General features: G+C 53.9%; 69 protein-coding genes and 14 pseudogenes. 44 read left to right on the forward strand and 39 right to left on the reverse strand.

The window, feature by feature from the left end; genetic code table 11:
- Positions 1–189, forward strand: a 189-nt coding sequence (locus FFS64_RS23455) for an EAL domain-containing protein (protein WP_137807342.1), incomplete at its 5' end; no start/stop codon positions are given.
- A gap of 55 nt (positions 190–244) precedes the next feature.
- Here FFS64_RS23455 and FFS64_RS23460 read toward each other — a convergent pair.
- Positions 245–457: pseudogene (locus FFS64_RS23460) on the reverse strand (IS630 family transposase); the annotation flags it as partial.
- 194 nt (positions 458–651) lie between these two features.
- Between FFS64_RS23460 and FFS64_RS23465 the strand changes: the two are divergent.
- Positions 652–1,191 (forward strand): annotated as a pseudogene (locus FFS64_RS23465) (Tn3 family transposase).
- Positions 1,192–1,307: 116 nt separating this feature from the next.
- Here the strand turns inward: FFS64_RS23465 and FFS64_RS23470 are convergent.
- A complete protein-coding gene (locus tag FFS64_RS23470) occupies positions 1,308–1,937 on the reverse strand; it encodes a TetR/AcrR family transcriptional regulator (RefSeq protein ID WP_057978294.1) in 630 nt (209 codons plus the stop codon).
- Positions 1,938–2,102: 165 nt separating this feature from the next.
- Between FFS64_RS23470 and FFS64_RS23475 the strand changes: the two genes are divergently transcribed.
- The 3 genes from FFS64_RS23475 (at position 2,103) to FFS64_RS23485 (ending at position 4,476) form a co-directional block, all read left to right on the forward strand.
- Entirely contained in the window at positions 2,103–2,660 is a 558-nt protein-coding gene (locus FFS64_RS23475; RefSeq protein ID WP_057978292.1) for a carboxymuconolactone decarboxylase family protein, read from the forward strand.
- A gap of 184 nt (positions 2,661–2,844) precedes the next feature.
- A complete protein-coding gene (locus FFS64_RS23480; RefSeq protein WP_057978290.1) occupies positions 2,845–3,666 on the forward strand; it encodes an alpha/beta fold hydrolase in 822 nt (273 codons plus the stop codon).
- Between the two features lie 129 nt (positions 3,667–3,795).
- Positions 3,796–4,476, forward strand: a complete 681-nt coding sequence (locus tag FFS64_RS23485; protein ID WP_057978288.1) for a haloacid dehalogenase type II — start codon at positions 3,796–3,798, stop codon at positions 4,474–4,476.
- A 263-nt stretch (positions 4,477–4,739) separates the two neighbouring features.
- Here the strand turns inward: FFS64_RS23485 and FFS64_RS23490 are convergent.
- Positions 4,740–5,199 (reverse strand): annotated as a pseudogene (locus FFS64_RS23490) (transposase); the annotation flags it as partial.
- A gap of 381 nt (positions 5,200–5,580) precedes the next feature.
- Between FFS64_RS23490 and FFS64_RS23495 the strand changes: the two are divergent.
- From FFS64_RS23495 to FFS64_RS23510, 4 genes are all read left to right on the forward strand, one after another.
- Complete coding sequence (locus FFS64_RS23495; RefSeq protein ID WP_057978286.1) at positions 5,581–6,651, forward strand: radical SAM/SPASM domain-containing protein; 1,071 nt, start codon at positions 5,581–5,583, stop codon at positions 6,649–6,651.
- Between the two features lie 129 nt (positions 6,652–6,780).
- Positions 6,781–7,983, forward strand: coding sequence for an ABC transporter substrate-binding protein (locus tag FFS64_RS23500; RefSeq protein WP_057978284.1), 1,203 nt, complete (start codon positions 6,781–6,783; stop codon positions 7,981–7,983).
- Positions 7,983–9,659, forward strand: coding sequence for an ABC transporter permease (locus FFS64_RS23505; protein WP_057978282.1), 1,677 nt, complete (start codon positions 7,983–7,985; stop codon positions 9,657–9,659). The genes FFS64_RS23500 and FFS64_RS23505 overlap by 1 nt, the downstream gene beginning before the upstream one ends.
- Before the next feature lie 2 nt (positions 9,660–9,661).
- Positions 9,662–10,294, forward strand: coding sequence for an ATP-binding cassette domain-containing protein (locus FFS64_RS23510; protein WP_202879047.1), 633 nt, complete (start codon positions 9,662–9,664; stop codon positions 10,292–10,294).
- A 1,256-nt stretch (positions 10,295–11,550) separates the two neighbouring features.
- On the opposite strand, the gene flgB is transcribed toward FFS64_RS23510, so the two are convergent.
- The 8 genes from flgB to FFS64_RS23550 form a co-directional block, all read right to left on the reverse strand.
- Entirely contained in the window at positions 11,551–11,964 is a 414-nt protein-coding gene (gene flgB / locus FFS64_RS23515) for a flagellar basal body rod protein FlgB (protein ID WP_057978278.1), read from the reverse strand.
- A gap of 759 nt (positions 11,965–12,723) precedes the next feature.
- On the reverse strand, positions 12,724–13,155 hold the full coding sequence (locus FFS64_RS23520; RefSeq protein ID WP_057978276.1) for a DUF6789 family protein: 432 nt from the start codon (positions 13,153–13,155) through the stop codon (positions 12,724–12,726).
- Positions 13,156–13,448: 293 nt separating this feature from the next.
- Entirely contained in the window at positions 13,449–14,234 is a 786-nt protein-coding gene (locus FFS64_RS23525; protein WP_057978274.1) for a phosphate ABC transporter ATP-binding protein, read from the reverse strand.
- A complete protein-coding gene (gene pstA, locus FFS64_RS23530; RefSeq protein ID WP_137807343.1) occupies positions 14,231–15,067 on the reverse strand; it encodes a phosphate ABC transporter permease PstA in 837 nt (278 codons plus the stop codon). The genes FFS64_RS23525 and pstA overlap by 4 nt, the downstream gene beginning before the upstream one ends.
- Positions 15,064–15,954 (reverse strand): phosphate ABC transporter permease subunit PstC, encoded by an 891-nt coding sequence (pstC, locus tag FFS64_RS23535; RefSeq protein WP_305955750.1) that lies wholly within the window; start codon positions 15,952–15,954, stop codon positions 15,064–15,066. The genes pstA and pstC overlap by 4 nt, the downstream gene beginning before the upstream one ends.
- A complete protein-coding gene (locus tag FFS64_RS23540) occupies positions 15,881–16,702 on the reverse strand; it encodes a phosphate ABC transporter substrate-binding protein (protein WP_057978268.1) in 822 nt (273 codons plus the stop codon). Before FFS64_RS23540 ends, pstC begins: the two co-directional genes overlap by 74 nt.
- Before the next feature lie 9 nt (positions 16,703–16,711).
- The gene (locus tag FFS64_RS23545; RefSeq protein WP_137807344.1) at positions 16,712–17,755 is read right to left on the reverse strand and encodes a methyltransferase domain-containing protein; all 1,044 of its coding nucleotides are present in this window, start codon (positions 17,753–17,755) and stop codon (positions 16,712–16,714) included.
- A gap of 513 nt (positions 17,756–18,268) precedes the next feature.
- A complete protein-coding gene (locus FFS64_RS23550) occupies positions 18,269–18,784 on the reverse strand; it encodes a YHS domain-containing (seleno)protein (RefSeq protein WP_137807345.1) in 516 nt (171 codons plus the stop codon).
- 152 nt (positions 18,785–18,936) lie between these two features.
- On the opposite strand from FFS64_RS23550, the gene FFS64_RS23555 reads away from it, so the two are divergent.
- Together FFS64_RS23555 and FFS64_RS23560 are read left to right on the forward strand one after the other, a co-directional pair.
- Positions 18,937–19,752 (forward strand): AraC family transcriptional regulator, encoded by an 816-nt coding sequence (locus tag FFS64_RS23555; protein ID WP_137807346.1) that lies wholly within the window; start codon positions 18,937–18,939, stop codon positions 19,750–19,752.
- A gap of 746 nt (positions 19,753–20,498) precedes the next feature.
- Complete coding sequence (locus FFS64_RS23560) at positions 20,499–21,269, forward strand: YkgJ family cysteine cluster protein (RefSeq protein WP_137807372.1); 771 nt, start codon at positions 20,499–20,501, stop codon at positions 21,267–21,269.
- A 445-nt stretch (positions 21,270–21,714) separates the two neighbouring features.
- On the opposite strand, the gene FFS64_RS23565 is transcribed toward FFS64_RS23560, so the two are convergent.
- From FFS64_RS23565 to FFS64_RS23605, 9 genes are all read right to left on the reverse strand, one after another.
- Positions 21,715–22,140, reverse strand: a complete 426-nt coding sequence (locus FFS64_RS23565; RefSeq protein ID WP_137807347.1) for a DoxX family protein — start codon at positions 22,138–22,140, stop codon at positions 21,715–21,717.
- A gap of 74 nt (positions 22,141–22,214) precedes the next feature.
- Positions 22,215–23,297: an FAD-dependent oxidoreductase gene (locus tag FFS64_RS23570; protein ID WP_137807348.1), complete on the reverse strand. Its 1,083-nt coding sequence runs from the start codon at positions 23,295–23,297 to the stop codon at positions 22,215–22,217.
- Positions 23,294–25,483 (reverse strand): FAD-dependent oxidoreductase, encoded by a 2,190-nt coding sequence (locus FFS64_RS23575; RefSeq protein WP_137807349.1) that lies wholly within the window; start codon positions 25,481–25,483, stop codon positions 23,294–23,296. The genes FFS64_RS23570 and FFS64_RS23575 overlap by 4 nt, the downstream gene beginning before the upstream one ends.
- Positions 25,480–26,451: a hypothetical protein gene (locus tag FFS64_RS23580; protein ID WP_137807350.1), complete on the reverse strand. Its 972-nt coding sequence runs from the start codon at positions 26,449–26,451 to the stop codon at positions 25,480–25,482. Before FFS64_RS23580 ends, FFS64_RS23575 begins: the two co-directional genes overlap by 4 nt.
- Positions 26,452–26,453: 2 nt before the next feature.
- Entirely contained in the window at positions 26,454–26,972 is a 519-nt protein-coding gene (locus FFS64_RS23585; protein ID WP_137807351.1) for a redoxin domain-containing protein, read from the reverse strand.
- A 9-nt stretch (positions 26,973–26,981) separates the two neighbouring features.
- Positions 26,982–28,367, reverse strand: coding sequence for a sodium:solute symporter (locus FFS64_RS23590; protein WP_137807352.1), 1,386 nt, complete (start codon positions 28,365–28,367; stop codon positions 26,982–26,984).
- A gap of 11 nt (positions 28,368–28,378) precedes the next feature.
- Positions 28,379–29,350 carry an arsenosugar biosynthesis radical SAM (seleno)protein ArsS gene (arsS, locus tag FFS64_RS23595; protein ID WP_137807353.1) on the reverse strand — a complete coding sequence of 324 codons (972 nt, stop codon included), beginning with the start codon at positions 29,348–29,350 and terminating at the stop codon, positions 28,379–28,381.
- 53 nt (positions 29,351–29,403) lie between these two features.
- Complete coding sequence (locus FFS64_RS23600; protein WP_137807354.1) at positions 29,404–30,084, reverse strand: haloacid dehalogenase type II; 681 nt, start codon at positions 30,082–30,084, stop codon at positions 29,404–29,406.
- Between the two features lie 72 nt (positions 30,085–30,156).
- Positions 30,157–30,741, reverse strand: coding sequence for a TetR/AcrR family transcriptional regulator (locus FFS64_RS23605; RefSeq protein ID WP_238347437.1), 585 nt, complete (start codon positions 30,739–30,741; stop codon positions 30,157–30,159).
- Between the two features lie 946 nt (positions 30,742–31,687).
- Here FFS64_RS23605 and FFS64_RS23615 point away from each other — a divergent pair.
- Genes FFS64_RS23615 through FFS64_RS23625 form a run of 3 tightly spaced genes read left to right on the forward strand, consistent with a single transcriptional unit; the run spans position 31,688 to position 37,550 of the window.
- Positions 31,688–32,944 carry a TolC family protein gene (locus FFS64_RS23615; protein WP_137807356.1) on the forward strand — a complete coding sequence of 419 codons (1,257 nt, stop codon included), beginning with the start codon at positions 31,688–31,690 and terminating at the stop codon, positions 32,942–32,944.
- On the forward strand, positions 32,941–34,425 hold the full coding sequence (locus FFS64_RS23620) for an efflux RND transporter periplasmic adaptor subunit (protein ID WP_137807357.1): 1,485 nt from the start codon (positions 32,941–32,943) through the stop codon (positions 34,423–34,425). The genes FFS64_RS23615 and FFS64_RS23620 overlap by 4 nt, the downstream gene beginning before the upstream one ends.
- Positions 34,422–37,550 (forward strand): efflux RND transporter permease subunit, encoded by a 3,129-nt coding sequence (locus FFS64_RS23625; RefSeq protein ID WP_137807358.1) that lies wholly within the window; start codon positions 34,422–34,424, stop codon positions 37,548–37,550. Before FFS64_RS23620 ends, FFS64_RS23625 begins: the two co-directional genes overlap by 4 nt.
- A gap of 186 nt (positions 37,551–37,736) precedes the next feature.
- Here FFS64_RS23625 and FFS64_RS23630 read toward each other — a convergent pair.
- Positions 37,737–38,066 (reverse strand): annotated as a pseudogene (locus tag FFS64_RS23630) (MerR family DNA-binding protein); the annotation flags it as partial.
- A 61-nt stretch (positions 38,067–38,127) separates the two neighbouring features.
- Positions 38,128–38,535: pseudogene (locus tag FFS64_RS23635) on the reverse strand (MerR family DNA-binding protein); the annotation flags it as partial.
- Positions 38,536–38,606: 71 nt separating this feature from the next.
- Between FFS64_RS23635 and merT (FFS64_RS23640) the strand changes: the two are divergent.
- The 13 genes and pseudogenes from merT (FFS64_RS23640) to FFS64_RS23695 all read left to right on the forward strand — a co-directional run bounded on the left by merT (FFS64_RS23640) (position 38,607) and on the right by FFS64_RS23695 (position 45,399).
- The gene (merT, locus tag FFS64_RS23640) at positions 38,607–38,957 is read left to right on the forward strand and encodes a mercuric ion transporter MerT (RefSeq protein ID WP_137807360.1); all 351 of its coding nucleotides are present in this window, start codon (positions 38,607–38,609) and stop codon (positions 38,955–38,957) included.
- Between the two features lie 13 nt (positions 38,958–38,970).
- A complete protein-coding gene (gene merP / locus FFS64_RS23645; RefSeq protein WP_057978976.1) occupies positions 38,971–39,246 on the forward strand; it encodes a mercury resistance system periplasmic binding protein MerP in 276 nt (91 codons plus the stop codon).
- Positions 39,247–39,248: 2 nt separating this feature from the next.
- On the forward strand, positions 39,249–39,494 hold the full coding sequence (gene merF / locus FFS64_RS23650; protein ID WP_137807361.1) for a mercury resistance system transport protein MerF: 246 nt from the start codon (positions 39,249–39,251) through the stop codon (positions 39,492–39,494).
- The gene (gene merA, locus FFS64_RS23655; protein ID WP_137807362.1) at positions 39,491–41,143 is read left to right on the forward strand and encodes a mercury(II) reductase; all 1,653 of its coding nucleotides are present in this window, start codon (positions 39,491–39,493) and stop codon (positions 41,141–41,143) included. The genes merF and merA overlap by 4 nt, the downstream gene beginning before the upstream one ends.
- A 17-nt stretch (positions 41,144–41,160) precedes the next feature.
- Positions 41,161–41,524 (forward strand): annotated as a pseudogene (gene merD, locus FFS64_RS31820) (mercuric resistance transcriptional repressor MerD).
- Entirely contained in the window at positions 41,521–41,757 is a 237-nt protein-coding gene (gene merE, locus FFS64_RS23665; protein WP_137807363.1) for a broad-spectrum mercury transporter MerE, read from the forward strand. Before merD ends, merE begins: the two are co-directional and overlap by 4 nt.
- 44 nt (positions 41,758–41,801) lie before the next feature.
- A pseudogene (locus FFS64_RS23670) lies at positions 41,802–42,110 on the forward strand (EAL domain-containing protein); the annotation flags it as partial.
- 198 nt (positions 42,111–42,308) lie between these two features.
- A complete protein-coding gene (locus FFS64_RS32265) occupies positions 42,309–42,578 on the forward strand; it encodes a thioredoxin family protein (protein ID WP_137807375.1) in 270 nt (89 codons plus the stop codon).
- A gap of 140 nt (positions 42,579–42,718) precedes the next feature.
- Positions 42,719–43,048 (forward strand): heavy-metal-associated domain-containing protein, encoded by a 330-nt coding sequence (locus FFS64_RS23680; protein ID WP_202879044.1) that lies wholly within the window; start codon positions 42,719–42,721, stop codon positions 43,046–43,048.
- Positions 43,045–43,938: a transporter gene (locus tag FFS64_RS23685; protein ID WP_137807364.1), complete on the forward strand. Its 894-nt coding sequence runs from the start codon at positions 43,045–43,047 to the stop codon at positions 43,936–43,938. The genes FFS64_RS23680 and FFS64_RS23685 overlap by 4 nt, the downstream gene beginning before the upstream one ends.
- 9 nt (positions 43,939–43,947) lie before the next feature.
- Positions 43,948–44,931, forward strand: coding sequence for an NHL repeat-containing protein (locus FFS64_RS23690; protein ID WP_137807365.1), 984 nt, complete (start codon positions 43,948–43,950; stop codon positions 44,929–44,931).
- Positions 44,932–44,983: 52 nt separating this feature from the next.
- Positions 44,984–45,061, forward strand: a complete 78-nt coding sequence (locus FFS64_RS32270) for a MerR family DNA-binding transcriptional regulator (RefSeq protein WP_372242185.1) — start codon at positions 44,984–44,986, stop codon at positions 45,059–45,061.
- Positions 45,061–45,399: a MerR family DNA-binding protein gene (locus FFS64_RS23695; RefSeq protein WP_256660527.1), complete on the forward strand. Its 339-nt coding sequence runs from the start codon at positions 45,061–45,063 to the stop codon at positions 45,397–45,399. Before FFS64_RS32270 ends, FFS64_RS23695 begins: the two co-directional genes overlap by 1 nt.
- A 121-nt stretch (positions 45,400–45,520) precedes the next feature.
- Here the strand turns inward: FFS64_RS23695 and FFS64_RS23700 are convergent.
- Positions 45,521–45,688 (reverse strand): annotated as a pseudogene (locus FFS64_RS23700) (transposase); the annotation flags it as partial.
- 45 nt (positions 45,689–45,733) lie between these two features.
- Here FFS64_RS23700 and FFS64_RS32275 point away from each other — a divergent pair.
- The 8 genes from FFS64_RS32275 (at position 45,734) to FFS64_RS23740 (ending at position 54,968) form a co-directional block, all read left to right on the forward strand.
- Positions 45,734–45,991: a DUF3734 domain-containing protein gene (locus tag FFS64_RS32275; RefSeq protein ID WP_372242184.1), complete on the forward strand. Its 258-nt coding sequence runs from the start codon at positions 45,734–45,736 to the stop codon at positions 45,989–45,991.
- A 69-nt stretch (positions 45,992–46,060) separates the two neighbouring features.
- The gene (locus FFS64_RS23710; protein WP_137807366.1) at positions 46,061–46,921 is read left to right on the forward strand and encodes a sterol desaturase family protein; all 861 of its coding nucleotides are present in this window, start codon (positions 46,061–46,063) and stop codon (positions 46,919–46,921) included.
- Positions 46,922–47,122: 201 nt separating this feature from the next.
- Positions 47,123–47,548 (forward strand): MerR family DNA-binding transcriptional regulator, encoded by a 426-nt coding sequence (locus FFS64_RS23715; RefSeq protein ID WP_137807367.1) that lies wholly within the window; start codon positions 47,123–47,125, stop codon positions 47,546–47,548.
- Positions 47,545–50,088, forward strand: coding sequence for a heavy metal translocating P-type ATPase (locus FFS64_RS23720; RefSeq protein ID WP_137807368.1), 2,544 nt, complete (start codon positions 47,545–47,547; stop codon positions 50,086–50,088). Before FFS64_RS23715 ends, FFS64_RS23720 begins: the two co-directional genes overlap by 4 nt.
- Complete coding sequence (locus FFS64_RS23725) at positions 50,085–51,710, forward strand: efflux transporter outer membrane subunit (protein ID WP_171017126.1); 1,626 nt, start codon at positions 50,085–50,087, stop codon at positions 51,708–51,710. Before FFS64_RS23720 ends, FFS64_RS23725 begins: the two co-directional genes overlap by 4 nt.
- Positions 51,711–51,718: 8 nt before the next feature.
- Positions 51,719–52,921: an efflux RND transporter periplasmic adaptor subunit gene (locus FFS64_RS23730; protein WP_137807369.1), complete on the forward strand. Its 1,203-nt coding sequence runs from the start codon at positions 51,719–51,721 to the stop codon at positions 52,919–52,921.
- Entirely contained in the window at positions 52,918–54,231 is a 1,314-nt protein-coding gene (locus FFS64_RS23735; RefSeq protein WP_137807370.1) for an ABC transporter permease, read from the forward strand. The genes FFS64_RS23730 and FFS64_RS23735 overlap by 4 nt, the downstream gene beginning before the upstream one ends.
- A gap of 2 nt (positions 54,232–54,233) precedes the next feature.
- Entirely contained in the window at positions 54,234–54,968 is a 735-nt protein-coding gene (locus FFS64_RS23740) for an ABC transporter ATP-binding protein (RefSeq protein WP_137807371.1), read from the forward strand.
- 186 nt (positions 54,969–55,154) lie between these two features.
- Here FFS64_RS23740 and FFS64_RS23745 read toward each other — a convergent pair whose 3' ends face one another.
- Both FFS64_RS23745 and merR read right to left on the reverse strand, forming a co-directional pair.
- Positions 55,155–55,598, reverse strand: coding sequence for a hypothetical protein (locus FFS64_RS23745; RefSeq protein ID WP_057978534.1), 444 nt, complete (start codon positions 55,596–55,598; stop codon positions 55,155–55,157).
- Between the two features lie 33 nt (positions 55,599–55,631).
- Entirely contained in the window at positions 55,632–56,057 is a 426-nt protein-coding gene (gene merR, locus FFS64_RS23750) for an Hg(II)-responsive transcriptional regulator (RefSeq protein WP_057978532.1), read from the reverse strand.
- Positions 56,058–56,128: 71 nt separating this feature from the next.
- Here merR and merT (FFS64_RS23755) point away from each other — a divergent pair.
- Positions 56,129–56,478: pseudogene (gene merT, locus FFS64_RS23755) on the forward strand (mercuric ion transporter MerT).
- Between the two features lie 13 nt (positions 56,479–56,491).
- Positions 56,492–56,737, forward strand: a pseudogene (merP, locus tag FFS64_RS23760) (mercury resistance system periplasmic binding protein MerP); the annotation flags it as partial.
- A 38-nt stretch (positions 56,738–56,775) separates the two neighbouring features.
- Here merP (FFS64_RS23760) and FFS64_RS23765 read toward each other — a convergent pair.
- Positions 56,776–58,277 (reverse strand): annotated as a pseudogene (locus FFS64_RS23765) (IS3 family transposase).
- Between FFS64_RS23765 and FFS64_RS23770 the strand changes: the two are divergent.
- A pseudogene (locus tag FFS64_RS23770) lies at positions 58,254–58,589 on the forward strand (mercuric reductase); the annotation flags it as partial. The pseudogenes FFS64_RS23765 and FFS64_RS23770 overlap by 24 nt on opposite strands.
- Positions 58,590–58,644: 55 nt before the next feature.
- Here FFS64_RS23770 and FFS64_RS23775 read toward each other — a convergent pair.
- From FFS64_RS23775 to ltrA, 5 genes and pseudogenes are all read right to left on the reverse strand, one after another.
- The gene (locus tag FFS64_RS23775; protein WP_057978531.1) at positions 58,645–59,115 is read right to left on the reverse strand and encodes an arsenate reductase ArsC; all 471 of its coding nucleotides are present in this window, start codon (positions 59,113–59,115) and stop codon (positions 58,645–58,647) included.
- A 76-nt stretch (positions 59,116–59,191) separates the two neighbouring features.
- Positions 59,192–59,938 (reverse strand): hypothetical protein, encoded by a 747-nt coding sequence (locus FFS64_RS23780; RefSeq protein WP_057978529.1) that lies wholly within the window; start codon positions 59,936–59,938, stop codon positions 59,192–59,194.
- A 91-nt stretch (positions 59,939–60,029) separates the two neighbouring features.
- Complete coding sequence (locus FFS64_RS23785) at positions 60,030–60,671, reverse strand: cytochrome c peroxidase (protein WP_082631619.1); 642 nt, start codon at positions 60,669–60,671, stop codon at positions 60,030–60,032.
- Between the two features lie 511 nt (positions 60,672–61,182).
- A pseudogene (locus FFS64_RS23790) lies at positions 61,183–61,636 on the reverse strand (IS5 family transposase); the annotation flags it as partial.
- 72 nt (positions 61,637–61,708) lie between these two features.
- Entirely contained in the window at positions 61,709–63,214 is a 1,506-nt protein-coding gene (gene ltrA / locus FFS64_RS23795; protein ID WP_057978527.1) for a group II intron reverse transcriptase/maturase, read from the reverse strand.
- 709 nt (positions 63,215–63,923) lie between these two features.
- Here ltrA and FFS64_RS23800 point away from each other — a divergent pair.
- The gene (locus FFS64_RS23800; protein ID WP_057978525.1) at positions 63,924–64,940 is read left to right on the forward strand and encodes an IS110 family transposase; all 1,017 of its coding nucleotides are present in this window, start codon (positions 63,924–63,926) and stop codon (positions 64,938–64,940) included.
- 251 nt (positions 64,941–65,191) lie between these two features.
- Here the strand turns inward: FFS64_RS23800 and FFS64_RS23805 are convergent.
- The 3 genes and pseudogenes from FFS64_RS23805 to FFS64_RS23815 form a co-directional block, all read right to left on the reverse strand.
- A pseudogene (locus FFS64_RS23805) lies at positions 65,192–65,692 on the reverse strand (IS5 family transposase); the annotation flags it as partial.
- Between the two features lie 413 nt (positions 65,693–66,105).
- The gene (locus FFS64_RS23810) at positions 66,106–67,083 is read right to left on the reverse strand and encodes a phospholipase D family protein (RefSeq protein ID WP_256660525.1); all 978 of its coding nucleotides are present in this window, start codon (positions 67,081–67,083) and stop codon (positions 66,106–66,108) included.
- A gap of 122 nt (positions 67,084–67,205) precedes the next feature.
- Positions 67,206–69,125: a hypothetical protein gene (locus FFS64_RS23815; protein WP_057978521.1), complete on the reverse strand. Its 1,920-nt coding sequence runs from the start codon at positions 69,123–69,125 to the stop codon at positions 67,206–67,208.
- Between the two features lie 316 nt (positions 69,126–69,441).
- On the opposite strand from FFS64_RS23815, the gene FFS64_RS23820 reads away from it, so the two are divergent.
- From FFS64_RS23820 to FFS64_RS23835, 4 genes are read left to right on the forward strand one after another with little or no spacing between them, the layout of a single operon-like run.
- Positions 69,442–69,744 (forward strand): hypothetical protein, encoded by a 303-nt coding sequence (locus tag FFS64_RS23820; RefSeq protein WP_057978519.1) that lies wholly within the window; start codon positions 69,442–69,444, stop codon positions 69,742–69,744.
- Positions 69,745–69,746: 2 nt separating this feature from the next.
- On the forward strand, positions 69,747–70,778 hold the full coding sequence (gene traF / locus FFS64_RS23825) for a conjugal transfer protein TraF (protein ID WP_082631618.1): 1,032 nt from the start codon (positions 69,747–69,749) through the stop codon (positions 70,776–70,778).
- Positions 70,762–72,189 carry a conjugal transfer protein TraH gene (locus FFS64_RS23830; RefSeq protein ID WP_057978518.1) on the forward strand — a complete coding sequence of 476 codons (1,428 nt, stop codon included), beginning with the start codon at positions 70,762–70,764 and terminating at the stop codon, positions 72,187–72,189. The genes traF and FFS64_RS23830 overlap by 17 nt, the downstream gene beginning before the upstream one ends.
- Positions 72,189–75,221, forward strand: coding sequence for a conjugal transfer protein TraG N-terminal domain-containing protein (locus FFS64_RS23835; RefSeq protein ID WP_057978516.1), 3,033 nt, complete (start codon positions 72,189–72,191; stop codon positions 75,219–75,221). The genes FFS64_RS23830 and FFS64_RS23835 overlap by 1 nt, the downstream gene beginning before the upstream one ends.
- Before the next feature lie 44 nt (positions 75,222–75,265).
- Here FFS64_RS23835 and FFS64_RS23840 read toward each other — a convergent pair whose 3' ends face one another.
- The gene (locus FFS64_RS23840) at positions 75,266–75,997 is read right to left on the reverse strand and encodes a hypothetical protein (protein ID WP_057978514.1); all 732 of its coding nucleotides are present in this window, start codon (positions 75,995–75,997) and stop codon (positions 75,266–75,268) included.
- A 54-nt stretch (positions 75,998–76,051) separates the two neighbouring features.
- Entirely contained in the window at positions 76,052–77,023 is a 972-nt protein-coding gene (locus FFS64_RS23845) for a DNA replication terminus site-binding protein (RefSeq protein WP_057978511.1), read from the reverse strand.
- Positions 77,024–78,359: 1,336 nt separating this feature from the next.
- Between FFS64_RS23845 and FFS64_RS23850 the strand changes: the two genes are divergently transcribed.
- Entirely contained in the window at positions 78,360–78,833 is a 474-nt protein-coding gene (locus FFS64_RS23850) for a hypothetical protein (protein ID WP_082631625.1), read from the forward strand.
- Between the two features lie 771 nt (positions 78,834–79,604).
- Here FFS64_RS23850 and trfA read toward each other — a convergent pair.
- The 3 genes from trfA to FFS64_RS23865 are packed head-to-tail and all read right to left on the reverse strand — an operon-like array spanning position 79,605 to position 82,386.
- The gene (gene trfA / locus FFS64_RS23855) at positions 79,605–80,552 is read right to left on the reverse strand and encodes a plasmid replication initiator TrfA (RefSeq protein ID WP_158004324.1); all 948 of its coding nucleotides are present in this window, start codon (positions 80,550–80,552) and stop codon (positions 79,605–79,607) included.
- Between the two features lie 11 nt (positions 80,553–80,563).
- Positions 80,564–81,559 (reverse strand): ParB/RepB/Spo0J family partition protein, encoded by a 996-nt coding sequence (locus FFS64_RS23860; RefSeq protein ID WP_238347438.1) that lies wholly within the window; start codon positions 81,557–81,559, stop codon positions 80,564–80,566.
- The gene (locus FFS64_RS23865) at positions 81,556–82,386 is read right to left on the reverse strand and encodes a ParA family protein (protein WP_057978506.1); all 831 of its coding nucleotides are present in this window, start codon (positions 82,384–82,386) and stop codon (positions 81,556–81,558) included. Before FFS64_RS23865 ends, FFS64_RS23860 begins: the two co-directional genes overlap by 4 nt.
- Positions 82,387–83,270 lie beyond the last annotated feature (884 nt).

Raw genomic sequence — 83,270 nt, forward strand, 5'->3', positions numbered from 1 at the left:
ACCATCGTGCTGTGCCGTGAGCTCGGCTTATCGGTTGTCGCCGAAGGCGTCGAAACAGCCAGCGAACTGGATTGGCTGAAGATCAATCACTGTGATCTGGTACAAGGGTTTGGTATCGGCCGCCCAATGCCGGTGCACGAGCTATATGGCTGGCTGGAAATTACCCACGCGGGGCCTCAGGAACGGTAGCTGGCAGGTCGGAGATACAGGTGGAGAGCGACAGCAAGACACTCTAGTGTTCTGTCTAAGAAAAAATGTTCTCTTTACGCTGTGATGCCATCGCCTCTCGTGCCCGCTGGATCTTGCTCAAGATCTCTTCAACTTTTGCACTCCAGCCGTATCGGCTCGGCAGAGCATTGTGTAACGCTAAGAACGTAATAATGGAGCAGGCTAGTTCACGTATCGAACAGAAGCTGCCGTCACGCAAGAAAACGGTGATATCTCGGAAGAAGCATTCATCGCATAGGCGCTGATTCACCAGATCAGCCGGCTACTGCCGCGCGTCAAGATCACCGAACTGCTGAGAACTTGAATGAATTGACGAGCGTCACCCGCCACTTCTCGCGCCTGAAGCATGGCGCATAGGCGAAAGACCGGACGCTACTGCTAACGGCGATCCCGAGCGATGCCATCAACCTCGGCCTGATCAAGGTGGCTGAGTCGAGTCTGAGCACAACCTACGCCAAGGTGTCCTGGTTGCAAGCCTGGCGCATCCGTGACGAAACCTACCCGACGGCCCAGGCCGAGGTGGTTAACAGCCAATTCCGCCAAGCCTTCGCCGCCACACCTTATGCTCTGATAGCCAACGCTTGCGCGCTAGTGGCCGTGCCGGAGCACAGGCCACGTCAACCCGAAGTAAGGTAGCGAGTCGGGACTGTGGTTCTACACCAGCATCTCCGACCATACGCGCCGTTCGGCACCCATGTGGTAAATACCGGCGTGCATGATTCCACTTATGTGGTCGACGGGCGGCTATATCACGGATCCGATCTGCGGATCGAGGAACACTACAACGGCACGGCCAGCTTCACCGATCATGTCTTCGCTCTGATGTACCTGCTGGGCTTTCGCTTCGCTCCGCGCATCCGTGATACCGGCGAAACCAAGCTGTGCGTGCCAAATAGAGACCAGAACTACCCGACCCTTCGCCCGATTATCGGCGGCAGCTTGAAGCATGTCCTCGCCCCCTGACTTTGGAGGCAATGTCCAGATCGATCCTCCCCTCCCCTGCGCTGAAGGAAGGAAGGGTTTACTAACGCTAGACGGCGATGCCCCGCCCTTTAAACGCAATAACCAACCGATTGCATTCAATGAACCAGATGAACGTTTGCATCGGGCCGCTGCGCATACTGATCCAGCAGAGCAGCCATATCCTCGGCAAGTTCCCACACATGCTGGGCGGGCGTCTGACGCTGGGCAAAGGCACGCAAGCCGATGATTTGGGCTTGAAGCAAACGCGCCAAGCGGGTGCAATCCACTGCGGGGCGCAGCTCCCCGCGCTGTTGTGCGAGTTCAAGAAGAACACTGATTTTTTGCTCGACGGCATCCAGCAGCGCATTGACCTTGAGCTGCAGTTCTGGCTCTTGGGCGCCGACTTCCAGCAGGGTTTTGATGATCATGCAGGCCCTAGCCGGCGGCGCGCAGGTGGCCGTACAGGCGCTAGCCAACGACTGAAAATAGGCTTTGAGCGCTGCCAACACAGAGGGATGCGCATCAATCTGGCGCTGTAGATCTTCCCTTGCCTGGTCTGCATAGACCTCCAACGCTTCGGCAAACAGGCCACTTTTACTGCCGAAGGTGGCGTAGAGGCTGCCGGGGCGCATGTCCAGAGCCTGTTCAATATGCTTCATTGATGAGGCGAAATAACCGCGCTCCCAAAACAACCGGACAGCCCGATCGAGCGCGGTATCGCGATCATATTTTGCGACTCTAGACATGGATTACTGCTCGCATGGTGCAATCGATTCCGGCGGAGCCTGAATCGATTCAATCTGAATGATCGTTCAATTATAGCTTGAATGATCGCTCAAATATAGCTAGCCTGAATGCGTTATCGAGCAATGGCTCAATACACTCGTTCAATACATCGAGAGACGATTTTCATGAAGAGTTTCAAACTGCACGATCAGTCTTCAGCACCCGAAGCGGCCAAGCCACTGCTGGACGATTCCATGAAGTCCTTTGGCATGATCCCGGGCCTGCATGCCGTAATGGCCGAGGCCCCGGGGGTGCTGGACGCCTATAAAAAGCTGCATGCGCTGTTCCTAAACACCAGTTTCGACGCGGATGAAAAAACCGTGGTGTGGCAGAGCATCAATGTGGAACACGGCTGTCATTACTGTGTACCTGCGCATACCGGCATCGCCAAATCGATGAAGGTATCGGACGAAGTGACCAATGCCTTGCGCGACGAAACCCCGTTACCCAACGACCGCCTGGAAGCACTGCGCAGCTTCACCCTAGCTGTGGTGCGCAACCGTGGTGAAGTCGCCGATGCCGACCTGGAGGCCTTCTATGCTGCCGGCTACGAGCAGCATCATGTGCTGGAAGTCATTCTTGGGGTGTCGCAGAAAATCATGAGCAATTACATCAACCACATCGCCAAAACACCGATTGATAAGCCCTTTATGCAGTTCGAGTGGAAGAAGGTGCAAAAATAAAGCCTGTTTGGATTAATAGCCTTCTGAGCGCATAGGGTCTACAGCCGCAGCTGTGGCGTTGTCTCAATTTTTAGCCAGCGGCAGTGAACAACCGATTCTGCTGTTCGCTGGCTAGCCAAAGGTGGCTAAGCCGGGGGCGTGGCGACCGTGTGACGTTTCAGAATACTCACTAGAGGAGGTCTACATGATTAGCCAGATCAGCGAAAACCATACCTATATTGACGGTCATAAAATTGCCTTCCGCGAGCAAGGCGAAGGCAGTCCAGTCATCTTGATTCACGGGATACCAACCAACAGCCTGATGTGGCAATCAGTAATGCCTAAACTTGCGACTCGCCATCGCGTCATCGCTCTAGACTTGCTCAATTATGGCCAATCCGAAAAACCAAAAAACGCCGATGTCTCCATCAATGCCCAAAGCCGTATGATCGTCAAGTTCATGAATGCCCTGGGTGTGCGTAGAGCTGACGTGGTCGCCCATGATATTGGCGGCGGCATTGCACAACTGATAGCAGTGAATTATCCAGAGAAAATTCGCAAGCTGGTTTTAATGGACAGTGTTTGTTTCGATTCATGGCCTATTCCCGAGTTCAAACCGTTAATCGAGCCCGGCGCGGAAGAGGCGATGAGCCTGGATGAGTTTGTCGCCATGATGCGTCGCTTTATGCCGCAGGGCGTTCACAACAAAGCCGTGATGACCGATGAATTGATCAACATTTATCTGGAACCATGGGCAAGCGAAGATGGCAAGCGGGCTTTTTTTCGTAATCTTAGACGCTTGAACAGCGAATACACCCAGTCAATTGCCCAAGCGCTTGGAAACCTCGTACATCACACACTGGTGATCTGGGGCGACCAAGATCCCTTCCAGAAACCGGAATATGCGCAAAAATTGACCGACGCAATCCCAGATGCGGAACTGGCCTGGATCAAGGACGCCGGACACTGGTTGATCGATGAAAAACCAGATGAAATCGCCGACCGTATCAATCAATTCCTGGGTTGACGAATAAGCTCATAGCGCTGGTTTAAGTGCCTGAACTCAGGGCGGAAAAGCGGCTATATCCCAAGTGATGAACATGAACTAACGAGCACTTGAATTAAATTATTCAATCCTGATGGCGAGGAACTACGCATGAACAGAGCCATAGCCTTCGATATTTACGGCACCCTGATCGACACCGATGGCGTGTTGACTGTTCTTAGCGAACAGGTGGGTGAAAAAGCCCCAGCCATTTGTGCGCTATGGCGCAACAAACAACTGGAGTACAGCTTTCGGCGCGGTTTGATGCAGGACTATCAAGACTTTTCAATTTGCACCCGCGACGCACTGCTGTTTGCCTGCCAGACGCACGACGTCAAGCTGGACGCTCAGGCGCAACGGCGAGTTCTGGGCAGCTACGCAGAGCTGCCCGCCTTCGCGGATGTAGCCGCTGGCCTGGGCCAACTGGTCGATGCGGGGGTGCCCCTGCATGCCTTTTCCAATGGCAGTCGAGCGGCGGTGACAGGGCTGCTGCAGCGCGCAGGCTTAAGTGGTTTTTTCCAGCAAGTGGTCAGCGTGGAAGACGTTCAGTCGTTCAAGCCCGACCCCAAGGTTTACGCACACCTGGCGCAGCAGTGCGCGCTGCCAGCCAGTCAAATCTGGCTGGTTTCGAGCAACCCTTTCGATGTGCTGGGCGCAGCCCACAGTGGCTTGCGCGCCGCCTGGTTGCAGCGCGATCTAGGCGCGGTTTTCGATCCGTGGGGCATTGAACCGCCAATCACCTTGCACAGCCTGCTGGGGCTTGCGGATCATTTGCCGCAAGACCCACTGTAAAGCCAGTCTGTTTCGCGTTGCCAATAGGGCGCTACGGGCAAGCGTTTTTCACCGCCCTGTAGAGGCGGCCACTTTGAATTAAAAAACCTGAAGACCAAGATAGCTCTTTCGCAGTTGATCCCTTTATCAAGGACACTTGGGAGCGACATTTCATCAAGGGCCGAGCGCTAATGACCGTGCTTACCATGAGCTCGGAGACATTAGCGAAAGCATTTTTTACCGTTCATCAAGCTGGGTTGTAGAGGATGGGCTGACCATACATTCTTGGTCTGATGCATCTCGGAATCGCGCCCTCTTTACTCTTGGTCGAAGTCGACGCGTGAATGATCGTTGCGCCAACGATAGTGCCTTGACGAAGCGTCAGCCCCCCCCGATCCCCCAGACAGTCGTTAATGACTTCCAGAATGCCTCGACAAGATGGTTGTTATCCAGCAGACGGCGAAAGTTGAGGGGCGTGGTTTCGTCGGGAATGCGCTCCAGGCTCAACCCCTCAAACTGGCGTATAATCGTCGTTTTATACAGTGACTCCTCCATTGCCGGGTCGTTGTGGCCGAACCAGCATCTGCATCAGATGCACTCGCAACATAGCCATCAATGGATACGCCGTGCGACCTCCTTCACCTTCCAGGGCACGACCTTATCCATTGCTATAAGGAAGCGCTCACGGCGGGTTTGCTTACGCTTGCCTTCGTACTCACCATCAGCGAAGGAGATTTGTTTCATTGGGACTCAACCGCTCACTTTGTGGGACGGGGATATTTCACCAGACTCGGAAACCTTTCTCAGATGGTATGGACGCCTCCCCTGGTAGGCAAGTGTCAAAGTAAAACGTGTTGATCACTGGTGCAGCACAGGAACTCAGGATAGAGGACAGCGGAATTGCGGCCAATACGCATTCGAAGCTTCCGATGTCCTTGGGTCGGTGTGTGCTGACCCTTGCCAAAAAGTGAAACGCTGAGATTAATTGAGAAATAATCGGCTATCGGATTGATCAAGTTCAGCTAGGAAATTCAGTCAAGATTTTGTGTAACAAACAAAGAAGCCATCCATCTCAATTGATTGTAGGTCAGAAAAATATCAGACAACTCGCTGAGGAGAGCCGCTTTGGAATCGATTTATTATGTTCTGTGCTGGCACTGCCATCGCCGTTGCAAGCATTGCTACGAAAGCCGCTTTCGTCCCTATGTTAGAGATGAACTGGAGGCTGTCATCAGTGAGGCAGAGCGAAACATGCCTAGAATCATCAATAATTTCCCCGAACGCATGAGCTACGAAGATTGGCGCAACCCGCTCCCCGACGGTACTGTGCCACAGCGGCGTAGCCGAATCATTTTGTCCGGTGGTGATGTGCTGACTGAGCCGGTTCGAGAGCGCATTTTGTATCCCGCCCTTGAACGTCTGCGTGAGCGTTATCGTGAAAAGGGTGGCGTCAATGTGGTGGTTCAGACCACGGGCGATCTGTTAACACCGAAAATCATCCGTGAATTGCTGAATCTTGACGTCTGGATGATCTCAGTATCTGGCCTAGATGATTATCACGTCGGTATGGCAGGTGAAGGCAAAGTGTCGTTGCTAGACCAACTCAAGCGAGAGTTCGAGGCGGCTGGGATACGTCCCTCGGGACTGCGTGCTGACGAACGCGGATGGATGGACGAGAAAGGCCCAGTCTACAGTGCTTTCGGTGCCACTGATGATGCCTGGATCGGCAAGCTTTGGCCCCGGGGTCGGGCCTGGGAGAACAGTCTGTCGAAAGCGAACCTGACCGACAACTTCTGCAATGCCTGGTCCGGTGGGCTGAACTTCCTGGAATACGGTCGATCGGGATCGGAAGTTTCAATTGACCCTACGGGTGATGTTTATCCGTGCTGCCTGAAAACGGCGTCTCCGTTGGGAAACCTGATCGAAGAGCCGCTATACGAGATCCTCGACAGCCTCGCTGGTCACCCCGCTATGGAGGCCATCAATGCCGGCAAGCCCGAACGTATGGGTTTGACTGAAGGCTGGACTACAGCGGATTTCTTCGAAGCCTCTCGCACAACCATGCCGGATGGCGCGGATTATCAGAACCTGTGTATTGGCTGCGATCGCTATTTCACCCAAGTATTAGGTCCGATACTGGATGAAATCCGTAATCAGCGACGGGCAAACCGGCATGGTCTGATCGCCATATCATGAGTCTGCACACTCCAAATCCATTCATGACGAGCTGCGTCGGTTAGCCTGGTTTTACGATAACCGATATTGATACCTGACAGACATATTTTTGATCTGACTTTTCCGACGTATCTTAACAGGGAGCCTGTGATGAAGGCGGTTATACTGGCTATTGGCTTGGCACTATCTACTCAAACGTTTGCCCAGACAGGCATTAGCGAGAACTGGAACGGCATCGTTGAAGAAGCCAAAGGCCAGATCGTTTACTTTAACGCCTGGGGTGGTGAGTCACGTACCAACAACTACATACGCTGGGCCGCCGAGAAGGTGGAAAACCTTTACGGCATTAAACTGGTCCATGTGAAACTCTCAGATACCTCCGAGGCCGTTTCGCGCGTGATTGCCGAGCAGCAGGCGGGTAACACGACCAACGGTGCGGTGGATTTGATCTGGATCAACGGGGAGAATTTCGCCACCCTGAAGCGAGCCGGCCTGTTGCATGGTCCCTGGGTTGGCAAGCTACCGAACTTCCCGCTTACGGATCCGGAAAACAACCCTGAGATGACCACAGATTTTACCGTCCCGGTGGAAGGCTATGAAGCACCCTGGAGCAAGGCCCAGGTGGTGTTCTATTACGATAAGTCCCTAACGGAAAATCCTCCCACGTCCATGCCGGAGTTGCTCAAATGGGCAAAAACCAACCCTGGTGAATTTTCGTACCCCAAGCCGCCACAATTTCTGGGTACGACCTTCCTGAAGCAGGCTCTGCTGGAATTGTCCGATAACCGTGACGCCTTGTATAAACCGGTGGAAGAGGCCAATTTTGAAGAGGTGACGGCGCCGCTATGGTCATTTCTCGATGCCCTGCACCCATACCTCTGGCGCTCAGGCAGGACCTTTCCCGATAACGGCCCAGCGCTGCGTCGTATGATGGCGGACGGAGTCCTGAGCCTGGCGTTTTCATTCAACCCGAATGAGGCTGCCTCGGCGATTGCCAATAGTGAGTTGCCATCAACCGTCCGCACGTATGTGTTGAAAGGCGGCACCATTGGCAACGTCAGTTTCCTGGCCATACCGTTTAATGCCAGTCACAAGGCTGGGGCGATGGTGGTAGCCAATTTCCTGATGTCTCCCGAGGCTCAGGCACATAAGCAGAATCCGGAGAACTGGGGAAGTATCACAGTGCTGGCTATGGACAAGCTGTCTTCCGAGGACCGGGCCCGATTTGATGCGCTGCCAAACCCTGTTGGTGGTGTGACGACACAAGGCCTGCAGCAGGTTGTTGGCGAACTGCATCCGAGCTGGATAGAAGCGCTGGAGCAAGCCTGGCAAGAACGGTACATGGCGCACTGATGCTTCGTTACATATCCTGGCTGATTATTGCGGTACTGATATTGCCGATTGCTGGGGGGATGATCTTAATCATACCTCCGGCGTTTGGCTATCTCCCGCTACTGGGAGGCGATGCCATTTCCCTCGAACCCTGGCAACGGTTATGGCATACACCCGGAATCAGCCGTTCCATAGGGGTTAGCTTCGCGACTGGACTGGCCACCACCGCATTGGCGTTGATAGTGGTGTTTGCCTTTCTCGCCACCTTCAGCCCGACCCGCTTCGATCGCTGGGTAAATCGCTTAATGTCGCCCTTGTTATCAGTTCCCCATGCCGCGGCAGCCTTTGGCTTTGCCTTCCTAATTGCGCCCTCGGGGCTACTCCTGCGCGGGTTCTCGCCTTGGCTAACCGGATTTGAACGGCCACCCGATATCATGGTGGTCAATGATCCTTTTGGTCTCTCACTGATTGCCGGGCTAGCGATCAAGGAAATTCCGTTTCTGCTGTTGGTCAGTTTGGCTGCTTTGCCGCAGCTTAACGCCCAACAGAAAGTCATGTTGGCGCGGTCGTTGGGCTACCACCCGCGAATAGCTTGGCTCAAGGTGGTGGCTCCTGGCCTGTATCAGCTAGTCCGCCTGCCGGTATATGCAGTGCTGGCATTTGCCACGTCTACGGTGGATGTGGCCATGATTCTTGGTCCCAATCTACCCTCGACGTTGAGTGTACAGGTGGTGCAATGGTTCAACGATCCGGACTTGTCTTACCGGTTTCTGGCAGCAGCAGGTGCCTTGTTGCAGTTACTGGTTACCGGCATGACGCTTGTGACCTGGTGGGCTCTGGAGATCACTGTTGCGCGATTGTTCCTTGCCTGGATCAGGCGCGGTGGTAGACGCGGTGGTGACCGGTTGATTAGGGTAACCGGGCGATCCGGTATGGTGATGGCGATCTCGTTGTCAGGCTTGGGTTTGCTGGCCCTATTTGTGAACTCGGTCGCCGGATTCTGGCGATTCCCATCGTCCTGGCCGGCGAATTTTACGCTTAGCCACTGGCTAGCGGCGTTACCGACGATCGAGCGTCCGCTAGTTACGACGCTTGTGGTGGCTGGGTTGGCGGCTTCTATTGCCATGCTTCTGGTGCTTGCGGCGCTTGAACAGGAACAGCGACAGAACAAGCCGGCCACTCGAGCATTGTGCTTGCTCTACCTTCCGCTGCTTATTCCTCAAGTGGGGTTTCTCTCGGGTATTACCGTGTTGAGCGAGATGGCCGGTTACGGCCCCTCTCTACCGGTGGTTGTCTGGGGACATTTGTTGTTCGTACTACCCTACATTTACCTAACGCTGTCAGAGTCCTATCGGCAGTTGGATCCTCGTTGGGCCTGGATCGCCCGTTCACTTGGTAGCTCACAGGCCGGCATTTTCTGGCGCATTCGGGTGCCGTTGTTATTGCGGCCGATCTTGATGGCCTTTGCCCTTGGGGTTGCCATCAGCGCCAGCCAGTATCTGCCCACCCAGCTTCTGGGCGGAGGTCGTATCGTAACAATCACTACCGAAGCCGTCGCCCTATCATCGGGCGGAGATCGCCGGCTGATTGGCGTGTGGGGGCTAGTGCAGGCGATGGTACCGTTGCTGGGTTTCCTATTCGCCATGCTGATTCCCAAACTTCTCTGGCGCCGCCGGAAAGGCATGCAAGGAGCATGAATTTGAAACATCACCTTGAGCTGAGAAATATCAAACTCAGTATACTCGGGCAGACATTGCTAAGCCTGAACCAAACCATCGGGCCGGGAGAGTCCTTGACGGTGATGGGCCCCTCGGGTTCAGGAAAATCCTCACTTCTTGCATTTATTGCAGGGTTTCTGCCTGCAGAGTTTCAGGCCGCCGGGCAGGTGATTCTCGATGGTCACGATATTACTGGCGTACCGGCTGAACGTTCGGGTGTTGGTCTGTTGTTTCAGGACCCCCTACTGTTCCCGCATCTGTCGGTTGCTGGCAATGTCCGATTTGGTATTCGCGGCGGGGGGCGGGAAGTTGATCGCGAGGTTAACGAGGCCCTGGCAGAGGTCGGGCTTGAAGGGTTTGGCATGAGGGATCCTGAGACCCTGTCTGGCGGTCAGCGCGCTCGAGTTGCTCTGGTTCGCTTGCTGCTGTCACGTCCCCGCGCGGTATTATTGGATGAGCCCTTCTCGAAGCTCGATGCGATACTGAGGGCTGAAATGAGGTCGCTGGTGTTTGACCATTTACGCGATTACGGGGTGCCAACGATACTAGTGACCCATGACGCGGCGGATGCCAAGGCCGCCGACGGGATATTAATTAAACTAAGAGCACGTTGATTTGTTCATGTCTTGCTCCCAATTTGGACTCGTATCATTTAAATTCATCGAACACCTTAACAGATAAAGAAGACATCTTAGGATGCGGAGTGCGCCGGAAAATTTAACGATCTAATGGTTACTCAACAGCAATTAATCAACTTATGCCCAAGGTCCATCTGAAAGCACAGATCACTCTATTGTACTCGGACATTAATGGTAGGCGCGGACGCCCCAGGATGAGGATGTTGCACGTGTCGCGTTTATGCATCGTGAAGTTGGATCTGGATGCGTGCCTAGTTAAAGCCGTAGTCTTGCAGTTTCGGCTATCGATTAAGCAGACTGTGCGCCTGCTAGACATGACACACTATTTTGACATAAACTCAGACGTGCACATTATTGCGGGTTGCTGGACTGAATATTTCCAGGCAGACACACCATTTTCAGCCCATAATTTAAACTTTGTTGTGGAGTGCCTAAGGCCTGCGGATGACTTGGTATTTCATCACGCAACTCAACTAGCAGATTCAGCGCCAACAACACACACTGCGACCGGCAGCCAGAGATATATTTTCATACTACAGGCATTAAGCTTTAAGTCATCATCAACAACATTAAACGTCCAAAACATGCATTCGTGGCTGATTGAATATGCATGAAATCCATCAGCCGATATTAGTGGATCGCTTCAAGAGCTGCCAGGGGCTCAGAATTCTAATACATGATTCGCTCGTGCGGCTCAATCCGAGAATTTAACTCTAGCTCGTGATAAAGTCGTTAGAAACTATTATAACTATCAGCGATAGGTCTTACATGACGCAGATAAAGGAATCATAAGCCGAAACCTCATTTACACTGGTTACGCACGGCCGGTATCAGACGGCTTGCGATCTCGAAGTTTCTCGTTAGCAGGCGTGCATGTTAGCGACAGATAACTACTTTATGTCTTCGCTTCCTGCGATGACTACGACATAAAGTTGCCTCTCGGCAAGCATGTTTTTTGAGACTGTAGTTATCATCCTACACTCTTATTGCCACCGAGCTCATACCGCCAAACTTTGTGACTTATTGATGAACTGGGTTGAACTGAAGCAGTGCTCAAGGCAAAGTTTTGTCGTTGAGCCTAAAATTTTGGGTTGTTTGAGGATAATAAAGAGCGAGCCACTCCAAACAATTTTATGATTTAACGTGACCCTAGCACATCTGATTAGATTAAAGCCCTACTTACATCGAGTAGCATTTTCAGGGAGAGAATGGGGTGTTAACTATTCCGCCTATTAATCCCCCCGAAGAACTCTAAGCAAACCTTTAAACGCTCCATTCAACCTAGTGAAAGCCGCGTCGAAGTGAATTGCGTTTTCTGTATATTTTGCGATCTCAACCTGTTGATCAACAGTGTTTTGGTCAAGAGATGGTTGATTCGGTGTCCTGTACAGTAACCCCACCCCATAAATCCCAGCCGCGGACTCGTTTGCAGCAATATGTCTTGAGTTGGTTGTTTGTAAAGAAAACCGAGTCGGCGTGGCGCGTTTTACCTGGTCCGTCAACACCGCAGAAAAGTCTAGGTCACGGGCTTTAAAGTCAGGGGTATCAGCGTTAGCGATATTATTGCTCAGCACCTCAGCTCTTTGACTTCGATAAGTCAACGCTCTTTCAGCGGACCCAACGGCCTTTTCGAAGTTAATACTCATATCATTCTCCTTTTAAGGATTATTACTTGCGCAACATTGCACGCGCCGAGCACTCAAGCCCAAATCGCGATATATCCGCGTCGTTGGCGTGGCATTTATTCCAGATTCAAAAAAAACGCGTATTATTTTTGAAATTACAATCATGCAGTTAAGCAACCATAATGGGTTTCTATACCGAATGAAGGTCATACCTAGTCAGCCGCTACATCAACTCCAGAAACAATTGGTGTCACACAGAGGGCGTCAGTCGAGCGTTTACGGACACCCCGCGTATATTGTTTTTCAAACAGTACATTGATAGCTTGACAAGCAAAAAGGTTGTTGTTTTTTGCGCAGATGGGCTTCGGGCTCAATTCAGAAACCGTAGCGCCCATCTACGTACTCTTACTACGATACCTTTCATGAATGAAGAAAACTATCGTAACAAACGGAATACCCTTATCCCCCTTTAGATCATAGTATCATGGACATTCACGTACCGACAAAGAATGCCCAGTCGAGTCATATTGTACTGCGAGCCTGACTAAGAACCTTGAGCGTTATATTGGGGGTTGAGTTCAAAATACCTGGCGTTAGAATTTGGCATTTCATCATAGCTCTCAGGATCAGCTTGGTAGAGTGCTTGCCCTCTGGCATTAATTTCCGAAAGTGAAGAGCACCCAGCTGAAACAAATATGGCCAAAATCAACATGCTTCTGATGGCGTACCTCATGGTTTTACCTCGATATCAATTATGGAGAACTCTCGATTGCACTGAGTTTATGGAGTGCAGTGGCCACCCAGCTTTCCGTATACAGCACCAAGGGCGGCACCAAAGATAATGTGTAGCATTAGAGTCATGACTGGGGCCATAACACCGATGTTTAGGCCGAATAAACCTGCCCCTGCCATAGGCATCACAACCACCATCATCAATACCCATGCCCCGACCCCAAACCAAATACCGCTGAGAGTATCTCCACTTGGTATCCGGCTGCGTAACAGAGAGAATAAGATCCCCCACATGACAGTACCTATCATGAAATGCATAAGCCATCCGACAAACACACTTGTGACTCCAAGCATGCTCACGATCATAGCGATTGGGTTCAACTCAGGCATCACGCCCATCATCTGCTTAACAAACATCAGCATTGATAAAACAAGTGTCGCCACGAATCCTGCTACCAACCCTCTCAATATATAATGCATAGACATTCTCTCCGTATTTTTGAATAACCCGAAACTCAAATTCAGTATCGAATTCACTTCCGTTGCTGAAAGCCAAATTGGCTTTATAATTCGACGTTAATACTGATTTCTCAGAGTATTCATCGAGCCTGAGAGCCAGTGTCAATCACAGCTCTCCCATTCCTGATGCGTGAGAGTAGCTTTTGTTACATCTGATGATTTTTTTTCTACGAAACTGGCCTCACACATGGCAAATCTGTTTATTGCGACCTCGTAGGTGCAGATGTTGTTGAAGTGAGGATTGGAAAGTCTACCTAGCAAAGCACCCCGTTCAGATATTGATACGCCAATGGATGCCGCTCATTCTCGAATAAATCCAGAGTCGGCCCGCTATCAAGCACACAGCCACACCCATCTCTTACCCAGCAGACAGAAAGGTGATCAGCCAAACGTCGAGCCTGAGCCAGGTTATGAGTCACCATGAGCAGAGTGTAACGCCCCTTAAGGCTCGCAATCAGACGCTCGACCGTAGCACTGGCGATAGGGTCCAATGCGCTACACGGCTCGTCGAGCAACAACACGCGCGGTTGTAAAGCCAAGGCCCGGGCGAAACATAATCTCTGCTGTTGACCTCCGGAAAGCCCCAAAGCCGGCATTTGTAGACGATCTTTAACTTCGTCCCAAAGGCCCGTGGCTGTGAGTGCCTGTTCCATCCGTTGCTCCAGATCCGCCTTGTTCCGCACACCATGCTCACGTAACGCAAACAGTATATTTTCGGCGATGCTCAGCGGGAATGGATTGGGTTGCTGGAATACCATGCCGACTTGACGACGTAACTGTTGAACGTCCATCTTTCCCGCCAGTACATCCTTGTCATCGATCAGCACACTTCCGCTCACCCGAGCGCCTGGAATTAAGTCGGTCATGCGATTGACTGCTGAGAGCATGCTACTTTTACCGCAACCACTGGGACCCACTACGGCCATCAGCTCACCTGATGCCACCTCTAAACTGGCATCCTGCAGGGCTGTATGATTGGCGTATCGTACGCTTAGAGATTGAATGCTGAGAGCTGGGGGGGATGTTTCAGAGTTAATCATTTTTTTGTCTCGCGGCTGAAAGTTTTTTTACCGATGCGCCAAGCCAGTAGTTTAATAGCTATGGCAAAGCTAAGCAATACCAACGCTGTGGCACCTGAGGACGGTCCACCACCAGAAACATTCATAGCCAAGTCGTAAATATGCACAGCAAGCGTACGGCCCGAATCAAACACGCTCTCTGGCCAACGCATCACATATCCTGCGGTAAACAACAGCACGGCGGTTTCGGCTAATGCGCGCCCGGCACTGAGTACTAGAGCGCCGGCGATACCAGGAGCCGCGACTGGTAAGAGGATACGTCGCAAGTAACCAAAGCGAGAGATGGCGAGCCCCGCGGCGGCCTGGTTGTAGGAGTTTGGACAATCGCGCAATGCTTGTTCGGTCCCCCGGATAAACAGCGGTAAAATCATGCAAGCCAACGTACATCCACCGGCCAGTAGCGAATATCCCCACCCGAACTCCACCACGAATACACGGTAACCGAACAACCCGAATACCACCGATGGCACTGCACCCAAGCCATCAAGCGCCCATTGTAAAAATAAGTTAAGTCGGCTGTCGGGACGAACCTCTTGAGCAAGGAACAACGCAGCCCCCAGCCCCAATGGCAAGGCCAAGCTCATACAAATCAGAAGCACCAGTGCAGTCGATAAAATGATTGGCCCAATTCCCCCTGCTCTCCCCGCTTGCAGCGGTTCATCAATCAGAAAGCTCCAACTCAAGCTTTGTAACCCTTCTCCGAACACCGAGATCAACAAACTGAGCGGAGCAACCATAACCAACAGTGCGAGCAGACCGAGAGCTCGACCACGCCAGAGCTCCGAATTGCTCATGTCCTGCTCCCATAAATCCGCGCTAGGCCCATCAACAGTAATGCCAGAATTAGCAACAGCAGCCCGCTTACATATAAAGCCTCCAAGTGCGAACCTGTTGCATAGCTCATCTCCAGAGCGATGTTCGCAGTCAGCGTTCGTACCGGCTCGAAGGGCGTCATCGGCCATTGCACAACATTACCTGCGACCATCATCACCGCCATGGTTTCACCAAGTGCACGTCCGAGTTGCAGAAGTATGGAGGGCCATAGCCGAGGCCATGAGGCCGGTATCAAGACCCGGCGAATCACCGACCACTGTGAGACACCCAGGCTCAATGCAGGAGCCATATGCCGAGTGGCGGCCACACGTAACGTCGTATCTGCTTGCACAACCAGCAGCGGTAGAATCATCAGGGCCAACACCAAACCTGCTGCCAGCAAGCTCGCACCAGGAGGTATCCATTGGTTGAGCAGCGGTACCAACACAACCAAACCCCATAAACCGTAAACCACCGAGGGAATACTGGCCATCAAGCCGATCATTGCGCTGTATGGTCGAGCAAGATAAGCAGGCGCATAGAAGACCATCCACAGACTGACCAACAAACCTGTGGGGACTGCTAGTAATAAGGCCAGCACACTACTAAGCAACGATGCCCCTAACATGGCTTGTAAGCCGAACTCACCGCTTGAGGGTCGCCAATTAGTACTCATCAATCTAGCCGGGTCTTGAAGTAGAGGCCAGCTGGCCTGAGTCAGAAATAGCAGGATCAACAACAACAGGCTCGCCGCAGTTAGAGCACAGAGAAGACTTGCACTTCGCAAAAACCGGTCAGCGCTTGGTCGCAGTGATGAAGTAATGTTCAGCGACAAGATCGGCAACCTCCGAAGATTGGGAAAATTCAAGCAAGGCTTTCACATTGGCACTTGGATTCCCCCGTATCACCAGATTTAGGTCACGCTTCAATGGGTAACGACCATCTAATAAAGCCTCCGTCGAAGCCTGCTTTCCGTCCAAGGACAACAGTTTTATCGCGACTCCATGCTGAGACTCATATTCCGCACTGCCAATAGAGACATATCCAATTGCTAGCGGATTGCCAGCTACCGACTTGATACCCTGTTGATTGTCACCAATAACGAGGTCGGGCTTGATATCATCATTGTTCAGTTTAAAATGTTTGAGAAACAACTCCAAGGTTGAGCGCCCTTCCGCTTTATGTACAAGCACAACAGGGCCAGGTGTAGCACCAAGCTCACTCCAGTTTACAGTCTTCCGGGTATAAAGATTGACAACCTGTTCGCTGCTTATGTCGTTTAGCGGATTGTCACGATGTACGATCATTGCAATACCGTCTTTTGCAATCAAATACGGTGTTAGGTCACTTTCATTAGTGTCTAGCGAGCGTGATGCCATGCCAATCGCCGCCAACCCGGAACGCGCATCTTGGATTCCGCGAGATGTCCCCCCAGCCTGAACGTCTACACGTATGCCTGGGTGGCCTGCTTCAAAACGTTTTCCTATATCGACCATCAACGGTGCGATAGTGCTGGAGCCCGAGAGAGTGATGGTCTGTGTCGGCTCTTTCCCGCAGCCCGCCAACAAGGCAGCGGCGATAAGCGTTAAGCATATAGATAATTTTGACATCGTCATCACCGATCCTTAGCAGCAAGTGGCTGCAACGGGGGTGCTTGTGAGCTGCTTTTCAAATGGCAGCCCCCTGCCGCAGCCTTCGAACATTCCAAAGTGCTTGTTGAAGGTACCAATGAACTGAAAATGCGAATTAAATCGGGTGTCCTGCAGCATTCGCCAGGAATTACCACAGACAGGAAAGATACGACCAGTTTCAAAACGGTGATGCTTGTCTAATACGAACGCTGCAGGTGCACCTGGGATACTGCCTTGATAGATTACTGCCTGGCCGTAGTCCTCGCAGGCCAATTCCAAATTATCAAGTTTGAACAACCGGTAGGTGGCTGAGAAGAAGCGAACGTCACCGAGTTTTTCTGCCAGAGTGGCATCAGTGATCTCAATTGGCCGATCTTCGACCAGCCGCGGGTCATTAAATCCGTATCGACGAGCCAGATTCTCAAAATCGTTCCAGTACATCGCCCCGCCTAAACATTCGCCATATAACACTTCATCCTGACGGAGTGATTCCGGTAAACGACGATCAGCGTAGATGTCAGAGAAATACAACTCACCACCCGGTTTGAGCAAGCGATAAGCCTCACTCAACACACTATCCTTGTCTGGGGAAAGGTTGATTACGCAGTTGGAGACAATTACGTCAAATTCGGCATCAGCTAGCCCAAGCGCACCAAGGTCCTCGATGTAACCTTCGAGAAACCGCACATTGGAAAACCCGAACTGCTCTGTATGATAATCGAGGTATTCTTTGGCTACAGCTAATTGTTCGGTTGTCATATCGACCCCAACCACCGCACCGTTTTCCCCCACCACCTGCGCCAAGACATAACAGTCACGACCTGAACCACTGCCGAGATCAAGTACTCGACAGCCCTCCAACAATGCGGGAGCAACCAGACCACAGCCGTAGTAGCGAGCGCTGACCTCTGGATGGATATTTGCTAAAAACTGCTTAAGCCATGTGGGTACATCGGAGACATCACAGCATGCGCTGGTTTTCAGGTCCTCGTTGCTTTGCAGGACTTTGCCATAATAATTCTGAACAGATTCGCGCATGTGATTCCTCTGTGACCGTGATTCAAAACGTTAGGAGCGGCGAGTCACTCCGTTTGCAACCAGGTCAAAATCCTGGTGTGCCGTTGAGTACTGCTCCCGGTACTGATGAGTCGACTCCAGATTTGTTACAAAGTCTTTTTCTTGATCCGCCAATTGATCTCTAAAGGAGGTAGATTCTCAACCAGAGTTTGGGGGGGGCAGCGTTCGCTGAGAGCCGCTCAGAACCCATTCGATAAGGAAAGTACGAAGCAGTCGAGAAATGAAGCTAGTATCATATCGCCATTAATGCGACCAGAGATTCATTCATGACTTACCTTAAACTTTGATAAGCGGACAAAACATTATTATCAGAGATTCTCGAAAAGAGGATTAGTCGATACAAGTGCTAATATATTAAAAGCCTCTTTTGAAATATTCTTGTGCGATGAGGGCAGATTATAATCTGCCCTCATGTCAAAATCATTGCAGTCCGACCCTGACGTCCTAAGTTGTGAGTGGAATTTGGCCTTACGGTTATAATGCTGCCGGTGTTAGGTCTCTGATGTTGGGCCAGTTCAAGTTGGCCTTGTTTATATTGCCGGGGACATCGTCTAACCAGCGGGCTTGGGCTTCTTTATGTACATTCAGGTATAGTTTTCCATCCACAACGCGCCACAACTGCGGATTTACATCCAGTTTTTTCCCGAATACGACGCCCATTGCACAGAAACCACCGAAAGCAGGTTTGTACTTTTCTGGATTTTTCTTGAAAGCGTCTCGATTATCGGCGTTAGCAAATCGATAGGTTGTTCCTTCGTTAACATCAATGAAATTTGATGTGCCGAGCTTCGGCCCTCCAGGAGTGAAGTATGAGACCGGGTCGTATCCTTGAAGTGCGATGCCATTGCTGTCGACATTCATCGCACTCGTAGACTGTTCATCATAAGCATTAGCAGTCAAGGGTATCGAGATTGATACCATCGCTGCAACCATCAGCACTGCAGTAGAAGCGATGATATTACGTCGTGAGATATGAATAAACGCTTTCATGTGGACCTCCAGAGTCACTAGAATTATGTCGCTTTCGCTGGTTATTGATGAAAAATCAGCGTCAGACGACTATCGATAGACTACATCTCTGCTTGATACGCATGGCAACCAAACGTATCATAATATGCACCATTCGTATCGATTAAGATCTCATGGACAGACTGACGCATTTGCTGGACCAGTTCTCCTTGCATGCTGGAGTTTTTTATTCCGGTACAATTTGTGGGGAGCAATCCTTTCAGGCGATACCTTCGCGAGGTCATGTTCATCTGGTGAAGCGCGGGCCAGTCAAGCTGATTGGCGCTCAAGTAGACGTGATTGATGTGATTAATCCAACTTTATTGTTCTTGCCGCGACCTGAGCCCCATCGCTTACAAGCAGATGAGTCCGCGGGAGCTGATATTATTTGTGGGACAGTTCAATTTGATGGTGGCCGAGCGAACCCCATAATAGACTCACTTCCCAATATACTAATGATCGAAATTAGTGTCCTCCCTGGAGCTGATAGCGTAATCAACATGATGTTCGAAGAGTCTCTTTCTATGCGTAGTGGAAGACAAGCTGTAATGGATCACCTTTGTGAAGTACTGATGATTTTATTACTTCGCTATTGTGTCGAACAGGGATTAACGCATGCTGGTACATTGGCGGGATTGTCAGATATCCGATTAGCCAAAACGCTCATTGCCGTGCACAATAATCCTGCTCACGAGTGGGATATAAGTTCTATGGCATTGCTTGCGGGGATGTCCCGCGCTCGTTTTTCCTATCACTTTCGCCTGGTTACAGGTGACACTCCTGCTGATTATCTTGCCTCATGGCGCGTCATGATTGCGCAGAGACTTTTGATGAGAGGATTGCCTCTTAAGCAGGTTGCTTACGATGTCGGTTATGGTAGCGCTAGCGCTTTGACTCGAGCTTTTTTCCGTAAAATAGGTTGCACACCAAATGAATGGATCAAGCAATAAGTAAGTGAGGCGCAACAAAGGAATCTAACCTTGAAGAGACATTAAACGTTTCAGCTGCCCGGCATTTTTTCCGAAGCTATGATGATTAGCGTGCACGACTTATACCTCGTCACATCAAACGATATTACCTCTAAATTTATATAGTTCAGTTATAGACGCCACTTCCTCTGCAATTTTCAATATAACTGGCGACAGACTCATTTTATTTAAAGTGCCAATGACTCCCTCATGGAGATATTGCTACGCCCTGTCTACAAAGCACCTTAAGGTGACCGCTCCCAACTAGAACCCTGCTATTAATTTATTACCGTTTAAATATTTCTGTTAAAGTGGGTTGTCCAAACATTTTGCTATCACCAGTAGTTTCGTGCAAGACGCGCATTTAACAATCGATGATAAGCATCATATATTAACACTGCTCGATGCATTTCTTTACCGCGATATTGTACTTAAACTAGCGACCGAAAAATTTGACCTCACGCCATTAATCAATCGCTTTTTATTAAGAATTTAGCACTCTATTCAATCTCCTGATGTAACTCTTGAGTCACTGCAGCTATAATCTATCTTGTTGGTGGAGCTCAGCTTCTTAGCATGTTAAAAGCCGGTTAAATGCTGCGATATGAGAAGCGGTTCATTATCGCCAAGGAACACTATTTTTCGAGCAGATTTGGATGTACCAAGATACTGTTCCCAATCCAGTCACGACAATATCAAACAATAACAACCGAGTGGACAACCTGCTGATGGACATACAATATTCATGTGTTGGATGTGGTAAATGCTGCAATGATCACCATGTTCCATTGACGCTTAACGAATCTAAACGATGGGCGACAGATGGAGGGGCAGTAATCATATTGGTAGAAGCGTTTCTTGAAAATGGTTATGGCATACCAGAACATCAATTGAACCACGCACGCAGTCGCTCCCTTCTGGTCTCAAGTGGTGAAGCCAGAGCTTATATTGCGATTACATTCGCTGCGTACAATGCCGGCCCATGTCGAAATTTGAATTCAGATAATATGTGTAACATTTATGAGCGTCGCCCGTTGGTGTGCCGAATTTATCCAATGGAAATTAATCCTCACATCCCATTGCGACCAGTTACAAAAGACTGCCCTCCGCATTCATGGGAGGCAGGGCCAGATTTGATTATTGGTGGCAAGCTGGTCGATTCTGAGTTAGCGACTCTGATCGAGCAATCCCGACAGGCGGACCGGGACGAAATCATTACCAAGGAAGCGATTTGTACTCAATTGGGTATCTGCACGACTGCGTTGAAAGGCGATGGTTTCGCTACCTACTTACCAGATATGCCATCTTTCGCCGCAGCGATAGAGCAGGTTCTGGGACAGTCGATTATTCCTCCCTCCGAGTCCAACTGGTGCTTTCAACTTTCACGCGACTCTATTACAGACGCAATGAAACTTCATGGCGCCAAAATATCGAATTCCGGCACAGGTATCTATACCTTTATCCCATTGCAACAGGTAAGCTCAGCACTTGGAAAGTGATGTGAAATAGCGCTCTGCTACAAGCGCGCAGCGTGTTTAATTCGACGAACTTATTGTGTTATTTGCGGCGCGTCAATGAGTAGAGCAACGGTTAGATAGTTGTCTTTAAAGTGCGATTTCAAAAAATGCGCCAGGGATGGCATACATTTCTTAAATTGCATTTACAAACTGTGCACCACTTGATGCAACCCGGTGTATTTATGAGGTTTTTTGGTTTGACACATCATTTTCAATTTAAAAAAAAGGCCGTATAAATACGGCCTAAAGTCGGAGAACGAGGAGCGACCCCTATTTTTCACCCAGTCCAGAGTGAAAACCTTAAAATTGACAATGCAAATAATCTTTACAGTTTGACCTGTATCAGCGCCAACTTATTTAGAGCTTCTCTCAACACAACCCCTAAGATACTGTTTAGATGACGACGACCTCTCTGTAGAGAGCAACTTCAATGTCTCGATGAATCTCCACGTCGAAAGGTATCCAGTGCCAATCGATCCTGATCCCGAAATGCTATAAGCACGAGGCTGCCAGCAAATATAATCAAAGAAGGATAGAAAAGTACATTGCTGCCCTCATACATCCAACCCCACGGATCAACAACAGACTTCATAACGGCAAAGAGCGAGGCCGCGTTTAACAAAAGTTGTACGGGGTAGGTCCAGCGCCGTGCCAAACCCCAAACCACCAACAGCCCGACCAGTATTTGTAGCGCCCCAGCCACCTGAAGGGCTGAATCTAACGTCAGGACCCCAAAATAAAACTTGCTCGCGACTGCCTTGCTATGCTCCAGGTTGAAAATCTTATCTGCCCCCCAGATAACGAGTAACCAACCAAGTGAGATTCTTAAAAACAGCAGGGTCCAATTTTTCATAACGTTATTTTTCCGTTTCACACCTATACCGGAATTTGGTCTAGGTCATAGTAATAGGCGCCTGAATACATGCGTCATTGTTTGCTGGCTCTATGACGAGTCATGAACCTTCGATCCAAATAGTCTTTCCACTTTCCTATAAAAGATCCTTCTGCAATAAATCCCGCCCAACTCATCATCGCTCCTCCCTCACCGTCGGATAGCAAGGCTAGCGCAATTCGTTGCGGAACGTAGTTGGTAAATAGCTCCCCTTTAAGCGCAGACGCCAGGTTGGCAGCCAAAACAGGTCCTTGTCGGACTGCATAGACACCATTTCGTGGGGTGTCAACAAGGTTGGCGCAATCACCTGCTGCAAAAATTTGTGGGTGAGAAACACTCTGCAGTGTGGGCGACACCTGGATGAATCCCTGTTCATTACAGCTAAGACCAGACTCGCAAAGCCACCCTAACGGGCTAGCGCCAGTGGTAAGGATCAGTCTTACACCTCTCCAAACAATTTCACCTTTGGATATGAGTGCCCCTCCTAGAATTCGGTCGACCGGGCAGCGCTCGTGGAGCTCAACACCCAGTTGATGTAGATGCCTAATTGCAGCACCACGCAAAGCAGGTGCATGTCCCGCCAAAATATTCGCGGCGCTAAAAAGCGCTAGCGATGGCACTGTTCGAGCTAGTGCTAGAGCCAGCTCTACCCCGGCGGCACCACCTCCTAATATCGCAAGTCTCTGAGGTTTCTTTTGCCATTGCTCCCAGCGTGAGATAAAGCTAGAAAATGGCTTAACTGGTAGCAACTCCATGCCTGCATCCTCCGATTCCGGAGGTCTAGGTAATGAGCCTAAGTTTAGTGAAATCCATTCACTTTGTAGCGTTTCACCGGTATCTAGGTGAAGTAAATTAGCTTCTGGTTGGAGTGATGTAACGGCAGAGCTTATAAACTCAATACCTGCTGCCTGACAAAGAGGTTGCAAGTCAATACGGCACTGATCAGTTTTGTAGCGACCGGTTAACAAGCCCGGAAGCATGCCGGAATACCAAGCGTGTTGATCGGGAGAAATTAAACCTATCCGTCCACCGGGAGGTTTATCGCCTGCCCACAAACGCAGAACACCGAGGTGCGCATGACCCGCTCCCGCGAGCAACAAATCGAATTTATTGCTCACGAGATTTTGTCGCTCGGGGCCAGTGTCTCAGCCGGACGTTGACTTCGACCTAGACGCCATTGATGAAACTTGCCCAACCAGCGCAATGCTCGTTGGGGGGCGTGCGCCCTCTTCCATTCACCCGCCGCATACTTGTTAGCTTCAGCTAGTGTGGGATAGATATGGATGGTGCTGAGGATTTTGTTAAGCCCGTAACCATGCTTCATCGCCGCTACATATTCGGTGATTAGGTCACCGGCATGTTCACCAACTATGGTCACGCCGAGGATACGATCTTTGCCTGGCTCTGTTAGCACCTTGACGTAACCATGTGCGGCCTCATCAGCGATGGCGCGATCGAGATCGTCAAGTCCATAGCGAGTAACCTCATAGGCAATGCCTTGAGCTTTAGCATCCAATTCGTTGAGACCTACACGCGCCACCTCAGGATCAGTAAAGGTGGCCCACGGAATCACTCGGTAATCCACCTTAAACCTTTTAAAACCACTAAATAGACCATTTACGGCGGCATACCATGCCTGATGCGCCGAGGTATGGGTAAACTGATAGGGGCCAGTAACATCTCCTACGGCAAAGATGTTTGGGAAGCGCGTAGCCAAATATTCGTCGGTCTCCAATGTGCCGTTGGCGCGTACCTCGAGCTGCAGCTCCTCAGCGCCAAAGCCTTTTACGTTAGCGACCCGCCCCAAGGCCAGCAGTACCTCGTCGAAAGGTAACAGCACCTCTTCACCATCAACCAAGTTGCTACATACGAGTTGTCGCTGACCATTGGCCAACTCAAATCGCACAGCTTTGTGTTGGAGACGTAAATCAACACCGTCACCGCGCAGGCTAGCCATCACCGCTTCGCTGGCTTCGATATCTTCACGAATAAGGAGGCGTTCGACCATTTCAACCTGAGTAACAGCACACCCTAGGCGCTGGAATGCCTGCGCCAGCTCACAACCAATCGGCCCACCACCGAGAACTAGCAGCCGCTTAGGACGCTCGCGCAGATCCCAAATATTGTCAGAGGTAAGCGGCTCCACCAATTCGATACCTGGAATTCTAGGCACAAGCGGCCGTGCGCCTGTAGCGATGACAATGGACCTCGTGTTCAAGGTTTGGCCATTGACTTCGACTGTCCATGGTGAGGTTATCTTCGCCTTACCCTCCACAACCTCAACACCGAGCCCGGTATAGCGCTCGATGGAGTCATGGGGCTCCACCTCTGATACCACTCGCTGAACACGCTGCATAACTGCGGCGAAATCCACCTCGCCACTGACGTTTTTGAAACCCAATTGCTCCGCCTTCTTTAGCTCATTGGCTAACTTGGCCGAGCGAATCAACGCTTTTGAGGGAACACAGCCTGTGTTTAAGCAGTCTCCACCCATTTTGTTTTTCTCGATAAGGGTTACCTTGGCCTTTACCGCCGCGGCTATATAAGCCGATACCAAACCGCCCGAACCGGCACCAATCACCACTAGATTTCGATCAAAAAACTTGGGCTTGACCCACCCTGAATAGACCTGGCGAGCCTTGAAAAAGCCAAGCAGCCTTCGCGATAGAATCGGCAATAGACCTAGCAGCACAAAAGCACCAAGCAATCCCGGTGACAGAATCCCAGCTAGAGACTCCAGTTGTCCCAATTCTCGTCCCGCATTCACGAAGACTAATGTGCCCGGTAGCATGCCTAGCTGACTGATCCACCAAAAGGAAGAAGCTGATAATTTAGTCAGGCCCATGGCCAAGTTGATCAAAAAAAACGGAAATACTGGTACCAAGCGTAAAGCGAATAGATAGGAAGCCCCTTCGCGCTCAATGCCCTTGTCGATACCCGCCAAGCGGCGACTAAATTTTGCTTGCACCCAATCGCGCAACAGGAACCGGCTGATAAGCATGGCCAAGGTTGCCCCCAGAGTCGAAGCGAACGACACCAGTAAGGTGCCGCCAAGCAAACCGAACAATGCCCCTGCGACCAAGGTCATCAAAACTGCGCCGGGTAGTGAGAGTGCGGTGACGACGACATACAGTAGAAAGAATATCCCCCCAATTAAAAAAGGATTGGCCTCAACCTGGGCGTTCAACGCAGCTTGTTGGGCCTTAAGGGTCGATAGATTGAGATATTCACCAAGATCAAGGGCAAAAAAGCTGGCTATCAAGCCAAAGATCACTGCCAGTACTAGTAGCTTACGAACATTCATGGGAGACAGGCATCCTGTAGAGGGTTGGATTGGCATAGATGAAATCCGTGCAGCAGCGCCGAATGAGGCGTGCCGCTGGGCCCTTCGATCAGACGGTTCCAATATGAATAAGCTGCGGGGCTTTCTGATGGCCACTGTCGGCTGAAGTCGAGGAGAAAGTTTGTCTGGTCATAGACCAATGGTATTGCTTCCACAAATAGGTCATTTAACTGCGTTCTATATATCGCCAACGGATGTTGAGAGTTCGCGATTCGACTGACCAAGCCATAATGCGTACCGGCAAAATTGGGCATACCGGCTGCGCCGTTGTTGATTACAACGCCCTCTGCCATCTTCAGTGCAGCCGGTGTGCATGTGTGGCTAGTCGCAAGTACCGAGACCCGTTGTTCGGTCATCCAGGTAGCCAGTTGTCGACGGCGAGAGGCGTTTTGTAAGGCCTCACGCGAACACTGCCAACCAGCCAGAGATTGCTCATCCCCATGAGTAATGGCTATACGATGACCATTTACGTTCACCAACGCGTAGGCCGGCCTGCTTGCCATTTGCTCGCGGAGCCCAGGCAAGCCCATGAGCGTTGTACGCAAAGTACGATGTATAGCGTTGGACCAGTCAACAGTGTGTTCCGCAACGCTGTCAGGATAAGCGCAGCCACAGCCAGCGCCATTATCCCCACTACGTCCGAGCTCGGTTTCAACATTCCCGCGCAGGGGTAAGTGCTTAATGAGCCGTTCTTCTATCTCGAGGAAAAGTTGCTGATCGCGATCAAACCAATGCGCGTCACCGTTGAATACAGCTTGCGCACCCGGCTCCTGCAGTAACAACTGTTCAAGCGCATCCAACGCCTGGAGATTGCCGTAAAGTCCTCCTACTACGTAGAGGCTCTGGCAACTCAGCTGTGTCTCACCACTGAATGCCGCCGAAGATAGCCGGTAATCCAACGGGCAATCGCGACCAGGACGCAAAGTCATTTTCAGGCCTCGCCACGCGCCGGATAATCTTTGGCAATGATGTAATCGACTGCTCCAAGAATTTCATCGAAATGAGGGCGAGCGAAAGGCATGGTATTGATTGAGGCCATGTACAAGGTGCCATTGGGGCGGATCAGATATACCCCGGGCTCCGAGAACAGCGCGGGCTCATCGGAACCTGGTGTAGCTTTTGAAATGTATAGACCCCAGCGTCTAGCCTCCTCAATGCTCAAGCCGTAGCCTAGGCGTACGTTATTGATCGTCCAAATCTCTTGCGTTTTCTCGGCGCGCTCCCGGCTGTCACTAGAGAGAGCAATGACTTGAACACCCTTTTCGGCAAAACTTCCCACATGCCCGTTGAGCTCTTGCAGAGACTTACGGCAAAGCGGGCAATGCAGCCCTCTGTAGAACACCAATAACGTAAAATTCGCAGGGGGTTCAGCATTGAGGGTCCATTGCCCTTCCGGCACAAGTGATACATTCAAAGACGGCACTGGTTGACGAGGCATCAGCAACAACATAGCAATCTCCTAACAGTTCTCAGGTTGAGGAATTAACCCAGGCAACAGGTAGCCCAGGGTGCACAGCATTAAGCCGTAAAGATTGGCGCCAAGAAGCAAGGCATATTTACCCTCACCAATGGCCCAGCTTTCCGGTACCCAGCCAAGGACGAGTGATACACCCAATGCCATGCCAATCCAGAAGCTCAAGTGAAAACTCAACCAAGTTGGGCGCACCAAACCATGAAGGATGAAAACGGGAGCAAGCCCTATCACCATCGTTCCACTGATGGTGGTTGCCTTAAGAATATCGGTACCGGCCATCATCGGTATGTTGCCTAGTACGGCAAAAACCACCATCGCCGCCATTCCAGCGCCGATAGCCTTCCGCCCTAGGTCATGTCCGGCTAGTGCTGGCAATTCACGCCCAGCCAACTTGGCCAAACTGGAGAAGGTCGAGTCCAAGGTAGATCCCGCCGCAGAGACCATCACCACTGTCATCACCAGCAGGGCCACTACACCCATAGATTTCGCCAGTGCTGCCGGCACGTTGTCCGATACAGCGATATGAACCAGGCTGGCGTGAACCCCAATCAAGCTGAAGGCGAGGATCGAGAAAAAACCCAACACGCCGGCGATTACAAAGGAGCGGCGCATGGTTTTCTCTTCACTGATAAAACCGCGATCTGTTAGTACTGGGTCGTGGAACGGATAACTGAACACCTGTAATCCGGCGACAAGCAGCAGATCCACACCCGAATCGAGTGCCCAATGACTGGTACTGGCCAGTTCGATTGCACTGTGTTGTGGCAACACCAACCCGAGTACCCAGATCAGTGCTATTAAAAAAATTGCTGCTTGCGCTGCATCGGTCACGATTGAGCTGCGTAGACCGCCACGCAGGCTGTAGGCCAGGGTCACTGCGGTGAACAATAAGGCCGCAGCAATGAACGACAGACTGCCGGACTCTCCATAGTACCCCCCTACTACCGCCGTATTACTCCACACCTCATTGAACAGGCGTATCAAAATCGCGGCTGTAAACGCGAGAGCCGCCGCCCGCCCATAGTGACTAGTCAAAAAGCTCACAAGGCTGGTAGCGCCAAAACGTCGGCGTAATCGAAAGATGACGAATCCGGCCAGAGGAATTGATAGCCAGTAGGTCGCATACGCCAGACCACCCACCAGACCATAACTGGCCCCCAGATTGGCAGCATTGGTCACTGATTTTGCAAAAATCCAGCTAATGAAAATGCTGGAGGTCAGCAGCCAGGGCGCTGCACTGCGACCTTTTGCATCTTCTCCGTGAAAAAAGCCTCCTACGGTTACTGCGCGTGGTGACAGGGCGATCATAATCACGCCATAGACCACCAAAAAACCCCAAAAGAACACACCCAGTAAGCTATTCGTCTCCATTAAGATCATCCCTAGTCCTTGAGTGCGCCAGTACAACTTGAACCTTGACCTGCGGTACAGGCGTAGCAATGATCTCGAGTAACAATCGGATTACCTTCTAAACTTTGGGCATTGAGCAAATCACGCAAATGAGGTCGATCGCGACCGATCAGGTCTGACAGTGGTAGTTCGAGCATCTGATTGAAGTCGCAGTCATATAGATAACCCTGCCAGTCGACACTGACCAGGCTGCGGCACATTACGGCTTCGAGATTCTCTGGGCGGTAGCTGTCACGCAACAATTGCATGTAGCTGTTGAATTGACCTTTACTCACCAGGGTGCTGCCAAAGCGGGCAATCGGTTGGTTGGTAATGGTGAGTAGGTGGTTGAAGTGAATACCAAAGTCCTCGGCCAGATGGACTTTGTAGTCTGCTTCAAGCTGCGCCTGAGGTGGGGGAAGATTTGGGCCTTGCGGGTTGTAAACCAAGTTCAAGGTAAGACCACTGCCGTCGATGCCGTACCCCAAGGCATTGAGTTTTTTAAGCCCCTCAATGCTGGCATCGAAAACGCCGTCACCGCGTTGTTTGTCGACGTTTCCCCGTGAGTAGCATGGCAAGGATGCACTGACTTCAACCCGCTGTTGCGCTAGGAAGTCGGCTAGATCCTCATAACCCGGCTCACTCAAAATCGTCAGATTGCAGCGATCAATTACACGTAAACCTTCGCGCCGCGCATGGATGACAATCTCCCTGAAGCGCGGATGCATTTCAGGCGCTCCACCCGTTAGGTCGAGCGTATGAACCGGATGTGCATCAATAACCTGGTGCAGCAACACGAGACTTTCATCGGTCATGGCTTCAGTGCGTGTTGGCCCGGCGTTGACATGACAATGCAAGCAGCGTTGGTTACACAAATAGGTAAGATTGACCTGCAGGGCTTCTAGCTGACCTCGGCGTATTGACGGGAAATCTAGAGCGTTCAGGAGAGGTAAGGTCGCGTGCATAGCAAGGGTTACTCTTGGGAGCTTCTGAGTTTGAGACTCAAGACAGGCCTGCGTTACAAACTAGCCGCTTGTATTTTGCTAGCGATATCGTCAAACCCTCCTAGAACCAGATCAGGCACCACACCCCAAGGATCAAAAATCACCGTTGGATCGCGACGTAGCCAAGCGGTACGCAAACCGTAGTTAGCGGCCCCAATGACGTCGAAAGGATTGCTGGAGACCAGCCAAACCTCTCCTGCGGGCACCTCACATTGTTTGACGAGGTGTTCATATACAATTGGGTCCGGCTTGAAGGACCGCACGTCCTCAACGCTCAATACATCAATAAAGCTCTCTCGTAGCGTTGCATACCGCAAGAGGGCGTCGATGGCAGTTCGACTGCCGTTGGAGAAAGCAAACAGTCGGAGCTTTGAGCTTTGCAAGTCAGCCAGCCCGCCTTTCACGTCATCGAAAGCCTCCAGCTCTGTATAGGCATGCATCGCCTGCTCCTGCTCTGAGGTGCTAAGCGTCACACCATGGCTCTCACAAGCGAACAGAAGGGCGTCATGCGTACAAACAGAGAAGTCCTGATAATCGCGCATCAGTCCTCGTCGAAAGCTGTATTCCAACTGCTTCTGTCTCCAAAGCTCCGAGATAACCACAGATTTTTGGCCAGCCAGCAATCCCAAGGCTCTCTCTACGGATTTTGTGTTGATCAACGTTCCGTAGACATCGAAAGCGATTGTTGGAGTCATCTGGAGATCCTCAGTAGTGACGCTGATGCGGTCATATACGAACCGATCAGTCCAATTATAGGCAAAAAAATATCAGAAATTCGCCATGATTATTTCAATAACTGTAAGAATTTCTTTCCGAGCAATCCCGGATTTGACCTGAGTACGCAAACCACTCATCGCACAATGCATAAAAAGGGCAAGTGACGCGGGGTCTTTAGACTGGGATACCTCGCCACTTATTTTGGCTTGTTCGAAAGCTTCAACGAAGACTTCGCGAAAACGGCGAGTTGCAAGAAATATTAGCTTTTCTACAGATGGGTCATTGGTCGAAAACTCGTTTGCGACGTTCACGAGCATGCATCCACGCGGCCCGTATCCAGGGGCTACGTCCTCAAGAACCGAGTTCAAACAGTTGCGAATGAAAGCCAAGGGGCTGGCAGCCCTGCCCAGCTCCTCACGCATCAAGACAGCTCGCATATCGAAGTAACGGGTAAATGCAGCTTCAAACAAACTCTGCTTGTTACCAAAACTATCGTAGAGACTACTTTTCGACAGCCCAGTAGCTTGCAGTAGATCTTGCAGGCTGGTCGCTTCATAACCTTTGCGCCAAAAAAGCTGCATTGCGCTTTCTAGCACATATTCAGGGTTAAAAATTCTTGGGCGTCCACGATTCATGGGTGGATTATGGACTATTCGGTTCGCTATAGGAAGTGAGCCCCAAACACCAAGTCAGGAAGGATAAAGTCAATTTTTCCAAGGTGTATGAGCACTTAGGTTCCGCGCTATACCCTGCTGCGGCTTTCACTAGTCAATTTCTCCACCGATGTAAGGACGCAAGCGTGCACCATAGCAATGCTTTTGACGCTGAGCGTCCAGCGGAGCTCCGCTGTCGTAGGCGTGCAAATCACTTGCTGAATTTGTTGAGATGTAACAACACGCACTGAAAGTCATCTATGTGAACAATCAACGCTCAACCCAGGTGAGGCACTACCGGAGCACTTGATCACTTTCTTGCTAGGTCAAGTCAAAATGGCTCATGGTTTTGCTGCTGAAAGTGGATGCCTCATTTGGACCTCGAAATATTGCTATTCGTAGCGTAAGGTCCCAGTGCTGCTACTGTGGATGACTTGACGACGTGGTGCTATGCCTATGTTCGCCTCCCAATAACCTTGGCATTGATATGAAAACACTTGCTCGGCTCGGTATCTGCCTTCTGCTTTGCATTGCCCTTCCCTTCAACGGGATTGCGGGGCTTGCTGCGGCCACAGAGCTTTGCCCGATGAAGGCAGCAGGTGCGCCAAGCATCGGCGACAAAGCCCACAATTGTTGTCAAGACGAGGGTAACCGCTCTGACCATGGAAACCCCTGCAAACCCGGCCAGGAATGCAAGACCGGCTGCATGCTGCAAGTACTGATCATAAGAACACCGCCCACAGTACCAACCCGTATTGACGCTCAATTATTCAACGATTTCTTACCCGCCAGAACCCCGCTTGCAGTTTGGCGACCTCCTCGTACCTGATTCCTGTACCACACCGAGTTCCATTCCACGCTAGTGGGATGGCATATCTGCGCGCATATCTAATGAAGCGCGCAGTGAAACATCACAGGAATCGTGAGTATGAATCCCAAACGCTATTGCACAGGGTGGCCCGTCGTGGCTGCCCTGGCGGCAAGCGTACTCGCACTGCCGAGTCTCGCCGCCCCTCTAACACTCGATGAAGCCTTGCGACTGGCCGAAAGCAATGCTCCATCGCTGACCGCCCAAGCCGCCAAACTGCAAGCCGCCAGTAATGCAGCCATTCCAGCCGGCGAACTACCCGATCCCAAACTGCTGCTGGGCGTACAGAACTACCCCATTGGCGGTCCGAATCGTTGGACTATTGACCAGGACTTCATGACCCAGCAATCGGTTGGAGTTAGGCAAGAAGTACCCAATCGTGACAAACGCAAAGCACGTATCGAGGTCGCTGATGCCGCCGTCGATCGAGCAGCGGCCGAAGGTCGTGTCGAGCGCTTGAACGTCCGTCAGGCCACGGCACTGGCCTGGATCAGCAGCTATTCCATCGAACGTAAAGAGGTCCTGTTCCAGGACTTTTACAAAGAAAATCGTTTGTTGACCGAAACCATTCGGGCACAGATCGCCGGTGGTCGTGCCCAACCTGCCGATGCAGTGACACCCAAGCAGGAGGCGGCTCAATTAGCGGATCAACAGGACGACCTAATCCGCCTGCGTGCTCAAGCCCGGGCTGGGCTTAAGCGCTGGATTGGGCCGGCGGCCAACGACGAACCAACTGGTGGCTTGCCGCAATGGCCCGTCGAGACCTCTGGTTACACCCGCAAACTGCAACATCACCCCGCGCTGGCGGCCTTTGTGCCGATGACTCGCGAGGCGCAAGCCAAGGTGCGTGAAGCCGAGGCGGAAAAGCAATCCGACTGGAGTTGGGAACTCGATTACCAACACCGTGGCCGTCAGTTCGGTGACATGGTCAGCGTGCAGTTCAGTTTCGATCTGCCACTGTTTCCCGACTCCCGTCAAAATCCCAAGATCGCTGCCAAACACGCTGAACTGAACCAATTGGAGGCTGAGCGTGAAGTCACTGTGCGTGAGAAAACCCAGCAACTGGAGGAGGACTTGGCCGAATACGAACGCCTGAATCGCGCCGTGCGCCGCAGTCAGGAAAGCCTGGTACCCCTGGCCAAAGAAAAGGTCGGACTGACCATGGCCAGTTACCGCGCAGGGAAAGGCAACCTGACGGCTGTCGTCGCAGCTCGACGTGAACTCATCGAGGTCCGACTCAAACAAGTCGACATCGAAGAGCAGCGAGCCCTGACCAATGCGCGCTTGTATTTCAATTACGGGGAAACCAGCCTATGAGCACTCGAATATGGAAAGCGGCTGTGTTGACTGGCTTGTCGGTCGCCCTAGGGGTTGCAGGCGGCTACTGGTTCGCTCAGCAGCGTATGAGCGCAATGCCTGATGCGCTCGCCGAGCAGAGTCCCAAGACACAAGACCAACGCAAGGTGCTGTATTGGTACGACCCGATGAAGCCGCAGCAGAAATTCGATAAGCCGGGCAAATCGCCCTTCATGGACATGCAACTCGTGCCGCAATACGCTGACGCTGCAACGAATGGCGCAGCCATCAGCATTGATCCAAGTCTGACTCAGAATCTCGGCCTGCGCCTGGCGACAGTCACCCGTGGAGTCCTCGCTTCCAGCCTGGACGTGGTCGGCGTGCTGGCGTTCAACGAACGGGATGTCGCCGTGATTCAGGCGCGTACTGCGGGTTTTGTGGAGCGGGTCTATGCCCATGCTCCCGGCGATATGCTGAAAGCCAATGCGCCATTGGCGGATATCCTGGTACCGGAATGGGCTGCAGCCCAGGAAGAATTCCTTGCACTTAAACGTCATGGTGATGCTGACTTGTTGGTGGCAGCACGCCAACGGTTGCACCTCACCGGGATGCCGGCGGCGCTGATTACCCAGGTAGAACGCAGCGGCAAGATTCAGCCTAACCTGACCCTCACCAGCCCCATTAGCGGTGTGCTGCAAGAGTTGGATGTACGTACGGGTATGACCGTGGCGGGAGGCGAGACTCTGGCTCGAGTCAATGGCTTGAGTAGCGTCTGGCTAGCCGTGGCCGTTCCAGAGTCGGAGACGGGATCGATCGTCCTCGGTCAAACGGTCGAAGCACGCCTGCCAGCCTTCCCTGGGACTGTGCTCGGAGGCGTGGTCAGCACGATTCTTCCCGAAACCAATCCGGACAGCCGCACCGTTCGTGTGCGGGTCGAACTCGCCAACCCTGATGGGCAACTCAGACCGGGTATGACGGCGCAGGTGCGCTTGAATCGTTCAACCGAGCAAAGCGTGTTGTGGGTGCCGAGCGAGGCCGTCATTCGCACCGGCCGACGCGTCCTGGTGATGCTCGCCGAAGACGCTGGTCGCTACCGACCCGTAGAGGTGCAACTCGGGCAGGAAAACGAAGGAAAAACGGTGGTATTGAACGGTCTGGAGGAAGGCCAGCAAGTGGTCTCCTCTGGACAGTTCCTGCTCGACTCCGAGGCCAGCCTCAAGGGCATCGTCGCGCGAACGCTGGAAATGCCACCACCTCCCGCAACAGCCTCAGCCTTTCATGAGGCGGATGGGCAAGTCGTACAGATCAATAGCAAAGACGTGACCCTCGCTCATGGGCCGTTCAAGACGCTGGGCATGCCTGGCATGACCATGACCTTCCCATTGGCGGACCCTGCACTCATGCAAGGACTCAAGGCGGGCGACAAGGTTCGTGTATCAGTCAGTCAAACCGACGATGGTTTGCGAGTCGAGCGTCTGGAAAAACTAGGGGGCCAGCCATGATCGCCGCCCTTATCCGCTGGTCAGTGGCCAACCGCTTCCTGGTACTACTGGCCACGCTGTTCGTCACGGTCTGGGGCGTCTGGTCGGTTCAGACCACTCCCATCGATGCACTGCCGGACCTCTCCGATGTTCAGGTGATCATCCGCACCCCCTACGCGGGGCAAGCGCCGCAAATTGTCGAGAACCAGGTGACCTATCCCCTGGCGACCACCATGCTCTCGGTACCGGGGGCCAAAACCGTACGCGGTTACTCCTTCTTCGGCGACAGCTTCGTTTACGTGCTGTTCGAAGACGGTACCGATTTGTATTGGGCCCGCTCACGAGTGCTGGAGTATCTGAGTCAGGTACAAAGCCGCCTGCCAGCTACGGCCAAACCGGCCTTGGGACCGGATGCCACTGGAGTAGGCTGGATCTATCAATACGCCTTGGTGGATCGCACCGGTGGACATGATCTGGCACAACTGCGCGCACTTCAGGACTGGTTTCTCAAGTTCGAGCTCAAAACCCTACCGAACGTGGCGGAAGTAGCCACCGTTGGTGGCATGGTCAAGCAGTATCAGGTGCAGCTCGATCCGCTGAAGTTGGCCAGCCTGGGCATCACGCAGTCGGAGGTGACCGAGGCGATTGGCAAGGCCAATCAGGAAACCGGTGGCGCCGTGCTGGAGATGGCGGAGACTGAATTCATGGTCCGCGCCTCAGGCTACCTGAAGACCCTCAATGACTTTCGCGCGATTCCACTCAAGCTCGGTGCCGGTGGCGTGCCGGTGACCCTTGGCGATGTGGCAACGATCCAGTTGGGGCCGGAAATGCGTCGCGGCATCACCGAACTCGACGGCGAAGGCGAGACCGTCGGTGGCGTGGTGATTCTGCGCAGCGGCAAGAACGCTCGCGAGACCATTGCGGCGGTCAAGGCCAAACTCGACGACTTGAAAAGCAGTCTGCCGGCGGGGGTGGAAATCGTCACCACCTACGACCGCAGCAAGCTGATCGATCGCGCCGTGGAAAATCTCAGCCACAAACTGCTCGAGGAGTTCATCGTCGTCGCGTTGGTCTGCGGGATATTCCTCTGGCACCTGCGCTCATCCCTGGTGGCCATTATCTCGCTGCCGGTTGGGGTGCTGATTGCCTTCATCGTCATGCGTCATCAAGGGATCAACGCCAACATCATGTCGCTGGGAGGGATTGCTATCGCCATCGGCGCCATGGTCGACGCCGCCGTGGTAATGATCGAAAACGCCCACAAGAAGGTCGAGGCCTGGCACGCGGCCCATCCGGGGGAAGAGCTGAAGGGCGAACATCATTGGCAGGTGATGACCGAAGCGGCGACTGAGGTGGGGCCGGCGCTGTTTTTCTGTCTGTTGATCATCACCCTGTCGTTCATTCCGGTGTTCACCCTGGAGGCTCAAGAGGGCCGCCTGTTTGGTCCCCTCGCCTTCACCAAGACCTACGCCATGGCTGCGGCGGCCGGACTGTCGGTGACCCTGGTGCCGGTACTGATGGGGTACTGGATTCGCGGGCGTATTCCCAATGAACAACAAAACCCGTTGAACCGTTGGCTGATCAGGATCTATCAACCGGCCCTGGACGCGGTGCTGCGTCGGCCCAAAATCACCATGCTGGTGGCGCTACTGGTCTTTCTCAGCGCGCTATGGCCGATCTCTCGCTTGGGTGGCGAGTTCCTCCCTGCGCTGGACGAGGGCGATCTGCTCTATATGCCTTCGGCCCTACCGGGGTTGTCAGCGCAGAAAGCGGCGCAGCTGCTGCAGCAGACCGACCGCCTGATCAAGACGGTGCCCGAAGTCGAGCACGTCTTTGGTAAAGCTGGCCGCGCCGAAACTGCCACCGATCCGGCACCGCTGGAGATGTTCGAGACCACCATTCAATTCAAGCCGCGCGAGCAGTGGCGCCCAGGAATGACCCAGGAAAAGCTTGTGGAAGAGTTGGATCGGGTGGTACGTGTCCCTGGATTAACCAACATCTGGATACCGCCAATCCGCAACCGTATCGACATGCTCGCCACCGGGATCAAGAGCCCGATTGGGGTGAAAATTGCCGGCACCAACCTGACGGAGATCGATGCGGCTACTCAGGCTGTCGAACGCGCGGCTAAGGACGTACCCGGGGTCAGTTCGGCCCTGGCCGAGCGACTGACCGGTGGCCGCTATATCGACGTGGATATCGACCGCAAGGCGGCCGCCCGCTACGGACTGAATATTGCCGATGTGCAGTCGATCGTGGCAGGGGCTATTGGCGGCGAAAACATCGGGGAGACCATTGAAGGGCTCGCCCGCTTCCCGATCAATGTGCGTTACCCCCGCGAGTGGCGTGACTCGCTCGGCGCCCTGGAGCAGCTGCCGATCTACACCCCCTTGGGGAGCCAGATCACCCTCGGCACGGTGGCGAAGATCAAGGTCAGCGACGGCCCGCCGATGCTCAAGAGCGAAAACGCTCGACCTTCTGGCTGGGTGTACATCGACGTGCGTGGTCGGGATATTGCCTCAGTGGTCGCCGACCTGCGCCGGGTCGTCAGTGAACAAGTCAAGTTGCAGCCAGGCATGAGCCTGAGCTACTCGGGTCAGTTCGAGTTTCTCGAACGGGCCAATGCAAGGCTCAAGCTGGTGGTGCCAGCGACGCTACTGATCATTTTCGTACTGCTTTACCTGACGCTCGCCCGCTTCGACGAGGCCTTGCTGATCATGGCTACCTTACCGTTCGCACTGACTGGCGGGGCATGGTTCCTCTATCTGCTGGGATACAATTTGTCAGTGGCCACCGGTGTCGGCTTTATCGCCTTGGCCGGTGTGTCTGCCGAATTTGGCGTGATCATGCTGATCTATCTGAAGAACGCCTGGGCCGAACGTGAAGAGCTTGGTGACAACACTGAGCGTGGGCTAATCGATGCGGTTCGCGAAGGCGCGGTGCAGCGGGTTCGACCCAAGGCCATGACAGTGGCCGTGATCATTGCCGGCTTGCTACCCATCCTCCTGGGTAGCGGTACCGGCAGCGAAGTGATGAGCAGAATTGCCGCCCCCATGGTCGGCGGCATGATCACCGCGCCACTATTGTCCCTGTTCGTTATTCCGGCGGCCTTTCATCTTTTACGTCGTCGCCACCTGAAACGTTGAACTGACTGTAAATCCGAGATGGTTGAAGTGAAAGGATTAGCTAGAACCTGATCTAGCGGATCCTTTCACCCAGTCCAATTGAGCCGTGTCGGTACCTGCCAGAACCAACAAACGCGACGTAGGCATGAAGTCTATGCAGCTGTCCGCCAATCTGGGCATGCACTCAGTACTCGAAAAAGCCATTCGCTATGGCATAGTCGGCGCGGCGAGAAGCGCTCCACCCTGTAACGAGGCAACAAGCGGGCAGGAAATGTTCCCCTCCCTCGAGTGGCAAGCACGCACAAGCTCAGATAGGGCAGCCTCCATACGTTTCAAGTCTGCCATCTTCTCTCGCACGTCTTTAAGCCTGTGCTCTGTCAGGTGGCTGGCTTCCTCGCAGTGAGTACCGTCCTCCAGTCGCAGTAATCCAGCAATCTCGTCCAGGCTGAAGCCTATACGCTGCGCTGACTTTACGAATCGTAACCGCGCTACATCCGCGCCTCCATAACGGCGAATGCTGGCGTAAGGCTTATTGGGGTTGTCTCAGAATTCGGAAAATAAAGCACGCTAAGGCGTAGTCAACCCGTGACTCCCCCCGCGCCGACACCGTGAGCTTCGTTCCGTCTTGTAGTGACGCAATGAGCGGGCAGGACACGTTCCCCTTTCGCGCATGGCAGGCGCACACCAGTTCAGACAGCACGGCCTCCATGCGCGTCAAGTCGGCCATTTTCTCGCGCACGTCCTTAAGCATGTGTTCCGCCAAGCTACCAGCTTCCTCGCAATGTGTTCCGTCATCTAGCCGCAGTAGCTCGGCGATTTCATCCAGAATGAAACCCCGCCGCTGGGCCGATTTCACGAAGCGCACCCGCGTTACATCCGCCTCGCCATAGGGCTTGTCTGGTTCCGGCAGCAGTTCCTTGCGCTGATAGAGCTGGATGGTCTCCACATTGACCCCGGCTGCCTTGGCGAAATTGCCGATGGTCAGGTTCTCCAAATTGTGTTTGATGCTGCTTGATTCCGTACCTGACTACGGGATTAACCTTAACCCATCGATCAAATGCTCGAAAGGAGAAATGCATGTCTGAACCATCAAACGGGCGCGCCCCTCTTGTCGCCGGGGGGCTGGCGGCGATTCTCGCCTCGACTTGCTGTCTTGGGCCGTTGGTTCTGATCGCACTGGGATTCAGCGGGGCCTGGATCGGCAACCTGACGGTGCTCGAACCGTACCGTCCGCTCTTCATCGGTGCTGCGCTCGTGGCGTTGTTCTTCGCCTGGCGGCGCATTTTCCGGCCAGTACAGGCATGCAAGCCGGGCGAGGTGTGCGCAATTCCGCAGGTGCGGACCACCTATAAGCTCATTTTCTGGATCGTTGTCGCGTTGGTCTTGGTCGCGCTCGGTTTTCCCTATGTTGTGCCATTTTTTTACTAATCAGGAGTTCACCATGAAAAAACTGTTTGCCGCCCTCGCTCTCGTCGCCGTTGTCGCTCCGGTGTTGGCCGCCACCCAAACCGTCACGCTATCCGTGCCTGGCATGACTTGCGCTGCCTGTCCGATCACGGTCAAAAAAGCCATCTCGAAAGTAGATGGCGTCAGCAAGACCGACGTGATTTTTGACAAGCGTGAAGCTACGGTGACCTTTGACGACGCCAAGACCAGTGTCCAGGCACTGATGAAGGCAACCGAAAACGCCGGCTATCCATCCACACTCAAGAACTGATCATGCAAAATCCGAAAACACTGATGCGTGTCGGCGTGGTTGGCGCGGTGCTGGTAGCGCTGTGCTGCTTTACCCCGATTCTGGTTATTTTGCTCGGTGTTGTCGGCTTGTCCGCCCTCACCGGATATCTGGACTACGTACTGATGCCCGCCCTTTTAGTATTCATCGGTTTGACCATTTACGCAGTCCGGCGCAAACGCAAAGCCGATGCTTGCTGCCCACCAAGTGGAATAAGAGGAAAAAAATGATTGCAATAACTATAGACGGGATGACCTGCATGTCCTGCGCCACGCACGTCAAGGACGCTTTGGAAAAACTTCCCGGCGTAAGCCATGCCTTGGTGTCCTATCCCGAGAGCAAGGCGCAGGTACTGGCTGACACTGGCGCCAGTCGCGACCAGATGCTGGTAACTATCGCAGCGCTGGGTTATCGGGCCGCTTTCGATGAGGGGTCCAATAAACGCGACTCCGGCAAGATTCCGGCAACCGACAAGCCCGGGAGCGGTTTACACATTGCCATCATCGGTAGCGGCGGTGGCGCTATGGGAGCGGCGCTGAAGGCCGTCGAGCAAGGCGCGATGGTCACGCTGATCGAGCGCGGTACCATCGGCGGCACTTGCGTCAATATCGGCTGCGTGCCGTCCAAGATCATGATCCGTGCCGCCCACATCGCCCATGTGCGCCGCGAAAGCCCATTCGACGGCGGCATCGCGGCGACTGTGCCGGTGATTGACCGCAGCAAGCTGCTGGCCCAGCAGCAGGCGCGCGTCGATGAACTGCGGCACGCCAAGTATGAAGGCATCCTGGTAAGTAATCCGAGCATCACCGTACTGCGCGGCGCAGCCCGCTTCAAGGATAGCCAACACCTCGTTGTACATATGACCGAAGGCGGTGAGCGTACAGTGGCATTCGACCGCTGCCTGATCGCCACCGGCGCCAGTCCAGCCATTCCGCCGATCCCCGGCCTGAAAGACACGCCGTACTGGACCTCCACCGAGGCGTTGGTCAGCGACACCATTCCCGAACGCCTGGCCGTGATCGGCTCGTCGGTGGTGGCGTTGGAACTGGCGCAAGCCTTTGCCCGGCTAGGCAGTCAGGTCACGATCCTGGCCCGCAGCACGCTGTTCTTCCGCGAAGACCCGGCAATCGGCGAGGCTGTCACAGCCGCCTTCCGTGCCGAGGGCATCGAAGTACTGGAACACACACAGGCCCGCAATGTAGCGTATTCAGACAATGAATTCGTGCTCACCACGGAACACGGCGAAGTACATGCCGACAAGCTGTTGGTCGCTACCGGCCGGACACCAAATACACGCCGCCTGGCGCTGGAAACGGCGGGCGTGGCTGTCAATGCGCAGGGCAGCATTGCCATCGACAAAGGCATGCGCACCAGTACGCCACACATTTATGCTGCTGGCGACTGTACTGACCAGCCGCAATTTGTTTATGTCGCAGCGGCCGCCGGCACCCGCGCGGCCATCAACATGACAGGCGGGGATGTTGCCCTCAATCTGGGCGCAATGCCAGCGGTGGTGTTCACCGATCCGCAAGTTGCTACTGTGGGCCTGACCGAGGCCGAAGCGCATGCACAAAACATCGAGACCGATAGCCGTACGCTGACACTCGACAACGTGCCTCGTGCGCTCGCCAACTTCGACACACGCGGTTTTATCAAGCTGGTCATCGAAGAAAGTAGCGGACGGCTCATCGGCGTCCAGGCGGTAGCCCCGGACGCGGGCGAGCTGATCCAGACGGCGGTGCTGGCCATACGTAACCGCATGACGGTGCAGGAATTGGCTGACCAGTTGTTTCCCTACCTGACGATGGTCGAGGGGCTAAAGCTCGCCGCACAGACCTTCAGCAAGGATGTGAAACAACTGTCCTGTTGCGCGGGTTGAGGAAAAGGAGGTGTTCAGTGAGCACTTATACAGTTCCCCGCTTAGCACATGGCGCGGGCGTTAGTGTGCATATCGTGCGCAATTACATGCTGCGCAGGTTGCTGCTACCGTTAGCACGAACTTCGGCGGACATTGTCTGTTCGACAAGACAGCCTTGCGGCGCTTGCGTTTCGTGCAATCCTCCTTTGAGGCTGGTATCGGCCTGGACATGCTAATGCGCTGTTCCGTGCGATGGACACCGAAAATAGGAAGGCTGCGACAGTGCAGCTTGTTGACATACGCAAGCTTGTTGAGTGCCGCTGTCAGGCGCCCGCTGGCCTGGATGCGCAGTTGGTAGAGCAGTCGAGCGAAATGGCACATGAAACAGCGGTTTTGACATGAACAATCCCGAGCATTTGCCCGATGGAGCAGGTAAGCCAATCACCGCTCACCTATGGGGTGTGCTTGCGGTTCTATCGTGCCCCTGCCATCTACCCATTTTCGCCATTGTTCTGGCTGGTACGACAGCCGGCGCCTTCATTGGTGAACACTGGGGTATCGCGGCACTCGCACTGACCGGTTTGTTTGTCCTGTCCGTGGCACGACTGCTACGAGTCTTCATGGGGCGATCATGAGCGATATCCCACACGCCGAATGGACTACGGCGCAACTGGCGTAGGTGGTTGTGTGCGGGCAGCTTTAGCTGCATTACCAGCCGATTGTCGATCTGCCCAGAGACAAGATTGCCGGCGCGGAAGCACTGGTGCGCTGGCGGCACCCAAGTCTCGGCTTGTTACTGCCGGGTCAGTTCCTGCCCGTGGTGGAATCGCCCGGTTTGATGCCGGAAATTGGCACATGGCTGCTACACGAAGCCTGTCGCCAGATGCACGACTGGCTACCTCTGCAATGGAGGCCGTTCCGTCTGGCCGTCAATGTATCCGCACGCCAAGTCGGAGCAGATTTCGATGGTCAAGTGCCGCCGATTATTTGGAGATCGGGCTGACCGAAACTGAAGTCCGCGCGTCTACGTGAAATCTGTAATTCATTGCTAGGTTCAGACCTGGATTTTAAATAGAAATGCGTTTTTTGGACCTCTTTTCAAGGTTTCAACCAGCGCCGGAGGTTTTCACACAGCCTGTATGGTTGTTCGTTCTCGCGCACCGTTACCTCATTAACCTGGAGAAATATCACGACTACCAAACGCAAAGTCGAAGTTTTTAACGCGGGCTGTCCCGCCTGCCAAACCGCCATCGAATTCGACAATCACATCGCATGCAGTTCGTGTGATCTCTCAACTCTCGATATGAACGACATCAATGTGGCGAAACGTGCCCATGATCTGGGTGTCCGCTCGGTGCCAGCAGTCGCCATAAACGGCCAGTTGGCTTCGTGTTGTTGTTCAGACGCTGGCGTCGAAGAGCAGGCGCTTCGCGCCGCGGACCTCGGTCAAGCCTAGACAGCATGCACGGGAAGGGTTACGGCCGCTCCCCGGATGCCGCGCGCCAGTAATTTCTTTGGATAAACGCTTGACCTTGGTGCTTACTCCAAGGGTTATCGTTCTTATGTCCCTATTGACTTTAAATGACGGGAGATATCATGAATTTCAGAGCATCAACACAGCGTATGTTTCTCACATTGACCATCGCCCTGATGGCAACCGGCGTACTGGCCGCACCGCCCACCTACCGGTTGTACGTAGACGGCCTGTCCTGTCCGTTCTGCGCCTATGGCATCGAGAAAAAACTGAACGCCGTCGAAGGCGTCGAAAGTCTTGAAACCAACATCAAGGACGGCACTGTGACCGTCACCATGAAGAACGGCGCACCGCTCAACGAGGCCGCAGCTAAACTGGCGGTAAAAGCTGCCGGTTTCAGTCTACGCAAACTCGAACCGGTTCAATCCGCCCCGGCGGAACAGACGAAATGAAGGTCGTGCTGAAGACAGGGTTGGCGACGTTTTGCCTAACGGCTGGAACCGCATGGAGCGCGCCGATCACCTTCAACACGGCGCTGCCAGTGCGCGAAGGTGGCTACGTCCTGCGCGAGCAGTTTGTCTTCATGAAGAGCGCCGACGACCCGACGCCGGCTGGGCACGACATGGAAGCAAGCGCCCTGGTATCGGTGCTGGGCTATGGCGTGACGCGGGACTTCGCGCTGTTCGGCATGCTGCCCTGGTTCGACAAGCGTCTGGACATGAGCAAGGGCGGGCAGGATCTATCCCGGCAGAAATCGGGCGTTGGCGATCTCACGGTGTTTGGCCGCTACACCGCCTATGAATTCAACGCACAGGGGAAAACTTTCCGTATCGCACCGTTCCTGGGCGTGAAGGCACCAACTGGTGAGGATAATGCCCGCGACGGTGTGGGGCGCTTGCCTCCGCCGGTCCAACTTGGTTCCGGTTCATGGGATGTGCTCGGTGGCGCTGTGCTCACCTATCAGACGCTGGATTTCGAGATCGACAGCCAGGTGAGTTACAAGGCCAACACCGACGCCAACGGCTTTCAAGCTGGTAATGTCGCCAGCCTCGACACCTCATTCCAGTACCGGCTGTGGCCGCGCAGCCTGGGCGCGGGTGTTCCCGCTTTTCTGTATGGAGTGCTCGAAGCCAATCTCGTGCATTCGGCCCGGGATCGCAGCGGCGGAGCCGACGACCCGAATTCGGGGGGCACCACGCTGTTCATCACACCCGGACTGCAATACGTGACCCAAAAATGGATAGTCGAGGCCGGCGTTCAGATTCCCGCCAGCCAGCATCTCAACGGCACGGCGCTGAAGAACGATTACGTTTTCACCACCGGCTTTCGCGTCAACTTCTGAGACCAAACCATGCAATTTCGATCGGCAGCCAAATGGGCTAAAAATATCGTGATCGCATCGGCAGCGCTACTCGCTGCCGGTTGGCTGGCCTTTGTGCCGTCGGCCAAGGAGCCGCCCTACACCTTTGTGACGGCGTGGGGCGAGAAAGGCGGCGCGCCCGGCCAGTTCAACGATCCGACCGGAATCGCCGTCACCGCCGACGAAGTGTTTGTTGCCGACTCGCGGAATGGCCGCATCCAGGTCTTCGATCGTGACGGCCATTTCAAACGCCAATTCGGGACGCCCGGGAAGAAACCGGGCCAGCTCGACCGCCCGATGAATCTGACTATCCACCAGGGTGAGCTTTACGTGGCCGAATACTTCAATGACAGGATTCAGGTTTTCAGCCTCGACGGCCAGTCCAGGCGCCTGATTGGCAAGTCCGGTAGCGGCCCCGGAGAATTCAATGCGCCTGGCGGGGTAGCGGTAGCGCGTGACGGCGATATAGTAGTGGCCGATTTCTACAATCAGCGCATCCAGCAGCTTACGGCCAACGGCGGCTTCGTGCGCCAATGGGGAACGACCGGCAAGATAGGCACCCGGGGCGGCGAGTTCAACTATCCCACGGACGTCGCTTTCGGCCCCAACGGCACCCTCTACACGGCCGACGGCTACAATGATCGGATACAGTCCTTTGGACCTGACGGGTCGTCATTGGGCAAGTGGGGCGGCCCGTTCGCCATGAACATTTTCGGCCCCTTCAACGGCTGGTTCGCAACCGTGACCGGCGTGACCGTCGATCAGCAAGGTAATGTTTTTGCGGCCGACTTCTACAATCATCGAATTCAAAAATTCTCCGCGGAAGGCAGGTTTTTGACGAGCTTCGGCGGAAAAGGCAGCGGCCCGGGTCAGTTCGAGCACGCCATCGCGGTTGCCGCAGCCAGCGACGGAACGATATTCGCGGTCGATTTCGCCAATAACCGAATTGAAAAGTGGACTCCGGCAAAGCCTTGACCATGGTGCGTACTCCAGGGTTTGTATTGTCGCTAACCAATTGGAGAAAGCCATGTACACCATCGGTAAAGTAGCCGCGCTGGCGGGAGTTAGTCCGGATACGCTGCGCTACTACGAAAAGCACGCCTGATCACACCCGCATCGAAAACCGCTGCGGGCTACCGTCTATACAACAATGAAGCCGTGCGTCGTATCCGCTTCATCAAACATGCCCAACACTGCGGATTCACGTTGTCGGATATTCACGAGCTTCTGACGTTGAAGCAGACCGGTAGCGCCTTTTGCGAGGACGTGCGCAGTCTAGGCATCGAGAAGAAGCTGCGTATCGAGCACAAACTGCTAGCCTTGCAGGCCATATCGTGCGCCCTCGATGAATTGATACAGGGCTGCGAAGGCGGCGAGGCAGTGACCGACAACTGTCCCATCCTGGTGGCGCTGGAAAACAGTCTCGCCGAGGCGGCCCGATGAGTGTCAAGATCGAACTCATTGCCGCGCAGGGATGCGACAAATGCGTAGCCGCGCAAGAACAGCTACGCGCCATTGCAACCGCAAAACTTGGCGACAACGAGGTCGCTCACGCACAGCGCAGTCGGCGGAAGCTGGCCAGAGTGTCGTGATCGGGGTGGCTGCCGGCTGCGAGGTAGAAAAAGGCGAGCGAGTCGTAAACGGCGCGTTCAATCTTGCGGTTGGAAAAGGTGCCGATGGCATAGTCATAGTCCAGCAAACTGAGCAGCACCTCGGGGTGATAGGCGGCGCTGCGCGTCCGCCAAAAAACCGGGTGAGCCATCACCTGCGCCATGTTGTGCGCCAGTTGGGTAACCTGCTGCCGGAGAGCCATATCGGAAAGCCTGCCGTGAGGGACTTGTTGTCGCTGAACCGCGGGACGTTGATGCACGTCATTTCGCTGCAGGCGCCCGCACGGGAAGATGATGATCGCCTCAAGGATCTGGACTTCATCCCGACAGGTATCGCGGGGCGCGATTTTGCACGTCGCCAGATGGCGGCGGCACCATGGAATGAAGCTGTCGATACCGGAATGAGTATCGTCGTACACCGTTGAGCTGTTTGCAGGGGTTGCTATGATGTCGAAGCGTAGCCTCAGGGTCTCTCCAAACCGGAACATTCGACCGTGACGTCATTCCTGCTCACCTACGAGTCCGCGATACGCCTGGGTGCCTTTACCGGCATCTTCGCCGTGATGGCGCTGTGGGAAGTACTCGCACCCAAGCGGCGCCAATCCATTGGTCGCTGGCAGCGCTGGCCCCCCAACCTCGGCATTGGCGTGCTGGACAGCGTACTGGTGCGACTGATATTCCCCACCGCCGCTGTCGGCGTGACGCTGTATGCCGATGCCCACGGCTGGGGAGCGTTCCATGCGCTGGACGTGTCGGGCTTGCTCGCGGTGGTGGCGTCGATTCTGCTGCTAGACCTGGCCATCTATCTGCAACACGTGATTTTTCATGCGGTGCCACTGCTGTGGCGGCTGCACCGAATGCATCACACCGATCTCGAGTTTGACCTGACCACCGGGACGCGCTTCCACCCGTTGGAGATTGTGCTGTCGCTAATGCTCAAGCTGGGCGTTATCGTCGCGCTGGGTGCGCCGGCGATCGCGGTGCTGCTCTTCGAGGTGCTGTTGAATGCCACTGCCATGTTCAACCACGCCAACGCGCGTCTGCCTCGGCGGTTGGACGCGGTTCTGCGCTGGCTGCTGGTCACGCCGGACATGCATCGCGTGCACCATTCGTGGCACCCGGATGAAACCAACTCCAACTTCGGCTTCAACCTGTCGTGGTGGGACCGGCTGTTCGGCACTTATCGTGCACAGCCGCGCGACGGCCATGCCGGCATGACCATCGGCATCAACCAGTTCCGCGATCCACGTGAGCTGCGCCTTGACCGCATGCTGTGGCAACCGACGCGCGGGCCGGTGAACAGCTATCCGATCAATGCGCGGCCCGAGGCCCCGGGTGGTGCAGACATCCCGTGAACGACCGCAAAAGCGAAGCTGGCACATTGACGCGTCATGGAGGTGCGCTGCCACCCCGGACTCAAAGCCCGGCGATTGTCATGGATGGTCGCCCGTTCGGGCGGGGTGACACTCGCTTCGTGATGCTTTCGCGAGCGCTATGAAATTTTCGCGCCGCAAGGCCCTTGACTCTGACCTTGGTCAAAGGCCCAGACTCGCGGCATGAACACACAAACTGCTCCACTCACCATCGGTGCCGTCGCCAAGCGCGTTGGCGTGGCGATCAACACGATTCGTTATTACGAACGCTTGGGGCTGTTGCCCAAGCCACCGCGACGTGCCTCAAACTATCGAAGTTGTGGGGATGGAGCGATCGCGCAGCTGCGCTTTAACCGCCGGGCCATAAATCCGAGCCTCACCCTGAAGGAGATTCTCGATCTGCTCACGCTCCCGCATAACCACCAGAAGGGGGTGGCTGCAGTGAAGCAGCGCGCACAGCTTTGGCTGGTGGCGCTGAATGCCCGCATTGCCGAGTTGCAGCGTGTGTGCGATGGGCTTGCACAACGGGTGGAGTCCTGTCCCGGCCACGGCGCACCCGACCATTGCCCGAGCTTGCGGGTGCTAACCCATGAGGAGATGTCGTCATGAGCGAACCGATAGCCTGTTGCCAGGGTGCCAGCCAGTCGGCGGACGCGATGGCGATCGATCCGGTGTGTGGGATGCAGGTGAATCCGGCGACCGCAAAACACGTCAGCATGCACGACGGGCAGACGTTCCATTTCTGCTCCGTCGGTTGCAAGACGAAGTTCGAGGCGGCACCGGCATCGTATCTGGTGGCTTCCGGCAAGCAGATTGCGGCGGGTAGCTGCTGCGCCGGCGAGACGGTCGCGACGCCCGATCATGCCGCAGCAAGCCTCACCCAAGAGAAGGATCCGGTCTGCGGGATGACGGTGGACCCGCACACCGCCAAGCAGCATGTTGAACATGCCGGTCACACTTACTACTTCTGTGGGCAGCGGTGCAGCGACAAATTCATAGCCGAACCACTGGCCTGGCTCGAAGGTCACGCGGCCCCGGGGGCGATCTACACCTGCCCGATGCACCCGGAGATCCAGCAGGTCGGACCCGGCGAGTGCCCCAAGTGCGGCATGGCGCTGGAGCCAATGCTGCCCAGAGAGGACGAAAACGACGGCGGCGAAGTGCGCGCCATGACCCGCCGCTTTTGGCTGCTGGTGGCCCTCACGCTGCCGGTGTTCCTGCTGGCGATGGGACCGCACCTATTCGGCTGGCAGCTGCCGTCACCATGGGATGGGATAACCCACTGGGTCGAGGCGGTGCTGGGGACGGCGATGGTGCTGTGGGGCGGGGCGCCGTTTTTCCAGCGCGGCTGGAATTCGCTCAGGCCTTGGCGGCCGAACATGTACACGCTGATCGGCGTGGGGACCGGCGTGGCTTGGCTCTACAGCGTGGTGGCATTTGTGCTGCCGGGGATCTTTCCGGCCAGCTTTCGCGACGTGCACGGCCAGGTCGGCGTGTATTTTGAAACCGCTGCGGTGATCGTCACCCTGGTCACGTTGGGCGACTTTCTGGAGCTGCGCGCGCGCCGCCGTACCGGTGCCGCGCTGAAGGCGCTGCTGGGGCTGGCGCCGAAGACCGCGCATCGGCTGGCCGACGACGGCAGCGAGAGCGACGTGCCACTGGCTGAGGTGCATGCGGGTGATTCCCTGCGCGTTCGCCCCGGCGAAAAGGTGCCGGTCGATGGCGTGGTGCTCGACGGCGAGAGCCATGTCGACGAATCGATGCTCACCGGCGAGCCGATGCCGGTGAGCAAGACCAAGGGCGAGCCGGTGACCGGCGGCACCGTGAATCAGGACGGCGCGTTGACCATGCGTGCGGAAAAAGTCGGCGGCGAGACGATGCTGGCGCAGATCGTGGCGCTGGTGGCCAAGGCGCAGCGCAGCCGCGCGCCGCTGCAGCGGGTGGCCGATCGCGTTGCGGCGTGGTTCGTGCCGGCGGTGTTCGCCTGTTCCATACTGGCGTTCGCGGGCTGGGCCTGGCTCGGTCCAGATCCGAAGCTGACGCATGCGTTGATCGCGGCGGTGTCGGTGCTGATCATCGCCTGCCCGTGCGCGCTGGGGCTGGCCACGCCGATCTCGATCATGGTGGCCAGCGGCCGCGGTGCGCAGAACGGCGTGTTGTTCAAGGATGCCAGCGCGATCGAGGCGCTGCGCGACATCGACACCCTGGTGCTGGACAAGACCGGCACGCTGACCGAAGGCAAGCCGGCGCTGACCGAACTGCTGCCGCTAGGCGAACTGCCGCGCGAACGCCTGCTGCTGCTGGCTGGCGCGTTGGAGCAGCCCAGCGAGCATCCTCTGGCGCGAGCGATCGTCAATGCCCTCGACGGCGAAACGCCGCCCACGGTGGAGGATTTCCGCACCCTGACCGGTCGCGGCGTGCAGGGCCGTGTCGACGGCCGCCTGGTGGCGCTGGGCAATGCGCGACTGCTCGACGAACTCAAGATCAACGCCGACGACAAGGCCACGCAACAGGCCGAAGCGCTGCGCGGCGACGGCGCTACGGTGATGTTTCTCGCCGTCGACGGGGTGCTGGCCGGCTTGATCGCGGTCGCCGACCGGATCAAACCGGGCACGGCGAAAGCGATTGCGGCGCTGCATGCCGACGGCCTGCGCCTGGTGATGCTGACCGGCGACAACGCGACCACGGCGAGTGCGGTGGCGCGCCAACTGGGCATCGACGAGGTGCATGCCGATGTGACACCCGCCGACAAGGCATCGGTGGTGACCCGGCTGAAGAGCGAGGGCCGCCGCGTGGCGATGGCCGGCGACGGCATCAACGACGCGCCCGCGTTGGCGGCGGCGGACGTGGGCATCGCAATGGGCAGCGGCACCGACGTGGCGATGGAAAGCGCGCAGGTGACTCTGATCAAGGGCGATCTGGGTGCCATTGCGCGGGCACGCTCGTTGTCCCGTGCCACCGTGCGCAACATCCACCAGAACCTGTTCTTCGCCTTCATCTACAACGCGGTCGGCGTACCGCTGGCGGCCGGTGTGCTGTATCCGGTACTGGGCATCACGCTGTCACCCATGGTGGCCGCATTGGCCATGAGCCTGAGCTCGGTGTCGGTGGTGAGCAATGCGTTGCGCCTGCGCAAGGTGACGTTGTGATAGAACGTACCAGCAAGTGCCTTGCAATCGATCATCAGACCCCACTTCCAGTGACCACGTACAGCAATCTGTCCCGGCGACATCCCGCCAAACCTTTGCGCCTGACGGCCCTCGTTCTGGCCACGGCCTTGGGGGGATGCACGGTGGGACCGAATTTCGTGCACCCCGATCCGCCGCAGGCGGCGGCCTATACGTCGGCAGCGACCGCGCCGCATCTGCAGCCGGATGCCGGCGAGCCCGCGCAGCGGGTCAGCGTCGAGCAGGCAATTCCGGCCGCCTGGTGGCAACTGTTCCGCTCGCCACCACTGGACCGTCTGGTGCGCCAGGCGATTGCCAACAGTCCTACCATCGCGGCGGCCCAGGCCCGACTGCTGCAGTCGCAACAGGTGGTGGCCGAAGCACGCGGGGCCTATGCCCCGCAGATCGATGCTTCCGCTTCGGCCGAGCGGCAAAAGGGGCCGCCGTTTGCCCTGGGTATTCGGCCCAACCATGATCTGCCGACCTACAGCCTCTACTCGGCCGGCGCCACCGCAAGTTTCACCCCCGACGTGTTCGGCCTCACCGGTCGGCGGGTGGAACAGCAGCAGGCGTTGGCGCAGAACCAGGCGTATCAACTGGCAGCGGCGCAACTGGCCGTCACCGGCAATGTCGTCCATCAGACGCTCACCATCGCGGCGGCCCGGCAGCAGATCGCGGCGCTCGACGCCACCGTCGCCGCCGACGAAAAAACCCTCGCGCTGGTGCGGCAGAAATACACCGATGGCAAGCTGGCCCGGGATGACGTATTGACCGTCCGGGCTCAGCTCGCGAATGACCGTGCCCTTCTGCCGCCGATGCGGCAAGAGGTGGCCGTGGCGCAGGACGCGCTCGCCATCTTGGTCGGTGTGGCGCCAGCCTCGTTCTCGCCGCCGGACTTCGACCTGGCCGATTTCACGCTGCCGGCCGAGCTGCCGGTCGGGCTGCCTTCGGCGCTGGCTGAGCGCCGCCCCGACATTCTCGCCGCCGAGGCCCGGTTGCACGCCGCCAGTGCGGCGGTCGGCGTTGCCGACGCGCAGATGTATCCGAGCTTCACCTTATCTGCGTCGGTCGGCACGGCGGCGCTTGCCACCAGCTCGCTGGGCGGCGGTTCCAACCTGGTCTGGACGCTGTTCGGCGGTATCACTGCACCGATTTTTCATGGCGGTGCGCTGACCGCGCAGAAGCGGGCAGCGATCGATCAGTTCCACGCCGAGCTGGCGCTGTACCGGCAGACCGTGCTGACCGGACTTGGCCAGGTGGCCGACCTGCTGCGTTCGCTCGGCCACGATGCCGAACGGGTACAGGCCGAGCGCCAGGCGCTGGACGCCACCGACGACTCCTTGCATCTGGCGCAACGCCGTTACGCACTGGGCAAGACCGGCCGGCTGCCCCTGCTCGATGCCGAACGCCGTGATCAGCAGCAGCGCGTGTCGTATGTCCAGGTCAGGGCGCAACGTTACCTGGACAGCGCCCAGCTGTTCGTGGCCCTGGGTGGCGGATGGTGGCGCGATGCCGGCGCCCCCGACCAACGCGCCAACCCGACACGCCAACCCTCATCATCCGCCGTGCCTGATCGTCGACGCACCCTCGAACCGAACCAGTGAATACGCCAATGAAACCTCTTGTCCAAAAAATCCGCACCGTTTTCGGATCGATGCGAACTGCGCACGGCAAAAGACCGCGCCAGGGTGCTCGCCGTGCCTTGCGAATCGGGATCGTGCTGCTGGTGCTGGTCGCCTTCGGGTTGCTGCTGCGACTGACTGTGATGCAACCCCCTAGCGTTTCGGTGGCCACCGTGCAGCGCGGCAATGTCGTCGACGAAGTGAAAGGCTCCGGAACGGTGACGGCCGATGCGCTGGCCAATATTGCCTCGAAAATCACCGGACGGGTGGAGCAAGTCTTCGTCGCGGAGGGCGACAGCGTCAGCAAGAACCAGATCCTCGCCACGCTCGACCAGGATGGTCTGCGCCATCAGGTCGAGGTCGCCCAGGCGCGGCTGGACGCTGCCCGCATCAACGCCGAGCAACGCCAGCGCGAATGGACCCGGGAGAAACAACTTGTGGCCTCCGGTTCCGTCGGTGTCGAGGAAGCGCAGCAATACCGCGAGCGCAACGCCGTGGCGCAAAGTGCTGCGCGCGTCGCCGCGGCGGAGCTCGGCAAGGCGACATACGAACTGTCGCTGGCCGGCATCCCCTCTCTGTCGGACGGCATAGTCACCCAGCGCTGGGTGGTGCCGGGGGCCTCCGTGGTCGCTGGCCAACCGATGTTCACGATCGCCGACACCCATCTGATCTACGTGGATACCTTTGTCGACCAGAATGTCGCCGGACGCATCCGCAAAGGTGAGGTGGCGACGGTCATCCTGCGCGGCCGCGAGCGCCAGCCGTTGCCGGGGCACGTGCTGCGCATCCGCCCCCGCGCAGATGCGGCGACCGAAGAAACCGTGGTGGAAGTGAGCTTCAGCATCCCGGCCGACCAATTCCAGCTCGGCCAGTGGGCCAACGTCTACATCCGCACCGGCGAAGCGAAAGATGCACTGGTGGTGTCGCAGATGGCGCTGATGCCGATGGGCAACGATCTGTTCGTATGGGTGGTTGGCGCCGACCACACACTTCACCGCGTGCGTGTGACCGTGCTGGCGCGCAGCGCGCGGTCGTCAAAGGTGGCGGTCGTCGGTGACGATCTCCATGCCGGCGATCGCGTGGTGCTGATGCCGATGGGGCTGAGGCCCGGTGAAACGATACGTCCCGAGCCGGTCAAGGCCGCGATGTCGATGGGCATGGGGATGGGGATGGGGATGGGGATGGCACCGTGAATCTTGCACTTCGCGACATCAGCTACCACCGCTTTAAGTTCTTCAGCTCCACGCTCGGCGTGTCGCTGCTGATCATGGTGGTGATGGCAATCGGCGGCATCATCCGCGGCGTCATCCTCGACTCGGCCACCATCATCAACGAGACGGGGGCGGACCTGTGGGTGGTACAGGCCTATGGTGCCCACCCGCAAGGAGGGACGCTCGGGCCGTTTGTCGAGACATCTCGCCTGCCGCAGCAGGTCTATCACGCGATCGAGGCGATCCCCGGCGTGGCACAGGCGAGTCCGTTGGCGACGGCGTGGGAACACGTGGAAGTGATGCCCCACCCTACCCGGCTGATGAAGTTCATGTACATCAACGCACTGCTCAACACCGCCAGCATGGTCGAGCCCGGCTGGATGGCCATGCCGAAACTGCAGCGATTCATCGTGATCGGCTACCAGCGCGGAAAAATAGGCGGGCCGCCGGTGATCGTAGCCGGCCGCGGCATCGAGTCCAGTCATTACGAGATCGTGGCTGACGTCAAGACCGGTTTCCAGCTCGGGCAGAGGATGCGCCTGGGCAACTTTGACTACACGGTAGTGGGGCTGACCAAAAACATGGTGGGTTTCACCGCGGACCCAGTGATCTACACCACGCTGGTGGACGCGCAGAACATCATTTTCCAGCAGGACCCCAACCTGTTGCGCAGTCAACGTCCCTCGGTTGCGCAGCCGTTCACGGAGCTGGCTGCCACCCAGCCGCGGCTGGCCGCACCACTAGCGACCACGGCGGCCGCCATGGCCACAAGCACACGTTTCATCAACGCAATCGCGGTCAAGCTGGTACCCGGCGCATCGGCGCAAAAAGTCGCGCAACGGATCACCCACTGGCAGCACCTGCAGGTCTACACTGCGTCGCAGGCGGTGAACCTGCAGCTGATGGGCTCCAACCGCCTGATCCTGTTTCAGCTGGCGCTGTTCCGCGACATCCTGGTGCTGATCGCGGGCATCGTCATCGGACTGATCACCTACACGTTCACGCTGGACAAACTACATGAGATCGCCATGCTCAAGCTGCTCGGTGCGCCCAGCGGCGTGGTGTATCGCATGATCCTGCAGGAGGCCTTGTTCATGGGCCTCGTGGGCACCCTGGTCGGCAGCGCCCTGGAGCTGCTGATCGAGCCGTACTTTCCGCGGCGCGTGCTCGCCACCTATGGCGATATCGCCCAGATGCTGGTGGCAATGGTGATCGTCGTCGTGCTTGCCAGCGTGCTTGCCGTGCGCCGGGCGATGCATGTCGATCCGCGCAGTGTGCTGGGGGGAGGCTGAGCATGACTGCCAACTACGCCATCCACGCCGAAAATCTGTCGATGGTCTACGGGCGCGGCCCTACCCAGGTGGAGGCACTCAAGGGCGTCGAATTGGCCGTGCGGCCGGGCGACCTGTGGGCGATCATGGGTCCCAGCGGTTCGGGCAAGACGACGCTGCTGACCATCCTCGGGCTGGTTACCACGCCGACCGGCGGAAGCCTGCGGATCGACGGGGAAAACATTTATGACGGCAAGCAGCCGGATCTGGCACGACTGCGGCGCGAGAAGATCGGATTCATTTTCCAGTCGCCCAACTTGATCCCGTTCCTGACCGTGAGTCAAAACGTCCTGCTGCCCCTGCATCTGGCGGGGGTTCGCGGCCAGCATGCCGAAGCGCGGGTGCGGGAGTTGCTGGGCTATCTCGACATCGCCGACCGCGCCGACCTGCATCCCAACCAGCTGTCCGGCGGCGAGCAGCAACGAGTGGCCATCGCCCGCGCGCTGGCCAACAACCCTAAAATCATCCTCGCCGATGAGCCCACGGCCAGCCTGGATACGGAACGCGCGTTGAATGTCATGCGTCTTTTGCGGCAGGTGACCAACGAACAACATGCGGCCGTGCTAGTGGTCACCCACGATCACCGCTTGATCAAGGAAGTCGATCGTGTGGTCCAAGTCATCGATGGTCGAATTGTCGATGCCATATCCGATGCACCGACCGGAGCTCAGGAACCATCGCGGGGCCCTGAGCGATGAGTGCCGGCAGTGCGAACCCGGGATGCGGCGACAACACGATCTTGGGCAAGTCGCGGTGCAAGGAGCTCGCATGAGCAGTTGGAGCGTCGGTGAACTGGCCATGCGCGCCGACATGTCGACAGAATTGTCAGCGCTGCTACCAGCGCCGCTGCAATGACCGTAGCAGCGGGGTCAGACGCGTGCGGTTTAGGCGTCCGCGGCCTGTTTGATCGCATCGGCCTGGGTCGGATAGTCGTGGATGACGCGGGCCAGCGTACGCAGACCGACCCTGGCAACCAGCGCCAGGGTGATCTCGTTGATCATGTCGCCGGCATGCCGGGCAACTATCGTCGCACCGAGGATGCGGTCGCTACGTTCGTGGACATAGATCTTGACGAAACTGGCCTCCTCGTTGTCGGCAATGGCCCGATCGGTGTAGGCGCACCAGGGTATGGTCAATGCACTCAGCCGTTGGCGGCCGGGAAACGGCGCATTACGGACCGCGATCCGCGCCGATGCCTCGGCAGTATGGGTAAACTTGTGCTCCAGGCAAACATCGCCGACCGCATAAATGCGCCGATTGCTGGTGCGTAGAAAATCGTCAACCCAAATGGGGGTTATAAGCTCAAACCGGCGGAATTTCTCCAACAAGGGGTTTGCTCCCGATACCGGGAAAATCGTACGTTAAGGCATAGCCGGGCTTGCATCACCCTGTAGCGACGCGATCAACGGGCAGGAGACATTTCCCTGCCGTAGATGGCAGGCGCACACAAGTTCGGACAGCACCGACTCCATGCGTGCCAAGTCGGCCATCTTCTCGCGAACGTCCTTGAGCTTGTGTTCAGCCAGGTTGCTGGCTTCTTCGCAGTGAGTGCCATCGTCCAGCCGCAGCAGCTCTGCGATCTCGTCCAAACTAAAGCCCAACCGCTGAGCTGATTTCACAAACCGCACCCGCGTCACATCTGCCTCGCCATACCGGCGAATGCTGCCGTAAGGCTTATCTGGCTCCGGTAGCAGGCCCTTACGCTGATAGAACCGGATGGTCTCCACGTTGACCCCGCCCGCCTTGGCAAAAACGCCAATGGTCAGATTCTCAAAAATGGTTTGCATATCGCCTAACTCCGTACATAACTACGGAAGTAAGGTTACGCTATCCATTCCAAATTCAAAAGGACAAACGCATGTCTGAACCACAAAACGGGCGCGGAGCGTTCTTCGCCGGCTGGCTGGCCGCCGTCCTCGCCTCTACCTGTTGCCTTGGGCCGCTAGTCCTGGTCGCTTTGGGAATCAGCGGAGCATGGATCGGCAACCTGACGGTGTTGGAGCCGTATCGACCAATCTTCATCGGCGCGACGTTGGTGGCGCTGTTCTTTGCCTGGCGTCGCATCTTCCGACCGGCCGCAGCCGGTAGTCCAGATGAGGTCTGCGCAATCCGCAGGTGTGCACCCTCTACCGGCTCATTTTCTGGATCGTGGCCGTGTTGGTCTTAGTCGCGCTTAGTTTTCCCTATGTCATGCCATTTTTTTACTAATCAGGAGTTCACCATGGAAAAACTGTTTGCCTCCCAGGCTCTCGTCGCCGTCGTTGCCCCCGTGTTGGCCACCAATCAAACCGTCCCGCTGTCCATACCAGGCATGACCTGCGCAGCCTGTCCAATCACGGTCAAAAAAGCCATCTCGAAAGTCGAGGGTGTAAGCAAGACCGACGTGAGTTTCGACAAGTATGAGGCCATTGTCACTTTCGACGATGCCAAAACCAGCGTCCAGAAGTTGACCAAGGCGAACGAGGACCGGCGTTTTTCAAGGTACTTGTCGCGTCAACCGTCTAACTATGCCGCCCTTTTCTCGACCTGCTGCTCCCGATCCGGGTTCAGCATCACCGTTCCTATTGGCTCCCAGTTTCGCGTTCGTCCAGACCAGCGTTCAGGGTTTTTCTCCCGGGCTTGTTCGTACAGCTCATGACGCCGAGCCAGGATCTGCTGATCCTGCCTTTGGTGCCGTTCTGCCTGTGTCACGAAGCGGATCCGGCTATGCCGGTGCTCGTGGTTATACCAACGCATAAAATCCCTTACCCAACCTCGTGCGGCGTCCAGGCTGGCAAAGCCCTCTGCTGGCCATTGCGGGCAGTATTTCAACGTCCGGAACAGTGATTCCGAGTACGGGTTGTCATTGCTCACGCGCGGTCGGCCACGGGACGGCGTGATTCCCAGGTCATGCATTTTGCTCAACAGCGTCAGCGATTTCATCGGTGCACCATTGTCCGAGTGCAACACCAGTGGCTCGTGCAAACACTGCTCGCCGATCACGCTACGTTGCAGTAGCGCAGCCGCCTTCTCGCCGCTTTCTTCTTCGTAAACCTCCCAGCCCACGGCCTTGCGGCTGTAAATATCCTCGATCAAGTACAGGTAGTAATACTTACCACGCACTGGCGAGGGAAGGTACGTGATGTCCCACGACCACACCTGGTTGGGACCTTTGGCTGCGTGAGTCGTCGGCGTGGCGTGGCGCCTGGGGCGCTGGCTACGACCACGATGCTGTTGTTGGCCCGCCGCACGCAGTACCCGATAAAACGTCGCTTCCGACGCCAGATAGCGCTGTTGGTCGGCCAACCTCGGTACGATCTGGCTGGGCGGCAAATGGGCGTAGGCCGGGCTGTTGCACAGGTTCATGATCGCTTGCCGTTCGACCTCGCTCAATGCATTGCGCGGCGTTGGTCGCACGGTGGTTGTTCGGGCGTCAGCCTGAACAGCCTCGGTTTCGGTCCATCGTTGCAAGGTTCTGAGTGAGAGGCCGACTTCCTGGCAGGCCCTGAGCTTTCGGGCTCCAACCGCGATGGCTTCACTTAACCAGCTCACCAGTAACTGCCGTTCCGGCAAGGCCGTCAGTTGTCCTCGTTGTCGATCCCCCAGTAATCGTTGAGCTTTTTTCGTAGCACCAGCAACGCAGCGGTTTCAGCCAGCGCCTTATCTTTACGGCGCAGTTCGCGCTCAAGTTCCTGGATGCGTTTCTTGTCCTTACGGGCTTGTTCGCGATCGTCTTTTTGCTGGGCTTTGTCTGCCTTCTGGCCGTTGATGCAGGCTTACCGCCACGCCTTGATTTGTTCCGGGTACAGGCCTTTACGGCGGCAGTATTCACCCAGCTCAATTTCGGACAAGCCGGCGGCTTCAAGGACGACCGCAAACTGGGTTTCGGCTGTCCAGTTCTGGGCCGATGGGATGTTCTCGGGCACTGCGTTTCCTTCAGAGCTGGCCTTTCTGCGCCAGTTGGCCAATGACATGTCGCTGACCCCTTCGCGCCGAGCAACCTCGGCCTGACCGAAGCCGAAGCCCATGCACAAAATATCGAAACCGACAGCCGTACCCTGAGCCTGGACAATGTGCCTCGTGCGCTCGCTAACTTTGACACCCGCGGCTTCATCAAACTGGTGGTTGAGGCAAGCTCTCGGCGACTGATTGGAGTTCAAACCGTGGCGCCAGAAGCGGGCGAGTTGATTCAGACCGCCGTGCTGGCCATTCGTAACCGGATGACGGCGAACGACCTGGCTGAGCTATTGTTCCCATATTTGACAATGGTTGAGGGACTCAAGCTCTGTGCACAGACCTTCACAAAGGACGTCAAGCAATTGTCATGCTGTGCCGGATAGCAGAACAATCGAAAATTGGTTTCGTGGGCAAAGCATCTTTATACGATCAAAAACCTCATAGGCAGCCGATCAGCGTCATCTCAGCCATGAGTTGCTCTCGGTTAAGTTGTTTGTGCGGTATCGCCATGAACAAGTTTACTCGTTTTTTGATGTGCGCTACGGTCGCATCGAATGCATCGTTGATTTGATCCGGTGATCCGCTAATGTCGGATGGATCTGCCAGCCCCCAATGGGCTTTTATCGCAGTACCAAACACGATTGGACAAGCCTCTGCAGCCGCTTTGTCGCATACAGTAATGACGAAATCGGGATCAAGAAAACGGTGAATTTCGATTGACTTACTGAACAACTCTTCGGCGATGATCCCCTCGCGTTTAAGCGCCTTTAGACTCTGCGGATGAATTAAGCCGGAAGGATGGCTGCCCGCACTGAACGCTTGCATTCCAGAGGGGGCGACACTATTAAAGATGGCTTCGGAGAGGATACTGCGACAACTGTTGGCGGTGCAGACAAATAAGATTTTCATCGTTGAAACTCATATACATAGTGAAATATGTTGGCACGAGTATCGCCAAAACAACTGCAGTTCAAACCGCTCAGCGCTAGGCTTGCAGTGCGCTGACCCACTCCTCGACGGAGATGCTCAGATAACCTGTAATCTCCAATGTTCGATCTTCTAGGGCATCGTGTTCTGGATGCATATGCTGCCACGCTCCTACCACCATATCGCGATGGGTCAATAGCGCCTCAATCTGTGGACGAAACAGTCTCAGCATTGAGGTCAGCCAGAGGTTGGTCGGCCAGGACGGATAAGCATGATCTACTGAAAAATCTTTCAGCATATTGATCGTGTCGGTTGAAGAGTACCAAGTTTCACCTGTCACCCAGCGGTTGCAAGCAAAAAGTCCAATTGGTAGCCCCCATGGATCCATCGAGATTGCAATCAGATGAGCAATCGCTTGGTCGCCTCGCGGCCACTCTTCGCTGGCCTGAGGATAGTCCATGGGGGTCACGCCTGAAGCGATGCCCTGTGCACGCATAAAGGTATGGAAATGTCCATGCTCAAGGCCACCCTCTCGATGGGCGTGGTAGTAGTATTGAGCGTGGCTCTCCTGATCGAACACATCACCGTCTGGATAATGGTTCATCTCGAAAAAACCTTCATGCCCCTTAATCACCTCCCCCACCACGTTGAAACCGGCTTTACTTAGTGCTCGCTGACAATCGACAATGACCTTGGAGGCTGAAAGCATCTCATGACGCGATGCCTGTGAAATCGAACCGACTTGCACGATGGGGATAGGTAACTCAGCTAATGCCGAACTGAATCCTGTGGGCTGGTCGTTCATCTTTTAATCCTGAGAATAGTGGTTACGAAAGGCTACGCCTCTGAATCTGGTATCTACGATGTGATTGCTCGACTAGAGATCCATTTTTGGCCTAAGGACTCTTTGCCGCAGGAGGATTTGGCTTAAATTGCCGCTGTAATGTTTCTATGTATGCCACCAATGCAGCTAACTCTTTGGACTCCCATTCGAGTGGAGCAGCTGCCATAGGGGCCACCATACAGACTTGTATCATCTCATCTAGAAACACGTGAGACATCCCAAACTGATTTTTACTCATGATCACTTCATGGGGATATGGTCGGGAGAAGGAAGGCTGGAACATATTTAGGCCCTGATGACAGGTGTCGCAGGAGAGACCGTTGCTACTCAGAAGTTTGTCTTTGAACAGTTTTGACCCCAATGTTACAAGCTCACTTTCATTGCCTTGATAGGGCTTGTAGTTAGCAGGCCGTTTAACTTCCTGTGCGGAACAAGGATAAGCTTTAGCAATACATGGATTTGTCGCTGCACAAGGGTTTGTGCCCTGTGAAGGGGGTGTCACAGCATATTTGTTGGCTGCGTAACCATTCTGCGCTGTGTATAGTGTGGAAAGTTCGGTTGAAGGTGGCTTTGCTGCATTCGAGGCCGCCATTATCGGCTCAGCGAGGGCCATAGTCAGTACTGCCGCGGACGCCATTGAAGCCAGCGGTATGGTTGCGTTGAGAGCTTTTTGGGATATCTGAAACGTGCTCATGGTGACTCCCCGACGTAAGCCATCCTAGAAAAAGCAACGGCTTTTTCTGTCATTTACAAGGAGTCAGATGAATCCATCGCCAATTCGTTACAGGTTCTCTTGGAGATTTTGAACGAGAGAATCATGGCCAGGTATTTTTTGACCCGGCCGTTTTCTAGCTCAAAGCACAGCCCGCTCGCCAGCAGCTTTAACAAGGAATTTTGCATAGCAGATCAGCTATCAGATCATCATTTAGATTTAAATACTTCGGCTGATGTGAAGCACTTGAACTATCAGGCCGCTCCAGAGAGGCCATGGAGTTCGTCCCTCAATAAAAAGCAAAAGCTTCAGTATAGACGGCTTAACTTCGAACGAGGAAAGGCAACACAGAAAAATATTTAAATCCTAGGGATGCTCCGATCAACTTGCCGAACGGCGGCGGCAAGTCGAAATTTCCTCGGGACGCACCGCTATTTGCCAAAAAACGACCGATGCTTCGTGTATTGAGGGCTATTTCGTCTGGTCTTCCGTGTTAAGCACGCAACTCGCCCATACCCATCAGCTGTTTTCGAGCCATCCACAGGTTTGACAGGGCGAACAGCGTGGTCAACTGAGCTGTGTTTTTCATCAGTCCACGAAAGCGCACTTTAACGTAACCAAACTGCCGCTTGATCACCCGAAACGATGCTCAACCTTGGCCCGTGTCTGAGCTTTGCAGTACTCGATCTTGGGCTTGGCTTTGACAGCAGGCTGCGTTTATTCAACTTGGAATAGGTGCTGCGGCGCGCTGCGATTTGCCAGATCACTTCACGATTTTCATGCTCTTCACGCTTCTCGACACCGGTGTATCCAGCGTCCGCATACACCGCGTTTTCTTCGCCATGCAGTAGCTCGGCGACCTGTGTGACATCGGCCACATCGGCGGCGGTGCCATGGACGTGATGAACCAATCCCGACTCTGCATCGGCGCCAATATGGGCCTTCAGTCGGGTAAAGCAGGAGTGTTACCACTCCTGCCTCCCCTAAGAACCGTACTTGAGAGTCACCCCTCATACGGCTCAAGCCTTCCAGCAGCCTGAGTGAGACCGGGCTACCTGACGATGCGCTCTTCGGCGCTCAAGGTAAGACGTCCATGCCGGGTCGAACGGGTTCGCTGCACTGCATATTTTGATATGCCGAACAATCGAAACACTGGCGGTGGCAAAAAGCCAAGCGGGTTGACTCATGCCACGTACTTTTTCCTTGCTGGCGAAAATCCAGTGCCGTTGACCCACTACACGAAAGTATCGTTGTTTTACCCAATGGGCACTTTTCATGGCATGCCGGCGGACAGCCCAGCGCCATAACACTCGCCAAATCTGGTGGTCGATCCACGCGAAACGCTTGGCGGCGACAACATGGCGATGATACATGGCCCACCCCCGGATCACCGGGTTCAGGACCAGGATCAAGTTAGCTTGCGTCGCCGCCTTGTTTCCGTTTGTGATTTCCCGGACCTTATCCAGAAGCGCTTTCACACTCTTGCGAGCCGGAGTGATGAGTAGCTTGCCGGCGTACTTACGTACGTTCAGGCCCAGAAAATCGAAGCCTTGCGAGATGTGCGTTATGTGAGTCTTTTCATCAGAGAGTTCCAAGCCGCGCTCTTTCAGGAATGCCTCAATTGCAGGTCGAACCTGATGTTGCAGGATAGCCTTCGAAGTTCCCGTGATGATGAAGTCATCGGCATATCTAACGACGTGTATCTTGAATGGCTGTCGCTTTCGGTCCGTCGAAGCCACGCTTGTGTGGACAACATGCTCCAGCCCATCCAACGTCCAATTCGCAAGTATCGGGGAGATGATTCCCCCTTGCGGGGTTCCTGCCCCCGTTGCGAACAAGGCTCCCTGATCGACATACCCGGCTCGAAGCCACTTATGCAGAACCACTTTCTCCATGGGTATGTTGGCGAGCAGCCAATCGTGGCTGATATTGTCAAAACAGCCTCGTATGTCACCCTCAAGTACCCATTGCGCCGAACTGCGTTTCGCCAGTGCATTGAAGCAATGTGCGATTGCATCGGCCGTGGATCGCTGTGGCCGAAACCCATACGAATTTGGATCCGCACGCGTTTCTGCCACCGGCTCAAGTGCCAGTTTCCACAGCGCCTGCATGGCGCGATCCCGCATCGTTGGAATTCCCAGCGGGCGCTTCTTGCCATTACTTTTGGGTATGTAGATACGTCTCAGCGGTTGAGGGCAATAGCCTCGGTGCTGTAACGCTTGTACTCCCTTCGATTTGGCCACAGGGGTTGACCAGATCTTGCCGTCAACGCCCGGTGTTCTCTTGCCTCTATTCTCCGTCACTCGTTTCACGGCCAACATCTTGCCGTTGTACGAGCGAGTCAGCAGCCGCTGCAAGGCTTGCACCTTGCCCCATCTTCCTTCTCGTGTTGCCTTGGCGATACGTACCTGGAGTCGTTTCACTTGCGATTCGATTTGGCACCAGGATAGGGGCCAGATCGAATCGAAGTTCGAAGATGCACCCGTGCCCGCCGCTGCTTGTGCATGGGATGTGAGCACTACCATCTGCTTTCCTCCGTACAACGATTGATCAGGTTATTTCGCCATGGAAGACCTTGTGGAAGTCTGCTCGCTTTCGCGCCAGATGATCTTTCAACCTGTATTCGCCCCATTACAGGGCGACCTTCGCTTTTTCCACATTCCTTTACCCGCAGCACCAACAGCTTGCTTTACAGCTCACCTGCCGAAACCGGCAGCGCTACGGGCTTACCCTGTTCCACATGGATTTCCGAACGGGTCGGGCTCCTCGATTTCGCCGGCGGCACCACATCCACGAGGGGGTATTGGTAAGACCCCCTACCTGTCCGCATACCTTTTGGTTCAAGCCTGTCAGCATCTTTGGCTTGGCTATTTTGACGACGTTTATATGAGGTTCACGTGTGTTAGCCGTACCTGTTCATCCCTAGCACCTCTCCGCCTTGATGCTGGCAGATTCGGTCTTGCCTCGCGGTTCGACCTACCGTGAATATCGGCGGTTACATTGTCCCCAGAGCTTCAGACCCAGCTGTTACCGGCTACGCCTGTCTGGGTAGGGAACGATTGGTGGAACAATCGGTTCCGTCGGGCGTTAACCTGCGGAACAGAAACCCATGCGACTTTCAGGTCGCACTCCCGAAGAAATACTGATTACCTTAATGAGATGGTCAGCCCGGTTCGAGAAATCCGGTGAGTCTAGACTTACCGGGTTTCTCTCTTTACCGAAGGAGGATCTCTCATGAGTACGTTGACGCTTCTGGGTATCGACATCGGCAAGAACACCTTTCACCTGCATGGCCAGGACGGCAGAGGAAATCAGCTCTTGCGCAAGAAACTAAATCGCAGCCAGTTATTGCCGTATCTGGCGCAGTTGCCGAACTGCAAAATTGCCATGGAGTCCTGCGGCGGTTCGCAGTGGCTGGCTAGGCAGATCGAAGGCTTAGGCCATCGCGTGCAGTTAATTGCAGCGCAGCATGTGAAGGCCTACGTCACCGGCAACAAGAATGATTTTATCGATGCAGAGGCCATCTGCGAAGCCGCGTCGCGCCCCAGAACCCGCTCGGTTGCGGTAAAGACCCTTGAGCAGCAGATCCTGTCGACTGAGCACAAGCTGCGCAAGTCTTGGGTGGATAATCGCACGCGAATCATCAACCAGGTGCACGGCTTTCTGCTGGAGTTTGGCATCATTTTCCCCATTGGGAATGCTGCTCTGGAACAGGTGCCCGCGTTAATGGAGCGCCATGAGCTGCCGATTCGACTGTGTAATGCGGTTGAGCGAATGTTGCTCGATATTCAACGCCTGACGAGAGATATCAAGGCGATCGATGTCGAGATCAAGCAGCAATTGTCTGAGGACGCCGCAGGCATACGCCTGTTGAGCATCCCCGGCATCGGCCCTCTCACCGCGAGCGCGCTGGTGGCCGACGTTGGCGACGCTTCGACGTACAAAAGCTCACGCGACTTTGCCGCCTCACTCGGGTTGGTACCTCGACAATATTCAACCGGCGGCAAGACGAGCTTGCTCGGCATCAGCAAGCGCGGCGACAAGTATCTGCGCTGCCTTCTGGTGCAAGGCGCTCACGCCTTGATGATCCGAATTGAAAAGCGAAACGATGCCCTCGGGGCCTGGGTGAGAAACCTTTTGGCGCGTAAGCCGCCAAACAAGGTCGCCTGTGCGCTGGCCCACAAAATGGCAAGAATCGTCTGGGCTGTCTTAGCCCGAGGTGGGAGCTACAACGTTCAACAAATGGCTTGATCCAACTGAGTGACTACCGGCTTTTGCGACGACAGTGATGATGACGATAAACGGCAGACATCCCGACTGAAATCCTGAAGACCAAGATAGCTTTTTTGCAGCTGGTGCCTTTATCAAGGACAGTGGGGAGCGACTTCTCATCAAGGGCCGAGCGCTAATCACTGTGCTCACCATGAGCCCGGATACATTAGCGCAAGCATGCTTTACCGTTTATCAAAGCTGGGTTGCAGGAGGCGGGCTGACCATACATTCTTGGTCTGATGTATCTCGGGATCGCGCTTGCCTTCCTCGTTCTTGGTGGAACAGGGGGCATGAATAATGGTGGCATCGACGATAGTGCCTTGACGCAGCGACAGGCCGTTTTCTTGTACATAACCGTTGATGACCGCGAGGATCGCAGGTGCGAGTTGATGCTTCTCCAGCAAGTGCCGGAAGTTCATGATCGTAGTGTCTTCCGGGATCGGCGCGCTCAACGTCAGGCGTGCGAATTGGCGCATGGGCGTGATTTCGTAGAGCGCTTCTTCCATGGCCGGATCGCTCAGGGAGAACCAGTTCTGCAACAGATGGATGCGCAGCATGGTTTCCAGCGGATACGGTTTACGGCCACCGCCGGCCTTGGGGTAGAACGGCTCGATCAGCCCCAGCAGGCCTGTCCAGGGCACGACCTGATCCATCTCGGCGAGGAAGCGTTCGCGGCGTGTCTGCTTACGTTTTCCGGCGTATTCGAAATCGGAAAAGCTCATCTGGCTCATGGGCAGCTCGGATCAGGTTGTCAGGCGTATTTCAGCACAGTTGAAGACTTGTTCGGAGATTCCCTAGCAAAATCATAATGTTACATAATTAATGTCGTAATTTTCCGTTATCTCGGCATAGCCCCAAATGAGTCTGACGTTGAGTCGTGGGGAGAATTTGCGCTCGCTGTGTGACCAGCTCGCACCCAATCACTTGGCCCTCACTGGGCGCTGTGAAGCGGGACAGTTACGACGCAATAGAGTTGGCTTGCTGTAAAGAGGCAAGCTGATTGGTGTAACAAAGAGCCGGTTACCAGTTCTTCTGGTAGTTGGCTGCTTTTTTCGTCACCCGCCTTCAATCAATGTAACTTATTGAAATAACTCAACTAAACATCTTTGGTTGAGTTAATACAGCTGCTAATCCGTAGGCTTGCTCATGTGTTCTCAGATTGAAGAATGCTTAGAAGGATGGAAAGGTGAATTCTCCTGGCGTCCTCATCCAGCATCTCTGATGCATTCCAGATGGCCTCAAATCTTGGCCTGATTTCCGTAGTAAGCCTCCTGCAATCACCGGTTGTAAGCCGGCGTCCGAGCAGCGTGGCCGCAGGCTTTGCTAGATCCACCCAGCCATCGCTTCCATCCTCTTCGTAGATGAATTTCAGTTTTGTATCTGTCATGCGGCACGCGCCGTCGACCCTTAGACGCTTTCGATCGTCCCAAAAAACGCACAGGTACTCATTCTTGTCTGTGGTGTCGAGAGAGTCGGGCCATGTCTCAAATGCCCACCGTTCGGTCCCCTCCCCATCACTAGCTGTGTTTGCATGTTCAAGGTGTTCCTGTTTGTCGTGTTGGTCCTTACGAGCATCCGCCTCAGGTCCAGGCCTCGACGTATATAGCAGCGCAAATGCATCGCGTCCCTCGAGGTCTGAGATCGAATAATTGGTAAAAGAGAAAGGCCCCTTTTTTCCGTAGTCCGGGCGACCGTTACGATTCTTCTTATATGCCTCTGCTGCGTCTACCAGGTCTTGGTCGGTTATTTCTCGTGTATCTCTCGATGACCAAAGCTGTTCAAACCATTTCTGCGCTGAACCGACCTCCGATTCTTCGGTGGTGTGGATTGCTGCTTCCAGCCATTTGGAGAGTTCAGACCCTTCAAAACCTAAGCCGTTGGCTGATAGGTTCGCTGATCCGATGATTGCCTGGGATGGCCCAACGATTACTTTCGCGTGAAGGCGATCGCACTGAAGGATCTGTACGTGTTCTATTTTTTTTGCGCGAGCGACAAGCTTTTTGATAACCGCGGGGTTTGTTCCGCCACTTCTGAGATTGCAAACAATACGGAGTGGTTTATCCCGCTTGGGATGAATTAACTCATCGGCTCCCCTCCCCCAAAATGCCACGGCGACATCCAACCGGTCCTCGCTAGCAACCATAGAGCGAATACAGTCCTGATACTGGTCGGGCCCAACAAACATTGAGAATCCTTATCGACTGGTACTAATAAAAATGGCTGATGCGCCCGTGCGCCCGTTGGCTACTCTTCGTGGTCTGCATTACGTTTGCGCCACTGTGCTTGTCTAGCTGCGACTCGTTCTTTTGGTTCTTTGAGCTTACCAGCCTCTCGAGCATCTCTAGCCCACTGGGCTTTCGCCTCCCGCCGAGCAATTGCTTTCGCTTCATCGCTGTCCCAAGCCTTTGGGGGCCGACCTCGCTTCTTGATTGTCGGAGGGAGGGATAAAATATTGTCAACGTTACGGGTGTGCTGCTTTGTGTGGAACTCAACACATTCATTAATTTCTGGTGGGAGGATTTTCTGTTTTTCTAACTTGGCGATGAACTCTTCAAGATATCCCTTCTCCCAGTAGCCATCCTCGATACCTTGTCGAATTTTGTTAAGTTCTCGATCAACAGCTATTTGACCAAGGCGCTCAAGAACTGGTGCTCCCACCGGGCATACCAAGCCGTCAATTGCTGTCGACGTACGGCCGGCAGTGAGAATGCTCCACGCACTGCAAGCTTCGTCCAGTTCGTGGTATCCAGGGTCATCATGGAGCACGTTGTCCTGAAGGTATTTAATGGCTTCGCTGTAGCGACTTGGAGTGATTGCATCCCGCAAAAAAGTAAGGAAATCGGTAGATGCCTTTCCATTGAATGCGGATGAATCTCTGCCTGATGGAAGGGTCGTGAGGCTGTAGAGCTTCTTGGTGCCATCTTTGGAGTCTTTAGGTTGTAGAACCTTGATGCGATAGATCGGCCGCGGGCAGTTAGCCGGTAAACTCATTGGCGTTGATGGCAGGACCGAGTAGAAGGCTGCAGCACCACCGCTATCTAATTCGGCAATTTCGCAGATGGTGATTAAAGCCCTTGAGCTGTGATCGGTCAGCAATCGTTGGAAATCACGATCAACCGTTTTTTGCAGCTCAATTCTCGCTTCTGCTTCGGTCTGCTCTGATGATGCCAGGCCAAGTAAACGTCGCGCAGTTTTAATAGGAGTGGTGAATACAACCTCCTTGTAATGCCCGTTGCCCCCTGTGATCTTGGCCATCTTTTCCTTGCCAAAAACATTGCGCGTGACGAGTAGAACGAACCAGAACTCGTCGTTTTTCATCAGGAATGCTTGCGCTAGTCGTCCATCGTAGGAATGGACAACCTCCAATCGGGCTTCATGATCACCGCCCTTTTGTCGCACTGAGTTTGGCCGTTGCAGGTCGAAATACGTAAATCCGTCACCGAGTTCTTTCCGCCGTCGGTCGAACACAATTTGTGCGTCCCTGGCGTTTTCAATTCCCCGTTCGAGGTCAACCAAGAGCATTGAAAGAATGCGTTGATTGTCTTTCAGCAGAGCATTAGAAATCCCATCGATTATTTTCTTGTCATATTCAGGTTCTGGTGAGTAACCCCGGGGATCCAGACTCCGAAGGCCAATCTGGCCAAACGGGGCTGCCTCCAGGACAAACTGTGTGGTTGCAAAGCCATAACTGTCATTCCTGCTGCAGGAAAGACGAGCTAGGAATCTGCCACCGTCATGGCCTTTTTCTTTAGGCCACAATAGCTCGTGGATGCGCCATACCCTTTTAAGGTTGACGATGTGTTGTCGCGCATATTCATCGTCACCTTTCAGAAGAAGATAATCAGTGAGGGCGTCTGAGTATTCAGCTTTGAAGGCATACGTGGCGGTTGTCAGAGCTGTTCGGGTCGTTGATCGAAAGGTTCTTTTCCTTTCAATGCTTTCGACAGGAACAGGTGCAGGCTTGGTATTGAGGCATGTCCCCCTCCTCCCCTGATCTCGCTTAATTCGCTGATGGACTACGCATGCAGAATCGATTGTCGATCGGTAAGCAAGCCACTTGATTTGAGAATCTATCAAGGTGCACTTCACTAACATGTCGGTACCGCCGTCCATGCGATCGTGCTCAGCTACGATTTCGGCCTCCACTACCTTCGATTTGGCCATCTCGCCTTTCCTGCATAACGTAGACATTAAATTTAGAGTCTATCTCATCTGGCTGAGCCTGGAGACGCGTCTCACCATCTTTTTAGTTAGAAATCGCCTCTGATCGATATAACGTAGACGATAAATGTCCAATTCCCAATTTTTAGCCCAACCCTGAGCCTGATTGTGGCAGGACTGGTCCAGTATCAAAGCGTACACAGTAACGTAGACAACAAAGACCTGACTCGTTCCGTACCCCAGCAGGGGGCCAATTGGCCTCCATCAAAGGAGCTCGGTCAATAGCATTAAGGCATCAGATCAACAATGCGGTGCTGCGATGCTTCAACTCACGTCTGACCATGGACAGCAGTCCTCAGCTGCGGTTGTGGCCATAAACTACGAAAAACTTCTTGAAGAAACCCTTAAGCGCTTGTCTGGCCTCTACGGCGATTACATGACGAGCGAACAGGTTTCTCGCGAGCTTAATTATTCCGAAAATTACTTCAGGAAAAAAATTGGCAATGCTCAATATCAACACCTGGCGTGGGTGAAGGTGATCAACCCAGCACGCAAAAAAAAGGGCAGATTCTGGGTATATGGAACTGCTGCTGTCGCCACTTACCTTGGGCAAGGAAGTTGAATATGCGGGTTTCACTAGCATTAGCTTCGGCTCTGTTAATTTCGATTGCTAATTCCGTTAATGCGGATACTCAAGAAGAACCTTCTCTGCCATCAGCGGGAAGTGAAAACTTTTATAAGGGCAAGGCAGAAGGCTGGTTTTGGTACAAAGATCCTCCAGAGGAGATTCCTGAGGAGCCCATAAAGCCTCCACCACCTCCTCCGCCTGCCCCCGTTCCAGAGAAAGAGCCGGAAAAACAAGAACCTCCTGCGCCAAAAGGTCCGGAGGTTTTCAGCGTGGCGTGGATTAAGAAAAATCTCCCTGTCTATCGTGATCGAGCAATTGATAACCCGACCGATGCTAACGTTCAGGCATATTATTATTTGCAGCGCGTCATGATGGACAAAGCTTCACAGTTCTCTGAAGCATCGTCGAGAGTAATCATGAAGGATCCATTCCTGGATGAGGATAGTCGACGTCCAGTTGCAACTTATGCAGCAAATGCTCTAAACCGGGAAGTTACATCAAATAAAGACAAAGTACTTCGAAGTCTTGGTAACAAGGTTGGGCTATTTTTCTTCTTTAAATCGAACTGCATTCTCTGTGCTGAACAAGCCAGTGTCTTGCAATCGCTGACAACGTCCACTGGAATCAATATTATCCCAGTCTCGGTGGATGGTAAGCCTTTAGATAACAACGCTTTTCCTGATTACCGCATCGACGACGGCCAGTCTAAAAAACTCGAAGTGTTCCAAACTCCGGCTTTAGCGCTTGCTATTCCTCCTAACAAGACTGAAATAGTCGGCTATGGTGCAATTACGCTAGACGTATTGTTTAATCGGATATTAATTGCTGCGCGCGATACAGGTCTTATTGATAAAAATACGTTTGATAGCACACAGCCCTTCTTCGATAACGGTCTTCTATCACTGGATGATAACGATGGCATTAACGAAGATCTTCTGAATAATCCTGAAAAATTCGTCGAAGAAATGAAAAAGAAATTGGCACGCAAGGCTATTGATGGGGAGCCTCACAATGAGACTGAAGAGTAATACCTTAATCCTTGCAGCGCTATTGGGTTTAGCGCCGCTTGGTGCACACGCGGATATACAGTCTCAACTCGATTCGATGTTTGATTCGATGTCGAACGTTACCGACGCTGGTGCTTATGAGACTGCCACACGAGGCGTCATCACAGGGGGCTCCTTACGAGTTCGCAATAAGATCTCAACCACACCCATTGTCTCGTTCAGACCACCGTCATTTCAGGCAGGTTGTGGTGGGATCGATATGTTTGCGGGGTCTTTCTCGTTTATCAATGCACAGCAATTCGTTCAATCGCTTCGATCTGTTGCGTCGAACGCTGTCGGCGTTGCATCTGGCTACGCATTCAAGCTTGCACTGAATGCTATGGGGCCTACGGTTCATAACGTTATTCAGAATCTTCAGGAGGTTATGCAGGACATCAACAGTTTGATGTCTAACTCCTGCCAACTAGCGCAAGGTTTGGTAACTGACGCATTCAGCTCTTTTACCTCCAAGGAGACAATGCGCGCTGCCAACATCAACGTTACTTCTGGTGTGGGCGATGCTTTTGCATCTCTTATGCCTGGCAGCCTGACTTCGAAGTCACCAAAAGAACAGCAAAATGATGCCGGCCATTTCAAGTCCTGCGAAGATATCGGTAACGTTCTTTGGTGCTCCATGGAGCAGTATGGTGCAAGAAGTTTCTTCACTTACGGTTCAAGACAGACCGATGAAATGATCATGTCTTTTACGGGCACCGTGATTATTAAGTCGCTGACTGACTCTGAAGACGGTAAGGGGAAAGTTCCTGAGACTCAGTATTTTGGTCCCACGGGTATCACACTACAGGATATTGTAGAAGGTAAAAAAGAAGAACAAGTGTCGATCTACGACTGTTCGGCAGATGAAGCTGCATGTATGGAGATAAAGAGCCAGCAAATTGCATTCGATGGTCTAGCTGAAAAGATCGTTAAGTCATTCAATGGTAATTCGAACTCCCCCGGTATCGTTTACAAGTGGGCAACGAATGTTGGTTCATTTAATGCTGATGAAGTAGCAGTCATTAGCGCACTGCAGAAAGCCGGCTTTTCCGCGATGATCCAACGTATTGCTCAGCGAAGTGAGTCGATGGCAAAAGGTTTTGTGGCCGCGCACGCCAAAATGCTTGCTTTGGAAGGGGCTTACTCGCTTACATCCTCCTACATTAATACTGCTGAATCTGTGCTTCAGCGGGGGAAAATGGTTGATCAGTTAGGCGAGAAGAGTCGAGATTTCATTGTCGATGCCCGTGATCGTTTAACCTCAGAGCATCTGGCACTTCAAGCCAAATACGGTAACGATAATGACATGTATAAGGATTGGACCGTCCGCATGGAAGTTATCCCGCCTCCGAACTTTATTTCGACGATGGGCAACCGTTCTGTGAGGGCTCAGTAATGGAGTTCACTATATATTCGGTAGGTTCAGCCTCCTATCTTGAAGAGGTCTTGAATGCCGTGGCCATGATCTGCGGCACCGGGGATGTTGAGTCTTTGGCCAAAATTGGTTTTTTGATTGGCGCGCTTTTTCTTGGTTTCCAGGCTGTTTATAAGAATCAAGCGATTCCATTCCACCAGGTTGGCGTTTGCTTAATCCTTTATCTCGCAATGTATGGTCCGTCCGGACGCGCCATTATTGAAGACGTTTACGATGGCACTGTCACGGTCGTAGATAATGTCCCGTTAGGGCCGCTGATGGTTGGCTCGACCATCTCCAACGTTGGCTACAACATTACTCACCTCATGGAGCAGGCGTTCTCTACACCTTCCATGACAAATTATGGTTTCGCTGACCCAATCGAGACTCTCATGAGAGTTCGGTCGGTTACGGGCAATCTGATGTCGATACCTGCATTCACAAACGGTGGTACCGTAAATCAGGACCTACTTTCATCATGGTCCAATTACTTTCGCGAATGCACTCTCGCCGGCATGGGAGACGACATGACGGTTTATGCGAATGTCGCGCGTAGCAACGATCCAATGCAATCAGCGAAATTCTCCAGCAACGTCTACTACACACAAATTTTTGATGGTACCGCCGGCGGCCGGACGTTGAGCTGTTCAGATGCTCACACCGCTTTGGTCTCTGCTACCAATTCTTCAGCTGACAATGTGATGGAGGAAGTGGCTACAGCCGGCTTCCAGCGTCCAGGAAAGGTTGTGAGTGGCGATGAGGTCACTACGCGGATCGGTGATTCTCTTTATGCTTTGAACCTTTCCTCGATGGACGCCCGTGCGTTCACGATGGCTTCCATCCTTTACCCGATTTTCACTCAAGCACCTGGTCAAAAGGCGGTTGAGGATCTTCAGGGTAGTTATGCGGTGATGATGAGCCAGGCCCAAGCTCAGCAAAACACTCAGTGGGCAGCAGAAGGTACGATGTTCACGAAGTATGTTCGGCCCTTTATGACGTTCTTTGAAGGGTTGATCTATGCGATCACCCCCCTAATGGCGTTCTTAATTGCTATGGGTGGTTTTGGCATTAGCCTGATCGGCAAGTACATGATGCTGCTTGCATGGATGGTGCTGTGGATGCCGGCGCTGTCCATCGTGAATTTATACACTGTGTCCTCCACCGCATCGGTGATGCAGGGGTTGTTGAATACCTCGTCATTTGACGTGGGCGGTGCGGCTGTATCTTTTGAGATGCTGAAGCAAATGCAGCCTGCCCTTGAGCAAGCTGTTGGCGTTGCAGGCCTGATGGCATCGTCAGTGCCAGCAATCTGCTTGTTCCTTGTTTCGGGAACCGCCATCGCTGCATCTGGTATCGCCGGGCGTATGAATGGTTCTGATCAGATCAACGAAAAAATTGCTTCTCCCGACGTCATCACACCTGCAGCAGGACTTCAGACGACTCCTTTTGCTACCAGTGATTACGACAAAGGTTTGCGTATTAATGGTTCAGAAAATCAACGTGGCGATATTTCGGTTGGCTCAATGATGAGCGAGGGGCTCTCCAGCACGCGCACTCGTGCCGAAGCTTCCGCTGAAAGCTTCTCGAAACAACTTACCAGCGCATATGGCCGTCAACTGGACAGTTCAAACAGCATCGGTGACCAGGCGGCAGTTGGCCGTGGTTTGCAAAGCTCCTTTGGTATGAATAGCGATGCTGGCTTTCAAGCCGGTATCGATCAGTTACGGCAGCAAGGGTACTCCTCAACTCAAATTGAGGCCGGTATTGCCAGTGTGGCTTTGCGTGGCGGTGCCTCTGGTACCGCGGGGCTGAGTGCTAAGGCCGAAGCTCCAGGCGGAACTGGAGGAAGTGCTGGAGTGGGCGTTAGCGGTGGTGTGGATGCATCCAATACCAGTCAGTCGTCCAGATCTGACAACATGAACAGCTCTGAGAACGTTAACAATGCTGTAAAGGCCGTTCTTGGCGAGAGAATTGCCAACTCTTTAAACCGTACACAGGGTTACAATCTCGCTCAAAATTTTGACCATTCCGAGAGAGCTGGTGTCTCGAAATCAGATCAGGAGAGCCTTTCTAAAGCAGCTCAGCAAACGCTATCCGATCAAAAGGCGTTTCAACAAGCTGAATCCTTTGTACGGTCCGCCGGCTACAGTGAGAATTTTAAATTGGATTCCTGGGCCGGTAAGGTTGTTGGTGAAGGTCGCGATGGTGCGGTCGTATCTGATGCGATGAACAAGTACGGTGAAGAGTTCCAGGAGCATCAGCGACAGTTGAGCAACACAATGCTTGATCCTCGTCGAGCTGACGCTGCTGCAGCACTTATGACACTTGCAAAGCATGGCGATTTTTCGTCGCTTGACGGTCCAGCTGTTGATTACGATCGCTATGCGAATCTTCGGGCTCCTGCCACTGGCAACCTTGAGGGAGAAACGCAGCGTGCTGGCCACTCCGTTGATACGTCAAGCTTCAATTCATCATTCGCGGGAAGGAAAGCAGCTGCGATCCATAATTCCAACCCAGGTGGTGAGTACCAACGTATGCAGCCGGTGGTGGAAAACGACGCACAGGTGTACGGGCAATCAGCTATGAAACCTGCAGCTGATCAGGCGGAGAGTCGCATTCGAGGTCTGGCCAAGGACGTGCATGACTTTGGTGAGTCCTCCGGCGGGGGAATTGCCGGTATCACCAATAACATTGGTAGCACCCTCGGAATGCGAGGTAACAGGGAGGATTACCTTGAGGAGGGCCGGCACCTGGGGTTGAATGACGCGCAAGCTGAAGTCTTTGCAACTGCGCGTGTTGGTGGCTTCGGTGACAACTCCAAAGATCACTGGGATGCTTACGCGGAGTCGGTTGGTATGGACCATGACTTGCGTGATGGCATGTACCAGCAGCTGATTCAAGCTGGCTTGCACGATAACGGATCAGGAGCACAGCTCGCGGATATTCGTACGTTAAACGATCGCGATTCGGTAACAGATCGCATGAGTTTAAATATCCCGCGCTCGGGTCAGTAAAGGCTCACATCGCAGCAAAAAAAACCGGCCAATGGCCGGTTTTTTTATTTGAGCTGTCTCATGGGCTCCGACATTTCGTTTCCCTCAGTGATTACATAAGGGTTGTAATCTACCTGCTGAGGCATTTGTGGTTCGTAAGTACTCGATTTGTTTGTCGCTCCACTCATGAGGCCAATCAGGCTCGACAGCATGAAAATTACCGAGACGGCTAGCAACGCAAGAAATCCTACAGCTGCGCTGAATTTAGCGGTCAGAAGGCAGAAACCAATCAAACTACCAACGACAAACAGTGGCACCTTTACCTCTGGGTCTCTTCCATGGGTCAGATGCAGGGCTCCCGACCCAACAGCGAAAATCAGTGCAAGGTATGCATAGGCCTGTGCATTCACCGACATATCCTGGCTGGCGCCGGCGATGAGGCCACCAAATGAAAGCGCTACTGCAAGCAGATGCCGGAGAGTCCAACCCATACCTGACTCACGCACCAGATGTTCAACTTTCCAAAGTGGTTCGATTGCAGGAGACATCTTAGGGCGCTGCGCATACTCGGACATCAAATCAACTACGTTGATGGCAAAGGCCGCATCACGCTGGCTTGGGGCAGCTTTTTCGGAGATCAGCTGTATTGCTTCGACTGCCTTAACGAATTCCTTCGGGGCCTGTTTGAGCATGGCGGCATTGAAGGTGGCCAAGTCCACAGTTTCCGGTGGAAGACCCATGAACCCTTCGATCAGTGATTCTGCTCGTTTCGTTTCGGCAGCGATGATTGCTTTCATGAAATTCTCCTTTCGACTTACTTAGATCCTACCCTAGCCCGCCTAACTGCAACCTTATTGTCGCTGGTAAATCACGCCGCTTAACCGATACGTTGAGGGCACCTGGTCGTCGACCTCATGCTTCTCCTGGACAGGGGGTTGGCCACCCGCTGTTGGCATGTAGATATCCCGCTGCGGCCATACCTCGTCTCTCGTTTTGACGTCGCGTCGCTTCTCGCCTCTTGCTGCCTTGTTGAATGATTTCAACTGGCTGAGCTTCATTTCAATTTCGCCGGCGAGAACGAATACTGGCAGATTCGCTTTAATGGTCGCATCCCACCGCTCGCCTTTTTCACCAAACCAGATAGTGCACCTAGGATGCGGAGCTACGTTTTTATGCTTGATCAGCACCTCGGTATCTGCAAGGTGATTTATCGCCCGCAGGTCGAGGTACTCTGGCGTTTCATGGACAGGAATTTCTTCACTCGCTGCTCGTGCTTCTGATTCGTTGATTAGCTGAAGCCGAATCTTTGCCACCGAAATCTTTTCGTTTCCGGTGGTGTGGCCAGCCCACGTGAATGATATCCGCCGCGGAGCTCCGTCAAATGCATGGAGTGTTCTCTGCAATTGCTTTGTGCTGAAACCAGGACCGAGCGCCCTACGCATAATTCGCGGTCGCATCTCGGGTGTTAGGTTTTGCGCGACTCGTACTGCCTCGATCGCGTCGAGCACTTTTTTCTTGGCAACGTTGATTTCCAGTGCGAACGGCAAAACCGATTCGCTCAGTTGGAAATAGCCTGGCAGTCGCATCACTGTTCCTGGTGCTTGGCCAAGATCACGTTCGAACGTGCCGATTGCTTCCAGTGTGACCTCGATGATTTCTTCATCAGCAACCTCCGACACGTCAATGATGTCGGGGGTTCGTTGCTCCTGCAGCACAGGTAGGCGCCATACCTTGCCTCGGACAACGAGAGATGGCCATGTCGCGTTGAAGCGTGTGACAGCTCTCACTAGCTGCTGGTAAGCCCGTTCGACGTCTTCGTACATACGGTTGCCTCCATGGTGTTTGCACAATTATACCACCCCTGCATAGCGGTGTGCCTTTTTCACCCCCTACTTTCCCTGTACACCCGCACTCCCCCACTGGGGCTGCCGGCTTTACCTTCCTTTCTTCATCCTTTTGACATTCCGTCTACCTTCCATCGCGCGCTACGCGGGCCGATCAGGCACGGGGGTAGGGTTACCCCGCGCATGCCTGCACTAACGTTGGTCTATGGGGCTCAGAGGAAGGGCTTGGCGGTCTTTCAGGGTTCGTAGGAGGGGAGGATGGGTATTTCTAGCGTTTTTATAGTGCAGGGGTGGTATAGATTAGAGGCATCCGGACGACTTTCGTCTTCTGAATGCGCTGATTTTCGATTGTCGACCGATTGTCGATTCTGAGGAGAACCTTGGGCTGGGCTGCTGCAACTGCATTTGCATTTGCATTTGCATTTGCAGCACCAAGGTTGGCGAGGTTCGAGGTTTGATCGCGTTTTTGCTTGCGTTCGTTACCTAGATGCAATTCGCCATAGCGGCGAAAGATAACGCCCGACGTCCAACTTCACACTGGAGTCGTCTTAACTTCAGGCGGATCTGCAGGTAGATCCAATTGAGATTGTGCTACCTGGTGAAATCATACATTTCTCTGTCCACGTTATTGCCCTTAATCGGTGCCCTACCAGGTATCTGTAGCAGCTTGCCCTAAATTCCTGGCCTTCATCATTGCTTCTCTTCCTAAGTTTTTTACCGGCATCGGTCGGCTTAATATGAGTTTTGAGACTGCTCTGCGATTGACTGCCCAGCGATCTTGCCGGCCGACCTGGTCTTTTTGTGCGGCCTAAGATTGGGTCCATGATTATTGCTGCCTGTCCCTTGTTGATCGGGTGTGCCAAATATATTTAAGCCAACGTTCCCATTGAGAACGGCTGCGTCGCTTTAACTGCGGTATTCAGAATTGTTGACGCATGAAAACTCCTTTGGTGTCTTTTGTCAGTACGTCCTGACATTGACCGACTGCGCATATGTAAACAAATGCTGCTTGTGGGCTTTCGCTCTTGCTTGTTCACGCTGTCATGTAAATTCGTTCATTAGGCACTGATGTCTCTGGTGACCATGTTGCACAGCTCTGCTTTCATCAGGTGCTGGTGCCGTAATGCTTCCTGGTTCATTGCTTGAGTGAGCCTTTGCTTCAAATCCTAGTGTCTGATGATCCGAGACACATGACGCTGTGGTCTTTTCAGATTTGGGCTAGGTCCAGCGCCTGACAGCAGGAAAGAATCTTTCAGTGTCTGCTGCGGCCCGTACCTGCCCTACCCTGCTTGCGTAAGAAATGTTGAGGTGTTCAGTGACTGAGAAACTTGTTGATGGCTTTCATGTTTATGGTGCTTCGGCGTCGGCAAAATTTGAGATCGTGGCCAACCGTGGTGGCGTCTTCGTTCTTGCCGTTGATATTGCTGGTCGTGTCCCCTCGAGGGATACGTTTGATTGGGAGAGTAAAATTTCTATCCAGGTGACTGACCGCGAGATGCCTCAGTTCATGTGCGCGGTGCTTGGTATCACTCCTACGTTTGATTTCAGAAATCATGGTTCGAAAAAAAACAAATCTCTCTCCCTGGCTAATCAGCCGGAGAAAGGAATCTTGTACCTTCGCGTGACTGAGGGTCAGGTTGGTCACAGCATTCCAATTTCTGCAGACAAAGTTTTTCACTTAGGAGTGATTGGGATGAAGGTCCTTTCTCGCCAGACGGGTGCTGACACTCAGACGTGTCTTCTGCTTCTACGTGGTACAACAGGTCGGCTGCTTCACGGTCTTCAATAGCTTTTGTTTTCAAAGCTTTATAAACAGAAAAACCACCTTTGGGGTTAAAAGCGGTTATAGAGCGGTTAAGAGCGGTTATAGGGCATAAGAATGTGGCTGAAGCCCTTGATTTATAAGGCTTTCAACAGTTTACCTCTTACCTCACTATGAGGTTTTGATACCTGATCATGAGGTATTCATACCTCACTATGAGGTAAATGTACCTGATCATGAGGTAAGCCTGCATTTCAGCCTTTTTATTACTTTAGATATGTCTCCTAAACCGTTGATTTATAAGGGAAAAAGCTAATACAGGTCTGTTTCTGATTATGGGGTAAGGCTAGCTGACTTAGAGGTATGGTTTCTGACTATGGAGTAATGGTTGTCAAGTTGTTGATTTATAAGGGTTTTATCCTAGCCTTTGTTGACGCGCGTATCAGCGGATCTTCAGGCTTTTCTACCCTGATTTTGGGGTAAAAAGTCCAAGATCATACTGATCCTCCCCTCCCCTATTATCCCTATCTGCACCCTCCTGTGGGCCGCGTAAAACGTGGCTTGCGTTCATTTTTGTGTGATTTTCAAACCTATGCCCTCCCCTGCCGTACCGTGTGTGGTGGCGTTTGCTTCTTTACCCCTTAATCAGTTTAATCGCCATGGCCTTCGTTTTTGTCACCGTTACCCCATAATTCGGTGTCTACGCTGTGGAATAGCGTCGTGCATCTCGTGTTTTCCTGAAGTCCGTCTTACGCCTTAATCAGTCATTTTCCATTTTGAGAGCAAAAAAAACCCCGCTTATGCGGGGTCTGATGTTGTGTTCTTTCGTCGCTTCACCACGACCTTATCCTTTGCGTCGATCGATCCTTCCAGAAGAAATCCTGATCTTTTGAGCTCATCGAGAGCTTCGCGAATCATTTGGCGTGCCTTACCGATCGATGAGACTCTCGAACCGGCACTCTTTATGAGCGTTTCTACCTTGAGATCGTATGGTTCTGAATGTGAGGCATAAAATCCGTGCATCCATTTGGCGAGGTTACCTTTTAGGGAAAGCCGTTGCTCCCATTCAATCCTGGTACTGTAAAAGCCACCGCCAAAAAGCTTTGCAATTTCAGGTTCAAGTTCGATCACCCAGCTTAGGTCCCTGCCGGTGTTGTCTTCTTCCAGGTCATCGCTGTATTCGAATTTCCTAATTAGAGAAAGAACCACCCCGCGCCCCAGTCGCTCAGAATGAATTGCAACCGCGGTTGCTTTGAGCCTGGTCAGGATATTTTTAAGCCGTTCGGTGTGTTTTTTACCGTATGGCATTTTCAGATCTTTTTTCATGGCCAGTGGGCTAAAGCAGATCGGGTGGCCGAGCTCTGCTTCCCTGGCCAAGTGAACTACTTGGAACCAAACGTCTAAATCATCTTGCCTAAGCTCTTCGCCGCTGTAGATCAGCCTTGAGTTGCCGTAGGACACGACCTCAATATTTTTCATCTGCTCTCGAGGAGTATTACGGTTCCTTGCCGTGAATAGCGCACTTCGTAAAGCCTCGTTAGGTGCTTCTCTGACCTCCTCTCCCCAGGCCTTCAGACGGATTTCTGCTGTTTTTTGAGCTTCTTTTTGAACTGCAGCAGCTCTTTCTTTTGCTGCACGAAGACCATCCCCAGGCTTTCTTTTGGAAGAAGCATTTTTTCCTTCGCTTGTTTCTTCGCTTTTGAAGAGATCAGGAGTTCTGGGCTCGTCTGGTTTCTCAGTGCTCACATTGGGACCTATTAGGCAGTTTTCAGATTTTTGACGAATTCTTCGATCTGCTTCAGTTGCTCTTCAGTAAAAGAGGTACGTTTTAATTTCAGTTCGAAGTGTGTCTTAGTGGTCTTAACCTGCCCCATAGTTACGCCGTTCGATTCAATTGCTTGTGGCGTGATTTTCAAAGCGCTTTGGTTAAATTTAGCTTCAAGTGTGCTTGCTAGGTTTTTTAGCGGAGTATTACTCGTGATTGCTTTTTGTACGATAGAGATCAGCGCTTTATGTATCTGATCAGCTTCAATACCTTCTTCAACACGCTTCTTTATTACCTTTACGGTGTTCTCAGCTGTCAACCCAGAAATCAGCTCTGGTTTTTTCTCCAGAAGTGTATTAACAGCTTCTGGCAAGTTTTCAAAAGCCATTAACCGATAATAGACAGTTTTAGTTAGGCCGAACTCAGCGTGTGTGCCAACACTACTGCCAAACTTACTCTTGTGTTTCAACAACGATCGAGCAAGCTCAAAGTCTGTTAAATCCTCTCGACCAAGGTTCTCTGCTAGCGCCAGAGCCGACATTTCTTCTTCTGTGATGTTCTTCACATGAGCAAGAATAACTGTCTTTCCAAGGTGCCTGTGGGCGCGTACACGGCGCTCCCCAGATACGATCTGATATCTATTGCCGTATGGACGAACGGTGATTGGCTGCTGAAGCCCCTGCTCATCAATCAGCTGCGCTAGCTCTTCAATTCCTATGAAGCGTATCCGTGGCTGGTATGGATTTGGGTCAATGCTCGTTAGATCAATTGGTCGGGCGGTCCATACCATTGTTTGGCTGTCCCCAGCTTCTTCAATTGCTGCTTGATGCTCTTGCATGCCTGCAACAAGTGATCCAGCCAACGTTGCACCGAGCCCTTGCCGTCTCCGAGGCGTTGTCGACTCAGTTTTGCCAGCGACTTTAGAGGCTGGTTTTGCTGGTGGTTTTGCAGCTGGTTTCGATGTGGGATTTTTTTGTGTCTGGCTCATGCTTTAAGCCCCTTCCCTTTTGTTTCTTTAGCAACATAAACGGCTAGCTCGGCATATTGCTTAGCTACCTTGTTGTTTTTGTCGAAATCACCAACCGTTTGTTTTCTTGCAATTGATTGGTTAACTCTTGTAGTTGGCGATATATAAACAGGTACTACGCTTCCAAATAGAATAACTGCATCATTTTCAGTCTCTTGGCAGAGAGTCATCCGCTTGTCGTGTTTAGCAAGAAGAGCTCCTAGAAAAGTCAAATCAGGGTTGATCTGTTTAACCTTTGTGATTCTGGACTGGAGGTCTGCAAGACCATACAAACCGTAACTCGCGCCGGACTCTACTGGAATAATGTAGTGAGTTGCCGCGGCCAGGGCGTTCATAGTTAGCAGCCCTAAATTAGGCGGGCAATCGAGAATGATGTAATTAGCTTTGCCAATCAGCGGTTTAATTCTTTCCTTCAAAACTTCATTTGGTCGTGCGGCTTCGTGTCGGATGATGTCTGGAACGTTTTCCAGACTCATCGATCCGTAGATGAGACTTACGCCCTCTACGTGAGTTTCATCAAAGATGAACGCTGCAATGTTTGCCGTTGGATTAAGCATTAACTCGGCCAAGTTATGTTGGACTTTTGCCGGGTGTGCAACGCCAATGTGTTGCGATGCGTTAGCCTGAGGATCCATATCAATAAGCACTACTGTGCAATTCTCGTCGAGCTTTGCCAGGTTATCGGCCAAATTGATTGCAGTCGTCGTTTTCGTTACCCCGCCTTTGTGGTTGGCGATTGCAATAATGACTGTTTCGATTTCTGCAGTTTTGGCTTTTGGTGCGGCCATGAGAGCTCCTAATAGGTCGATGTAGTACTCGGTATGTCTTACATCTTGTGTTGGATTATGCAACATCTCTAATTTTTTTACCGCCCTTTCGTCTGTTTTTGACCCCCATTATTTTTTCTAGTCGCAGCATCCTTTCTTCATTCCACGACCGGAAATCCTCACAAAATTCCCATAATGGGAATTTTTTAAATCAAGACGCCTGTGATTTAACTCTCATACGTCTGATGCTCGGGACAGGTTTCGTTCAAAGGAAAGTCCCATAGTGGGAATTAGGGGCTTGGCTATAGCGGTGTTGACCCCTGCTCACCCGTCTTTTGGGTTGGACGGAGAGTCAGACTCTGTGATTTCAGTTCTCTTAATGAAGGCATTGGTGTTGTCCGATCCGTCCAGATTAATAAGGCAAATCCTTTTAAGTCGAGAAAAGTCCCATAGTGGGAATGTGGGTGTAGGCCTGACTAGCCGGCATTACACGCGGCATTGTGTAACTTTTGGATTAGTGGAAAGGTGGTCTGGGATGTCTGCCCTGCTCTTTCTGTGCTGGTGTTGTGCCCAGACCAGAGCGCCGATTGGCCTCCTAGGGAGAAAATTCTCATGGTGGGAATGTGTGCCTATACGTGAGTCATTGGATCCCGCCGGGTTCGGTGCCACGTACTGGGCGCATGGTCTCACTCCAACTGAGACGGTCTTAGGTCCAGTCGGCAAATCTGGTGAGGTTCAATACTCGGGAAAAGTCCTATAGTGGGAATGTGTGCCTATGCGTGAGTCCTTGGATTCCGCCGGGGTTCGGTGCCACGTACTGGACGCAAGATCTCGCTCCAACTGAGGCGGTCCTAAGGTCCGGTCAGCGGGGAAAGTCCCATAGTGGGAATGTGTGCCTATGCGTG

The sequence above is a fragment of the Pseudomonas sp. G(2018) genome, from assembly GCF_005502415.1.
Classification (GTDB): Bacteria; Pseudomonadota; Gammaproteobacteria; order Pseudomonadales; family Pseudomonadaceae; genus Aquipseudomonas.

What these genes read in the sequence shown, in the direction of transcription:
- FFS64_RS23475 (WP_057978292.1), top strand. Translation starts at nt 2,103, where the DNA reads ATGAAGAGTTTCAAACTGCACGATCAGTCTTCAGCACCCGAAGCGGCC.
- FFS64_RS23590 (WP_137807352.1), bottom strand. Translation starts at nt 28,367, where the DNA reads ATGGAGACGAATAGCTTACTGGGTGTGTTCTTTTGGGGTTTTTTGGTG.
- ltrA (WP_057978527.1), bottom strand. Translation starts at nt 63,214, where the DNA reads ATGGTAGTGCTCACATCCCATGCACAAGCAGCGGCGGGCACGGGTGCA.
- FFS64_RS23865 (WP_057978506.1), bottom strand. Translation starts at nt 82,386, where the DNA reads ATGGCCGCACCAAAAGCCAAAACTGCAGAAATCGAAACAGTCATTATT.
- FFS64_RS23620 (WP_137807357.1), top strand. Translation starts at nt 32,941, where the DNA reads ATGAGCACTCGAATATGGAAAGCGGCTGTGTTGACTGGCTTGTCGGTC.
- FFS64_RS23525 (WP_057978274.1), bottom strand. Translation starts at nt 14,234, where the DNA reads ATGATTAACTCTGAAACATCCCCCCCAGCTCTCAGCATTCAATCTCTA.
- FFS64_RS23500 (WP_057978284.1), top strand. Translation starts at nt 6,781, where the DNA reads ATGAAGGCGGTTATACTGGCTATTGGCTTGGCACTATCTACTCAAACG.
- FFS64_RS23565 (WP_137807347.1), bottom strand. Translation starts at nt 22,140, where the DNA reads ATGAAAAATTGGACCCTGCTGTTTTTAAGAATCTCACTTGGTTGGTTA.
- FFS64_RS23585 (WP_137807351.1), bottom strand. Translation starts at nt 26,972, where the DNA reads ATGTTGTTGCTGATGCCTCGTCAACCAGTGCCGTCTTTGAATGTATCA.
- FFS64_RS23605 (WP_238347437.1), bottom strand. Translation starts at nt 30,741, where the DNA reads ATGAATCGTGGACGCCCAAGAATTTTTAACCCTGAATATGTGCTAGAA.
- merT (WP_137807360.1), top strand. Translation starts at nt 38,607, where the DNA reads ATGTCTGAACCATCAAACGGGCGCGCCCCTCTTGTCGCCGGGGGGCTG.
- FFS64_RS23840 (WP_057978514.1), bottom strand. Translation starts at nt 75,997, where the DNA reads ATGAAAGCAATCATCGCTGCCGAAACGAAACGAGCAGAATCACTGATC.
- FFS64_RS23550 (WP_137807345.1), bottom strand. Translation starts at nt 18,784, where the DNA reads ATGAAAGCGTTTATTCATATCTCACGACGTAATATCATCGCTTCTACT.
- FFS64_RS23480 (WP_057978290.1), top strand. Translation starts at nt 2,845, where the DNA reads ATGATTAGCCAGATCAGCGAAAACCATACCTATATTGACGGTCATAAA.
- merA (WP_137807362.1), top strand. Translation starts at nt 39,491, where the DNA reads ATGATTGCAATAACTATAGACGGGATGACCTGCATGTCCTGCGCCACG.
- FFS64_RS23715 (WP_137807367.1), top strand. Translation starts at nt 47,123, where the DNA reads ATGAACACACAAACTGCTCCACTCACCATCGGTGCCGTCGCCAAGCGC.
- FFS64_RS23690 (WP_137807365.1), top strand. Translation starts at nt 43,948, where the DNA reads ATGCAATTTCGATCGGCAGCCAAATGGGCTAAAAATATCGTGATCGCA.
- FFS64_RS23555 (WP_137807346.1), top strand. Translation starts at nt 18,937, where the DNA reads ATGGACAGACTGACGCATTTGCTGGACCAGTTCTCCTTGCATGCTGGA.
- FFS64_RS23470 (WP_057978294.1), bottom strand. Translation starts at nt 1,937, where the DNA reads ATGTCTAGAGTCGCAAAATATGATCGCGATACCGCGCTCGATCGGGCT.
- FFS64_RS23780 (WP_057978529.1), bottom strand. Translation starts at nt 59,938, where the DNA reads ATGAACGACCAGCCCACAGGATTCAGTTCGGCATTAGCTGAGTTACCT.
- FFS64_RS23730 (WP_137807369.1), top strand. Translation starts at nt 51,719, where the DNA reads ATGAAACCTCTTGTCCAAAAAATCCGCACCGTTTTCGGATCGATGCGA.
- FFS64_RS32270 (WP_372242185.1), top strand. Translation starts at nt 44,984, where the DNA reads ATGTACACCATCGGTAAAGTAGCCGCGCTGGCGGGAGTTAGTCCGGAT.
- merR (WP_057978532.1), bottom strand. Translation starts at nt 56,057, where the DNA reads ATGCAAACCATTTTTGAGAATCTGACCATTGGCGTTTTTGCCAAGGCG.
- FFS64_RS23860 (WP_238347438.1), bottom strand. Translation starts at nt 81,559, where the DNA reads ATGAGCCAGACACAAAAAAATCCCACATCGAAACCAGCTGCAAAACCA.
- FFS64_RS23545 (WP_137807344.1), bottom strand. Translation starts at nt 17,755, where the DNA reads ATGCGCGAATCTGTTCAGAATTATTATGGCAAAGTCCTGCAAAGCAAC.
- FFS64_RS23785 (WP_082631619.1), bottom strand. Translation starts at nt 60,671, where the DNA reads ATGAGCACGTTTCAGATATCCCAAAAAGCTCTCAACGCAACCATACCG.
- FFS64_RS23580 (WP_137807350.1), bottom strand. Translation starts at nt 26,451, where the DNA reads ATGACTTTGCGTCCTGGTCGCGATTGCCCGTTGGATTACCGGCTATCT.
- traF (WP_082631618.1), top strand. Translation starts at nt 69,747, where the DNA reads ATGCGGGTTTCACTAGCATTAGCTTCGGCTCTGTTAATTTCGATTGCT.
- flgB (WP_057978278.1), bottom strand. Translation starts at nt 11,964, where the DNA reads ATGAGTATTAACTTCGAAAAGGCCGTTGGGTCCGCTGAAAGAGCGTTG.
- FFS64_RS23680 (WP_202879044.1), top strand. Translation starts at nt 42,719, where the DNA reads ATGAATTTCAGAGCATCAACACAGCGTATGTTTCTCACATTGACCATC.
- FFS64_RS23720 (WP_137807368.1), top strand. Translation starts at nt 47,545, where the DNA reads ATGAGCGAACCGATAGCCTGTTGCCAGGGTGCCAGCCAGTCGGCGGAC.
- FFS64_RS23775 (WP_057978531.1), bottom strand. Translation starts at nt 59,115, where the DNA reads ATGAAAATCTTATTTGTCTGCACCGCCAACAGTTGTCGCAGTATCCTC.
- merF (WP_137807361.1), top strand. Translation starts at nt 39,249, where the DNA reads ATGCAAAATCCGAAAACACTGATGCGTGTCGGCGTGGTTGGCGCGGTG.
- FFS64_RS23835 (WP_057978516.1), top strand. Translation starts at nt 72,189, where the DNA reads ATGGAGTTCACTATATATTCGGTAGGTTCAGCCTCCTATCTTGAAGAG.
- FFS64_RS23740 (WP_137807371.1), top strand. Translation starts at nt 54,234, where the DNA reads ATGACTGCCAACTACGCCATCCACGCCGAAAATCTGTCGATGGTCTAC.
- arsS (WP_137807353.1), bottom strand. Translation starts at nt 29,350, where the DNA reads ATGCACGCGACCTTACCTCTCCTGAACGCTCTAGATTTCCCGTCAATA.
- FFS64_RS23820 (WP_057978519.1), top strand. Translation starts at nt 69,442, where the DNA reads ATGCTTCAACTCACGTCTGACCATGGACAGCAGTCCTCAGCTGCGGTT.
- FFS64_RS23540 (WP_057978268.1), bottom strand. Translation starts at nt 16,702, where the DNA reads ATGACGATGTCAAAATTATCTATATGCTTAACGCTTATCGCCGCTGCC.
- FFS64_RS23615 (WP_137807356.1), top strand. Translation starts at nt 31,688, where the DNA reads ATGAATCCCAAACGCTATTGCACAGGGTGGCCCGTCGTGGCTGCCCTG.
- FFS64_RS23600 (WP_137807354.1), bottom strand. Translation starts at nt 30,084, where the DNA reads ATGACTCCAACAATCGCTTTCGATGTCTACGGAACGTTGATCAACACA.
- merE (WP_137807363.1), top strand. Translation starts at nt 41,521, where the DNA reads ATGAACAATCCCGAGCATTTGCCCGATGGAGCAGGTAAGCCAATCACC.
- FFS64_RS23575 (WP_137807349.1), bottom strand. Translation starts at nt 25,483, where the DNA reads ATGAATGTTCGTAAGCTACTAGTACTGGCAGTGATCTTTGGCTTGATA.
- FFS64_RS23560 (WP_137807372.1), top strand. Translation starts at nt 20,499, where the DNA reads ATGGACATACAATATTCATGTGTTGGATGTGGTAAATGCTGCAATGAT.
- FFS64_RS23815 (WP_057978521.1), bottom strand. Translation starts at nt 69,125, where the DNA reads ATGGCCAAATCGAAGGTAGTGGAGGCCGAAATCGTAGCTGAGCACGAT.
- FFS64_RS23505 (WP_057978282.1), top strand. Translation starts at nt 7,983, where the DNA reads ATGCTTCGTTACATATCCTGGCTGATTATTGCGGTACTGATATTGCCG.
- pstA (WP_137807343.1), bottom strand. Translation starts at nt 15,067, where the DNA reads ATGAGCAATTCGGAGCTCTGGCGTGGTCGAGCTCTCGGTCTGCTCGCA.
- FFS64_RS23520 (WP_057978276.1), bottom strand. Translation starts at nt 13,155, where the DNA reads ATGCATTATATATTGAGAGGGTTGGTAGCAGGATTCGTGGCGACACTT.
- FFS64_RS23845 (WP_057978511.1), bottom strand. Translation starts at nt 77,023, where the DNA reads ATGTACGAAGACGTCGAACGGGCTTACCAGCAGCTAGTGAGAGCTGTC.
- FFS64_RS23800 (WP_057978525.1), top strand. Translation starts at nt 63,924, where the DNA reads ATGAGTACGTTGACGCTTCTGGGTATCGACATCGGCAAGAACACCTTT.
- FFS64_RS23830 (WP_057978518.1), top strand. Translation starts at nt 70,762, where the DNA reads ATGAGACTGAAGAGTAATACCTTAATCCTTGCAGCGCTATTGGGTTTA.
- FFS64_RS23625 (WP_137807358.1), top strand. Translation starts at nt 34,422, where the DNA reads ATGATCGCCGCCCTTATCCGCTGGTCAGTGGCCAACCGCTTCCTGGTA.
- FFS64_RS23485 (WP_057978288.1), top strand. Translation starts at nt 3,796, where the DNA reads ATGAACAGAGCCATAGCCTTCGATATTTACGGCACCCTGATCGACACC.
- merP (WP_057978976.1), top strand. Translation starts at nt 38,971, where the DNA reads ATGAAAAAACTGTTTGCCGCCCTCGCTCTCGTCGCCGTTGTCGCTCCG.
- FFS64_RS23685 (WP_137807364.1), top strand. Translation starts at nt 43,045, where the DNA reads ATGAAGGTCGTGCTGAAGACAGGGTTGGCGACGTTTTGCCTAACGGCT.